A 112,635-nucleotide genomic window follows, 5' to 3' on the forward strand; every position below is an offset into this window, starting at 1 on the left:
ACTTTCAGGTTCATTGCTTTTGTGGCTCGTCATAATCTTCAACAAAAGCTTTCAAGTAAAGAAACGAAGTATCAAATAGTTTTCAAATTAGCAAGACCACAACGCCAGTTGAAACTGTATAAACTTCTGCCTATTCTTTTCGTTATGGTTATAGGATGTTTGGGGTTTTATATATTTACTGATAATGGGACAGAGGCATCTATCCTTATCGTTAACAGTATTTTATTTTTGGGTTTCTTTACGGTTATCTTAGGTATGTTACCACTCCGAGAAAGTTACGAAAAGCAAGAGATTATTTTTGATAGAATAGAGAAGTTATAATTTATAATAACTTTTTAGGGATTAAAACCATAGCAAACGAGATGGGTGACAATCTTAATAAAAGTATATCAGATGTCGGCAAAGCCTTTGATTCAGGTATTAAATCAATTCAGAAAGTGTTTGGGTGGTAAATGTGAAAATTAATTTTAGAGGATTGGATGTTGCTTATTTTGATGTGTTAGAGATGGGAGAGAAAAAGTACGTTCTCGATTCCAACTCCACGACACCAAAGAGTTATTACTGGGGATTTTCCCCTGAAAATCTTGAAGTTGATTTGATAGAACTTGATAGTCAGAATAAAAATTTTGATAAAAAAATTAAGATGGGACCCTCAGGAATGCGTATGGTATATATTGGTTTTAGTCTTCTTCTGTATAGAGTAGTAACATCAATTTCTAGATATTATGATATTAGTCATTATCTGTATTTAAAAGTATCTTTATTTCTCATATCTATTTTGGTAGCCTATATTGTCTATCAAGGTATTTTAATCAAATCAAGGAAGGAGATTTCAAGTCGTTTATCGCAGGAAAAGAAGAGGTTTAAAATAGTCTTTCAGAATAATAAGAAAAAAAGACAATTCCATGCTTATCTATTTCCCATTTTACATACAATTGCTTTCTCTTTTTATATGGGACAAGATAATGGAACAGAAGCTGCAATTCTAGTGTTGAATGGTTTGTTGGCTTATCTATTTATTTGGATTGAATCTGGCGTTATTCCATTGACTTATGCTTATCAACAGAAATACCTAGAATTTAAAGAACTGAAAAAGCTATAATGTAACTTATAACGAAATTCAGAAAGTGTTTGAGTGGTAATTTTGGAAATTAATGTTAAAGAAACGAAGTATTTTTGTCATCAACTTGTAGAACTAAATGGGAAAAAATATATATTAGATGCAAGTTCAATGACTCCCAAGTTCTACTATTGGGGTGTTCCAACGGAGGAATTAACGGTTGAGATGACGGAACTTAACAGAGAGGATATCAATTTTAGTACCCCGATTAATAAGTTTAAAGCTTCATATGTGGCAATCATTGTCCAACCGCTTATAGGCATTGTTTATTCTTTATTGAAAACTTTTTTTAAAGAGTACAATATTAGCCAACAGATAATTTTAAAATTAGTAGTATTTTGCGCATCTATACTATTCTCCTACTTGATTTTTTATTTTACAAGAGAGAAAGAACGTAAAAATGTTGAAGCTTTACTGCCTTCTTCTAGCAGAAGATATGAGATGATTTTTAAACCAGTATTTGCAAGAAAGCAAGTTTTTGATGCCTATATTTTTAGTGTCCCTATAATAGCTTGTTTGGCACTTTATTTGTCTATTAATGATGGAGGAGAAGGGCTTGTTCTCGTTATCAATAGCATTATCTCATTTTTTCTTCTATCATTTTTATTTGGAAAGGTTCCCATTCTTTCCGATTATAAGATTAGAAACGTCACATTTGAAGGAATTAGAGAAATTAAATAAAGCCTTTGATTCTGGTATTAAATCAATTCAGAAAGTGTTTGGGTGGTAAATATTGTTTCAAATCTCAAACTTTTTATCTAACGTACAAAAATGAAAAAACAGTATCAATTTTGATACTGTTTTTTCATTTCTTAAGATTTGAAGTTATAGTCTTTCACAACCTCAATACTATCAATGGTGATAGCAGTAGTTGGTTTATCTTTTTCATCTTTTTCTGCTTTGGCAATTTTATCTACAACATCTATACCTTCGATAACCTGACCAAAGACAGGGTGTTTTCCATCAAGACTAGGATTTCCACCTTCTTTATAGGCTTCGATGATTTTTTTAGGATATTTGCTTGTAGGAAGTTTGGCAGAAATATCAGTTGTATTTTGGTTGATAAAGAATTGACTACCGTTGGAATTTGGTTGACCAGTATTGGCCATTGAAAGTGAACCACGGATATTATAAAGATAAGGAGAAATCTCATTTTTAAAACCAGTTCCCTTGTCTTTTGTCTTGTCTTTATCGTGCCAGATAGATTGGCCACCTGTGCCATCACCCTTAGGATCTCCAGTTTGAACCATAAAGCCATCGATAACACGGTGGAAGGTGATACCATTGTAATATCCTTCCTTGGCATGAGTTAGGAAATTCTCAACTGCTAGAGGAGCGAGTTTAGGAAAGAGTTTAATGCGGATATCTCCTTGACTTGTGTGGATAATCACTTCGGCTTCATCTTCAGCAACTTCCTTAGATAGTTGGGGGAAATTGGCATTTTCATTTGTTAAAGCATCGTTTAACTCTTTAGCTGATTGGGCAGCTGCTTTGGAACTTTCTTCTGCAGCTATGCTAGAATCAACATAGTCATCCCCGCGTAAGGTACGTTGGATACTGCTACATCCAGCAAGGGCGATAGTTGAAAGTAAAAGAAGGCTTGCTAATTTTTTCATTGGAATCCTCTCAAAATTCATTTCTACCATTGTACCCTAAAAGGAAGGGGAATTCAAATGTTAATGATTCTGTAGGGATTTCTTAAGTTTTAAAAATTTTATAGTCTGTCAAGTTTTTATGAAGAGCTTGGTTCAAATTTGTATCCTTCATCTTAGACAGTCCTATAATTACCTTGCTTTTTAGAATATTCTTTTTCATAGTAGCATTTAAATGGATAAGTGAGTTAAATGCAGTTTCGACAAGAACATAACTTTTTTCCACCAGAGTTTTTAGATGCTTAGGGGCATCAATACCATAAGTGTACTCAAAGTATTTAGGAAACCAGGTCATAAGAAAGCTCGTAAAGCATCACAATTAGTAAACGTTAATTCCAAAGAATTACTATATTTTAAAAGAGCACATTTTCAAAGGATTTTTTCTTTTGGCTTCAATTCCTAATTAATCAATGAACTTAATACTAGGTCTCGAAAATAATTATGCTTCCTCTTTCTGTCTGAGTTCAAAGAGGTCTTCTACTTTCAGATTAAAAACTTGAGCAATTTTAAGAGCCATTTCTAGCGAAGGATTGTAACGGTTATTTTCCAAGTGCAGAATTGTCTCGCGTCGCATGCCGATGCGGTCGGCTAACTCCTGCTGGGTCATGCCTGTGGACTCACGAACAGATTTGAGATTAGTAATAATTTTGCTTTCTTTGGCCATGCTTATCCTCTCCGTTCCAAGATAAAATAGACAACCGCAAAGATGCTAATCAAGGCAGCTATGCTAATAAATATTTGGCCCATGTAAAGAGTGAGAGCCCCCATATACCCAATGATAACTGCTAGAATCATCAGTGCGCCTAGTATAAAAACAAACATCAAGCTAGCTGCCTTGGCTAAATTAGCATAAAAGCGTTCGTCCGGAGTTTCCTTGACATTTTTCAAACAGAAAAAACCAAATAAAATCAATTCAATAACGAGGCCAATTCCCATAATCCATTCTTTAATACCAGAACTTACTCTTGGGGTCGCAACCCAAATCCCTACTGTATAAAAAATGCTTGCTGCAAAAATAAGTATCGTGTAAAGCTTAGCAGACAAGTCAAAAATAATCTTCCCCTTACCTTTCTGAATCTTGTGAGGCCGTAGTTTCATATGTAGCCAGCCCCAAATAGCTACAATTTGACCTAACACTGAAATACCAGTAATAACTAACTTGGGTTCCCAACTAAGATTAGAACCAAATAAAACAGTAAAATCAATAAAGAGAGCTACGGCAATCACTGCAATGAGGCCACGCATTTTTTGACTTTTTTTCATGATAGACTCCTTTTTTGTGTTATAAATATATCACACTTAAATTTTATATTATAAATATATCACACTTGAATTTAGAAAGCAAGAATTTATGTGCCAAGGTGGCAATTATTTGAAAAAATTTTTTAATAAAAGCCCTCGATAGTCAAACAACTAAAGAATTCTTTGAAGTAATGCATCGGATTTGGTTTGGATAGTTTCGTTAATAAGTCTATATTTCGCTTGGAAACGGGCTTAGGATTTAGGAGCCAAGCATCCAAATCATGTTCAGGAGAGATGAAGGCTTTGAGTTGATGGTCTTTATAAAATGTTTCTAATACTCTTCGAAAATCAAATTCAAACTACGTCAGCTTTGCCTTGCCGTAGATATATGTAACTGACTTCGTCAGTCTTATCTACAACCTCAAAGCAGTGCTTTGAGCAACCTGCGGCTAGCTTCCTAGTTTGCTCTTTGATTTTCATTGAGTATAAAATAGTATTCACTGATAGCCTCTTTCAAACATTTATTTCCTACTTCTAACGAATTTATAAATGGTTTAAGAATTTTATAGTCTGTCAAGTTTTTTTCTTGACACCTGTTAGAAATCTGTTATAATAGAACATGTGCTAAATAGCTCAGCTATTTCACTCAAATAAAAAATAAGAAAAGAGACTTTAAAAATGGCAGTTAAAATCCGTTTGACTCGTATGGGTTCTAAGAAAAAACCTTTCTACCGTATCAACGTAGCAGATTCACGTTCACCACGTGACGGACGTTTCATCGAAACAGTTGGAACTTACAACCCACTTGTTGCTGAAAACCAAGTGACTTTGAAAGAAGACCGCGTTCTTGCATGGTTGGCTGATGGAGCTCAACCTTCAGATACAGTTCGCAACATCCTTTCAAAAGAAGGTGTATTGAAAAAATTCCACGATTCTAAATTCTCAAAATAAGTTTAAAGTAGGTTGACAGATGGATACGATTGAAAATCTCATTATTGCGATTGTGAAACCCTTGATTTCACAACCAGATGCCTTAACTATCAAGATTGAAGATACACCAGAGTTTTTGGAGTATCATTTGGATCTTGACCAAAGCGATGTGGGTCGTGTAATCGGTCGTAAGGGTCGCACAATTTCTGCGATAAGAACGATTGTCTACTCTGTCCCAACTGAAGACAAAAAAGTAAGAATCGTTATTGACGAAAAATAAGAAGGGCGGGACGGATGTCTCGCTTTTTTGTGTGGAGAAGTGTAAAATAGCATCCATTAAGTACCAACATAATCGTGATTTAGAAGGCTTTTTGAAGGGGAACCTCTAAGACAATAAGAAATCAATTTTTTACTAATAAAGAAGGTATTAGTAAATATAAGAAAGATAAAGCAAGGAAAGTGGCGGATTATACTATCAAAGTGAGGAATCTCCAAGAGGTAGACAAGCTAGAACTTGTGAGACAAGAACGAGAAAAGCAGATTAGACTTGTAGAGTCTTTTTTAGTCAATGAACTAGATAAACGGTGATAGTAGGCATAAAATACTAATCTTAGGAATAGCATCTAGGATTCTACTATGCTACAATGGAAAGACAGTTTCAAAGAATTCTAGTCAATCAATCTTGAGAATAGCTATTTTTAAAAGGAGTAATAGTATATGAACGAGAAAACAAAAGCTTATCTAGCAGCCTTATCCTTTTCAGCAATCATTGGATTTTCTTTTTTATTTACTAAGATTGCTTTAGGCTATGCCAGTCCTCTCACTAACTTAGCGCATCGCTATACAATCGCAGCTTTAGTAATGGTCGTTCTTCATCAAACCAAACTTATCAAAGTGAGTTTAAGTAGAAAAGATATTTTTTCTATTCTTCCTATGAGTCTTTTCTATCCTCTTCTCTTTTTTATTTTTCAATCCTTTGCTTTACAGTATATATCGTCTTCTGAAGCTGGAATTTTACAGGCTCTTGTCCCGATTTTTACGCTCCTTTTAGCATCGGCCTTTCTCAAGGAAAAGACAAGTTTGCTTCAAAAGTTCTTTTTAATTTTATCCGTAGCAGGAGTGGTTTTCATCTTCCTTAGTAAAGGAGCTAACTTTGGTACTGAGACTGCTAGCTTTGGCTTTCTCTTGATGTTGGGATCTGTTCTCGCCAATGCAATAAACAATATCCTCAGCAAGTCTACAGGAGGACGCTATCGGGCTATGGATATGACAGCTGTTGTGATATTTGTTGGCTTCGTCACCTTTAATACGCTGAGTCTGACCTCGCATTATCTAGATGGCAACATATTAGCTTACTTTGCGCCACTTGGACAGGTATCTTATCTGATTTCAATTCTCTATTTGGGAATTCTAGCCTCTATCGTTACTGGTAGTCTCTCTATCTATGCTATTGTTCGACTTGGAGCATCAACCGTCAGTGTCTTTGGAAATCTTGGAACAGTTTTGACTATTCTAGCCGGAGCTCTTATTCTCCATGAACCAATTTATAGCTACCATGTGATAGGAGCCACTATGATTATTGCTGGAATTTTAGGCATGAATCTGATGAGAAGAAAGTAAAGATTGCTTAGCAGTCTTTTTCTTAATCTAAATGATACAGAAAATTCAAAAATTTTAATAAAATCAAGTTTGGAACACGATGATTTTAATATAGCATGATAAAATAGACAAAAAGAATGACATTAGGATAAAGAGGAGAGAGTGCAATAATGAAGCAAAATGATATAGCTGAAGCTATTGCTTTTTATAACAGAAAACCTGAGACTTTGGTACGTCACATTATACCAGTCTTAGATTGTGACTTGGCTGTTTATCATCGCCCTGGAAGCTCAAATAAAGGACACATTATTTTTTATCATGGAGCTTGTGGCCGTAGTCAGATGTGGGCCCACCAGTATGATGCCTTTGAAGGATTTGACCTCTACTTTGTCAATGTTAGAGGACAGGGGGAATCACCTATGAAAGTTGGTCTACCTGACTTAGAAGGTGCTGTTCAAGATGTAGATGCTATTTTATCCTATTTCCAGCTAGATAAGGTGATATTGGTCGGACATTCTTGGGGAGGGAATCCACTTCAAGAGTACACCTATCGCCATCCAGAAAGAGTTCTAGCCTTGGTCATGGTAGATAGTTGGGGACAGCATCGTTACCTATCAGATAAAGAGAGAAATCGCATAAAATATAGTTCCCTTATGTACAAAACGATTCCTTGGAAGTTGATTGCAGATAAGAACTCAAAAATGTGTACAGATAATCCTATCACAAGAGAATTAGTCAAGACGGCCATTATAGAAACTGGGAGAGATGTTTTTTTGAACCTTGGAATCACAGGTTTTTTGGCTGTCCATGAGATAGAGGGTTATCATGGCAATCCTCCTATGCTATTAGTAAGAGGCGAAAATGATTTTCCCAAACACCTAAAAATGATTTACGATGGAATCATGGCCTTAAATCCCAATGCACGTCAAGTAACGATTTCAGATAGCAAACACCAACCTATGAATGACCATCCTGAAGAGTTTAATCAGCTTATTGGTGAATTTTTTGAAGAAGTAGTAGGCCCGTAAGATAGGAACTATCCAACTTGTGAAAATCACTGGAACATGTTAAAATAAAGGATAGAAATAGACTACAGGAGACAAGATGAACTACTTTAATGTTGGGAAAATCGTCAATACGCAGGGTTTGCAGGGTGAGATGCGAGTCTTGTCTGTGACGGATTTTGCAGAAGAACGGTTTAAAAAAGGGGCTGAGCTAGCCTTATTTGATGAAAAAGATCAGTTTGTCCAAACAGTGACCATCGCTAGTCACCGTAAACAGAAGAATTTTGACATTATTAAATTCAAAGATATGTACCATATCAATGCGATTGAAAAGTACAAGGGATACAGTCTCAAGGTCGCTGAGGAAGATTTGAATGACCTAGACGATGGTGAATTTTACTATCACGAGATTATCGGTTTGGAAGTCTATGAGGGGGATAACTTGATTGGAACCATCAAAGAAATCCTGCAACCAGGTGCCAACGATGTCTGGGTGGTCAAGAGAAAAGGAAAGCGTGACTTGTTATTGCCTTATATCCCACCAGTGGTTCTCAATGTTGATATTCCAAATAAACGGGTTGATGTGGAAATCTTAGAAGGGTTAGACGATGAAGATTGATATTTTAACCCTCTTTCCAGAGATGTTCTCTCCACTAGAACACTCCATCGTTGGAAAGGCTCGAGAAAAAGGGCTCTTGGATATCCAGTATCATAATTTTCGAGAATACGCTGAAAAGGCCCGTCATGTTGATGACGAACCATATGGAGGTGGTCAGGGCATGTTGCTTCGAGCCCAACCCATTTTCGATGCTTTTGATGCCATTGAAAAGAAGAATCCTCGCGTGATTCTCTTAGATCCAGCTGGTAATCAGTTTGATCAGGCTTATGCTGAGGATTTGGCCAAAGAAGAAGAACTTATCTTCATCTGCGGGCACTACGAGGGTTATGATGAGAGGATCAAGACATTGGTGACGGACGAAATTTCTCTCGGTGATTATGTCTTGACTGGTGGAGAACTTGCGGCTATGACCATGATTGATGCGACTGTTCGCTTGATTCCAGAAGTGATTGGCAAGGAATCGAGTCACCAAGATGATAGTTTTTCTTCAGGCCTTCTCGAATACCCTCAGTACACACGCCCCTATGATTATCGAGGAATGGTCGTGCCAGCCGTGCTCATGAGTGGTCATCATGAAAAGATTCGCCAGTGGCGACTTTATGAAAGTCTAAAGAAAACCTACGAGCGTAGACCTGATTTGCTAGAAAGTTACCAACTAACAGCAGAAGAAGAAAAAATTCTGACAGAAATTAAAGAAAACAAAGACTAAAGGAGAACCCCCATGCAAGTAATCAAACGTGATGGAGAAATTGCTGAGTTTAATCCAGATAAGATTTACCAAGCTATCTTAAAGGCAGCCCAGACTGTCTATGTTTTGACAGATGATTTGCGTCAAAATCTTGCTCAAGTCACTAAGAAGGTAGTTTTGGATTTACAAGAAGCCAAGGTGGAACGTGCGACTATCAGTATGATTCAATCTATGGTTGAACACCGCCTATTGGGTGCAGGTTACATTACTATTGCAGAGCATTACATTTCTTACCGTTTACAACGAGATTTGGAAAGAAGTGGCTATGGAGATCATATCGCTGTTCATTTGCATTTTGAACAAATTCGCTAAGAAAAAAGAGTGGGATGAAGGAAGCCATCTCACTCTTTCTTAAATCGATTTTTTTGGGCTGTCTGTACAGTTGAAGGAACAAATCGAATCCGCTGAATATCACTGATACGGATAATACGACTGACATTTTTAGCGAAATTTTTCACGATAATTTGTTGGCGGTCTGAATCGTATTTTATAATATCACCTGTAAAACTCGTCTCTGACAGGATAAGGTGGACAGCAGTTTGTTTTTGGATAGCCTCTTCGATGGTAGAGGTAAGGGAGTTGTTTTCAGTATGTTCTGGTTCATCACGTCCATTTAAAAAGTGATGCATTTTATTTATGATTTGCTGGAATTTATTGATCATATTACCCTCCCTTCTTTTATACCATATTATATAAAAATTTTTCAAAATCTACAAGATTTTACGAATGAACTAATGAAAGCTAAAAAAGGAGAAAATGATGGCAGAATTTACTTTTGAAATTGAAGAGCACTTGTTAACTCTTTCTGAAAATGAAAAAGGCTGGACTAAAGAACTCAATCGAGTCAGCTTTAATGGTGCACCAGCAAAGTTTGATATTCGTTCGTGGAGTCCTGACCATACTAAAATGGGTAAGGGTATTACCCTTTCAAATGAAGAATTTCAAACAATGGTAGATGCATTCAAAGGTAACTAATTATAAAGTATAGTGAAAAGGATAGTGAGTTGTGATAAACTGACTATCCTTTTTATTAGTTTGCAAAGTAAAATTGATTCTTAAGACGTTGTAGTAGGGGCTGACTAATAAGACTAATTGCAAGTAATTTACCAAGATCAGGAAGAATGAAAGGAAAAACACCAACAATCAAGGCTTTTTCTAAAGGCATCCCAGCAAGGAAATGTAAACCAAGAATACCTCCTACAAAGACAAGAGAATCTCCTAAAAGGTTTGCAAGGAAAATGCGAATAAAACTACTATTATGACTTGTTAAATATGAAGTAAGTCCAGAATAAATAAGGTAGAACCAAAGATAACCAGCAGTTGGACCAACTAAAGCATGGATACCTGCTCCGCCTCCTGCAAAGACTGGAAGACCGATGGCACCAAGTAGAAGATAGAGTCCAACAGAAAGGACAGCTTCTCTAGGTCGAAAGATAGTTGCAATCAAACCAATTGCAAAGTTTTGTAAGGTAAAAGGAACAGGGCCAATTGGAAGGCTGATTTGTGCTAAAACCGCAATCAGTGCGGCACCTATAGCAGGAATGGCATAAACATGAGTTTTTTTCAAAATAGTTAACCTCTTTTCTTATATATAGTAACTATTATACTCAAAGAAAAGTCAATGTCAACCTTTTATATAAACAAAGGTAACAAATGTGTAACGGCCGATTTTAGCAAGAGAGAAGTATACTGGTTTAGAAATTTTATAGCAATTCACAAAAAAGAAGCAGATACTCTTATGTATCAACTTCTCTTGTTTAGATTAACGCATGGTTACAAATTCTTCAGATGCGGTTGGATGAATTGCGACTGTAGCATCAAAGTCTGCTTTTGTTGCGCCCATCTTGATAGCAACGGCAAAGCCTTGAATCATTTCATCAACACCGTAGCCAATTCCATGAAGTCCGACAACTTTTTCTTCTGGACCAGCTGTTATGAGTTTGAAACGGGATTCTTGTCTGTTATTAGTAACGGCAGAGTACATAGATGCAAAGCTTGATTTGTAGACTTTAATCTGATCTTGGCCATATTCTTTTATGGCTTCCTCTTCAGTTAAGCCGACTGTACCGATTGCTGGATGGGAGAAAACAACAGTTGGGATAGTAGAATAGTCCATCTTAGCTTCAGTTTTCCCGTTAAAGAGTCGTTCTGATAAAATTCGTCCAGCTTTTATAGCTACAGGTGTTAATTCTTTTTCACCGGTGACATCACCAAGGGCATAAATTCCCTCAACTACTGTATTTTGGAATTCATCGACTTTGATAAAACCACGTTCGTTAAGGGTAACTCCAGCTTTTTCCAGTTGCAAACCTTGAACATTTGGACGGCGACCAGTAGCCCATATAACTTGGCTAGCAGTGTGATTCGTACCATCCTCGAAATGAATGGTAATGCCTTCAGCTGATTTTTCTAATTTGATAGGAACCTTATGGGTATGAAGTGGTAAGTTTGTTCTTTCCATTTCCTTGACTAAACCTTCAACGATGTAAGAATCAAAACCACGTAAAGGACGATCGCGGCGAACAAAGAGGTCTGTCTTAACACCAAAAGTGTGGAGTACGCCAGCTAATTCAACAGCAATATAACCGGCACCTAGAATTGCAACTGACTCTGGCAATTCTTCCCAGGCGAATACATCATCAGAAGAGCCACCTAGTTCAGCACCAGGGATAGTTGGAATACTTGGATGGGCACCAGTAGCAATCACGATATGTTTAGCACGAATCAGTTCACCATTTACGCTTACAGTATGAGAATCTATAAATTCAGCATGTCCTTCAATCAAGTCTACACCGTTGCGTTTAAAACTGCCATCATAAGAAGAACGAGCGCGATCAATGTAAGCTTCACGATTGCGACGGAGGGTTGCAAAGTCAAAGTTAAGATCAGTGGTCTTAAAGCCGTAATCTTCTCCAAATTGATGGAAAGTCTCCGCGATTTGTGCCCCGTACCACATAATTTTTTTAGGGACACAACCGACATTGACACAGGTTCCACCTAATTTCTTTTCCTCAATAACGGCCGCTTTGGCTCCGTGTTCACCAGCACGGTTCATTGTAGCAATTCCTCCACTACCTCCACCGATAGCAATGATATCATATTCTCTCATTGAAAACTCCTTTGTACACTTTGAAATAGTAGAGTGTCATTTTTTGATAGTCATATTCTATCTTTTTTTTGATTTGATTGCAAAAATCTGCTACGTTCAAAAAGATTAAGAAAGTGCTTGCAAAAAATGAAAATAAAATGTATTATATAGCTAGTACAATATTTAAAATGAAAATAACGAACAATATTCAGTAAACAGATTATTTTTTTCGTTTTAAATACCTATTGTCTCTGATTGATACCTAATCAGATTAAAGGAGCTTAAAATATAAAGGAGTTTTATGATGAAGAAAAACTATAAGACTAAAAAGTGGCAACTGTATGCAGCAATAGGGGTTGCAAGTGCAGTAGTAATAGGGGCTGGAGCAATTTTATTTTTTAGACAACCTTCTCAGAGTACCGTGATAGACGATACGCCTCAAGTTGTTATTGCTAAGGAAGGGACTGTAGCATCATCTGTTTTATTATCAGGTACAGTGACAGCAAAAAATGAACAATATGTGTATTTTGATGCCAGTAAAGGTGATTTGGAGGATATTTTAGTATCTGTAGGTGATAAAGTAAGCGAGGGGCAAGCTTTGGTCAAATATAGTAGTGCAGAAGCACAAGCTACTTATGATGCAGCCAGTCGTGCAGTGGCTAAGGCAGACCGTCATATTAATGAACTTAACCAAGCCCGAAAAGAAGCTGCTTCAACCCCAGCTCCCCCGTCTCCGAGTGCCCAATCACCAGTTAAAGATAATGCTGAAAGTCCAGCAGCTCCCGTAGCTCCAGCGGCTGGTAATTCGGTTGCTTCTATTGATGCCCAAATAGGTGATGCTAGAGATGCGCGTGCAGATGCAGTTGCCCAATTAAATAAGGCCCAGACTCAGTTGAACGCAACAACTGTCCTTAGTACACTAGAGGGAACGGTAGTCGAGGTAAATCGCAACGTTTCTAAATCTCCAACAGGGACAAATCAGGTTATGGTCCATGTTGTTAGCAACGAAAACTTGCAAGTCAAGGGTGAGCTATCTGAATACAACCTTGCTAACTTATCTGTCGGTCAGGAAGTAACCTTTACATCGAAGGTTTACCAAGACAAGAGCTGGACTGGTAAACTGACTTATATCTCAAATTATCCTAAATCTAGTGCAGAAGCAGCTAGTACAACTCCTGGTGGAAATACAGGTTCCAAGTATCCTTACACAATAGATATTACTAGTGAAATTGGAGAATTAAAACAAGGTTTCACTGTCAGTATCGAAGTCAAAAATAAAAGCAAAGCGATCTTGGTCCCTATAACAAGTGTCGTTATGGAAAATGACAAGAACTATGTATGGGTTCTTGACGAGCAGAAAAAGGCCAAAAAAGTGGAAGTTGGTTTGGGAAATGCGGATGCAGAAAACCAAGAAATTACTTCCGGTCTAAAAAATGGAGTCAAGGTCATCAGTAACCCAACGTCTTCTCTAGAGGAAGGAAAAGAGGTGAAAGCTGATGAAGCAACTAATTAGTTTAAAAAATATTTGCAGAAGTTATCGTAATGGTGATCAAGAACTGCAGGTTCTCAAAAATATCAACCTAGAAGTGAATGAGGGCGAATTTGTAGCCATCATGGGACCATCTGGTTCGGGTAAATCTACTCTGATGAATATGATTGGGATGTTGGATACACCAACCAGTGGAGAGTATTATCTTGAAGACCAAGAAGTGGCTGGACTTGGTGAAAAACAATTAGCCAAGGTCCGCAATCAACAAATCGGATTTGTCTTTCAGCAGTTCTTTCTTTTATCAAAACTCAATGCTCTACAAAATGTAGAATTACCCTTGATTTACGCGGGAGTTTCGGCTTCAAAACGGCGCAGGTTAGCTGAGGAATATTTAGAAAAGGTTGAATTGACAGAACGTAGTCATCATTTGCCCTCAGAATTATCAGGTGGACAAAAACAACGGGTGGCCATTGCGCGTGCCTTAGTAAACAATCCTTCTATTATACTAGCAGATGAACCAACAGGGGCTCTAGATACTAAAACAGGAAAGCAAATTATGCAACTATTGCTTGACTTGAACAAAGAAGGAAAAACCATTATCATGGTAACGCATGAGCCGGAAATTGCAGCCTATGCCAAACGTCAGATTGTCATTCGAGATGGGGTTATCTCATCAGATAGTGGACTAGTTGAAAAGGAGGAAAAGTAAGATGCAGAATCTGAAATTTGCCTTTTCATCTATTATGGCTCACAAGATGCGCTCTTTTCTCACTATGATAGGGATTATCATTGGTGTTTCCTCAGTTGTTGTGATTATGGCCCTAGGTGATTCCATGTCTCGTCAGGTCAATAAAAACATGACCAAGTCACAGAAGAATATCCATGTCTTTTTCTCGCCTATTAAAAGTAAAGACGGTTCTTTTACCCAAAAACAATCAGCTTTGACAGTTTCTGGGAAAGAAGAGGAAGTTCCTGTTGAGCCACCAAAACCACAAGAATCCTGGGTCAAGGAGGCTGCTAAGCTCAAGGGAGTGGATAGCTACTATCTAACCAACTCGATGAATGTTACCTTAACCTATAAGGATAAAAAGGTTGAACACGCTAACATGACGGGTGGAAATGTCACTTATATGGATGCGGTCGAAAATGAAATCATTGCAGGTCGTGGTCTTAGAGCGCAAGATTATAAAGATTTTGCAAGTGTGATTATCCTAGATGATGAACTAGCCAATAGCCTTTTCGGTTCAGCAAAAGATGCACTCAATCAGAATGTTGAAGTAAATGAAATCAGCTACCGTGTTATTGGTGTTTATGCAAGTAAAGAAGCTAAGGCTGTAAAAAACTTTGGAGTCGGAGGACTACCAATTACGACTAATATTTCTCTTGCGGTCAATTTTAACACAGACGAGATTTCAAATATTGTCTTTCGTGTTAACGATACCAGCTTGACCCAGACTTTGGGGCCAGAGTTGGCAAGAAGAATGACGGAGATTTCAGGTCTCCAACAAGGGGAGTATCAGGTAGCAGATGCAACTGAAGCCTTCAACGAAGTTCAACAAATGTTCGGATTTATAACTACGATTATTAGTGCCATTGCGGGAATTTCCCTCTTTGTTGGAGGGACTGGTGTTATGAACATCATGCTGGTTTCGGTGACGGAACGTACTCGTGAGATTGGTCTTCGTAAGGCATTGGGTGCGACACGTGCTAATATTTTAATCCAGTTTTTGATTGAGTCTATGATTTTGACTTTACTAGGTGGAGTCATTGGTTTGGCGATTGCAACGGGATTAACAGCTATAGCTGGCGTATTATTGCAAGGATTAATGGCAGGTATAGAAGTGGGAGTTTCAATACCAGTAGCTCTATTTAGTCTTGCGGTATCAGCAAGTGTAGGTGTTATCTTTGGTGTTTTACCAGCCCACAAGGCTTCTAAGCTTGATCCAATTGAAGCCCTTCGTTATGAATAAGATCAACAAGATAGACAATTGTCTGTCTTGTTTTTGTATGGATTTCCCTGTCGTAAATAGCTAAAATTATGGTATAATGAAGTGTTAGAAAAACAGGTTTCATTAGCCTGGAAAGGAAAAATTATGTCTGAAAAGAATTTTTATATTACAACGCCGATTTACTATCCATCTGGTAAACTGCATATCGGTTCTGCCTACACAACCATCGCCTGTGATGTCCTAGCTCGTTATAAACGCTTGATGGGATACGATGTCTTTTATTTGACAGGTCTTGATGAGCACGGTCAGAAAATCCAGCAGAAAGCAGAAGAAGCTGGCATTACACCACAAGCCTATGTTGATGGAATGGCAGTTGGAGTCAAAGAACTCTGGCAATTACTAGATATTTCATACGATAAATTCATCCGTACCACTGATGATTACCATGAAAAAGTAGTGGCACAAGTCTTTGAGCGCTTGCTTGCTCAAGATGACATATACTTGGGTGAATACTCTGGTTGGTATTCAGTATCTGATGAGGAATTCTTTACAGAAAGTCAACTTGCAGAAGTATTCCGTGATGAAGCTGGAAATGTGACGGGAGGTATCGCTCCATCAGGACATGAAGTGGAATGGGTATCTGAAGAGTCTTATTTCCTTCGCCTCAGCAAATACCAAGATCGTTTGGTCGAATTTTTCAAGTCCCATCCTGAATTTATCACTCCAGATGGTCGTCTGAATGAAATGCTTCGCAACTTCATCGAGCCAGGTTTAGAGGATTTGGCAGTTTCTCGTACAACCTTTACCTGGGGTGTTCCAGTCCCATCAAATCCAAAACACGTTGTCTATGTTTGGATTGATGCCCTTCTTAACTATGCGACAGCTCTTGGCTACGGTCAAGATGAACATGGTAACTTTGACAAGTTCTGGAATGGAACAGTCTTTCACATGGTTGGAAAAGACATCCTTCGTTTCCACTCGATTTACTGGCCAATTCTTCTCATGATGCTCGATATCAAATTACCAGATCGTTTGATTGCCCATGGTTGGTTTGTCATGAAAGACGGCAAAATGTCTAAGTCTAAAGGGAATGTTGTTTACCCTGAAATGTTGGTAGAGCGTTATGGACTAGATCCACTTCGTTACTACCTCATGCGTAGCCTTCCAGTTGGTTCAGATGGAACTTTCACTCCAGAAGACTATGTGGGCCGTATAAACTATGAACTAGCAAATGACCTTGGAAATCTCCTCAACCGTACGGTTTCTATGATTAACAAGTACTTTGATGGACAAATTCCTGCCTATGTAGAAGGGGTGACTGAATTTGACAATGCTCTTGCTCAAGTAGCTGCTGAATCAATTGCTGATTACCATAAATATATGGAAGCAGTTGACTACCCACGTGCTTTAGAAGCAGTCTGGACTCTGATCTCTCGTACCAATAAATACATCGACGAGACAGCCCCATGGGTCTTGGCTAAGGATGAAGCTCTTCGTGACCAATTGGCAAGTGTTATGAGCCACTTGGCAGCCAGCCTTCGTGTCGTCGCTCACTTGATTGAGCCATTTATGATGGAAACTAGTCGTGCAGTCTTGACGCAGCTTGGTTTAGCAGATGTTGCTAGCCTTGAAAGCTTGAATCTATCTGATTTGCCATCAGATGTGACTGTAGTTGCTAAGGGAACTCCAATCTTCCCACGTCTGGATATGGAAGAAGAAATCGCTTATATCAAAGAACAAATGGAAGGCAACAAGCCAGCAGTCGAAAAAGAATGGAATCCAGACGAAGTCGAACTCAAACTCAACAAGGATGAAATCAAGTTCGAAGACTTTGACAAGGTTGAAATCCGTGTTGCAGAAGTCAAAGAAGTTTCTAAAGTAGAAGGTTCTGACAAGTTGCTTCAATTTCGCTTGGATGCTGGTGATGGTGAAGACCGTCAAATCCTTTCAGGAATTGCAAAATACTATCCAAACGAACAAGAATTGGTCGGCAAGAAAGTTCAAATCGTTGCCAATCTCAAACCTCGTAAGATGATGAAGAAATATGTCAGCCAAGGGATGATTCTCTCAGCTGAACATGATGGAAAATTAACCCTTCTCACAGTTGATCCAGCTGTACCAAACGGAAGTGTAATTGGGTAACAATAGACAGGACTAGTTTATGCTAGTTCTGTTTTTTTATTTTAACTATTATGCTTTACAAACTAGTATGTAAGTGGTATACTATAGGTGAAGTTACTAGTAGGTATTACAAAATAGATTAGAAGGAGAAAGGAATGAAGGAAACTCAACTATTAAAAGGTATTCTTGAAGGTTGTGTCTTGGATATGATTGGTCAAAAAGAGCGGTATGGTTATGAGTTGGTTCAGACTTTGCGAGAGGCTGGATTTGACACTATTGTTCCAGGAACTATTTATCCTTTGTTGCAAAAGTTAGAAAAAAATCAATGGATAAGAGGCGATATGCGTCCGTCGCCAGATGGCCCAGATCGAAAGTATTTTTCGTTAACTAAAGAAGGAGAAGAGCGTGTCTCGGTCTTTTGGCAACAATGGGACGATTTGAGTCAAAAAGTAGAAGGAATTAAGAATGGGGGTTAAACCATGAAGAAAATAAAGTATTATGAAGAAACAAGAGCTTTGTTGCATGAGTTTTCTGAGGAGAATCAGCAGTATTTTGAGGAACTGTGGAATAGTTTTAATCTTGCTGGATTTCTCTATGATGAGGACTATCTTAGAGAGCAGATCTATTTGATGATGCTAGATTTCTCAGAAGCAGAACGAGACGGGATGAGTGCTGAGGATTATCTAGGTAAGAATCCTAAAACAATCATGAAAGAGATACTCAAGGAAGCGCCACGCAGTTCTATCAAGGAGTCCCTTTTGACACCAATTCTGGTCCTAGCGGTATTACGTTATTATCAACTACTAGGTGATTTTTCTAAAGGTCCTCTTTTAACAGTCAATTTGCTCACGTTTTTAGGGCAACTTCTTCTTTTTCTGATTGGATTTGGGCTTGTGGCTACAATCTTACGATGGAGTTTAGTTCAAGATTCTCCCAAGATGAAAATTGGCACTTATATTGTCGTTGGGATTCTTGTTCTGCTAGTTGTTCTAGGATATGTAGGAATGGCAAATTTCATACAAGAAGGGGTCTTTTATCTTCCTGCTCCCTGGGATAGTTTATCTATCTTTACACTTTCTATAGTCATCAGTATTTGGAATTGGAAAGAAGAGATTTTTCGTCCATTTGTCAGTATGATTGTTGCCCATCTTGTTGTAGGTTCTCTACTCCGTTACTATGAGTGGATGGGCATTTCAAATGTTTTTCTTACAAAGATTATTCCTTTAGCTGTTCTCTTTATTGGTATCTTTCTCTTTTTCCGTGGGTTTAAGAATATAAAATGGAGTGATATATAGTCAAAAAGCCGTTGAAAAGCGGTTTTTCTTATACAAAAATCATTATAATATAATATTTTCTTGAGTGTTTTGATTTCTTATAGTAAAATGGAATAAAAATGCTAAAGGATATTAAAAAGATGTTAAATATGAAGAAGTTGGTTTATGCTAGTCTAGCTCTTTTATCAGCCTTTACTTTGGCGGCTTGTTCTGGTCATAAGGAAGAAGCCAAAGTTCCAGAAGCGAAAGTGGAACAGAAAAAAGCTAAGTTCGATGAAAAGTTGTTTAAAGAAGCTGGCTTACTGCCCTTTAAAAACGAGAAACAACTTGAACTAGGAGAATTGGATTCTAAAAATCGCGCAACTGGGGCTCATATGCAGCTCAAGGATAGTGATGAACCGACTGATAAGAGAGAAACGAAGTTGACCTATGATCCAGTCGGCTGGCACAACTATAAATTCTTTTATGGGGATGGAACGAAAGAAGCATGGTTGATGAGTAGAGGTCATTTGATTGGTTATCAGTTTAGCGGTCTGAATGATGAAAAGAGAAATTTAGTACCTATGACCAATTGGCTCAATGCAGGCAACTATTCTGGTACTGATGATCAAAATAATAGTAGCATTCTTTACTATGAAAATCGTTTAGATTCTTGGTTGGCTAATCATCAAAACTACTATTTAGACTATAAAGTAACACCAATTTATCAAGAAGGTGAGTTGATTCCAAGAAAAATTGAGTTGCAATATGTAGGCATTGATGAAAATGGTAAACTATTGGAAATTAAGTTGGAGAGCAGTAAGGAAAAGGTTGATAAGTATTCTGTTACCCATGTCATTTTAGATAATGTTTCGGCTAATGCAGAAATTAACTATTTGGATGGAACCGCAAAAAATACTGTAGAAAGTGCAGAAGAAAAGGCTAGGAAAGAAGAGGAAGAAAGAGCAAAAAAAGAAGCTGAAGAAAAAGTTAAGAGAGAAGCTGAGGAAAAAGCAGAAGCAGAACGGAAAGCAAAGGAAGAAGAACAAGAAAAAGATCGACAAGCCGCTCAAGTCAACGAAGAAAGCCAGGAATCACAGTCACAATCAGGAAATTCAGGTGGTTATTTCAAAGATTCCAGAGGTAGATGGCACAGACCAAATGGCAAATTTGCCTCTAAGAAAGAAATTAAAGCAGCTGGATTAACTTGGTAATAACGAATAATGTCAAAAAGCCGTTTTAAAGCGGTTTTTTGTTATAATGAAGGGAAGAATGTTAGAAATTAAAGGAGAAAAATTTGATGAGATACATAACTCTTGGTCAAGATGATAAAGAATTATCAGAAATTGTTCTAGGAATGATGAGAATAAAAGATAAGTCTGTAAAAGAAGTTGAAGAGCTTGTAGAAACAGCACTGTCTATTGGAATCAATGCCTTTGACTTGGCTGATATATATGGTCGTGGTCGTTGTGAAGAACTGTTAGGTCTTGTCCTAAAAAATCGTCCAGATTTAAGAGAAAAGATGTGGATTCAGTCAAAATGTGGAATTCGCATGGAAGAATTTACCTATTTTGATTTTTCTAAGGACTATATTATAAAATCAGTTGACGGAATTTTGCAAAGATTGAAGATTGATCATATAGATAGCTTGCTTCTTCATCGACCAGATGCTTTGATGGAATCTGACCAAGTAGCAGAAGCCTTTGATCTCCTTTATAAACAAGGTAAGGTCCGAAATTTTGGAGTTTCTAATCAAAATCCTATGATGATGGAGTTACTTAAAAAAGATGTCAAGCAGCCGTTAGCTGTTAATCAGCTACAATTGAGTGCGGCCTTTACTCCAGGATTCGAATCAGGTTTTCATGTTAATATGGAAGATAGTCAAGCAGCTATGCGAGATGGCAGCATTTTTGAATATTGCAAGTTAAACGATGTGGTCATTCAAGCATGGTCTGTCTTACAATTCGGGTATTTTAAAGGGAATTTTGTTGGAAATGAGAAATTTCAAGCTTTGAATCAAGTACTTGATCGTTTAGCTTTTAAATATGGAGTAACCCCTTCAACTATTGCCATTTCTTGGATATTGCGTTATCCAGCAAAAATGCAGGCAGTCGTAGGTACAACCAATCCTAAGCATTTGATAGAAGTTAGCCAAGCGGCAAACTTTAGTTTAACAAGAAAAGAGTGGTATGAAATTTACCTTGCAGCAGGGAATAATTTGCCGTAAGTAGAAGCAGATGTAAATAAATCACAGTCAAAAAGCCGTGTAAAGCGGTTTTTTGTTATAATGAAGGGAAGAATTATTGATATTAAAGGAGAATAACATGACATTTGAAGAAATGCTGCCTGGCTTAAAGGCTAAGAAAAAATATGTACGAACAGGTTGGGGAGGAGCTGAAAACTATGTCCAACTCTTTGACACCATTGAACAAAACGGGGTTGCACTTGAAGTGACACCCTATTTCCTAATCAACGTGTCTGGAGAAGGAGAAGGTTTTTCCATGTGGAGTCCGACACCTTGTGATGTTTTGGCGACGGATTGGGTAGAAGTGCATGACTAGACGTGTATTGATTACAGGAGTGAGTTCAGGGATTGGTCTGGCTCAAGCTCGCCTCTTTTTAGAGAATGGCTATCAAGTTTATGGAGTGGATAAAGGTGAAAATCCACTCTTAGAGGGTGATTTTCACTTTTTACAGAGAGATTTGACCTTGGACTTAGAACCAATTTTTGACTGGTGTTCTCAGGTAAATATTTTGTGCAATACTGCTGGAGTTTTGGATGATTACAAACCACTGTTGGAACAAACAGCGCAGGAAATTCAAGAGATTTTTGAAATTAACTATGTAACTCCAGTTGAGTTGACTCGGTATTATTTGATTCAAATGTTGGAGAATAAAAAAGGAATCCTTATCAATATGTGCTCCATTGCTTCTAGCCTAGCAGGTGGAGGTGGTCACGCCTATACTTCCTCTAAGCATGCTTTGGCTGGCTTCACCAAGCAGTTGGCTCTAGACTATGCTGAAACTGGGATTCAGGTTTTTGGTATCGCTCCAGGAGCAGTCAAGACAGCTATGACCGCTGCGGACTTTGAGCCAGGTGGCTTGGCTGACTGGGTGGCGAGTGAAACACCAATCAAACGCTGGATTGAACCAGAAGAAGTGGCAGAAGTCAGTCTCTTTTTGGCCAGTGGAAAGGCCTCTGCTATGCAGGGACAAATTCTGACAATAGATGGTGGCTGGTCTTTGAAGTAGGGGTAGTTGGATGGAAATTCAAGAAATCACAGAAGAGAATGCATCGTCATTAGTCTTGAAGATCAAGGCAGAGTTATTAGGATTTCCAGAACTGCACAAGACTTCTTAAATGAATTGGAAGGTGAATGATGAGAAACCAACTTGCCCTTAGTGGCGAAAAACTTGATGAAAAAGTTTACCCACAACTATTTCATCATGTTGGTATGATTCGTGGGGAATATTTGTTGAGAGAGCTTAATCAAAACATCATATTAGCAAGTTGTCAGCAATTTGTAAAAGATTATCTAGAGACTATCTGCTCCCTGTACTCAGATGAAGAAGTTTGGTATCGTTTTACTGAATTAACGAATACAGAAGCTAATTGTCTAAAGGGGACTAAAGAGTATTTTGATGAAAATCATCCCTTATTTGGATATAGAGGAATTAGGCGTTTGCTGGCGTGTCTGGATGAATTTCAGGCTGAAGCACATGTCGTTACAGAAGTTTATCAAAACAATCCCAATCTATCTGTTATCTTTCCTTTTGTCAATGACGCTGAGCAGTTAAAGCAAGCTATTAGAGTATTGCGTCATCAAGGTTTTACTGGGAAAATTGCCACGATGATTGAATTACCGTCAGCATATTTTGACTTAGACAGCATACTGGAAGCTGGTATTTCAAAGATTGTAGTTGGAATGAATGATTTGACTTCTTTTGTTTTTGCGACTGTGAGAAACAGTCAATGGCATGATATGGAAAGTCCAATAATGTTAGATATGCTAAGAGATATGCAGGATAAAGCAAGGATGAAAAAGATTGACTTTGCTGTAGCAGGCTATCTGAATGATTCTTTCATACAAAAAATGAATCAGTTGGGTATCAAGTGCATTATTCACTACAGTTCTATTCTAGAGATTTTTAATTTAGAGATTGACCATCCAGACCACCTCAAACGTGTAAAAGAAGAGAGTAAAAAATTACAAAGGAGCAACCCATGACACCTCAAGAAATGTGGAATGCCTACAAGCAAATCAACCCCTCAATTGGAGATGAGATAGATGCCTGGGCTTTTGGAGAGGAAGCCGATTTCTTGGCAGATTTGGTTTTAAAAGGCTCAAAGACAGCGACCGCATCAGCTTATGATCTTTATGCAGTTGATAACGAACCCCTGCCACAAGAAGGGACGTTTGACATCATTTTAGATGGGCAAGATCAGGCTGTCTGTATTGTCGAAATTACAAGGGTTTCCGTTCAGCCCTTTAATCAAGTGTCAGCTGATCATGCCTTCAAGGAAGGGGAGGGAGACAAATCCCTAGCCTATTGGCGTCAGGTTCATGAGGACTTTTTCACCGAGTGGATGAGGGAGGCTGGGCTGACTTTTACACCTGAAAGCAAGGTTGTTTTAGAAGAATTTCGCAAGGTCTACCCACTGTAGACTGTTAGACGGAAGAAAGTTTTGGAAATCACCGTCCAATCCTTTTTTCTTAAGCAAAAAATGATATAATAAGTTTGTTTGAAGAAGAGCCCTAGCTCTTAAACTTAGATAGGAGAAAACTATGCAAGCAGTTGAACATTTTATTCAGCAATTTGTTCCTGAACATTATGATTTATTTTTAGACTTGAGTCGTGAGACCAAGACGTTTTCAGGGAAGGTGACCATCACTGGTCAAGCACAGAGTGACCGTATTTCCCTTCACCAAAAAGACTTGGAAATCGCTTCTGTAGAAGTTGCAGGGGAAGCTCGTCCATTCACAGTTGACCATGACAATGAAGCTCTTCATATCGAATTGGCTGAGGCTGGTCAAGTTGAATTGCTTCTTGCCTTTTCTGGTAAAATCACAGATAACATGACAGGGATTTATCCTTCATACTACACAGTTGATGGTGTCAAGAAGGAAGTCTTGTCAACACAATTCGAGAGCCATTTTGCGCGTGAAGCCTTCCCATGTGTGGATGAGCCAGAAGCCAAAGCAACTTTTGATCTTGCTCTACGTTTTGATCAAGCAGAAGGTGAATTGGCCTTGTCTAACATGCCAGAGATTGAAGTTGAAAACCGTAAGGAAACAGGTATTTGGAAGTTTGAGACAACACCTCGCATGTCTTCTTACTTGTTAGCCTTTGTTGCGGGTGATTTGCAAGGTGTGACAGCTAAAACTAAAAACGGTACCCTCGTAGGTGTTTACTCAACCAAAGCTCATCCACTATCAAATCTTGATTTCTCACTAGATATCGCTGTTCGCTCCATCGAGTTTTACGAAGATTACTACGGAGTCAAGTACCCAATCCCTCAATCTCTTCATATCGCCCTCCCTGACTTCTCGGCTGGTGCTATGGAAAACTGGGGTCTTGTGACCTACCGTGAAGTTTACTTGGTTGTGGATGAGAACTCAACATTTGCTAGCCGTCAACAAGTTGCCCTTGTTGTGGCACATGAATTGGCTCACCAATGGTTTGGAAATCTCGTTACTATGAAATGGTGGGATGACCTTTGGCTTAATGAAAGCTTTGCGAACATGATGGAGTACGTCTGTGTGGATGCCATTGAACCAAGCTGGAATATCTTTGAAGATTTCCAAACAGGTGGAGTACCTCTTGCTCTTGAACGTGACGCTACTGATGGCGTTCAGTCTGTCCACGTCGAAGTTAAACATCCAGATGAAATTAATACACTCTTTGACGGCGCTATCGTCTATGCCAAAGGAAGCCGTCTCATGCACATGCTTCGCCGTTGGCTAGGAGATGCTGATTTTGCTAAAGGTTTGCACGCTTACTTTGAAAAACACCAATACAGCAACACCATTGGTAGTGACCTTTGGGATGCCCTTGGTCAAGCGTCAGGACGTGATGTCGCAGCCTTCATGGATTCTTGGTTGGAACAGCCTGGTTACCCAGTTCTTACTGTCAAAGTTGAAAATGATGTATTGAAGATTTCACAAAAACAATTCTTTATCGGTGAGCACGAAGATAAGAACCGTCTCTGGGTGGTGCCACTCAACAGCAACTGGAAAGGCTTGCCTGATACACTTGAAACTGAAAGCATCGAAATCCCTGGTTACGCAGCTCTTCTTGCTGAAAACAAAACAGCACTTCGCCTCAACACAGAAAATACAGCCCACTACATTACAGACTATCAAGGAGACTTGTTAGATGCTGTTCTTGCTGACCTAGTTGATCTTGATAACACAAGCAAATTGCAAATCGTCCAAGAACGTCGTTTGCTTGCTGAGGCTGGGCACATTTCTTATGCTGACTTGCTCCCAGTTCTTGATAAACTTGCCAAGGAAGAGTCTTACCTTGTCGTTTCAGCTGTTTCTGAAGTAATTTTTGCCCTTGAGCGCTTTATCGATGAAGGAACAGAAGCTGAAACAGCCTTCAAAGCACTAGTTGCTAAATTGGCTCGTCATAACTATGACCGTCTTGGTTTTGAAGCTAAAGACGGAGAATCAGATGAGGATGAATTGGTTCGTCAGTTAGCCATTTCTATGATGATTCGCTCAAATGATGAAGAAGCTAGTCAAGTCGCTAGCCAAATCTTCGCGGTTCACAAGGAGAATCTTGCAGGACTTCCAGCAGCTATTCGCTCACAAGTTCTGATCAATGAGATGAAACATCATGAGACTAAAGACTTGTTAGCACTTTATCTTGATACTTATACTCACGCAACAGATGCTGTCTTTAAACGTCAGCTGGCAGCAGCTCTTGCCTACAGTACAGATGCGGACAATATCCAAACCTTGATTGCTTCTTGGAAGGACAAATTTGTGGTCAAACCACAGGACTTGTCTGCTTGGTATTACCAATTCCTAGCTCACCAAGTAACTCAGGAAACAGCTTGGTCTTGGGCCCGTGAAAACTGGGCTTGGATTAAGGCAGCTCTTGGAGGAGATATGAGCTTTGATAGCTTTGTTATCCTTCCTGCGCATGTATTTAAGACTCAGCAACGCTTGGCGGAATACAAAGAATTCTTTGAACCGCAACTTTCTGACCTTGCTCTAAGCCGTAATATTGGTATGGGAATCAAAGAAATTGCAGCGCGTGTTGACTTGATTAATCGTGAAAAAGCTGCAGTGGAATCAGTCGTTCTTCAATATGGTAAAGCGTAAACATTCGTAAAATCATAAAAAACTCAGCTATCTAATGTAAAATGCAGAGAGTTGAGTTTTTTTTAAGGCAAATTTGGTATAATGGTTTTAATAAGGAGGAGTTTCTCATGATAAAAATCTTATTGGTTGAGGATGACCTAGGCCTGTCAAATTCAGTATTTGACTTTTTAGACGATTTTGCGGATGTCATGCAGGTATTTGATGGGGAAGAAGGTCTCTACGAAGCTGAGAGTGGCGTGTATGACTTGATTTTGCTCGATTTGATGTTGCCAGAAAAAAATGGCTTCCAAGTCTTGAAAGAATTGCGTGAAAAGGGAATTACGACACCAGTTTTAATCATGACTGCCAAGGAAAGTTTGGATGATAAGGGACATGGATTTGAACTAGGAGCAGATGATTATCTAACCAAGCCTTTCTATCTTGAAGAACTCAAAATGCGGATTCAAGCCCTTCTAAAACGTTCAGGCAAATTTAATGAAAATACCTTGTCTTATGGAAATCTTGTTGTTAATCTATCGACAAATACAGTGAAAGTAGAAGATACTCCAGTCGAATTATTGGGAAAAGAGTTTGATTTACTGGTTTATTTCCTTCAAAATCAAAATGTTATTTTGCCTAAGACTCAGATTTTTGATCGTCTATGGGGATTTGATAGTGACACGACTATTTCTGTTGTCGAAGTTTATGTTTCAAAAGTCCGTAAGAAATTAAAGGGAACTACCTTTGCAGAGAATTTACAGACCTTGCGCAGTGTTGGGTATATTTTAAAAGATGTTCAATAAGATAAAAAAAACGTGGTACGCAGATGACTTTAGTTATTTTATACGAAACTTCGGAATATTTACCTTGATTTTTTCGACCATGACCTTGATTATTTTACAGGTTATGCATTCGAGTCTATATACTTCGGTGGATGATAAGCTTCATGGTCTTAGTGAAAACCCTCAAGCAGTGATTCAGTTGGCATTAAACAGAGCGACAGAGGAAATAAAAGACTTAGAGAATGCTAAGGTAGATGCAAGTAAGGCAGAGACTAAACCGAATGTTAGTTCCAATACAGAAGTCATTCTTTTTGATAAAAATTTTACCCAGCTCCTTTCTGGAAACCGATTTTTGGGATTGGATAAGATTAAGTTAGAGAAGAAAGAACTAGGACATATCTATCAGATTCAAGTTTTTAATAGCTATGGACAAGAAGAAATTTATCGCATGATTTTGATGGAAACGAATATTAGTTCGGTTTCAACCAATATCAAGTATGCGGCTGTCTTGATTAATACCAGTCAGTTGGAGCAGGCAAGTCAAAAGCATGAGCAACTAATTGTCATTGTTATGGCGAGTTTTTGGATGTTATCTTTAATAGCCAGTCTTTATCTTGCAAGAGTGAGTGTACGTCCCTTGTTAGAGAGTATGCAAAAACAACAATCTTTTGTGGAGAATGCAAGCCATGAACTTCGAACTCCCTTAGCCGTTTTACAAAATCGCTTGGAGACTCTTTTTCGTAAGCCAGAAGCAACTATTATGGATGTTAGTGAAAGTATCGCTTCTAGTCTAGAAGAAGTGAGAAATATGCGATTTTTAACCACTAATTTACTAAATCTGGCTAGGAGAGACGACGGGATAAAACCTGACCTTGCCGAAGTTCCCACTAGTTTTTTCAATACAACCTTTACAAACTATGAGATGATTGCTTCAGAAAATGAGAAGATTTTTCGATTTGAAAATCGTGTCCATCGTACCATTGTTACCGACCCACTTCTTTTAAAACAATTGATGACTATTTTATTTGATAATGCCATCAAGTATACAGAAGAAGACGGTGAGATTGAATTTGTTATTTCAGCAACGGATAGACACCTTTCCTTAATGGTATCAGATAATGGGGTAGGAATTTCAGTAGATGATAAAAAGAAAATTTTTGATCGATTTTATCGTGTAGATAAGGCCAGAACCCGTCAAAAAGGTGGATTTGGTTTAGGGCTCTCTTTAGCCAAGCAAATAGTAGATGCTTTAAAAGGAACCATTACCGTTAAAGATAACAAACCTAGAGGAACAATATTTGAAGTAAAGGTAGCTATACAGACACCATCTAAGAAGAAAAAATAGAAAAATCTCGCTCCAGATGGGCGAGATTTTTCTATTTCTTAAATTTTCGTTTGATAACAGAACGTTGAAGTTTTAAAATAAATAAACTAGACACGATAGCTGCAGTGAAAGCAAGAGCAGTTGATAGATTTAATGCTAAAAATAGAAAACTAAAGATAGCTATGCAAATGCAAAAAACAGCGATATTTACAAAAAAAAGAATTTCATTGAGATTGGCATCATCTTGAACTTCAGGCGCATAATCTTGATAGCGAGGGCCTTGTTCCTTTAATTCATCTTGATACTCTACCTCATATGATTGTAATTTTCTTACGGGCATGATTCTCTCCTTAACAGTACCTATCTATTTTATCATTTTTTCGGCATATATTTATTACAGAAAGGTTACAAAACTAATAAAGTCTCTTTTCACCTTTAAAGTTAAAATTTTTGACACTCCGGTTATAAAGTGATAGCATGAGTATACCCTTATAATTTTTTATAATTATTAAAATTTGTGAATATGATCAAAAGTTAAAGTTATCGATTTTAAGATTGCTTGAATACCCATATTGTAAGTAATAGATTCTAGTGATTGCTTTATCTAATTAAAGATGTGAGAGTTATTTTGAATTCATCTAGTTATGGTTTTTTTCTAAAGTTTGTTTTAGACTAGTGCCATTAGTTGAATAGTTAAAGGGGTTTAGCATGTATCTTGCTATTAAAGAAATGTTACAAAACAAACTGCGCTATAGTTTGATTTTAACAACGATTTTTCTGATTACTTTTATGGTCTTTTTTATGACCAGTTTAGCATTGGGACTTGTTCGAAATAACCGAGCTGCCATAGATAATTGGCAGGCGAGTGGAGTAGTTCTGTCTGACTATGCCAATGATAATTTAACTGCTTCCTTTATTCCAGAAAAAGACTATCAAGATAAGGTGTCGGACGATGCTGCCCCTCTAGGATATATGTTTGCGGTGACAAATTTGGTTGATAGTAGTGAGAAGGTTAATGTATCTGTTTTTGGACAAAAGTGGGATAGTTTTATCTCACCAGAGTTGGTTCAAGGTAACTACCCTGAAAAGGATGATGAAGTTGTTGTAGATCACTCCTTAGAAAACTATGGCATTAAACTGGGAGATGCTATCCAGTTGAATGGAAGTGATACTAGTTATAAAATCGTTGGGCTTACTATAGGAAATAAGTTTTTTACAGAACCTGTTGTCTTTACGAGTTTGACAACTTATTGGACTTTACAAGGTACTATCAATTCAAATCGTTCTATCTCTAGCTTGGTTCTAAAAAATGATATGGATGTAAGTGGTGATAATTTAAAACAAATCACTATCCAAGGAATGATTTCAAAAATTCCTGGATACACGCCTCAAGTGAATGTGTTTTTAGGGATGATTCTGGCTATGATGATTATCACCGGACTTATTGTAGGAATTTTCATCTATATTATTACGATTCAAAAGCTAGGTCTTTATGGGATTATGCGAGCCCAAGGAATTCAGATTAAAACCATTGTATGGTCTCTCTTCTGTCAAATCTTCCTTTTAGCTGGCATGGGGATTGGCTTAGCATTACTGGCTATTGGGGGAGTGATTTTAGTCTTACCAGGGACCTTCTTTTTCTATACAAGTTGGTTAGCCTACTCCGCTCTTAGTATAGTGATTTGCTTGATGGCACTGTTTGGTGGAGTTATTTCTCTCCCACGCTTACTTAAAGTAGATCCTATCACAGCCATTGCAGAATGATAAGGGGGAGAATATGACAACATTGATTGAAATGATTCAAGTAACGAAAAGTTACGGAGAGGGTAAGATGAAAGTTACAGCCCTACATGAGACAAATTTTAAATTACAGGCAGGAGAATTTGTTGCTATCGTCGGACCTTCAGGTTCTGGCAAAACGACCTTTCTAACAACTCTAGGGCAATTGCAAGCTGCATCTAGTGGAAACATTTTAGTGAAGGGAAAAGAGACGGGAAATCTATCTGAAAAAGAAAAAACAACTTTGCGTTTTAAAGAATTTGGGTTTATCCTTCAGGCATCGAATCTGATTCCTTTTTTAACAGTTAAGGAACAGTTAGATTTAATAGACCGATTAGACAAGGATAAAAATCAGAGAAGTGATCGACAAGAATTATTTGATTTGTTGGATTTGGAAAAGGTTCAAAATCAATACCCCAAAGCTTTATCTGGTGGAGAACATCAACGTGCAGCTATTGCTAGAGCTCTTTACAATAATCCAAGCATTGTACTTGCAGATGAGCCAACAGCTAGTCTTGATACAGAGCGTGCCTATCAAGTAACAAATATGCTAGCATCTATTGCACACGAGCAAGGTAGAGGAGTAGTGATGATTACGCACGATACTCGTCTTCTAGATAAGGTGGACCGTGTTTATGTGATGAACGATGGACACCTTACTGAAAAAAAGTAGATAACTAATGAAAGAGTGGACTGTGTAGAATCAGTTCACTTTTTTAGTGACTAAATTAGATTCTCTTTTTAAAACAACTTGTATTCATAGATGAATTTGCGGAAATATGGTATAATTTTCCTTATGGAAAAGATTATTATTACAGCAACTGCTGAAAGTATTGAACAAGTTAAACAACTGCTCGAAGCTGGTGTAGATCGTATCTATGTCGGCGAGAAAGATTTTGGTCTTCGTCTCCCAGCAACCTTTAGTTATGACCAATTGCGTGAAATCGCTACTCTGGTTCATGATGCGGATAAGGAATTGATTGTTGCGGTCAATGCCCTTATGCACCAAAGCATGATGGATAGTCTCAAGCCTTTCCTTGATTTCTTAGAAGAAATTAAGACAGACTTTATCACAATAGGGGATGCTGGTGTCTTTTATGTGGTTAACCGTGATGGCTATTCATTTAAGACTATCTATGATGCCTCAACTATGGTAACCAGCAGTCGTCAGATTAATTTTTGGCACCAAAAGGCTGGAGCATCTGAAGCCGTTTTGGCACGTGAAATCCCATCTGCAGAGCTCTTTAAGATGCCAGAAATTTTGGAAATCCCAGCTGAGGTCTTGGTTTATGGTGCTAGTGTTATTCACCATTCAAAGCGCCCCCTTTTACAAAACTACTACAACTTTACTCACATTGATGATGAAAAGACACGTCAACGTGATCTCTTTTTAGCTGAGCCAAGTGATCCAGAGAGTCATTATTCTATCTTTGAGGACAATCATGGGACTCATATCTTTGCAAATAATGACCTTGACTTGATGACTAAATTAACAGAGTTGGTAGAACATGGTTTTACCCACTGGAAGTTAGAAGGCCTCTATACACCAGGTCAGAACTTTGTTGAGATTGCTAAACTCTTTATTCAAGCTCGTAGTTTGATTCAAGAAGGTAACTTCAGCCATGACCAGGCTTTCTTGCTAGATGAAGAAGTTCGTAAATTGCACCCTAAAAATCGTTTCCTTGATACAGGATTTTATGATTACGATCCGGATATGGTAAAATAAACTATAATCATAATTGAGAGAAGCAAGATTTATGATTTCTTCTCTCAATTTTTTCTTTTTATTGAAATAATAAAGGTAATATTAGGTTTTCTTTGCTTTAAATAGAAGAATTGTGAAGTCAAAAACTGATTTTAATGGTGAAAATTTCCCGATTTTCCGAGTGCTAAATCGGCCTTTTTTTGGTATAATTTTTTATAATGAAAACGACCAGTAATCGCTATGTAGTTGTTGATTTAGAGGCAACAAGCACCGGCAGTAAAGCTAAAATTATCCAAGTGGGAATTGTTGTAATTGAGGACGGGAAAATCGTTGATCAGTATACGACAGATGTAAATCCGCATGAACTATTGGATTCTCATATTAAAGATTTAACTGGATTGACAGATCAACGTTTAGCACAAGCCCCTGATTTTTCGCAAGTAGCTAGAGACATTTTTAATTTGGTTGAGAATGGAATTTTTGTAGCTCACAATGTGCAGTTTGATGCCAATCTTTTAGCTGAACATCTCTTTTTCGAAGGCTATGAATTGAGAACTCCAAGAGTTGATACTGTTGAATTAGCTCAAGTATTTTTCCCAAAATTAGAAAAATACAGCTTATCTTTTTTGTGTCGAGAATTAGGGATTTCTTTAAAACACGCTCATACTGCTCTCTCAGATGCTCAGGCTACGGCAGAGTTACTTCTTTTACTTCGGAAAAAGATATCGCAATTGCCCAAAGTCCTTTTGGAACGCTTGCTTAGCCTTTCTGATGCATTATTGTATGAATCTTACCTTGTTATTGAGGAAATTTTTCAAAATCAATCTCTCATAGATTCCTCAGATTTAGTTGAAGTACAAGGTATTTATTTTAAGAGACCTTCAGCATATTTGGAGTCAAGAAAGCTCTCTCAAGATTTTTCTAAAAATATTTCTCTGTTGGATTTGGAACTGAGAGAAACCCAAGAAACCTTTGCAAAAGAGGTTGATAAACTCTTGGAGAATGAAAGGGTATCTCTTATTCAAGCTCCAACTGGTATTGGCAAAACATATGGCTATCTATTACCAGCTTTGTCAAAAGTTGATCAGCGTCAAATTGTTCTTAGTGTGCCTACAAAGATTCTCCAGAATCAAATTATGGAACAAGAAGGAAATCGTCTTAAAGAAGTATTTCATATTGATAGTCATTCTTTAAAGGGACCTCATAATTATCTGAAATTGGACGCGTTTTATCAATCCTTACAAAGAAAAGATGAAAATAGACTATTTTCCCGATTTAAAATGCAACTTTTAGTCTGGCTTACAGAGACAGAGACTGGAGATTTTGATGAAATTGGGCAACTTTATCGTTACCAACATTTCCTAAAAGAAATACGTCATGATGGGTACCTATCATCTAAAAGTTTATTTTCATCAGAAGATTTTTGGAAGAGAAGTCAGGAGAAAGCGAAAAGATGTCAGTTGATCATAACCAATCATGCCTATCTTGTAACTAGACTAGAAGATGATCCTGATTTTGTGGCCAATCGATTGCTACTGATTGATGAAGTGCAAAAGATTTTACTGACTTTAGAAAATCTGCTTCAACAGACCTATGATCTTCAGTATATTGTTGATATAATTGATTCAGCATTACAGGAAGAGCAGACCAAGGTTCAACAGCGTTTGCTAGAAAGTATTCGTTTTGAGTGTATTTACTTGATTGAACAATTTCAATCAGGCAAGTCTAGAAAAAACATGTTTGACTCACTTTCGAATTTGCAACTGTATTTTTCTGAAATCAGAGTGGAAAGTTTTGAGGAGCTTACTCGATTTTTTACGTCTGATTGTGATTATTGGTTAGAATTTAGTGAAGGTAGTCAAAAAAAAGTTCAAATTTCTTCTTCTAAATCAGGTCGTATTCTTTTATCGTCTTTACTACCTGAATCTTGCCAAATATTGGGGGTCTCGGCGACGCTAGAAATTAGCAAGAGAGTCTCTTTGTCTACCTTATTAGGCTACCCTGAAGCAAGATTTGTTAAGATTGATGCCAGTAAAAAACAAGATCAAGAGGTTGTTCTTGTTAAAGACTTTCCGTTGGTGACAGAAACTTCTTTAGAAGAGTATGCCAATGAGATTGTTAGTTTGTTGTTGGAGATACAAACCCTTCAGCAACCGATTTTGGTGCTATTTACTGCTAAAGATCTCTTATTGTCAGTTTCTGATAAATTGCCTGTCAACCATCTAGCTCAATATAAAAACGGAGATGTTCATCAACTTAAGAAACGTTTTGAAAAAGGGGAGCAGAAAATTCTTCTCGGTGCAACTAGTTTCTGGGAAGGAGTTGATTTTTCTACTCATCCTTTTGTCATTCAAATTGTACCAAGATTGCCTTTTCAAAATCCTCAGGAACCCTTAACAAAAAAAATCAATCAGGAACTTAGCCAAGAGGGGAAGAATCCTTTTTATGATTATCAGCTTCCTATGGCTATTATTCGTTTGAAGCAGGCTCTAGGAAGAAGTATGAGACTAGAACACCAACGTGCTTTAACGCTCATCTTAGATAACAGAATGGTTGGAAAACGCTATGCGAAACAAATAGTGACTTCTTTATCAAAAGAAGCAACTATTAAGACTCTTGCTAAATCTGAAATAAAGAAGGCTATTCAGGATTTTTTAAATGAATTTTAACAAAAATTATAGTATGAAAGTATAAGGTTATTGTATATGAAACGTTCTCTCGACTCCCGAGTCGATTATAGTTTACTCTTGCCAGTTTTTTTTCTACTGGTAATTGGTGTGGTAGCTATTTATATAGCTGTAAGTCATGATTATCCAAATAACATTTTGCCGATTTTAGGACAACAAGTTGCCTGGATTGCTCTTGGTCTTGTAATTAGCTTTGTAGTCATGCTATTTAACACAGAATTTCTGTGGAAAGTAACTCCTTTGTTATATATTTTTGGATTGGGATTGATGGTGCTCCCGTTAGTATTTTATAACCCCAACTTAGTTGCATCAACGGGTGCTAAAAACTGGGTTTCATTTAATGGAATTACTTTATTTCAACCATCTGAATTTATGAAGATATCTTATATTCTCATATTGTCACGTCTTGTTGTACAATTCACCCAAAAGCATAAGGATTGGAGGAGAAGCATTCCTTTGGATTTCTTATTGATTGTTTGGATGATTGCTTTTACTATTCCTGTTTTAGTTCTCCTAGCTTTACAAAGTGACCTGGGGACAGCACTGGTGTTTGTAGCGATTTTTTCAGGAATGGTTCTGATATCTGGTGTTTCGTGGAAAATAATTATTCCAGTATTTGTAACAGCTGTGACAGGAATTGCAGGATTTCTTGCAATTTTTATAAATAAGGATGGAAGAGCCTTTCTCTATCAAATAGGTATGCCGACCTATCAAATAAATCGTATCCTAGCGTGGCTTAATCCTTTTGATTTTGCTCAAACTACAACTTATCAACAGGCTCAAGGTCAGATTGCTATTGGTAGTGGTGGTTTGTTTGGTCAGGGCTTTAATGCTTCTAATCTGCTAATCCCAGTTAGAGAAAGTGATATGATTTTTACTGTTATAGCAGAGGATTTTGGTTTTATAGGATCGGTTTTTGTCATCGTTTTGTATCTACTTTTGATTTATCGTATGTTGAAAATTACTCTAAAATCAAATAACCAGTTTTATACATATATTTCAACAGGTTTTATCATGATGTTGCTTTTCCACATTTTTGAAAATATTGGTGCCGTGACAGGCTTACTCCCTTTGACAGGAATACCACTTCCCTTTATTTCACAAGGTGGCTCTGCAATTATTAGTAATCTAATTGGTGTTGGTTTACTACTTTCAATGAGTTATCAGTTAACCATTACAGAAGAAATAAATGGAAGAGTACCATCTAGAAGAAAAAAAATTATCCTAAAACAAATAAAATGAGGTGTCTATTATGTTTAAAGTTGCAGTTGTACTAGCAGATGGTTTTGAAGAAATTGAAGCTCTAACAGTTGTGGATGTCTTACGTCGAGCAAATATTGACTGTGATATGGTTGGTTTTAAGGAACAGGTTACAGGGTCACATGCCATTCAAGTGAAAGCTGATCTTGTCTTTGATGGAGATTTATCAGATTATGATTTGCTTGTTTTACCTGGAGGTATGCCAGGGTCAGTTCATTTACGTGATAATAATGCCCTGATTTCTGAAATTCAATCATTTGAACAAGCAGGGAAGAAAATAGCAGCTATTTGTGCTGCACCGATTGCCCTTCACCAAGCAGGCGTTCTAAAAAATAAGCAATTTACTTGCTATGATGGTGTTCAAGAACAGATAAGTGATGGAAAATATATTAAGAAAACCGTTCATGTAGATGGCCACTTAATAACTAGTCGTGGACCAGCTACAGCACTTGCCTTTGCTTATGAGTTAGTGGATCAACTCGGTGGTGATTCTGCAAGTTTGAGAGAAGGAATGCTCTATCGAGATGTTTTTGAAAAAAATCAGTAAAGCGAGAATTTTCTCGCTTTTTTGTGTGGAAATGACAGGGAAATCATCGCTTTTTTAGCAAAAAAATGGTATAATGAAAGCTATGAAATATCACGATTACATATGGGATTTAGGTGGAACGTTACTGGATAATTATGAGACGTCTACAGCTGCTTTTGTAGAAACATTAGCAGAGTATGGAATTGTCCAAGATCATGATAGTGTGTATCAAGCTTTAAAAATTTCTACTGACTTTGCAATTGTAACATTTGCTCCCAATTTAGAGAGTTTTTTAGAGAAATATAAGGAAAATGAGGCAAGAGAGCTAGAACATCCTATCTTGTTTGATGGTGTGTCAGTTTTGTTGGAGGATATTTCACGACAAGGTGGCCGTCATTTTTTGATTTCCCATAGAGATGATCAAGTGGTGGAAATTTTGGAGAAAACAAATATCGCTAGTTACTTTACAGAAGTAGTGACATCTAGTTCAGGATTTGAGAGAAAACCTAATCCTGAGTCCATGCTTTATTTGAAGGATAAATATAACATTAATTCTGGTCTTGTCATCGGAGATCGACCAATCGACGTAGAAGCAGGACAGGCAGCTGGTTTAGATACTCATTTATTTGAAAGTATTGAAAAGTTGAGACAAGAATTAGACATGTAAGAAAAAGGAATAAGATGACAGAAAAAATCAAAAATATAGAGGCACAGGACTATGATGCCAGTCAAATTCAAGTTTTAGAGGGTCTAGAGGCCGTACGGATGCGTCCAGGGATGTACATCGGTTCAACCTCAAAAGAAGGTCTTCATCATCTAGTTTGGGAAATCGTAGATAACTCAATTGATGAAGCCTTGGCCGGTTTTGCTAGCCATATCCAAGTCTTTATTGAACCAGATGATTCGATTACAGTTGTAGATGATGGTCGTGGTATCCCAGTTGATATTCAAGAAAAAACAGGCCGTCCAGCTGTTGAAACCGTCTTTACTGTCCTTCACGCAGGAGGAAAATTTGGCGGTGGTGGCTACAAGGTTTCAGGGGGGCTTCATGGAGTTGGTTCATCAGTTGTTAATGCTCTTTCAACTCAACTTGATGTTCAGGTTCACAAAAACGGTAAGATTCATTACCAAGAGTACCGTAGAGGTCATGTTGTTGCAGATTTAGAGGTTATTGGAGATACAGATAAAACTGGAACAACAGTCCACTTCACACCAGATCCAGAAATCTTTACTGAAACAACCACTTTTGACTTTGATAAATTAAATAAACGTATTCAAGAATTGGCCTTTCTAAATCGTGGTTTACAAATTTCCATCACAGATAAGCGTGAAGGTTTGGAACAAACCAAGCATTACCATTATGAGGGTGGGATTGCTAGTTACGTTAAATACATCAACGAAAACAAGGATGTTATCTTTGATACACCAATCTATACTGACGGTGAGATGGATGATATCACAGTTGAAGTAGCCATGCAGTACACAACGGGTTACCATGAAAATGTCATGAGTTTCGCCAATAATATCCACACCCATGAAGGTGGAACGCATGAACAAGGTTTCCGTACAGCCTTGACACGTGTTATCAATGATTATGCCCGTAAGAGTAAATTGCTAAAAGACAATGAAGACAACTTAACAGGGGAAGATGTTCGCGAAGGATTAACTGCTGTGATCTCAGTTAAACACCCAAATCCACAGTTTGAAGGACAAACTAAGACCAAACTGGGGAATAGCGAAGTGGTCAAGATTACCAATCGTCTCTTCAGTGATGCCTTTTCCGATTTTCTCATGGAAAATCCTCAAATTGCAAAACGCATTGTAGAAAAAGGAATTCTGGCTGCTAAGGCTCGTGTAGCTGCTAAACGTGCTCGTGAAGTGACTCGTAAGAAGTCAGGTTTGGAAATTTCTAACCTTCCAGGTAAACTAGCGGACTGCTCATCTAACAATCCTGCTGAAACAGAACTCTTCATTGTCGAAGGAGATTCGGCTGGTGGATCAGCAAAATCTGGACGAAATCGTGAATTTCAAGCTATCTTACCAATTCGTGGTAAAATCTTGAATGTTGAAAAAGCTACTATGGACAAGATTTTAGCTAACGAAGAAATTCGTAGTCTCTTCACAGCTATGGGAACAGGATTTGGTGCAGAATTTGATGTCAATAAAGCTCGCTATCAAAAATTGGTATTGATGACAGATGCCGATGTTGATGGAGCGCATATTCGTACTCTCTTACTAACCTTGATCTATCGCTATATGAAACCGATCTTAGAAGCAGGTTATGTTTATATTGCTCAACCACCAATTTATGGTGTTAAGGTGGGAAGTGAAATTAAAGAATACATCCAGCCAGGCGCAGATCAAGAAATTAAACTCCAAGAAGCCTTAGCGCGTCATAGTGAAGGTCGAGCAAAACCAATCATCCAACGGTATAAGGGTCTTGGTGAAATGGACGATCACCAATTGTGGGAAACAACAATGGATCCTGAACATCGCTTGATGGCCAGAGTTTCCGTTGATGATGCAGCTGAAGCAGATAAAATCTTTGATATGTTGATGGGAGATCGAGTAGAACCTCGCCGTGAATTTATCGAAGAAAATGCTGTCTATAGTACATTGGATATCTAAAAATAGGGTGAAGTAGTTCCCTTGGTCTAAAAAATATGATATAATCATTACGATTGTTTCAAGTAAAAAAGGAGTTTAATATGTCAGGTAGTTTACTAATCTATCTTATAATTGCAATTGCAATATTCTTGCTTATCGGCTATGCTATTGCAATTTATGTAAAGAAACGAAATGAAAATAAATTAGCAAGTTTAGAAGAGAAAAAAGAAGAGCTCTATAATCTCCCAGTTAATGATGAAGTTGAAGCTGTAAAAAATATGCACTTAATAGGGCAAAGTCAAGTGACTTTCCGTGAATGGAATCAAAAATGGGTTGATTTATCTCTCAATTCTTTTGCTGATATTGAGAACAACCTTTTTGAGGCAGAAGGATACAATAACTCGTTTCGTTTTTTCAAAGCAAGTCATAAAATTGACCAAATTGAGAGTCAAATTACCTTAATTGAAGAAGATATTGCTGAGATTCGAAATGCTTTGGCAGAACTAGAAAAACAAGAGTCTAAAAATAGTGGTCGTGTTCCTCATACTTTAGATTTATTTGAAGAACTTCAGCATAGGGTTGCTGATCATTCTGAAGAATATGGTCAGGGATTGTCTGAAATTGAAAAACAATTGGAGAATATCCAATCAGAATTCTCTCAGTTTGTAACCTTGAATTCTTCTGGGGATCCGGTTGAAGCTGCTGTGATTTTGGATAAGGCTGAAAATCATATTTTGGCTTTGAGTCATATTGTAGATCGTATGCCAGCAATTGTAAAAAGTTTAACTAAAGATCTTCCTGATCAATTAGAAGATTTAGAAGATGGTTATCGAAAACTTTTAGAAGCAAACTATCATTTTGTTGAAACTGATATAGAAGCTCGTTTCCAATTACTTTATGTAGCCTTAAAGACAAACAATGAAAATATTGCACGTCTAGAATTGGACAATGCCGAGTACGAAAATAATCAAGTTCAAGAAGAAATTAATGCCCTTTATGATATCTTTACAAGAGAAATCGCTGCACAAAAAGTGGTTGATGGTTTGGTAACAACACTTCCTACTTATGTCCAACACATGAAGGAAAATAATTCTGTACTAATAGATGATATTGATCGTTTAAGCAAGAACTATTCGCTTTCTGAAACTGATTTTAGTCATGTTCGCCGTCTTCAAGCAGAATTAGAAAACTATGAGATGGCTATTTCAGAAGTAACTTCTGAACAAGATGAACCAACTCAAGCTTATTCAGTTATTGAAGAAAACCTTAAATCTTTACAGGAAAATCTCAAAGAAATTGAAGATGAGCAAATTTCAGTTAGTGAGCATCTTGCTCGTATTGAGAAAGATGACTTAAATGCTCGTCAAAAAGCTACAATTTATGTTAATCGTCTTCATACAATTAAGAGATTTATGGAAAAACGTAACTTACCAGGTATTCCACAATCTTTCTTGAAGTTATTCTTTGCAGCTAGCAATAACACAGAAAATCTAATGTCTGAATTAGATCAAAAATTGGTGAATATAGAATCGGTTAACCGTATGCTTGAAATTACAACAAGTGATATGGAAGCTTTAGAGTCTGAGACATATGATATTGTACAATATGCAACATTAACAGAACAGTTATTACAATATTCTAATCGTTATCGCTCATTTGATGATCGTATTCAGGAAGCATTTAATGAAGCTCTTGAAATTTTTGAAAAAGAGTTTGACTATCATGCTTCATTCGATAAGATTTCGGAAGCTTTGGAAGTTGCAGAGCCAGGTGTTACTAAACGCTTTGTTACTTCATATGAGAAAACACGTGAGTCGATTCATTTTTAATAAAAGTCAAAAGGATTTAATTTGGTGAAAATCAAATTAAATCCTTTTCTATTGTCTTATGTTTATATTACAGATTGAAAATAGCTATGTAAAAAGTCTTAGAGACGTTATTAAATGTATAGCAGTCTTTCTAAAAACATTAAAATTGCAGAATCATAAATGCTACATTTTAAAATCAATTTTATAGAAAATGATATTACCTTGAAGCAAAAGGGTAAACTTTATCTTTAAATCAGTAAATGTTAATGATTAGAATAGGGGATTTAATTTAACTGAGTTCTAATGAAAAAATAGGCTAACTAGAATGGGTAAAATCTCCACTAAAATAAAAGATTAGTGTATGTTGTATTTTAGTCCTTTAAAAGTTATTGTAAAAAATGAAATGATGAAAGGTAAATATTTAGCATTTTCAAAAGATAAAAAGCAACAACTGAGAGAAGTTGTTGCTTTTTATAAGCCTTTTTAATCTTAAACAATACCTTGGGCAATCATAGCGTTTGCTACGTTTTCAAAGGCAGCAATGTTAGCTCCTGCAAGGTAGTCTTTATCAAGACCGTATGTTTCAGCAGTTGTTTTAGCTGTGTTGAAGATGTTTGTCATGATGTCTTTGAGACGTCCATCAACTTCTTCACGAGTCCATGAAAGGCGAAGACTGTTTTGGCTCATTTCAAGGGCTGAAACGGCTACACCACCAGCGTTGGCAGCTTTTGCAGGTCCGTAGAAGATACCATTTTCTTTGTAGACTTTGATGGCATCAAGGTCGCTTGGCATGTTGGCACCTTCAGATACACAGATCACGCCTTGAGCAACCAAACGTTTAGCTGCTTCACCGTTGATTTCGTTTTGAGTCGCACATGGAAGAGCGATGTCATAGTTTCCAGCGTAAGTCCATACAGAACCTTCATGATAAGTAGCAGTTGCTTTCTCAGCTGCATACTCAGTCAAACGAGCGCGACGTTTTTCTTTAACATCAACCAAAAGATCGAAGTCGATACCATTTTCATCGATGACATAACCATTTGAGTCAGATACAGAGATAACAGTTGCACCAAGTTCAGTCGCTTTCTGAAGAGCGTATTGAGCAACGTTACCAGAACCTGAAATAACAACTTTCTTACCAGCGAAGCTATTACCGTTAGCTTTAAGCATTTCTTCAGTGTAGTAAACCAAACCGTAACCAGTTGCTTCTGGACGAATCAAGCTACCACCAAATCCAAGAGGTTTACCAGTCAAGACACCAGCATCAAATTGGTTAAGGCGTTTGTATTGACCGTAAAGGTAACCAATCTCACGTCCACCAACACCGATATCACCAGCAGGTACGTCAAGTGATGGGCCGATGTATTTTTGTAGTTCAGTCATGAAGCTTTGGCAGAAGCGCATCACTTCAGCATCTGTTTTACCTTTAGGATCAAAGTCTGATCCCCCTTTACCTCCACCGATTGGAAGTCCAGTTAAGACGTTTTTAAAGATTTGTTCAAATCCGAGGAATTTTAAAATCCCTTGGTTTACAGTGGGGTGGAAACGAAGTCCGCCTTTGTATGGTCCAACAGCTGAGTTGAATTGAACACGGTAGCCACGGTTTACTTGAACTTTTCCATCACGGTCAACCCAAGGAACACGGAAAGAAATCACGCGCTCTGGCTCTGTGATTCGAGCTAAGATATTTTCTTCGATATACTCAGGGTGTTTTTCAAATACAGGTTCTAAAGTGTTGAAAAATTCTTCAACAGCTTGGAGGAATTCAGCCTCGTGCCCGTTACGAGCTTTCACAGTTTCAAACACGCTTTGGATATATTCTTTAGCAGATGTCATATCGTTCTCCTTAAATTCTAATTTAATTATGTGTGTCATTATAGCAGAATTTTTTTAAGCTGTAAAGAGAAAAACAAAAATTTTCTAAAAATTCTTTCAATTTAGTTTTTATGAGTTTTTGAAATTGGGATTCTTTGAGAATAGATAAAAAACGAACTATAAACGTATAAATAACTTTCTCAAAAAGAAAAACTTAAAGTATGGTATAATATTAGAAATAAATGGACTCTGGAGGATCAAAAATGGTATCAACAAAAACGCAAATTGCTGGTTTTGAATTTGATAATTGCTTGATGAATGCAGCAGGTGTAGCTTGTATGACAGTAGCTGAGTTGGAAGGTGTTAAAAACTCTGCGGCAGGAACTTTTGTGACCAAGACAGCAACCTTGGAATTACGTCAGGGGAATCCTGAACCTCGCTATCAAGATGTTCCATTAGGATCTATCAATTCTATGGGCTTGCCTAATCATGGACTGAATTATTATCTGGATTATCTCCTTGAACTTCAGGCAAAAGAACCAAACCGTACTTTCTTCCTTTCTTTAGTAGGCATGTCTCCAGAGGAAACACATACGATCTTGAAAAAAGTTCAAGAGAGTGATTTTCGTGGTCTGACTGAGCTAAACCTTTCCTGTCCAAATGTTCCAGGTAAACCTCAGATTGCCTATGATTTTGAGACAACAGACCGTATTTTGGCAGAGGTGTTTGCCTACTTCACCAAACCTCTTGGAATTAAATTGCCACCTTATTTTGACATTGTTCACTTTGACCAAGCGGCAGCTATTTTTAACAAGTATCCGCTTAAGTTTGTCAACTGTGTTAACTCTATCGGAAACGGCCTTTATATAGAAGATGAGTCTGTCGTTATCCGTCCTAAAAATGGTTTCGGTGGTATTGGTGGAGAGTATATCAAACCGACTGCTCTTGCTAATGTTCATGCCTTCTATCAACGCTTAAACCCTCAAATCCAAATTATCGGTACAGGAGGAGTGCTGACTGGTCGTGATGCCTTTGAACATATCCTCTGTGGAGCCAGTATGGTGCAGGTAGGAACCACCCTTCACAAAGAAGGTGTCGGTGCTTTTGACCGCATTACCAATGAACTGAAAGCAATCATGGCGGAAAAAGGGTATGAGAGCTTAGAAGATTTTCGTGGGAAATTGCGCTATATCGATTAAATTCATTAAAAAATCAGAAGAAAGGAGAGAAGATGCTAGCCATTGAAGAAAGTCAGAAGTTGACTTTATCAAATTTACCGAGTCTGAGCCTTTTTACAGGGACAGATCAGGGTCAGTTTGAAGTTATGAAGAGACAAGTGTTGAAACAGATTGGTTATGATTCTGCTGACCTCAACTTTGCCTATTTTGATATGAAAGAAGCAGCTTATAGGGACTTGGAATTAGAGCTGGTTAGTCTTCCTTTCTTTGCAGATGAAAAAATTGTGATTTTAGATCATTTTGTCGATATCACGACTGCTAAGAAACGTTTTTTAACGGAAGATGAACTCAAGTCTTTTGAAGAATATTTGGAGAATCCTTCGCCAACAACCAAGTTGTTGATATTTGCAGAAGGAAAACTAGATAGCAAAAGACGGTTGGTCAAATTACTTAAGCGTGATGCCAAGGTTTTTGATGCAGTAGAAGCCAAAGAACAAGAACTGCGCCAGTATTTCCAAAAGTGGAGTCAGAAACAAGGCTTGCAGTTTACCAATCATTCTTTTGAAAATCTTCTCGTCAAGTCGGGTTTTCAATTTAGTGAAATTCAGAAGAACTTGATCTTTTTGCAGTCTTATAAGTCTGATGGGGTTATTGAGGAAGAAGATATTATCCAAGCTATTCCCAAGACCCTACAAGACAATATCTTTGATTTAACTCAGTTTATTCTGACTAAAAAGATAGATCAGGCGCGCGATTTGGTGAGAGACTTGATCTTACAAGGTGAAGATGAAATCAAACTGGTTGCAGTCATGTTAGGACAATTTCGGACTTTTACTCAGGTGAAGATTTTGGCGGAGTCTGGTCAAACAGAATCTCAGATTGCAAGTAGTCTAGGTAGTTATCTGGGACGCAATCCCAATCCCTATCAAATCAAGTTTGCCTTGAGAGATTCACGAGGACTCTCCTTGAGCTTTTTGAAGCAAGCTATTTCTTACTTGATTGAGACAGACTATCAGATTAAGACAGGTCTTTATGAAAAAGGTTTTCTTTTTGAAAAGGCACTCTTGCAGATTGCTAGTTAGGTCAATTGATTATATGTTAGAAACTTTAACCCGCGTCAACATTCTCTTGTCGTGGGTTTCTTGTTGATTTGCTTATTTTATTAGAAAGTATGTCAGTGATTTCCTTGTCTATAAGCAAAAAACTTGAAAAAAGTGAATGTTTACGTTATCATTTTCATATAGAAAGAAAAAGAGGTATTACAGATGGCTATTATCTTACCAGATCTTCCATATGCATACGACGCTTTGGAACCATACATCGATGCTGAAACAATGCATTTGCACCACGACAAACACCATCAAACTTATGTCAACAATGCTAATGCAGCTCTTGAAAAACATCCTGAAATCGGAGAAGATCTTGAGGCTTTACTTGCAGATGTTAATTCTATCCCAGCAGATATCCGTCAAGCGCTTATCAACAACGGTGGTGGCCACTTGAACCACGCTCTTTTCTGGGAATTGATGACTCCAGAAAAAACAGCTCCTTCAGCAGAACTTGCAGCAGCGATCGATGCAACATTTGGTTCATTTGAAGAATTCCAAGCAGCTTTCACTGCGGCAGCAACAACTCGCTTCGGTTCTGGATGGGCATGGTTGGTTGTCAACAAAGAAGGTAAACTTGAAGTTACCTCAACAGCTAACCAAGATACTCCAATCTCAGAAGGTAAAACACCAATCTTAGGTTTGGATGTTTGGGAACATGCTTACTATGTGAAATACCGTAATGTTCGTCCTGATTATATCAAAGCTTTCTTCTCAGTTATTAACTGGAACAAAGTAGATGAACTCTATGCAGCAGCTAAATAATGATAGTTGGAGGGAAGAATGATTCTTCTCTTTTTAAGGTTATCAAACAGATGTCTGACTAAATCGTCAGACTTTTTTCATTTTCATAAGAAACGTGCTAACTTGCAGAATTTATGGTAGAATAGGTGGTAAGTAATCGTGGAAAAAGGATAAGTATGCGAAAAGAAATTGCACCTGAATTATACAACTATAACAAGTTTCCTGGCCCAGAGTTCCATCTATATGGGGACAAGGTTGAAACAGAAGGGATAGGTTTTACCTTGGTTGAAAATATCAAGGACGCTTTTGATGTAACAGCTTTTAATCAGCGTTTTTCAGAAGTTTTAACCAAATTTGATTATATCGTGGGAGATTGGAGTAATGAACAACTTCGTCTCCGAGGTTTTTACAAGGATGAAAGAACGGAAGAAAAACTCGAAAAAATCAGTCGTCTACAGGATTATCTCTTAGAATACTGTAGTTATGGTTGTGCCTATTTTGTTTTATTAAATGAGACACCTAAGAGGGCTACATTTGACAAAAAAATGCGTAAGAAGGAAGAAGAAAGTCCTTCAAAAAATGGCAAGAAACCTATTCAAAACAAAAGAAAACCCAATGCAGATAAGAAAAATAAACGTCGCCATAAAAACCAGCATTCTCAGATTGAGGACAAGGGCCAGCGTCATTTTGTTATTCGACAGAAATGAATGGAATATAAGGAGAGAAAATGAAACCGTCTATATATAGTTTAACGCGTCAAGCCATGCAGGAATGGGTGCTCGAGCAAGGTGAAAAGAAATTCCGAGCAGATCAAATTTGGGAATGGCTCTACCGTAAACGTGTCCAGTCATTTGAAGAAATGACCAACCTTTCCAAGGATATGATTGCTAAACTAAATGATCAGTTTATGGTTAACCCTTTGAAACAACGTATTGTTCAAGAATCTGCTGACGGGACGGTTAAATATCTTTTTGAATTACCAGATGGTATGTTGATTGAGACGGTGCTTATGCGCCAGCATTATGGCTTGTCTGTCTGTGTGACAACTCAGGTCGGCTGTAATATTGGTTGTACCTTCTGTGCTTCTGGATTGATTAAGAAACAACGTGACCTCAATAACGGTGAAATCGTAGCGCAAATCATGCTGGTTCAGAAATATTTTGATGAGCGTGGTCAGGATGAGCGCGTCAGCCATATCGTTGTCATGGGAATCGGTGAACCATTTGATAACTACAATAATGTTTTGAATTTCGTCCGTACCATCAATGATGACAAGGGGATGGCCATCGGTGCTCGACATATTACAGTTTCAACATCTGGTTTGGCTCACAAGATCCGTGATTTTGCTAATGAAGGTGTTCAGGTCAATCTTGCCGTTTCTCTTCATGCACCTAACAATGAACTTCGTTCAAGTATTATGAAGATTAACCGTGCCTTTCCGATTGAAAAACTCTTCGCCGCTATCGAGTACTATATTGAAACAACTAATCGCCGTGTAACCTTTGAGTATATCATGCTCAATGAAGTCAATGATGGTGTGGAACAGGCTCTTGAGTTGGCTGAATTGCTCAAAAATATCAAGAAATTGTCTTATGTCAACTTGATACCTTATAACCCAGTCAGTGAGCATGACCAATATAGCCGTAGTCCTAAGGAGCGCGTCCTGGCCTTCTACGATATGCTTAAGAAAAAAGGGGTCAACTGTGTGGTTCGTCAAGAGCATGGTACAGATATTGATGCAGCTTGTGGACAATTGCGTTCTAATACAATGAAACGTGACCGCCAGAAAGCAGTCGCAGTAGCTAATCCTTAATGATGAAGAAAACTCATAATCATATTTTGGTCTGGGGAGTCATTTTCTATAGCATTTGTATCGTCTCTTTTTGCTTTACTCCTCAAGAACATTCTCCCGTGGGGGTAGAAACTCCAGGTATTCAGCATCTTGGACGCCTGGTTTTTCTTTTGACTCCTTTCAATTCCCTCTGGAAACTGGGTGAGGTGAGTGACATAGGACAATTATGTTGGATTTTTCTACAAAATATCCTCAATGTCTTCTTGCTCTTTCCCCTGATTTTCCAACTCCTTTATCTTTTTCCAAACCTGCGGAAGACAAAAAAGGTCATTTTATTCAGTTTTCTCTTAAGTCTTGGAATTGAGTGTACGCAGTTAGTTTTGGACTTTTTCTTTGATTTTAATCGGGTCTTTGAGATTGATGATTTGTGGACCAATACCTTGGGGGGCTATCTGGCTTGGCTACTCTATAAACAATTATATAAAAACAAATAAGGAATTAGAATGAGTATTTTAGAAGTTAAAAATCTGAGTCACGGTTTTGGTGATCGTGCAATTTTTGAAGATGTATCTTTCCGTCTCCTCAAGGGGGAACATATCGGTCTTGTCGGTGCCAATGGTGAAGGAAAATCGACCTTTATGAGTATTGTAACCGGTAAGATGTTGCCAGATGAAGGGAAGGTGGAATGGTCCAAATATGTGACTGCTGGTTACTTGGATCAGCACTCCGTCCTTGCTGAAGGTCAGTCTGTTCGTGATGTTCTTCGCACAGCCTTCGATGAGCTTTTTAAAGCTGAAGTCCGTATCAATGATCTTTATATGGAAATGGCTGAGGATGGAGCTGATGTTGATGCTCTCATGGAAGAAGTGGGAGAACTCCAAGACCGTCTGGAGAGCCGTGATTTCTATACCTTGGATGCTAAGATTGACGAAGTAGCGCGTGCCCTTGGTGTCATGGACTTTGGCATGGATACGGATGTAACCTCTTTGTCAGGTGGGCAAAGAACCAAGGTGCTTTTGGCTAAACTTCTACTTGAAAAGCCTGATATCTTGCTGTTGGACGAGCCGACCAACTACTTGGATGCTGAGCATATTGACTGGCTTAAGCGCTATCTCCAAAACTATGAGAATGCCTTTGTTCTGATTTCACACGATATTCCATTCCTAAATGACGTTATAAATATTGTCTACCATGTGGAGAATCAACAGCTAACGCGTTATTCTGGTGACTACTACCAGTTCCAAGAAGTTTATGCTATGAAGAAATCTCAGCTGGAGGCAGCCTACGAACGTCAGCAGAAAGAAATTGCAGACCTCAAAGACTTTGTAGCTCGTAATAAAGCTCGTGTTGCAACACGAAATATGGCCATGTCTCGTCAAAAGAAATTGGATAAGATGGATATTATCGAACTGCAAAGTGAGAAACCAAAACCATCCTTTGATTTCAAACCAGCTCGTACACCAGGGCGCTTTATTTTCCAAGCCAAGGATTTGCAAATTGGTTATGACCGTCCTCTGACCAAGCCATTAAATCTCACCTTTGAACGTAATCAAAAAGTTGCCATCATCGGTGCCAATGGTATTGGGAAAACCACTCTTTTAAAGAGTCTTTTAGGAATTATCCCACCTATTGCTGGGGAAGTTGAGCGTGGAGATTATCTAGAACTTGGATACTTTGAGCAGGAAGTTGAAGGCGGTAATCGCCAAACTCCTCTTGAAGCTGTCTGGAATGCCTTTCCAGCTCTCAACCAAGCAGAAGTTCGTGCAGCCCTTGCTCGTTGTGGTCTGACAACCAAGCATATCGAAAGCCAAATTCAGGTCTTGTCAGGTGGGGAACAAGCCAAGGTTCGTTTCTGTCTCTTGATGAATCGAGAAAATAATGTTTTGGTACTAGACGAGCCAACCAACCACTTGGATGTGGATGCCAAGGATGAACTCAAACGAGCCCTAAAAGAGTATAAAGGATCTATTCTTATGGTCTGCCACGAACCAGATTTTTATGAAGGCTGGATGGACCAAATCTGGGACTTTAATAACTTGACGTAAAATTAGGTTTAAAAAGACAGAATCGAAAGATTTTGTAGCTAGAAGTTTAATTGTAAAATGATATCATGGATTGAGTTTTGTATGGATCAGAGCTCAATCTTTTTTATTTTTTACGTTTTATACTCAATGAAAATCAAAAAGCAAACTAGGAAGCTAGCCGCAAGCTGCTCAAAGCACTGCTTTGAGGTTGTAGATAAGACTGACGAAGTCAGTTACATATATCTACGGTAAGGTGAAGCTGACGTAGTTTGAAGAGATTTTCGAAGAGTATTAGCTCTTTTATCACCAAGTCTCATTAAACAAAAAAATCCGAAAGTTAGTAATCAAAAGCTAACTTTCGGAGCATAGTTATTTAGGAATGTTATTTTGTTTCCAGTCTAATATCTTTTATCTACAAAATGAAAGTGGAAGGATTCATATATATGAGTTCTATGAAAACAGCTTAATAAATCAGTATCCTTAGTTTTAGCTGGGACTTACTAGCTAAATAGATGAGTGAGGATAACTAATCTTAGTTAGGATGAATTTCCAAGTCAAGACTGTTTAAGATATCGGAGATAAAGGAGATGATATTGTAACCAAGTAGTTCAAATTTTTGAATTTACTTAAGAAAAGAAAGTAAGCTGATTTGTTATTTACTTTTAATTATCAAACTGAACTTCTTCTAATAGATACTGGATAAAGCGTTCGCCCATTTTGGATAGGCTAGTTTTCTCATGTTGAATATAGATAAGTTCAATTGGGTCTTCAATGTCTAATGGAATAGAAACAATATTATCTCCATTAAGGTTACTGTTCAAAATCCCTGTCGCAATAGTGTAGCCATCCAAACCAATCAAGAGATTAAAGAGTGTAGCACGGTCGCTCACAACAATGGATTTCTTGTGGTGTTCTTGTGAAAGAATTTCTTCTGAGAAGTAGAAGGAGTTGTGCGTCCCTTGGTCATAGCTGAGATAAGGGAAATTCTCTAAATCAGATAGTTTTACCTTGTCCTTTTTAGCCAGAGGATTGGTTTTGCTGACAAAGATATGCGGTTGGGCGGTAAAGAGATGGTGGGCAAGCAGATGGTTATCATCTAGCATCTTTGTCAAAACATCTCGGTTGTAACTGTTTAAAAAGAGGACACCAACTTCACTACGGAAGTTCTTGACGTCATCAATAATCTCCCAAGTTCGTGTTTCACGGAGAAAGAGCTCATACTTTTCCATATCACTTTTCTTAAGTAGCGATACAAAGGCATTGACCACAAAGGCATAGTGCTGGGACGACACGCTAAAGAGTTCGCGGTGGGCGACAGGATTTTTATAGCGTTCTTCCAGAAGCTGGGTCTGTTCGACAACCTGACGGGCATAAGAGAGAAACTCCATGCCATCACGGGTCAAGGTAATGCCCTTAGGATTACGAATAAAAATTTCAATACCCATTTCATTTTCTAAATCTCGAACAGCATTAGAAAGACTAGGTTGGGTAATGAAAAGTTGTTTAGCTGCCTCATTCATAGAGCCAGTTTCGACGATTTTGATAATATAATGTAATTGTTGAATTCTCATGATTTAATTGTACCACACTTGCGTCGGAATCGCCAAAGAAGATAGGAAAATCAGGGGCATTGTGTGAGTCTCTGTAAAGTAGTTAAGAAGAAACTTCTAAATCATTTAGTAAATAAGGTAAAAAAGTAGCTGATCAAGAGATTGTTCAGCTGTTTTTTAATTGAGAACTATAAAAATTTTACTCGAAAATAAGAAATTTGCACGATTTACTCATTATTTACCCAGTACTAGAGTTTATACTAGTTATTGTAAAGATAATCATCCAAAAGAAGGAAGGAGGCAACCTTATGGCTAAAAATACAAATCGTTCAGAGATTGATTCTCTAAGTTTCGAGGTTGAAAACCAAGAATTTTCCGAGAAATCAGGAGCTAGTGGTACACAGCTGTTAAAATGACGCTAGCAAATCTGTGTGGGTTGTGTTTCACCTATTCCTATGAGTGTACGAGAAATAATGTTCGTTGTTAGATAAAACAAAAGGACAATTCTAGTGTTTTATTACAAAACATTGACAACACTTTGATTTGGTGTTATATTTACGGAAGAAATACAAATAAAACAAGACAACTTTGAGATTGATTCTTTGGATTATGGAAATGAATAGCCAAGAATTGGATGGAAAATCTGCTGCTGGGTAGGATACGGCTGTTAGATTAACAGCACAGGGGCGCTGTGGTTGGTGGTTTACACATTCTTATGAAGGTACTTCGCCAAACGTGCGCTGTGGATAAAACTACCTCTATTTTTTGACAGGAGGATAAAATGGAAGGAATTATTGGAACACTAGAATTCTATGCACCTGTACTGGTCTTAGGAGTTGTTGTCATAGGGATTGTTTACTTTATGAAAAAAAGAAACGATCGCAAATAATCAACATCAACCGATACCTGAAAAAGGCATCGGTTTTTTATAACTTGAATATATTGCACAAAATACTCATGGCAAACCTTGAAAGAAACCGTATAATGAGAGCGTAATAAAGAAACGGAGGAATGAAATGATGAAACAACTTATCGTGACAGGATTAACGAAAACATTTGGTCAAGGGGATAATATCGTTCATGCTTTATCAGATGTGAACTTGTCCGTTGAAAAAGGTGAATTTCTGGCAATTATGGGGGCTAGTGGTAGTGGAAAAACAACACTCCTCAACTGTATTTCAACGATTGATAAACCAACATCAGGTGAAATTCAATTTGAAGATTTTGACATCATCCATGCCAAGGAAAATGAACTAGCTGACTATCGTGCTAAAAACATTTCCTATATTTTCCAAGCCTACAACTTGGTGGAAACCTTGACGGTCTATGAAAATATCGTCCTACCTCTTCAAATTCAGGGGAAAACTATCAAAAAACATCAGGATAAGATTGAGGAAATTTTGGATAAGCTGGCCATCCAGAGCTTAAAAGATAAGTTTCCTAATCAGTTATCAGGAGGTCAGCGACAACGTGTGGCAACTGCTAGAGCCTTGATTGATGATTCTAAACTGATTATCGCAGATGAGCCGACAGGAGCCTTGGACTCTGCCAATTCTGAAAAACTGATGGCGCTTTTGCAGGAAATCAATAAAAGTTTTGGTATTACCATTTTACTGGTTACGCATGACCCTGCCGCAGCCAAGTACTCTTCACGGATGGTGCTACTTAGCGATGGAAAGATTATGGATGATTTGGAACGTAACAGCTTATCTAATGAACAGTATTTACAAGAGATTTACAGCCGTACCAGATAGGAGGAGAGTATGTATCCAAAATTGATTTTACGAAATGTATTTCGAAATTTACAGACCTATACCATCTATTTTTTCAGTCTGACCTTGATTTATAGCTTGCTCTACGCTTTTAATGCTTTACCAAGCCATCCAGTGATGCAGAGTTTATTAGGAGCAAAGGAAATGTTGACGACGGTGATGAGTCAGTACATGGGCTTGCTTTCCTATCTGATTCTATCGGCGATTGCCTTTCTCATCGTTTACGCCACAAATTTTGTGCTGGGACGGCGCAAGAAAGAGCTGGGACTTTATGCAACGCTGGGAATGAAGAAGAAGCAGATTATCCGTACCCTGTTCTTTGAAACCATGCTGGTCAATATCTTTTCCTTGATTCTAGGTTTCTTGCTTGGAGTGTTCTTACTGGTCATTCTAGCTAAAATTGCATCTGAGTTTTTTATGGCCAATTACTTTGGTAAACTGGTTTTCTTTGATAGCAAGTCTGTCATCTTACTAGTTTATTCCTATTTGGTCACCAGTTTTATTGTTGGTGTCATGGACATTCTTACCTTTAGAAAGCAAAATATCATTGCACTCATTCAAGAAAATGGGATCAAGAAATCTGTCTTGGCAAAAGGCAAGCCAGCTCTTCAAGCACTTCTCTTTATTCTTTCGACAGCTGTTATCGGTTTTGGTGCTCTCTATTTTTCAGACTATCACCATCTATCATTCTTGAAAAGCTGGGGTATCTTGCTGGTATCTGTCTTAGTGATTTTTGTGATTTTATTTTACAATACTTTAAGCCATTTTATCTTGGTCTCACTTAGAAAACTGCCTCAAACCTACTATAACAAACTAAACACTTTTAAAATCCGTCAGTTTTCAAAACAAGCTGATAGTAATTCGGTCACGTTGGCTGTCTTATCCTTGACCTTGACACTGGCTCTCAGCTTACTCGTTTTTAGTGGTAGTGCCTATACGACTATGAACCGAGAGCTGAACAAATACTCACCTTATGATGTAACTGTCAATCTCTACCGTGGTAAAGAGTTTCAATTTTCTCAGGAATCTGTCAAAGACAGATTGAAAGCCGATGGATTTGACTTTAACCTCATCAAAGAGGAATACAGCTGTCCTATCTATTCTAGTGATGTAACTTATAAAGATTTGATTGATACTAGCAATCTCTGGGAGCATGATAAGAAACTTCCTGAATCAAAAGTACCGATTTTAGGAATTTCTGCCTACAATCATCTCCGCAAACTGCAAGGGAAAAAAGCGGTTGACCTGGCAGAAGACCAATTTCTAGTCAATGCCAATTATAAAGGAACTGCCAAGCAGATTCAGGACTTTCTATCAACGACAAAAACCTTCATGATTAACGGTTATTCTCTCAACCTTGCCTCTTCAAAGCCACTTGAAACAGTTTACTTTTTATCTTCAGTAGGTCTAAATGACGCAGGAACCTTGATTGTACCAGATAAGGTAGTAGTTGGATTGACGGAAGACCACACGACCTATGTTGCCAATTTCAAAGAAAACATTGACAAACGGGAAGTAGAAACATTCTTGAGTCAGTGGATTGAAAAATACTACTTCACTCGTGATGGAGCAGAGTTGAATTCGTTCACCTATCAAACGAAAGGAAGTATTTTTGAGGTTTACCTTGGATTTATGGGCGTCATTGTCTTTGTCATGATTTTTGTCAGTGTTATTTTTATCATTATTTCCCTCAGTATCTTGTCCCTTCAAACTTCTACAAGTGCTTTGGATAGTGTTAATGATTATCAAATCTTATACCTTCTTGGGAACAAGAGAAAGCAAAATCGCTCTATTCTTTTGCAACAGATTCTAAGTTATTTCTTGGTTCCGCTGCTTATTGCAGGTCCGCTAGCACTTGCCTTAAGTACCGCACTTCTAGGCTATTTTGAGAATTTCGCTAATACCAGCATTTCTATAGATATCACCTATCTGGGAGTAGCGGTCTTACTCTTTGTCCTTTACCTGCTAGTGACTTATAGAGTAAGTTGGCAAATTATTGAAAATTAAGTCAAATACCAGAGTTGCCTATCCGACAATTCTGGTATTGTGTTATAATGATATTAAAGTAGTTCAGGAAGTGGATACATATGAAACAGTTTGTCAAATCGCTCTCGAAAAACTCACTTTTATTGTGGTGGTTGACGATTTTGAATCATCTAGCTTTAATGATTTATATTCATTATAGGATTCCTCTGGACTTTTCGACAGATTTTTCCTTGCAGATGGTTTTATTGCTGCTTATTGCTTTAATTGTATTTAGCTATATTTGTAATATTGTGACCTTTCGGTATAGTGAGTTGAAACTTTGGTTGCTCCTGATGATATTTCTCATTAGCTGGCAATCCATATTTAATCAAGGAGTTGCGAGCACCCTGTTGCACTTTTTTGATATTCTTCATCCGCTCAACTCTTTTTTATTGGTGTATAGTTCTCTGTCTATTATCTTTCTGGGAGAGAAAATAGGAGAAGAACTGTTGAGTGTGTCCTTTGTGTTGACACTAATCACCATTAGTTCGTATCTGTTAAGTCCTTCAATTTTTCTCTTTCTCTCCTTGTTTGCGTCTTTCTTTTTAAACCTTGTTCCCTTGATTTTACTGATTTTATATCATAAAGAGTTGAAAAGTAAACTTAAGTATCAGAGACGAAATTTGTGGATATTAGCTTTAATATTGCCTCTTTCTTATTTCTTTTTGTATATCAATACGAGGGGCTCAGGAGTGATGAACCTAGTCTGGTATCTTGAGATTATTGGAATACTTGCTTTTTTGCATCTCAAAACAATTATTAACTCTCTTCAGAAAAAGGTAGTAGAGTTGAAGTTGTCCTATATAAAAGCTTTTTCACGCTTGTTTTTACTGGTTATGTTTTTGTTAGTAGGTATTTTCATCATCTTTCGTCTAGATTTAAACACGAGCTTTTTGGTCTTGAATATCATGTTACTATTGTTCGGGATTTGTTCGGAAGAATTGATTCGCCTTTTTCGTTCTGCTGAAATGCTAGATGCTAGAGATTATGTAAAAGTTCTCTTTTTAAAGCGTAACCGTATGGTGAAAAGTCTGCTGGCAAATGAAGACACAGAACAACAGTTCTCCGAATTTCTTCATAATGAAATCCTGCAAAATGTGATGGCAATAAAAAATTTCAATAAATATAGTAGCTATCGAGCTTTTGGTGAACAAATCAATCTGGTGACAGAGGAGTTGGTTCAACGGATTCGTGAGCGGATGGATTATTATCAGCCAATGGTAGAAACAGATGAGCAGTTAGACATACAGTATCAAGGGCTGATTAATCGGATTGTCAAGCGCTATCATGCAGAAAATGAAGTCGTCACACAGTTTCCTGCTCACTTTAGGCTTTTATCTCCTTACGATAAAATTGCCTATCGTCTGGTTGAGGAGTTGGCGACCAATGCCGTTAAGTACGCTAGTGGTGGAAGGATTTCTTTGAAGATTGATGTGCATGATGACGCTATTTTTATCATTTCTGAGAATGACTGCCTTCAAACAGAAAAATCCTTAGGTTATGGCTTGAAAAATATGTCTAATAAAATTAGTGTTTTAGGTGGTCAGATGCAGATTTTTGAGAATAATAAGATATTTCGTGTAGAAATTACTCTCCCGATTGATAAGGAGTTGTGTTATGAAAATTTTGTTAATTGATGATCATAAATTATTTAGCCAAAGTATCAAGATGATTTTAGAGTTATCGGAAAACATTAAAAAGGTCCAGTTAGTGGATAATTTTTCGACTATTTCGGAGATTGCTTTTAATGACTACGACATTATTTTGATTGACATCAACCTGACGAGTCTGTATCAAGATGATGGGCTGATTTTAGCACAAGAGATTATCGACAATGGTTGTACTAGTAAGATTGTGATTTTGACGGGATACAGCAAAAAGATGTATGAACACCGAGCTAAAGCTATGGGAGCTTATGGCTTTCTAGATAAAAGTATGGATCCAGATGAGTTGGTGAAAAAACTGGAAAAGATTTATCTAGGAGGTAAGGTTTTTTCAGATGAAGTGATGGTAGAGGTGCTAACACCACGAGAAATCGAGATACTAGAACTGGTTAGAAATGGCTTGACCATTGATGATGTCTGTGACAAGGTCTATGTGAGTAAACGTACAGTTTCCAATCACTTGGCCAATATCTTTTCAAAATTAGGAGTGACTAACAGGCAGGAGGCGATTCACATCGCTGAGCAGTTGGGCTATTTTCCACCAGATTAAAAAGCTGCAGAAGATGCAGCTTTTTTAATTATTTTTGTGATACTTCTTGTGTGAGTCTCTTCTTGAAAAAAACACAAAATTTTGCTAAAATGAGTCTTATGAAAACATTCTATGATGTGCAGCAGTTCCTCAAACAATTTGGTATTATTGTTTACATGGGAAAACGCTTATATGATATTGAACTGATGAAGTTGGAACTCTCTCGGATTTATGACGCAGGGTTGATGGACAAATTAGACTATCTAGAAGCAGAAGCGGTTCTTCGCAGAGAGCACAAGGTGGAATTGGATTATATTGAGAAAAATGGAGAAAAGAATTAATGGTTACTTGGATTTTGTGGATACTTATACTAGCAATGTTAGCGTGGATGGGCTTTAACTATCTTCGTATTCGCCGTGCAGCTAAGATTGTGGACAATGCAGAGTTTGAGGCTTTGATCCGTACGGGACAATTGATTGATTTGCGAGACCCAGCTGAATTCCACAGAAAACATATCCTTGGGGCTAGAAATATTCCTTCAAGCCAATTGAAGACCAGTCTTGCAGCCCTTCGTAAGGATAAACCAGTGTTGCTTTACGAAAATCAACGTGGACAACGAGTGACCAATGCAGCACTCTATCTGAAAAAGCAAGGTTTCTCTGAGATTTATATCCTTTCTTATGGATTGGATTCTTGGAATGGAAAAGTGAAGACTAGTTAATATTCTGTAAAAAGTTGATATAGTCGGTCTTATATACTAAATTAATAATCATTTTAAGGAGTTTTTAAAAAATGCAAGAAAAGAAAAAACACTCTCTTGTTTTAGGTATCCTATCTATTGTGCTCGGTTTGCTATCTCCAATTGTAGGTATGGTTTTGGGTATCGTAGGATTGGTCTTGGCTATTTCATACCAAAAAGAGTCAAAATTAGACTATAAAATAGAAAAAATTCTTAATATATTAGGAATTGTGATTTCTGTAGTTAACTGGGTTGTAGCAATCGCCTTAATTTTTCGATAAATAAAATAAAAAAGCTTTAAAACTAAAGCTTTTTTATTTTATCGACTTATCTTTAAATAGTTTTTAATGATCTCTAATTCTTCTGGATTCAAGTGACGATATTGACCTTCTCCTAGTTTTGGGTCTAAAGTGAAATCACCGAATTGAACTCGTTTTAGAGCAGTGACCTTAACACCAACCGATAGGAACATTTTCTTGATTTGATGAAATTTTCCTTCTGAAATGGTGATAGAGGCTTGACTGAGGGAAGGACTTGCAGATAGAATCTCTAGTCTTGCAGGTTTACAGACAGTACCATCTAAAAAGACAATTCCATTTTGAAAGGCCTGGATATGATCAGGTGTCAGAAGTCCATTAACCTCAACTTGGTAAGTCTTATCCACATGGTACTGGGGATGGAGTAGTTGAAAACCCAAGGGGCCGTTGTCAGTCAAAAGAAGAAGTCCAGTCGTATCTCGGTCTAGTCGCCCGACGGCATAGAGTTTGTCAGACTGTCTTTTAGGTGACAGCAAGTCCATGACAGTTGGAAGTTCCTTGTCTTTATTGGCTGTAACCACACCAGCAGGTTTATGAAGCATAAGATAGGTGTGTTCATAGCCTTGAACGATTCGGCCCTGAAAAAGGAGTTCTTGTAGTCTTGTATCGATATTCTGAGCTAGGGAGCGGGCTGGGCAACCATCGACTAGAATGTCCCCTTTGAGTAAGGCTTGCTTCATGGCCTTTCGGCTGATTTTTTCTTGGGCTAATAAATTATCTAAACGCATACTGTGCCTATCTTATCATAAGTCTCTTACTTTGAAAAGGCTTGACGTGAAAAGAAAAGTGGAGTGAAAACATTTACACTTGCTTGAATTATGTTATTTACTTGAAAATATGGTATAATTGCTCAGTTAGAAAATAAATTTTGAATATTATAGAGGAAATCATGACAAAACTTAGAGAAGATATCCGTAACATTGCGATTATCGCCCACGTTGACCACGGTAAAACAACCCTCGTTGACGAATTATTGAAACAATCAGAAACGCTTGATGCACGTACTGAATTGGCAGAGCGTGCTATGGACTCAAACGATATCGAAAAAGAGCGTGGAATTACCATCCTTGCTAAAAATACAGCCGTTGCCTACAACGGAACTCGTATTAACATCATGGACACACCAGGACACGCGGACTTCGGTGGAGAAGTAGAACGTATCATGAAAATGGTTGACGGTGTTGTTTTGGTCGTAGATGCCTACGAAGGAACCATGCCACAAACTCGTTTCGTATTGAAAAAAGCCTTGGAGCAAGACCTTGTCCCAATCGTTGTTGTCAACAAAATCGACAAACCATCAGCTCGTCCTGCAGAAGTAGTAGATGAAGTATTGGAACTCTTCATTGAGCTTGGTGCAGATGATGACCAGCTTGACTTCCCTGTAGTTTATGCATCAGCTATCAATGGAACTTCTTCATTGTCAGATGATCCAGCTGATCAAGAGGCTACAATGGCACCAATATTTGACACGATTATCGACCACATCCCAGCTCCAGTAGATAACTCAGATGAGCCTTTGCAGTTCCAAGTGTCACTTTTGGACTACAATGACTTCGTTGGGCGTATCGGTATCGGTCGTGTTTTCCGTGGTACTGTTAAAGTTGGTGACCAAGTTACCCTTTCTAAACTTGATGGCACAACTAAAAACTTCCGTGTTACAAAACTTTTCGGTTTCTTTGGTTTGGAACGTCGTGAAATCCAAGAAGCAAAAGCGGGTGACTTGATTGCCGTTTCAGGTATGGAAGACATCTTTGTCGGAGAAACCATTACTCCGACAGACGCAATTGAAGCTCTTCCAATCCTACACATCGATGAGCCAACTCTTCAAATGACTTTCTTGGTTAACAACTCACCATTTGCTGGTAAAGAAGGTAAATGGGTAACTTCTCGTAAGGTAGAAGAACGTTTGCAGGCAGAATTGCAAACAGACGTTTCGCTCCGTGTTGACCCAACAGATTCACCAGATAAATGGACTGTTTCAGGACGTGGAGAATTGCACTTGTCAATCCTTATCGAAACAATGCGTCGTGAGGGATATGAACTTCAAGTATCTCGTCCAGAAGTTATCATAAAAGAAATCGACGGTGTTAAATGTGAGCCATTTGAACGTGTTCAAATCGACACTCCAGAAGAATACCAAGGTTCTGTTATCCAAAGCCTTTCTGAACGTAAGGGTGAAATGTTGGATATGATTTCAACTGGTAATGGTCAAACTCGTTTGGTCTTCCTTGTGCCAGCGCGTGGATTGATTGGATACTCAACTGAGTTCTTGTCAATGACTCGTGGTTACGGAATCATGAACCATACCTTTGACCAATACTTGCCATTGATTCCAGGGGAAATTGGTGGTCGTCACCGTGGTGCCCTTGTTTCTATCGATGCTGGTAAGGCGACAACTTACTCAATCATGTCTATCGAAGAACGTGGTACGATCTTTGTTAACCCAGGTACTGAAGTTTATGAAGGAATGATTATCGGTGAAAACTCTCGTGAAAATGACTTGACTGTTAACATCACTAAGGCTAAACAAATGACCAATGTTCGTTCAGCTACAAAAGACCAAACAGCTGTTATCAAAACACCTCGTATCTTGACACTTGAAGAATCTCTTGAGTTCTTGAATGATGATGAGTATATGGAAGTAACACCTGAGTCTATCCGTTTGCGTAAACAAATTCTTAACAAGGCAGAGCGTGAAAAAGCCAACAAGAAGAAGAAATCAGCTGAGTAAGAGCTAGAAAGAGATAAAAATGATCTATTTAATCATAGGGCTACTCTTATTACTACTCTATATATTTGCGACACCACAGAGTATTAAGGGAACCGTTAATGTCTTTGTAATCATTTTTGTTGGAATGTCACTCGTGATTTTGATTATGTTGTCAATTTTTCAAATTTTTCAATTACCAGCAGAATTCTTTGTCGCAATCGCTATGCTGGCCTTAGCCTACTTTAGTTTGAGAGATATCACTCTTATGTCAGTGAATCAAAGTAAAAGAAGATAAAAAAGAGAGTTTAGGCTCTCTTTTTGCTTATTAGAATGCCAAATAGGAGCATTTTCGTTTAGAATTATTTCCATAAAAATGGTAAAATAGTAGGAGTAGAAATGGAGTTTGAGACATGAAAGTAATCGATCAATTTAGAAATAAAAAAGTCCTTGTTTTAGGTTTGGCTAAGTCTGGGGAGTCTGCAGCTCGTTTGTTGGCAAGACTAGGTGCTATTGTGACAGTAAATGATGGTAAACCATTTGAGGACAATCCAGCTGCCCAAAGTTTGCTGGAAGAAGGAATTAAGGTCATCACTGGTGGGCATCCTTTGGAACTTTTGGATGAAGAGTTTGCCCTCATGGTCAAAAATCCAGGAATTCCCTACAGCAATGCTATGATTGAAAAAGCCTTGGCCAAAGGAATTCCAGTCTTGACGGAGGTAGAATTGGCCTACTTGATTTCAGAAGCTCCAATCGTGGGTATTACTGGTTCAAATGGAAAAACAACCACAACGACGATGATTGGGGAGGTTTTAACTGCTGCTGGACAACATGGTCTTTTATCAGGGAATATCGGCTATCCAGCTAGTCAAGTGGCTCAAACAGCTACAGATAAGGATACACTTGTCATGGAACTTTCTTCTTTCCAATTAATGGGAATTCAAGACTTTCATCCTGAAATTGCAGTCATTACCAATCTTATGCCAACCCATATCGACTACCATGGCACTTTTGAAGAATATGTGGATGCCAAGTGGAACATCCAGAAAAATATGACAGCCACTGATTTTCTTGTCTTGAACTTTAATCAAGATTTGGCAAAAGAATTGGCAACAAAAACAGAAGCTGAGGTTGTGCCATTTTCAACGCTTGAAAAGGTTGATGGTGCCTATCTGGAAGATGGTCAGCTCTACTTCCGTGGAGAACTCGTCATGGCTGCAGATGAAATTGGTGTTCCAGGTAGTCACAATGTTGAAAATGCCCTTGCTACTATTGTTGTATCCAAGCTTCGTGGTGTGGATAACCAAACGATCAAGGAAACTCTTGCAGCTTTTGGTGGGGTTAAACACCGTCTCCAATTTGTGGATGAAATCAAGGGTGTGAAATTCTATAATGATAGCAAGTCAACCAATATCTTGGCTACTCAAAAGGCCTTGTCAGGATTTGATAATAGCAAGGTTATCTTGATTGCAGGTGGTTTAGACCGTGGCAATGAGTTTGATGAATTGGTGCAAGATATTACTGGACTCAAAAAGATGGTTATTCTCGGTCAGTCTGCAGAACGTGTCAAACGTGCGGCAGACAAGGCAGGTGTTAGCTATCTGGACGCGTTAGATATTGCAGATGCAACTCGTAAGGCTTATGAATTAGCTACAGAAGGAGACGTTGTTCTCCTCAGTCCTGCCAATGCTAGTTGGGACATGTATGCTAACTTTGAAGTACGTGGAGACCTCTTCATTGATACTGTTGTGGAGTTAAAAAAATAATATGAAAAAAATTGTCTTTACAGGTGGAGGGACAGTTGGACATGTTACCCTCAACCTTTTATTGATACCCAAGTTTATCGAAGATGGCTGGGAAGTTCACTATATCGGAGATAAGCGTGGTATTGAACACCAAGAAATTCTTGAGTCGGATCTAGATGTCACCTTCCATTCCATTGCGACTGGGAAATTACGTCGCTATTTCTCTTGGCAAAATATGCTAGATGTCTTTAAAGTAGCCTGGGGAATTGTTCAATCGCTATTTATCATGTTACGAATTCGCCCTCAGGCACTCTTTTCAAAGGGAGGATTTGTTTCAGTACCGCCTGTTATCGCAGCTCGTGTATCAGGAGTACCTGTTTTTATTCATGAGTCTGATCTATCTATGGGTTTGGCTAATAAAATTGCATATAAATTTGCGACAAAAATGTACTCAACTTTTGAGCAATCTGCTAGTCTTGCTAAGGTAGAGCATGTAGGAGCAGTAACCAAGGTTTCAGATCAAAAAACTCCTGAACCTGATGAATTGGTAGATATTCAAACTTATTTTAATCCAAAGTTGCCAACGGTACTCTTTGTGGGAGGTTCGGCAGGAGCTCGGGTCTTTAACCAGTTAGTGACAAAGCATAAAAAGGAACTAATAGAGCACTATAATATTATCAATCTCACAGGGGATTCTAGTCTAAATGAGCTAAGTAAACATCTCTTTCGTGTGGACTATGTGACAGACCTCTATCAACCTTTGATGGGTATGGCAGATGTTGTTGTAACACGTGGTGGTGCCAATACAATTTTTGAGCTCTTGGCTATGGCAAAATTACATGTCATTGTACCACTTGGTCGTGAGGCTAGTCGTGGGGATCAGATTGAAAATGCAGCTTATTTTGTTAAGAAAGGGTATGCAGAGGAACTTCAAGAGACTGATCTAAACTTGGATAACTTGGAAGAAAAAATTTCAAACTTGTTGAGTCATAAAGAAGACTATCAATCTAGGATGAAGGCTTCTAAGGAATTAAAATCTCTAGTAGATTTTTATCAATTGTTGAAAAAAGATGTATCATAAGGAAAATAAATGTCGAAAAAAAGGAAAAAGAAGGAAAAAGAAATCCCTCAAGAGCCTAAAGAATTATCAGAATGGCAGAAGCGAAATCAAGAATATCTAAAAAAGAAGGCAGAAGAAGAGGCTGCCTTAGCTGAAGAGAAGGAAAAAGAAAGAAAAGCTCGAATGGGAGAAAAGTCTGATACGGATGAGGAAAATGGGGATCATGAAAGTGAATCCAATTCAACCGAGTCAGAATCAGATACAAACGAGTCAAAACCAGATAAAGAAAGTTCTGAAGACGATGTAGAAGTCACTGAAGATACAAAAGAAGAGAAGGAAAGCAACGAAGAAAAAACATTAGATAAAAAGAAGGACAAGAACAAAAAGAAAAAGGCTGAGAAAAAGTCTTCTAAGGACAAGCCACAAAAACCTAAAATACCAGGAGTTCATATCTGGAGAGCTCTAACAATGTTAGTTCCTAGTTTCTTTATCTTGTTGATTTCTGTATACTTGCTTAGCCCTTATGCGACAAAAAAAGATATTCATGTTGAGGGAACAAACCATACTACGGCTGAAGAAGTTAGACAGGCTGCGGATATTCAGGATTCAGACTACATGCTGAGTCTAATTGTTGAAAAAGCAAAATACGAAGAACGAATCAAGTCAAATTATTGGGTTGAGTCCGCTCAACTTGTTTATCAATTTCCAACTAAATTTACAATTAAAGTTAAAGAATTTGATATTGTTGCCTACTATGTTTCAGGTGAAAGCCACTACCCTATTCTTTCTAATGGTAAGCTTGAGAACACTTCAGTAAGTTTGGTTACTTTACCAGAAACCTATCTGTCCGTTATGTTTAATGATAGTGAAAAAATTAAAACCTTTATTACAGGACTTTCTAGCATCAGTCCTGAAATAAAGTCAGCTATTCAAAAGGTAGAATTAGTATCAAGTAATGTCACTTCTGATTTATTGAGATTAACAATGACGGATTCAGATGAAATCTTGGTTCCTTTATCTGAAATGGACAAGAAGTTGTCGTACTACAGTAAAATCAAGCCCAAATTAACAGAACCAACTGTAGTCGATATGGAAGCAGGAATATATAGCTATACTGTAGCAGATAAACTGATTATCGAGGCTGAAGAAAAAGCTAAAAAAGAGGCTGTGGAAGCTGAAACCAAACAAAAAGAGGAAGAGAAGAAAAATCTGGAAGAACAGAAGAATAAATTAGAAGAAGAGAAGAAGAAGCTAGAAGAACAGATTAATCAAAACCAAACTTCTCAGAGATCACAGCGACGTTAGATGTCACTTTACTTTTGGCTCTTGTCTTTTAAAGTCACGTTCCTAGTTTTTACTTGACAAGTATCTATATAAATAATAGAATAGAAAAAAACCTTTAAAGCAGTCCAGAGAGGCAGCTAAGGTTAGACGGTGAAAGGGTGGAGACTACCCATTTTTCGTGGAACCTTGCTGTGGGCAGGTTCCTTTTTTCATGGTTTCTTTTAACCTCACTCTCTTGGATTAAAAGGTAAAAGGAGAAGTGTATGCGAGAACAGCGTCCAGTCATTGCCCTTGATTTTCCGAGTTTTGAAGCGGTCAAGGAATTTTTAGCTCTTTTCCCAGAAAAAGAGAGCCTTTATTTGAAAGTTGGAATGGAACTATACTATTCTACAGGTCCAGAGATTGTTTCCTACTTAAAAAACTTGGGGCATAGTGTTTTTCTTGACCTTAAGTTACATGACATTCCCAATACAGTTCAGTCAGCCATGAAGGTCTTGTCTAAACTTGGAGTCGATATGACTAATGTACATGCAGCTGGTGGTGTAGAAATGATGAAGGCTGCGCGTGAAGGTCTTGGAAGTCAAGCCAAATTGATAGCTGTAACTCAGCTCACATCAACGTCCGAAGCCCAGATGCAGGAGTTTCAAAATATCCAAACAAGCTTGCAAGAGTCTGTGATTCACTATGCTAAGAAGACAGCAGAAGCTGGTTTAGATGGGGTTGTATGTTCGGCTCAAGAAGTTCAACTCATCAAGCAGGCTACCCATTCAGATTTTATCTGCCTGACACCGGGCATTCGTCCTTCAGGTGCTACAGTTGGAGATCAAAAACGAGTTATGACACCTGCTGATGCCTATCAAATCGGTAGTGACTATATCGTAGTGGGTCGTCCGATTACCCAGGCTGAGGATCCTGTTGCAGCTTATCATGCCATTAAGGACGAATGGACTCAAGACTGGAATTAAAAAATAGAAGAATTAAAATAAAAGGAGAAATTCATGACACTTGCTAAAGACATCGCTAGCCACCTCTTGAAAATTCAAGCCGTTTACCTCAAGCCAGAAGAGCCATTTACATGGGCATCTGGAATTCAGTCACCCATTTATACTGATAACCGAGTGACACTAGCCTATCCAGAAACTCGTACCCTCATTGAAAATGGCTTTGTGGAAGCTATCAAAAAGGAATTTCCTGAAGTTGAAGTGATTGCTGGAACAGCGACAGCTGGGATTCCTCATGGAGCTATTATCGCTGATAAGATGAACCTGCCATTTGCCTACATCCGTAGCAAACCAAAAGACCACGGTGCTGGTAATCAAATCGAAGGCCGTGTAGCTGAAGGGCAAAAGATGGTGGTTGTTGAAGATTTGATTTCAACTGGAGGTTCTGTTCTTGAAGCAGTAGCCGCTGCCAAACGTGAAGGCGCAGATGTTCTCGGTGTTGTCGCAATCTTTAGCTATCAATTACCAAAAGCAGACAAGAACTTTGCAGAAGCTGGTGTTAAGCTAGTGACACTTTCTAACTACGGTGAATTGATTCATCTAGCTCAAGAAGAAGGTTACATCACACCAGAAGGACTCGATCTTCTAAAACGCTTTAAAGAAGACCAAGAAAATTGGCAAAATGCTTAAAACATAGAAAATCAGGTAGTCGCTAGGATTACCTGATTTCTTTTTGTGATGTTATTGGATGTTAGTCAACTTTTCCACCTTCAACAACTAGGTCATCTGCTTTAGCAGCGTCACCGTAGGTTGGGTGAAGTGTTTTTTCATAGGCCTTGTGGAAGAAGTTTTCTTTGCCTAATTTTTCAATATCTTTATTGATGAAGTCTAGCAATTCTTGGTTGCCTTTTTGAACTGCTGCCGCAATGGTATCTGGATTACCGAGGGAAGTAATTCCTACTTCAAATCCTTTGTTTTCAAGCGCCCAAGCTAGAACTTCAGTATTGTCAGTAGAGAAGGCATCTCCACGTCCGTCAAGAAGGGCTTGGTAAGAGTCGCTATATTGGTCGTATTTTTGGAGTTTTACTTCTGGGTGATTTTTTTCAAAATAAGTCTCAGCAGTCGTTCCTTTTGTAACAATCAAGGTTTTACCTTCCAATTGTTTGACGTCTGTAATGAGACCCGTCTTAGGTGATACGACACCAAGTGAGACTTTCATGTATGGAAGGGCAAAATCAACTTGTTTCTTACGTTCGTCAGTCACTGTAAAGTTGGCAAGAGTAATATCCACCTTGTTTGAAATCAAGTATTCAGCACGGTTGGCAGCATCGACTGAAACGTATTTGACCTTGACACCAAGATCTTGAGCCAGTTGGTTCCCCAATTCGATATCGTAACCTTGGTAGGAACCATCATTGTCAACATAACCAAACGGTTTCTTGTCTCCAAACACGGCGATTCGTAGCTCACCGCTTTTTTTGATTTCATCGATTGTGCGAGCCTTGGCAGTCGTTTTACCAGACGATGAACCAGCATTTCCACCTGAGCTACAAGCTGTGACAAAGATAAGGGCAAAGGCAAGTGCCAAAACAGTTAAGAGTGGTTTGAATAGTTTCATAAGAATCTCCTTTATAGATATGAGCCAAATTGGCTAAAGTCAAAGACGTTTAAAAATTCCTGAGCACGTTTGGTTTGCGGATTGGTGAAGAAATCTTGAGCCCTTCCTTCTTCAGCGATTTTCCCTTGGTCGAGAAAGATAATCCAATCGGCAATAGCTTGGGCAAACTGCATTTCATGAGTTACTAGAATCATAGTTCGACCTTCTTTGGCCAAATCATTGATGAGTTCCAGAACCTCACGCACCATTTCTGGATCCAGCGAAGCAGTCACTTCATCAAAGAGGATAATTTCTGGATGCATGAGGAGAGCACGAACAATCGCAACCCGTTGTTTCTGTCCACCAGATAATTGACGCGCAAAGCTATGTTGTTTATCTAGCAAATCAACACGGTCTAGTAATTGCAAAGCTTCCTCTGTTACTTCTTTCTTGTCTCTTCCCTGAGCCTTGATAGGGCCTAGGATGAGGTTTTGAAGGACATCCAGATGGGGAAAGAGTTCATAGCTTTGAAAGACCATGCCAATCTTTTGGCGAACCAGGTGAAAATCTTTTTTATTTTCAACGATAGACTGACCATCCAGCAGGATATCTCCAGCTTGAATATTTTCTAAGCCATTAAGGCAACGAAGGAGGGTACTTTTCCCACAACCAGAGGGTCCTAAGATGACGACAACTTCCCCTTTTTTGATATCTAGAGAAAGTCCTTGGAGGATGGGATTGTCTCCGAAGGATTTCTTTAAGTCCTTGATTTCTAAAATAGTTTCAGACATTTAGTTCCTCCAATGTTTTTCTAAGTGAGTGGATAGTTTGGAAATAGGAAAGCAGACTGCGAAATACAAGACCAGAATGGTTCCATAAATCCAGAAGGAAGCGGTTGGGATGGTCAGGCGATTGCTATCGATAATTTGTTGTCCAACTTTGGTCACTTCCACAACCCCAATCAAAACAACCAAGGAAGTGGTTTTAATCATCCGAGTGACAAGATTGATAGCCTGCGGTAGCAGTCTTCTCAAGACCTGTGGGATGATGATGTGGTAGTAAAGTTGAACATTGGTTAAGCCGAGAGCCTGTCCACTTTCAAACTGATGCTTAGGGAGGGAAGTGATGGCTCCACGGACCAAGTCCCCCATTTCAGCTGTTCCCCAGAGGGTAAAAACGATAATAGCTGAAGTCTCACCTGAGATATTGATATTAAAGTTTCGAGCCAAGCCGAAATAAACGATGAAGAGTAGCACCAGCTGGGGCATGATACGGATGAATTCCAGATACAATCGTGTTAAAAATCGTATGATTCTAGAATGGGAGGTCATGATGATTCCCATGACTGTTCCGAACATCATGGATAAGAGGACAGATAGGATGGATATTCCAATCGTAACGCCCAGTCCCTGTAAGATTCTCAGGAGATTATTTCCCTGAAAGAGTACTTGGATTCCCGAATCCTGCATGGCGGAGCCTCCTTTCTATCCAACTAAAGACTAGTGAGATGGGTAGAAGCATCATCAGATAAGCAACTACCAACATAGCAAGCGCAATGTCTGTCTCATAGTAGAGCCCAATCAAGTCTTTGGCGACGTACATGAGATCGGCCAAAGCCACTGCTGAGAAAACAGAGGTTTCCTTGATGAGGAAAATGACATTGGCACTAAAGGAGGGAAGTGCCACCGCTGTTGCTTGCGGAAGAACTACATAGCGAAAGACCTGTACATGTCTCAGACCGATTGCTAATCCAATCTCCTGCTGGGTTTGGCTGACGGCTTCCAGCCCACTTCGGAAAGATTCTGCCATATAAGAGCCTCCTAAAAAGACAAGTCCCAGCGTTGCACAGACTTCTGAAGATAGGACAATCCCTACTCTAGGAAGTCCGAAATAGAGAAAGAAGAGTTGAATCAAAAGGGGCGTATTACGTGACAATTCAATGTAGGCTGTCGCCACTTGCGCCAAAAAAGGGATGCGGTAATGTCGGATGATACTAACGATTAAACCGAGCAGAAAGGATCCCAAAATCCCCCAAACTGCAATATGCAAGGTCAGAAGAAATGCCTTTTGATAAAGTGGTAGATATTGTTCAACAATGGACCAATCCAAAAATAGAACCTCCTATCTAGAAAGATTACAGTTATTGTAGCACTTAAAATCTCCTTTGAATAATATGTATTTTTTATTGCCGTTATAAGGATTTTTTATCATAGAAATAAAATTTCTGAAATTTTCAAACAAAATATTTGAAAAGTTTTGAAAAAAGAGTTAAGATATTTTTGTAATATACAAAGTAAACGCTTACTTATTAAGGAGGGCATTTTATGTCATACAAAACAAGCAATGCAGAAGGTCATGTAGATTTCATCAATACCTATGATTTGGAGCCAATGGCACAGCAAGTTATCCCTAAAGCAGCATTTGGCTATATCGCTAGTGGGGCGGAAGATACCTTCACTTTACGTGAGAATATTCGTGCCTTTAACCACAAACTCATCGTTCCTCATACGCTTTGTGATGTTGAAAATCCAAGTACAGAGATTGAATTTGCAGGTGAAAAATTGTCTTCACCAATCATTATGGCGCCTGTTGCGGCTCATAAATTGGCAAATGAACAAGGAGAAGTGGCGACTGCACGTGGTGTTCACGAGTTTGGTTCCCTCTATACAACCAGTTCTTACTCTACTGTCGATCTTCCAGAAATTACAGAAGCCCTTCAAGGGACACCTCATTGGTTCCAATTTTACTTTAGTAAAGATGATGGCATTAACCGCCACATCATGGACCGTGTCAAGGCTGAAGGTTATAAAGCGATTGTCTTGACGGCAGATGCTACTGTAGGAGGCAATCGTGAGGTTGATAAGCGTAATGGTTTTGTCTTCCCAGTTGGCATGCCGATTGTTGAAGAATACCTGCCAGAAGGAGCTGGTAAATCAATGGACTTTGTCTACAAATCAGCTAAACAACGCTTGTCTCCACGTGACGTAGAATTTATCGCTGAATACTCTGGACTTCCTGTTTATGTCAAAGGACCACAATGCCGAGAAGACGTTGAACGTTCACTTGCTGCAGGTGCATCTGGTATCTGGGTAACCAACCATGGTGGTCGTCAAATCGATGGTGGGCCAGCTGCTTTTGACTCGCTTCAAGAAGTAGCTGAAGCGGTTGACAAACGTGTACCAATTGTCTTTGACTCAGGTATTCGTCGTGGACAACATGTCTTTAAAGCCTTGGCTTCTGGAGCTGACTTGGTAGCTATTGGACGCCCAGCTATTTACGGTTTGGCTCTCGGTGGTAGTGTCGGTGTGCGTCAAGTCTTTGAACACTTGAATGCAGAATTGAAGACAGTTATGCAGTTGTCTGGAACTCAGACTATTGAAGATGTCAAACACTTCAAACTTCGTCACAACCCATACAACCCAACCTTCCCAGTCGATCCTCGTGATTTGAAATTGTATTAAGAAAAAAGCTAACCTCCACTTGATGTGGAGGTTTTTGTTTGTGTTTTAAACGTTTTAATAAACGGAAATCGTATCAAAAACCATATAAATATATTTTCTAATCAAATATCTTGCTAGGGCTTTCATTTTTTGCTATACTGGTGCAGTAATTATATCATAAAGACATTTGGGGTGCTTTAGGCTGAGATGATACCCATTGAACCTGCTACAGTTAGGACTGTCGAAGGGAAATGTGAAATGGTTTTTTCAAATACAGAAATGAACCGTCCAATCTTGTAACCTAAACTCTAATTTTCGTTTGTAATTGGAGTTTTTTTATTTTTAAATGAACAAGGATGGATAAAAAGTAACATGATTTGTCTCCAGGAATATCCTCATTTTCTTTAGAGTGTATCAGGCATAAACTGTAATGTGCTTGATGCTTTGTTGGTGTTTTAGTTGAATCTATTGAGATTAGAAAGGATAAAGAAGATATGGAAACACAAGACTATGCATTTCAACCAGGTTTGACAGTTGGAAGATTGTTAAAAAGGAGTCAAGATGATTGGCAGTCTGCCGTCAATCATCGTTTTGTCAAGGAACTTTTTGAGGGGACAATTGAGAATAAGGTTTTAAAAGAATACCTAATCCAAGATTATCACTTTTTTGATGCCTTTCTATCCATGCTCGGTGCCTGTGTAGCTCATGCTGATAAACTAGATTCCAAGCTCCGTTTTGCTAAACAACTTGGATTTCTAGAGGCAGATGAAGATGGTTATTTTCTAAAGGCTTTCAGGGAATTAAAAGTATCAGAAAAAGACTATCTAGAGGCAACTTTACATCCTGTAACAAAGGATTTTCAAAAACTCATGTATTCTGCAGTAGACTCATCAGATTATGCTCAACTTTTAGTCATGTTGGTGATTGCAGAAGGTCTTTATTTGGACTGGGGTTCTAAGGATTTGCCTCTTCCTGAAAGCTATCTTCATCAAGAATGGATCAATCTCCACAAAGGTCCTTTCTTTGCCGAGTGGGTCCAGTTTTTAGTTGATGAACTGAATCGTGTCACTAGGGACAGAGAAGACCTTACAGAGCTTCAAGAACGCTGGAATCAAGCAGTTGCCCTTGAATTAGCTTTTTTTGATATTGGTTATGATGCTTAGAGAAAGCTCATGATGTTCATAAATTTGATGAGGTAAATCATTCAATGTAAATGAAAAAATTTCTTAACTAAAGATAGAGATAAGTCGAAATCAGTAGATCGTATAAAGTGAAAAGGAAGGATTTCAATATGACAAATTTAAAATTATTAAAAGAAAAAGCACCATTAGTCATTTGTATAACCAATGATGTAGTAAAAAATTTCACAGCAAATGGATTAGTAGCATTGGGTGCCTCACCAGCCATGAGTGAGTTTCCTGCAGACTTAGAAGATCTATTAAAATATGCTGGAGGATTATTGATTAACATTGGGACCTTAACGGATGATAATTGGAAGTTGTACCAAGAAGCACTAAAAATTGCTGAAAAATATAATGTACCTGCAGTATTAGATCCAGTAGCTTGTGGAGCAGGAGAATATAGAAAAAAAGTAGCAGATGATCTAATCAACAATTATAAATTAGCAGCGATTAGGGGAAATGCTGGCGAGATTGCCTCTTTAGTAGGAATAAATGTGGCATCTAAAGGAGTAGATAGTGCAGGCGTAGATAATATTGATGAAATTGCTCTAGCAGCAAATGAAAAGTTCAATATTCCAATAGTAGTAACAGGTGAAGTGGATGCTATTGCTGTAAATGGAGAAGTGGTAACGATTCATAATGGTAGTGCCATGATGCCAAAAGTTATTGGGACAGGATGCTTATTAGGTGCTGTAGTAGCTAGCTTTATCGGACTTGAAAAAGGTCAAGAAATGAAATCATTAGAAACAGCAATGTTGGTTTACAATATAGCTGGAGAAATGGCAGAAAAACGTCCAAATGGGCATCTTCCTGGAACATTTAAAGTTGAATTTATAAATGCCTTATACGAGATTACAGATGAAGATGTAAAGAAATTCAAAAGAGTGAAGTAAGATGTTTCATAAAGAATTACTAAAACTATATTTTATTTGTGGAACGACTACTTGTCAGGGAAAAGATCTATATAGAGTCGTTGAGGAAGCCTTAAAAGGTGGTATAACCTTATTTCAATTCCGTGAAAAAGGTGAGGGAGCCCTGGAAGGTAAAGAAAAAGTTGAATTAGCAATTAAACTACAGGATCTTTGTAAAAAATACAATGTTCCATTTATCGTTAATGATGATATTGAGTTAGCATTAGAAATAGATGCTGATGGAGTACATGTGGGTCAAGATGACCTTGGTGTTGATGAAATCAGAAATTTGATGCCAAATAAAATCATTGGTCTTTCTATAAAAAACGAAGAAGAATTCAAACAATCCAAAGTGGAGTATGTCGATTATGTGGGTGCTGGTCCTGTTTTCCTTACCCAATCAAAAGAGGATGCTGGTGGTGCTATAGGCTATGAAGGGCTTGAAATCATGAGAAAGTTATTACCGGAAATGCCCTTAGTTGCCATCGGTGGAATCGAAACCCATCATATAAAAGACATCATGAAAACAAATGTTGACGGTGTTTCAATCATTTCAGCGATCTCCTACTCTAAAAATGTAGAGAAAACTGTTCGAGAAATGAGTGAGCAATTTTAACTTTTTTATTCTTGTATTTTAAGTCAGTAGGATTCTCTCACTCGATAAGTTGAGTTGTTATCCTTCATACGTGAATAGGCTGTTTATGTGGTTGACTTAGCGATTTTACTACAATAGACTGGCCTAGCTTATTTCTCAGTTCAATTTCTTGAAGTGGTAGAAATCATTTGTTATAATAATCTTATCAATAAATAATAAAGACATTTGGGGTGCTTTAGGCTGAGATGATACCCATTGAACCTGCTACAGTTAGGACTGTCGAAGGGAAATGTGAACAGTTTTTTCTTGAGAAAGGAAAAACCATCTAATTTTGTAAGCGAAACTCTAATTCTTGTGTGTAATTAGAGTTTTTTATTTTTTACTAGATAGACTAGATGCAGAGTATGATGGCAGGTCTTTCTTAAACGCCCAATTGTCTTAAAAGGAGTTTTTATGTTTAAAAAGTGGCGTTTAAAAGATGTTATCTTGCTTGCTTTCTTGTCTATCTTTTTTGGTGGCGTTTTTGTGGGATCAGGATATTTATATAATATTTTGACTCTTTTATTGACACCATTAGGTTTACAAGCTTTTGCAAATGAAATATTATTTGGTCTTTGGTGCATGGCTGCACCTATTGCGGCTATTTTCGTTCCAAGAATTGGTAGTGCAACGATTGGAGAAGTTTTAGCAGCCCTTGCTGAAGTTTTGTATGGTAGTCAATTTGGTTTGGGAGCTCTATTATCAGGTTTGGTACAAGGTTTGGGAAGTGAATTTGGCTTTCTTGTGACCAAGAATCGTTATGAAAGTTGGCTTTCACTGACAGCGAATAGTATTGGGATTACACTCTTTAGTTTTGTTTATGAATACATTAAGCTAGGTTATTATGCCTTTTCTCTTCCTTTTGTCTTGTCCTTGCTTGTGGTACGTTTTATTTCCGTCTTTTTCTTCTGTACCATCTTGGTTCGTGCCATTGTCAAACTTTATCATCAGTTTGCAGCTGGGGGCAAGGCATAGATGGGGGTGGAATTGAAGGGGATTGCCTATCCCTCTTTCACAAAACCGATTGATTTTACATTTCATTCCCAAGCCTCTACGTTATTGGTTGGGAAAAGTGGTTCGGGTAAATCAACCCTTTTTCAAGTCATTGCTCAACTCAGTGCCTTGCCCTATAGTGGTCAGGTTCTTATCGATGAAATTGAGGTGAGTAAACTTTCAATAATAGAACGTGTCCAGACGGTTGGTATTCTCTTTCAAAATCCCAATCATCAATTTACCATGGAGAACTTGTTTGAGGAGCTGGTTTTCACCTTAGAAAATATTGCCTACCCAATCCAAGAGATTGAGTCTAAAATAGCAGAAGTTGTAGAGAAATGTAGAAGTCAAAAAATTCTCCACCGTCCGATTCACCAATTATCCGGTGGAGAAAAACAGAAAGCGGCCTTAGCAGTACTTTTTGCCATGAATCCAAGAGTCTATCTTTTAGACGAGCCCTTTGCATCTATTGATCGAAAAAGCCGCCTTGAAATATTAGGAATTTTAAAGGAACTGGTTCAAGCAGGCAAGACTATTATTCTTTGTGATCATGATTTGTCTGACTATGAAGCCTATATCGACCATATGGTGGAGCTAAGAGATGGAGAACTAAAGGAAGTATTCAAAATTCCTTCCTCTGAAACGAGACAAGTTTTTTCAAAGGAAGTCGATTTTGGTTCAAATCTTCTTCATATGGATCAAATGACCTGTGTCCTGAATGATAATCCCCTCTTTTCCATTGCTGATTTTACATTCTATGAAGGAATTTCCTGTATCTTAGGTGATAATGGTGTTGGAAAATCAACCCTTTTTCGTTCCATTCTTCAATTTCAGAAGTATCAAGGAAAGATTAGTTGGAAAAATAGGCTATTAAAAAAGAGAAAAAGTCTCTATAGTGAAATAACAGGTGTGGTACAAGAGGCTGAGAAGCAATTTATCAGAACCAGTCTCAAAGAAGAACTCCAGTTGGAACATCTAGATAGTGAAAATAATAAAAGAGTCAAAGAAGCATTGCGATTATTTGATTTGGATACTTCCTTGGATAAAAGCCCCTATCAGTTAAGTGGGGGACAGCAAAAGATGATTCAATTATTGACCATGCTGACTAGTCAAGCCACTGTCGTCTTATTAGATGAACCTTTTGCAGGCTTGGATGATAGAGCATGTGATTATGTCTGTGAGTGGATAAAGGAGGATAGCCAAAAGGGACGTAGTTTTTTGATTATTTCCCATCGCTTAGATCCGCTTGTGTCAATAGTTGATTACTGGGTTGAAATGACAGCTACAGGTTTAAAACATCTAAAAGAAGTGTCTATCACAAGACCTATAAAATCACTTTGTATAGGAGATGAAAGGAAGGTGAGACTGAATGGTTAAAGTTCCTACTAAAACTCCGGTCACTAGCCTCTTTTTACTACTGTTATCTTTGGAGACCTCCTTTGTTCCATCAGTTAGTCTCAATCTATCGGTTGTTTTCTTTTGCATAGTCTATATGAGTTTTTACCGTAAGTTTCGTATGATGTTTTGGATGTTTTTCTTGGCTATTTTACCAGCCTTTGCTAACTACTGGGCAGTTCATTTGCATGGAGATGCGTCTCAAGCAATGATACTTGGGACTAGGGCTTTTGTAACGGTTTGTATAGGGATTGTGTTTATTTCAAGCATCTCACTCAAAGAGTTGCTACTGTATTTAGCCCAAAAGGGCTTGTCACGGTCTTGGGCCTACGCCTTACTAGTGGTTTTTAATGCTTTCCCACTAATTCAAAAGGAAATTAAATCCTTAAAGGAAGCATGTTTGTTACGAGGGCAAGAATTGCACTTTTGGTCCCCCTTGATTTATAGTAAGGTCCTGATTACTGTCTTTAGATGGCGGCATCTATACTTAAGAGCCTTATCGGCACATGGTTATGATGAGGATGCTATGATAGAAAAATCTTATCGGAGATTTTATATTACCAGACAGACGAAAATTCTCTACCTACTTATATTTTTAATCCTTCAAACCAGTCTATTTTTATAAAGGAGTTATTATGGAATTTACAGATATTGCTATGGAATTATCTAAGGAAGCTTGGCAGGCTTCCTTTCAGCACCCCTTTGTTTTGCAGTTACAAAAGGGAAATTTAGAGCCATCCATTTTTCGTTATTACTTGATTCAGGATGCCTACTACTTAAACGCCTTTTCAAAAGCCTATGATCTCTTGGCTGAAAAAACTTCAAACCAAGAGATGAAGAGACTCTTGAAACAAAATGCTCAAAGCTTAGTAGAAGGGGAGTTATTTATCCGCCAACAGTTTTTCAAGGAATTAGAAATTAGGGACGAGGAAATGGAAGAGCAGCCAATTGCTCCAACCTGCTACCATTATGTTTCGCACATTTATCGGCAATTTGAAGAAGAAAATCTAGCTATTGCTTTTGCAAGCTTGCTTCCCTGTCCATGGTTGTACCATGATATAGGCAAGGAACTTAATCTTAATCCTTCACCAGATCCTCTTTATCAGAAGTGGATTGAAACTTATATTACGGATGAACTGGAGCAGCAAATAAAAGAAGAGACTGAGCTAGTCAATCAATTCTACCGAGAAAGCGATGAAGTAGACAAGAAAAAAATGCTCGAAGCCTTTAGGATAAGTGTTCATATGGAGGCACAGTTTTGGGAAATGGCCTACCAGCATCAAACATGGAAAAGCGACTTACAAGATTTAGAAAAAGGAGAATAATAGGAAATGAGAACCAATCAATTACAAATTCACAAATTAACAGTTTTATCAATGATGATCGCCCTTGATGTGGTTTTGACACCTATCTTCCGAATCGAAGGAATGGCACCTATGTCTAGTGTCGTTAATATTTTAGCTGGTATCATGATGGGGCCTGTCTATGCTTTAGTCATGGCAACTGTAACAGCCTTTATCCGTATGACTACACAAGGAATTCCTCCTTTGGCCCTAACAGGAGCAACCTTTGGAGCACTGCTTGCAGGACTTTTTTACAAGCATGGTAGAAAATTCTACTTCTCTGCCCTAGGGGAAATCATAGGTACAGGTATCATCGGTTCTATTGTTTCTTACCCAGTTATGGTATTGTTCACAGGATCAGCTGCAAAACTGAGCTGGTTTATCTACACACCACGCTTTATCGGAGCAACTTTGATTGGAACAGTCATCGCTTTTGTAGCCTTTCGATTTTTAATCACTCAGGAGTTCTTTAAAAAAGTACAAAGCTACTTCTTTGGAGAAAGGATAGATTGATGAAGGATTTTAAAAATCCCTTTCCCTTACATGATAGTTATTTGATCCATTGTATCACCAATGAAATTTCCTGTGAGATGGTAGCTAATGCAATTTTAGCTTTAGGAGCTAAGCCCGTTATGGCAGATGACCCCAGAGAGGTCCTTGATTTTACCAAGCAAAGCGCGGCCGTTTTACTAAATTTAGGACATTTGTCAGCTGCTAAAGAAGAATCTATTCGTAAGGTAACCTCCTTTGCATCGCAATCTGAAATACCCTTCGTTTTAGATGTAGTAGGTGTTTCTGCCTCACCTATTCGCAAAAGTTTGGCAATGGATCTTGTAAAATATTCTCCAACTATTATCAAAGGAAATATGTCTGAAATTCGAAGTCTTGTTGGTTTGAAGCACCATGGTGTTGGAGTCGATGCGAGTGTTCAAGATCAAGAAACTGAGGATTTGCTTCAAGTCTTGAAAGACTGGTGTCAGACCTATACAGGTATGTCATTCTTAGTCACAGGCCCCCAGGACCTCATCGTTTCGAAGAATCAGGTCGCTGTACTGGGAAATGGCTGTGCAGAATTAGACTGGATAACAGGGACAGGAGATTTGGTTGGAGCCTTGACAGCTGTTTTTTTAAGTCAAGGAAAGACTGCATTTGAAGCTTCTTGTCTCGCAGTATCTTATCTCAATATCTCTGCTGAGAGAATACTTGTTCAAGGAATGGGATTGGAAGATTTTCGCTACCAAGTTCTCAATCAGCTTTCCCTCCTAAGAAGAGATAAAAATTGGCTAGATGCCATTAAAGGAGATGTCTATGAATAGAGAGGCACTTAGACTGTATCTGGTAACCAATCGCTACCAAGATTCCTTGGAAAGCTTTCTTGAAAAAGTTGAGAAAGCTTGTCGTTCAGGGGTTACCATAGTCCAATTACGAGAAAAAAATCTTACAACTAATCAATATTATCAACTTGCAAAACAAGTCAAGGAAATAACAGATGCCTATCAAGTTCCCTTGATAATCGATGATCGTTTAGATGTGTGTCTAGCTGTTGATGCTGCAGGACTTCATATAGGTGATGATGAACTACCAGTTTCGGTTGCCCGAAAAGTCTTGGGTCCTGAAAAAATCCTAGGTGTAACCGCAAAAACAGTAAAAAGAGCACTTGAAGCAGAAGAATCTGGAGCAGATTACTTGGGCACAGGAGCCATTTTCCCCACAACCACTAAAGAGAATGCCCCTATCACCCTGATTTCAACCTTGAATGATATCTGCCAAAGAGTTAGTATTCCAGTTGTAGCGATTGGAGGCTTGACTTCGGAAAACATTGACCAGTTTATTGGTACTGGTATAGCTGGTGTAGCTGTAGTGCGTGATTTGATGCAGGCTGAAGATATAGAGGCAAAAACGCAAGCCTTTTTAACAAAGCTAGATGACATCATTTCCTAATGAAAAACTCTCTAATTCCCTTAAAGTTGGAACTAGAGAGTTTTTTCTTAATCTTTAAAGCTTGTATGGTTGACTGGGCCAGAACCGTGACCGAGTTGAGGAGCGTCTTGGATGGCTTTCGTAATAAAGGCCTTGGCCTTATCAACTGCCTGGTAAAGACTTCTGCCCTTGGCTAGTTCAGCCGTAATCACTGCAGCAAAGGTACAGCCAGTACCATGGGTGTGACAGGTTTCAATTCTTGGGCTTTCCCAGACAAATTGTTCATCCTTGGTAAAGAGGAAATCCTTGGCACCACCTTCGAGATGACCACCTTTGATAACAACGGACTGAGGACCAAATTCTTTTAGAATCAAACGCCCAGCACGCTGCATGTCTTCAGGATCATGGATTGAAAAACCAACAATCTCTTCTGCCTCAGGAAGATTGGGTGTGATAATGGTTGCAAGAGGTAGCAAGTTTGTTTTGAGATAGTCTCTTGCGTTTGTATCAATCAAAGTATCTCCACTGGTGGCTACCATAACTGGATCAAGCACATAAGGACAATCAAGTTTCTTTAAGTAGGGTTGGATGATTTCCATAATTTCGGTAGTTGCCAACATCCCAGTTTTCACAGCCTGAGGTGGGATATCAGAAAAGACACTGTCCAATTGAGCTTTCAACATTTGAGGAGAAACATGCTCGATTAATTGAACGCCTCGGGTATTTTGAGCGACAAGACTTGTCACAACAGCCATTCCATAGACATCTCTAGCTTGGAATGACTTTAAATCAGCCATAATGCCAGCACCACCACTAGGGTCAGTCCCTGCAATGGTCAAAGCAACGGGTAAATAAGTCATCTAAAACCTCCCAACCAACTGAAGTTTGTATTTGGTAAAACAAGATAAAGTCTGTATCAGGAAGTCAATTTGTGGCATAGAAGCCCTTATTATTTTGTCCACTTCCATCAGCTAGCATTACCTAGATTGAGTCAAAGGGTCCAACAGTCGTTAATCTCAGCTTTACGCACCCCTAGTGGTTGTTTTCTTTTTTTCTTTAGTATAGCATATTTTTATAGTTTATATAGTAAGATTTGGCTGGAAATCTCTCATAAAATGCTTAAAATTCAATTTTTTAAAGAAAAGATTAATTTTATAATTGACAATTGTAGATTTTCGGAGTATACTAATAACTGTAATCGACAAATGTAGATTTTAGGAGGTGTGATTATGCAGATTTCAGATGCAGAATGGCAGGTCATGAAGATTATTTGGATGCAGGGCGAACAGACCAGTACGGATTTGATCAGGGTTCTGGCGGAGCGGTTCGACTGGTCCAAGTCAACCATTCAAACTCTTTTGGCTCGTTTGGTTGAGAAAGAATGTCTGACGAGGAAAAAAGAAGGTAAGTCCTTTGTTTATTCAGCTCTTTTAACTTTGGACCAAAGTCGGGATTTACTTGTCCAAGATATCAAGGACAAGGTTTGTTCTCGTAGGATTAGGAACTTGTTGGCTGATTTGATTGCTGAATGTGATTTTACTCTAGCTGACTTGGAAGACTTAGAAGCTGTGATTTCAGAGAAGAAATCAAGCGCTGTAACAGAAGTAAGATGTAATTGTATGTAAAGGAGACGTCATGTTAAATAGTATTGTAACCATTATTTGTATTGCTCTTATCGCGTTTATCTTGTTCTGGTTTTTCAAAAAGCCTGAGAAATCTGGACAAAAGGCCCAACAAAAAAAGGGCTACCAAGAGATTCGAGTGGAAGTCATGGGAGGCTATACGCCTGAGTTGATTATCCTCAAGAAATCAGTGCCAGCCCGCATTGTCTTTGACCGTAAGGACCCTTCACCTTGTCTGGACCAAATTGTTTTTCCAGATTTTGGTGTACATGCGAACCTGCCAATGGGGGAAGAGTATGTAGTAGAAATCACGCCTGAGCAGGCTGGAGAATTTGGCTTTGCTTGTGGCATGAATATGATGCACGGTAAGATGATTGTAGAGTAGGAGGAGACTATGACAGAAATTGTAAAAGCAAGTCTTGAAAATGGTGTTCAAAAAATCCGTATCACGGCAGACAAAGGCTACCATCCAGCTCATATTCAGCTTCAAAAAGGAATTCCAGCTGAGATTACCTTTCATCGTGTGACTCCTTCAAACTGTTACAAGGAAATTCTGTTTGAAGAAGAAGGCATCTTAGAACCAATCGGCATAGATGAGGAGAAAGTCATTCGTTTTACACCTCAAGAATTAGGTCAACATGAATTTTCTTGTGGTATGAAGATGCAAAAGGGGAGTTATACAGTTGTTGAGAAGACTCGAAAATCTCTATCACTTTTACAGCGTTTTTGGATTACTAGTATCTTTACTGTGCCTCTTGTGATCCTCATGATTGGGATGTCGACAGGAGGAATTAGTCACCAAGTCATGCGTTGGGGCACCTTTTTAGCCACAACACCGATTATGCTAGTAGCAGGTGGTCCTTATATCCAAAGTGCTTGGGCTAGTTTTAAAAAGCACAATGCCAACATGGATACCTTGGTTGCTCTGGGAACCCTAGTGGCCTATTTCTATAGCTTAGTTGCCCTCTTCGCTGGCCTCCCCGTTTACTTTGAAAGTGCTGCATTTATCTTCTTCTTTGTTCTTATGGGAGCCGTTTTTGAGGAGAAAATGCGGAAAAATACTTCCCAAGCTGTGGAGAAATTACTTGACTTGCAGGCTAAAACTGCAGAAGTCTTGCGTGAGGATAACTATGTTCAAGTTCCTTTGGAGCAAGTCAAGGTAGGTGACCTGATTCGAGTGCGTCCTGGTGAAAAGATTGCGGTTGATGGTGTCGTAGTAGAAGGTATCTCTAGTATTGATGAGTCTATGGTGACAGGTGAGAGTCTGCCTGTGGACAAGACAGTTGGAGATACCGTCATTGGTTCAACCATTAATAATAGTGGAACACTTGTTTTTAGAGCAGAAAAAGTTGGTTCAGAAACTGTTTTGGCTCAGATTGTGGATTTTGTGAAGAAAGCTCAGACAAGTCGTGCGCCGATTCAGGACTTGACGGATAAAATTTCAGGGATTTTTGTCCCAGCAGTTGTCATTTTAGGGATTGTGACCTTTTGGGTTTGGTTCGTCTTGCTCAGGGATAGTGTAGTTGTGCTTGGAGCGAGCTTTGTGTCTTCGCTTCTCTATGGAGTAGCAGTTCTGATTATTGCCTGCCCTTGTGCCTTGGGACTTGCAACACCGACAGCCCTTATGGTGGGGACAGGTCGCAGTGCCAAGATGGGAGTTCTCCTCAAAAATGGAACGGTTCTACAGGAAATCCAGAAAGTTCAAACTATCGTCTTTGATAAGACTGGGACTTTGACGGAAGGGAAACCTGTGGTCACGGATATCATCGGCGACGAAGTAGAAGTGCTTGGATTGGCAGCTTCCTTGGAAGAAGCTTCTCAACACCCACTGGCTGAAGCCGTTGTGAAACGAGCGAGTGAAGCTGGACTTGAGTTTCACACTGTTGAAAATTTCCAAGCCTTGCACGGAAAAGGTGTCTCAGGGCAAATCAATGGAAAACAAGTTTTGCTTGGAAATGCTAAAATGCTGGATGGCATGGATATTTCTAGCATTTATCAAGAAAAACTAGAACAACTGGAAAAAGAAGCTAAGACAGTTGTGTTCTTGGCTGTTGAGAATGAAATCAAAGGCTTGCTTGCTCTGCAAGATATTCCTAAGGAAAATGCTAAGCTTGCCATCAGTCAGTTGAAAAAACGAGGTCTTAAAACAGTCATGCTGACAGGAGACAATGCAGGTGTGGCGCGTGCAATTGCCGATCAGATCGGAATCGAAGAGGTCATTGCAGGTGTCTTACCAGAAGAAAAAGCCCATGAAATCCATAAACTACAATCAGTTGGAAAAGTAGCCTTTGTTGGTGATGGTATCAATGACGCTCCTGCCCTTAGTGTAGCAGATGTGGGAATTGCTATGGGAGCTGGAACAGATATCGCCATCGAGTCAGCAGATTTGGTGTTGACAACTAATAACCTCCTAGGAGTGGTTCGTGCCTTTGACATGAGTAAGAAAACCTTTAATCGAATTCTGCTCAATCTTTTCTGGGCCTTTATCTACAATGTCGCCGGAATTCCGATTGCAGCAGGAGTCTTTTCAGGTGTTGGACTGGCTCTCAATCCAGAACTGGCAGGTCTAGCCATGGCCTTTAGTTCTGTATCCGTTCTGACCAGTTCCCTTCTGTTAAACTTTAGTAAAATAGAGTAAAAGCGGGCTTGCTCGCTTTTTATTATAAAACAGTTTCATAAAACGCTTTCAAACTGTACTGTAATAGATAATAAAAACTTCTGAGCAGATTCTTAGTAAACTAAAATTAAATGTGGTAAATTAGAAATGTAATAAATTTGCTAAAAACGCTTTCATGGTTTATCTGAATGCTCCTTAGTAAATTTAAAAATATTTGAAGGAGAGTTATAATGACTCAAGGGAAAATTACTGCATCTGCAGCAATGCTTAACGTATTGAAAACATGGGGCGTAGACACAATCTACGGTATCCCATCAGGAACACTCAGCTCATTGATGGACGCTTTGGCTGAAGACAAAGATATCCGTTTCTTGCAAGTTCGCCACGAAGAAACAGGTGCTCTTGCAGCGGTTATGCAAGCTAAATTCGGCGGCTCAATCGGGGTTGCAGTTGGTTCAGGTGGTCCAGGTGCGACTCACTTGATTAACGGTGTTTACGATGCAGCTATGGATAACACTCCATTCCTAGCGATCCTTGGATCACGTCCAGTTAACGAATTGAACATGGATGCTTTCCAAGAATTGAACCAAAACCCAATGTACAACGGTATCGCTGTATACAACAAACGTGTAGCTTACGCTGAGCAATTGCCAAAAGTAATCGACGAAGCTTGCCGTGCTGCAGTTTCTAAAAAAGGTCCAGCTGTTGTTGAAATCCCAGTAAACTTCGGTTTCCAAGAAATCGACGAAAACTCATACTACGGTTCAGGTTCATACGAACGTTCATTCATCGCTCCTGCTTTGAACGAAGTTGAAATCAACAAAGCTGTTGAAATCTTGAACAATGCTGAACGTCCAGTTATTTACGCTGGTTACGGTGGTGTGAAAGCTGGTGAAGTGATTACTGAATTGTCACGTAAAATCAAAGCACCAATCATCACAACTGGTAAAAACTTTGAAGCCTTTGAATGGAACTATGAAGGTTTGACAGGTTCTGCTTACCGTGTTGGTTGGAAACCAGCCAACGAAGTGGTCTTTGAAGCAGACACAGTTCTTTTCCTTGGTTCAAACTTCCCATTTGCTGAAGTTTACGAAGCATTCAAGAATACTGAAAAATTCATCCAAGTGGATATTGACCCTTACAAACTTGGTAAACGTCATGCCCTTGACGCTTCAATCCTTGGTGACGCAGGTCAAGCAGCTAAAGCAATCCTTGACAAAGTAAACCCAGTTGAATCAACTCCATGGTGGCGTGCAAACGTTAAGAACAACCAAAACTGGCGTGATTACATGAACAAACTCGAAGGTAAAACTGAGGGTGAATTGCAATTGTACCAAGTTTACAATGCAATCAACAAACATGCTGATCAAGACGCTATCTACTCAATCGACGTAGGTGACACTACTCAAACATCTACTCGTCACCTTCACATGACACCTAAGAACATGTGGCGTACATCTCCACTCTTTGCGACAATGGGTATTGCCCTTCCTGGTGGTATCGCTGCTAAGAAAGACAATCCAGATCGCCAAGTATGGAACATCATGGGTGATGGAGCATTTAACATGTGCTACCCAGACGTTATCACAAACGTTCAATACGACCTTCCAGTTATCAACGTTGTCTTCTCAAATGATAAATATGCCTTCATCAAGGACAAATACGAAGACACAAACAAACACTTGTTTGGTTGTGACTTCACAAACGCTGACTACGCTAAAATTGCTGAAGCTCAAGGAGCTGTTGGATTTACAGTAAACCGTATCGAAGATATCGATGCAGTTGTTGCAGAAGCTGTTAAATTGAACAAAGAAGGTAAAACTGTTGTTATCGATGCTCGCATCACTCCACACCGTCCACTTCCAGTAGAAGTACTTGAATTGGATCCAAAACTTCACTCAGAAGAAGCAATCAAAGCCTTCAAGGAAAAATACGAAGCAGAAGAACTCGTACCATTCCGTCTCTTCTTGGAAGAAGAAGGATTGCAATCACGCGCAATTAAATAATTTCTCTCGTCGAAAATCAAATGTAAACTGCGTTATCTTCACCTTGCCGTACTTCTGTACTGCCTGCGGTTCGATGCCTTGTTTATTCTTTGATTTTCTTAGAGCGAAACTTGAAAAGATCGGAGCAATCCGGTCTTTTTCTGGAGGATAGTAAATGAATTTAAATCAACTAGATATTATCGTTTCAGATGTTCCCCAAGTCTGTGCTGACTTGGAGCGTATTTTGGATAAAAAGTCCGATTATGTTGATGACAGTTTTGCTCAGTTTACGATTGGCAGTCACTGTCTGATGTTGTCCCAAAATCATTTGATTCCTTTGGAAGATTTTCAGTCAGGAATTATTCTTCATATCGAGGTTGAGGATCTAAATCAGAATTACCAACGTTTAAAAGAGATCGGTGTCGAGATTTTACACGGTATTTGTGAAACGGATTGGGGAACAGAGTCCTTATTAGTTAAAGGTCCTGCTGGTCTAGTGCTTGATTTTTATCGTATGAAATAGGATATAGTAGAGTTTGATCGCCAACAAAACTTATAGCATAAGAAGGGATTTATTCACTATTTTTATAAAATTTTCTCCCTACTTTATAAGATATTAAAAAGAGTTCAACTGAGACTCTTTTTTTGCTATAATGAAAGGAGAAAACAGACAGGAGAACAACATGTCAGAACCATTATTTTTACAATCAGTTATGCAAGAAAAAATCTGGGGTGGTACCAAGCTACGTGATGAGTTTGGTTACGACATCCCAAGTGAAAAAATTGGAGAATACTGGGCCATCTCAGCCCATCCAAATGGTGTCTCTAAAGTTGCCAATGGTCGCTTTGAAGGAACAGATCTAGCTACTTTATATGCAGAGCACCGTGAATTATTTGGCAATCGTCCTGAGCCTGTATTTCCACTGTTGACCAAAATTCTCGATGCCAATGACTGGCTCAGCGTTCAAGTTCACCCAGACGATGCTTATGGACTAGAGCATGAAGGCGAGCTCGGAAAAACAGAATGCTGGTACATCATCGCTGCGGATGAAGGTTCAGAGATTATCTACGGCCACAATGCCAAGTCAAAAGAAGAACTCCGCCAGCAAATAGAGGATAAGAACTGGGATGATTTGTTGACAAAAGTACCTGTTAAGGCTGGAGATTTCTTCTATGTACCAAGTGGAACCATGCACGCCATCGGTGCAGGTATCTTGATTCTTGAAACCCAACAATCTAGTGACACCACCTATCGAGTCTATGACTTTGACCGTAAGGATGGTAATGGTAACTTGCGTGAACTTCATCTTGAAAAATCCATTGATGTATTGAACATCGGCGAGCCTGCAAATAGCCGTCCTGTAACTATCAAAGCTGATGATTTACGTTCGACTCTCCTTGTATCCAACGATTTCTTTGCAGTTTACAAGTGGGAAATCACTGGAAAAGTTGACTTCGAAAAAACAGCTGACTACAGCTTGTTCAGTGTCTTGGCTGGTCAAGGTCAACTTACTGTTGACGGGAAAAATTATCCAATTCAAAAAGGTAGCCACTTTATCCTACCAAGTGATGTTGAAGCTTGGACCTTGGAAGGGCAAGATTTAGAATTGATTGTTAGTCATCCATAAAAAAGAAAGGGCCTGAGTTTACTACTCAAGTCCTTTTTGATTACATAAATTGGGCGATGAAGACCACGATGATGATGATTGGAATGATGAAACGAAGAAGGAAGAGCCAGACTTGGAACAGTCCCTGTTTCCATGCTGTTTCATCGAGATGGAGTTCCTCCATTGCAAGAGCCTTTTTAAAGATATAGCCTGTAAAAAGTGAAAGGCAGAGAGCTCCAAATGGCATGAGGAGATTGGAAACCAAGAAGTCCATAGCGTCAAAGAAGGTCTTCCCAAAAATGTGAACATCCGCCATAACACCGTAAGATAAGGCTGAAGGGATTCCAAAGACAAAGGTCAAGATTCCTAAAATAGCACTCCATTTGGCACGTTTGCTGTTGTCCTGATTGGTGATATTACCCACATTGATTTCCAGCATAACGACAGAAGAAGTGACTGTCGCAAAGAGGAAGAGCAAGAGGAAGAGGATGTAGAAAATGGTTCCAAAAGGCATCTTGTCAAAGAGTTGAGGCAAGACGATAAAGAGCAAGCTCGGTCCCCCTTCAGACTGGATATTGAAGGCTGACATAGCTGGGAAAATGGCTAGACCTGCCATGATGGATACCGAGATATTCATGGCTACGATGGAGATTCCTGATTGGACCAGATTGGTTTTCTTATCCAAATAAGAAGCATAGGTCAGCATGGCTGTAACTCCTAGTGAGAGGGCAAAGAAAGATTGTCCCAGAGCATAGAGGAGACCAGCACTGGTCAGTTTTGAAAAGTCTGGTTTGAGGAAGTAGAGTACGCCTTCCATGGCATTTGGCAAGCTGAGAGAGCGTCCGATGATGATGACAAAGATGATAAAGAGTAGGGGCATCATAACCTTAGAAGCTCTTTCAATTCCTTTTTGAACTCCACGTGATACAATAAAGATATTCAACAGGATAAAGGCAGCTTGAGCTCCTAGGGCAATGACTGGATTTGAAATGATTGAAGTAAATAACTGAGCGTAATCACCCGTTCCACCAAGCTGGAACAATTTCCCAAACTCAATGCCTAGATAGACTAAAATCCATCCTCCAATAACACTGTAGAACGATAATAGAATAAAGAGAGCAAAGGCACCAATCCAACCGATAAAGTTATACTTGCTATTCTTACCGAGTTTTCCAAAGGTTTTGATAGCTGAAACACCAGCACTTCGGCCGAGGGCAAATTCAGCAAGGAGAAGAGGGAAACCGATTAAAATAGTGGAGATGAGAAAGACCAGTAAAAATCCTCCTCCACCGTTAGCAGCAGTCATGTAGGGGAATTTCCAAACGGCACCAAGTCCGATGGCTGAACCAGCAGATGCTAGGATAAAGCCCAATTTAGAACCCCATTGCGATTTTTCAGACATAGTTAAACTCCTAAAATTAGTGTTACAAAAGAAAAAGCTACTGCCCTTGGCAACTAGCCTCATAAGTACTCAAAATGAGCGCTTCTTTTGATTGATAGACTTGACTATCCTATCATGTTTTCTAAGGTCTGTCAAGAAAACCATTTTCAAGCTTTTACACCTTTCTCAAAAAGTTTAAAAAATCTCACAAAAACGCTTGACTCTGACCTAAGGGGAGGGTGTATACTATAAATGTAATACTCTTCGAAAATCTCTTCAAACCAGGTCAGCGTCCATCTGCAACCTCAAAACGGTGTTTTGAGCAGTCTGCGGCTAGCTTCCTAGTTTGCTATTTGATTTTCATTGAGTATAAGGAGGAAATCATGTACCATATTAAAGAAGCTGCCCAGCTTTCAGGTGTCTCTGTCAAGACCCTGCACCACTACGATAAGATAGGACTCTTAGTCCCTTTAAAGTCAGAAAACGGCTATCGTACCTACAGTCGGGAGGATTTGGAACGCCTTCAGGTCATTCTTTACTACAAATATCTAGGTTTTTCTTTAGAAAAGATAGCAGAGTTATTAAAGGAAGAAAGGACAGATTTATTGCCTCACTTGACCAGGCAGTTGGACTATTTGACTCGAGAAAGGGAACATCTGGATACCTTGATTTCAACCTTGCAAAAAACCATTCAAGAACAAAAAGGAGAAAGAGAAATGAGCATTCAAGAGAAATTCGCTGGATTTAACTACCAAGACCATCAAAAATACCATCAAGAGGCGGTAGAGAAATATGGACAAGAAGTCATGGACCAAGCGCTGGAGCGCCAAAAAGGTCACGAAGATGAGGCTACGGCTGCCTTCAACCAAGTCTTTCAATCCTTGGCACAAAATCTTCAAGCTGGTCTGTCTGTAACAGCAGACGAAAATCAAGAGCAAGCAGCCAAGCTCTTGGAAGCCATCCGTACTTATGGATTTGATTGTTCTGTTGAGGTATTCGGTCATATCGGCAAAGGCTACGTTTATAACCCAGAGTTTAAAGAAAACATTGACAAATTTGGAACTGGAACAGCCCAGTACACATCAGATGTCATTGCTCACTATGTCCAAACTCAGACAAAATAAAATCGGAGGAGTGTTCTTCCGATTTTTATTAAATTTAAGCACTACTTGCTTAATAATTTTTCTACTACATTTAGTTTTCGCATTGTCAAATCTACATTAAAAAGCTTTTCAAGATAGTTGGTATGGAGTTTCTTTTGTTTTGCAGTTCTAGGGAGATAGAGGTAAAGACAATGGTTACCGATACAAATTTCTTCTTCACCGTAATCAATTTTCAATTTTTCTAAAGGGAGACTTTTAATAGATTCTTGATAAAAAATCACGTGTATACGGTCATAAAGATAGTGTTCTCCAAACGGGTTTTCTTGGACAATTTTTTTAAAATCACTTTTGTTCTTGATTACCATTTTTAAGTCAGCACCAATATTTTCATTTATTAGAGTATGGACACGTTCTCGTATTTTTTCTAAATCTAAGTCACTTTCAAGAATGATATTCCCACTTTGAATATAGGTTCGAACTTGTTGAAAACCAGCTTCTGTCAAGATATCTACTAGATAAGACATTTTAGGGATAGCGTTTTTTCCATTAGGAGTAACTCCCCTTAACAAGATAATATGTTCCAAAGTAGTTCCTTTCTTTTGAGGCTGATTTAGCCATTGAATAATTTAGATTTAGATTGGATTTGATCCTGCCACCCAACCAGTGCAGAGTGCTGAAGTGATATTGAATCCGCCCGTATGGGCATTGATGTCTAGGACTTCGCCGGCAAAGTGGAGACCGGGAACGAGCTTGCTTTCCAGAGTTTTAGGGTTAATTTCCTTAAGACTGACGCCTCCTTTGGTGACAAAGGACTTAGCCAATGACATTTTACCAGTGACAGGAATTTTGAGAGCCTTGATAGACTGGAGCAGATGTTCGCGTTCCTTTTCAGTCAGCTGTTTGACTTTTTCAGGATATCCTTGCACAAGAAATTCTGCTAAACGTTCTGGCAACAAGGTTTTTAAAGCATTTTTCAAGGATTTTTCCCGATTTTCTTTTAGAAATGCAACCAAGTCACTCTCAGATTTTTGTGGCAAGACATCTAGAGAGAGAACCTCCCCACCCTTGACAAAACTAGACATACGCAGGGCAGCAGGGCCTGACAAACCAAAATGGGTAAAGAGCAAATCGTGAGTGATGACATGCTTACCATAGCTTAGGGTCACATCGTCCAGCGAAATACCCTGCAAGATCTTGTGTGGAAAATCTGTCAACAAAGGACTTTCAGCGGCCTCAAGCTCTGTAATGGTGTGCTTAAAATGACGGGCAATCTCGTGACCAAAACCAGTCGAACCAGTAGAAGGATAGGATTTTCCACCAGTTGTGACAATGAGTTTATCACAAGTGAAGGTTTGGTCAGCTGATTTAAGGATAAATTGCTCATCGATCTTTTTAACAGAAACGATTTCTGTTTGAGTAGCAACTTGTCCACCTAGCTCGGTGATTTTCTTTTCCAGAGCTTCGATAATGGTTCGCGATTTGTCGCTGGCCGGAAAGACACGGCCGTGGTCTTCGACCTTAAGTTTAACACCGTTTTCTGTAAAAAAGTTGATGATATCATGGTTATCAAACTGGGAAAAGACACTGTAAAGAAAGCGACCATTACCTGGAATACCAGCCAATAGGTCATCCAAGGTTCCGTTGTTAGTTACATTGCAACGTCCACCACCTGTGCCTGCTAATTTTTTACCAAGTTTACGATTTTTTTCGATGAGAAGGGTGGCTTGCCCATAAAAGCTACTGGAAATAGTAGCCATCATACCGGCAGGGCCTCCGCCAATGACAATAGTATCAAAATGTTTCATAAGAGTATTGTACCACAAAAAAGAGACGGGAAACCGTCTCTTGAATGTAAATAATTAGTTAATTTCATACCCCATGAGTAAACCACCGTCTTCAGCATAAAAACTGCAGAGTCCAGAAGTGGGTAGGATTTTGATGTCTGCTTGAGGGAATCTTTCAAGAATAAGGTCTGACAGTTGTTGACAGAATTTTTCATTGCTACGATGGGCCATGACGATACGTCCACCAGAATACCCTGCTTTAACTAGCTCTTCATAGGCAGCTTGAAGTGATTTCTTAGGTCCACGAGCTTTTTGGAGTAGCTCTAGAGTACCAGTTTCGCTTGCTTCACCAACCATACGAATGTTAAGAAGACCAACAACAGTACCAAGAAGTTTGCTCAAGCGACCATTCTTCACTAAATTGTCGACCTTAGCTAGAACAAAGAGTAACTTTGTTTTTTCTTGATAGGCAGTAATGGTTTGAACCACTTCTTCAAAAGAGAGACCTTGTCCAATTAATTCATTTAACTTGTCAACAAACAAGTCAACCTCCCCACCCGCTGACAAGCTGTCGATGACATGGATGTTGGTTTCAGGATGTTCTTCTAAATAAATGTTTTTTGCTAGTTGCGCGCTATTGTGGCTTCCTGATAACGTTCCAGTGATAGTTACTACAATAATGTTATCTCCCCCTTCAAAAGAACGTAAATAATCATCTGGGCTTGGACAAGCTGATTTTGAAGCTTCTGAAGTAGCATACATGGTTTCCATCATCTGGTCGATATTAAGATGATGATCATCAATAAATAGCTGGTCCGCTACTTGAATCTTTAGGGGAACACTAACGAAAGTTGTGTCAGTTGCAGGGCTTACTAGTTGACGATAATCACAACCAGAATCAGCAACAATTTTCCAAGTCATAGAAATTCTCCATCTTTATCATTTATACATTGACAAAGGTTCTGTCTTTTTTTACAATTATATCATGAAATCCCTTGAAACAAAAGCCTAATACGTCTGTTGCGACAAGTAGAAAGAAATTGTTATGTCTGAACGCAAAATATCTGAAAAGTCTCTTGAAAATCTCCGAAAATCGAACCAAGAATCTAATCTTCTAACTAGAGAAGCAATTGAAACAGCTCTTTTACAACTCTTGGAAAAAAAGGAGTTGACCAAGATTAGTATTTCAGAATTGGTTAAGCGAGCTGGAGTTTCAAGGGCAGCTTTTTATAGAAATTATGATTCCAAAGAGGCTATTTTAGAAAGTGTCTTTAAACGTAGTGTCCATAATATTATGGAGCAACTCCATCATTATGATGTCAAGACAGATTTATATCTTGTTTGGGTTCATCTTTTTCGAGAGGCTAAAAAAGAGGCAAGAGTCATTCAATTGGCCTTGGATTACCATTTGGAAAAAATCTTTGTTCAAGCTATGCAAGAGTTTCTGGAAAAATACCATGGAAAATCAAAAGGTGTTAGCTCTTATCTTCATTCTTTTTGGAGTTCTGCCATTGTATCTGTCCTTTTAAAGTGGATAAAAGATGGCATGAAGGTACCTGCCGAAAAGATTGCGGATTTACAATTACCATTTTTTAAGAAGTAGTGAAAAGGAGAAAAAGAATGACTGAAAAAAGACTTGCCTGGGATGAGTATTTTGCGGCTCAAGCCCTACTAATTGCCAATCGATCCACTTGTAAACGAGCAAAAGTTGGCGCTATTCTTGTGAAAGATAATAAGGTAATCTCCACTGGTTACAATGGTTCGGTGTCAGGGACTGAGCATTGTATTGATCATGATTGCCTCGTTATTGAGGGGCATTGTGTACGGACTCTTCATGCTGAAGTTAATGCTATTTTACAAGGGGCTGGAAGAGGTGTCCCAAGAGGTTTTACGGCCTATGTTACTCATTTCCCATGCCTTAACTGTACCAAGCAACTCCTTCAAGTCGGTTGTGAGCGTGTAGTTTATATTAATCAATATCGGATGGATGACTATGCCCAATATCTTTATCAAGAAAAGGGAACTGAGTTGACCCATTTACCACTTGAAATGGTACAGAAAGCTATCAAAGAAACAGATTTAATTTAAAATTGTTAAAAATAAATTGTTCAGGAAGATTTTTAAACCATTTTTTGGTATAATGAGAAGAATAAATTGAAAGAAGGAACTCAAAAAATGGGAAAACTTGAAGTCATTAATCATCCACTGATTCAACACAAATTGTCAATCTTGCGTCGTACAGATACTTCTACAAAAGCTTTCCGTGAGCTAGTAGATGAGATTGCAATGTTGATGGGATATGAAGTACTTCGTGATCTTCCACTAGAAGATGTGGAAATCGAAACACCAATCACAAAAACAGTTCAAAAACAATTGGCAGGTAAGAAATTGGCCATCGTTCCAATCTTACGTGCAGGTATTGGGATGGTTGATGGACTCTTGAGCTTGGTTCCAGCTGCTAAAGTTGGCCACATCGGTATGTACCGTGATGAAGAAACACTTCAACCAGTTGAGTACTTGGTGAAATTGCCTGAAGATATTAATCAACGTCAAATTTTTGTTGTAGATCCAATGTTGGCAACAGGTGGTTCAGCAATCTTGGCTGTTGATTCTCTTAAAAAACGTGGTGCATCAAATATCAAATTTGTCTGCCTTGTATCTGCACCAGAAGGTGTCAAAGCTCTTCAAGAAGCTCATCCAGATGTAGAAATCTTTACAGCAGCTTTGGATGAACGCTTGAACGAACATGGTTATATCGTTCCAGGTCTTGGAGACGCTGGCGACCGTTTGTTTGGGACTAAGTAACAATTAAATGTATACTTGAAAAAGATTTCAAGTAAAAAGGGGAGGTTGAGTTTTTGATTCTGTGGTGGGAGCAGAGCAAAAATTTGACCTTTTTTGACTAAGATATTATAATAGACTTATCTTTAGTCATTTGACGAATAACATCAACACTTAAAAGGAGAAATAAATGATTCCTGTAGTTATTGAACAAACAAGTCGTGGAGAACGTTCATACGATATTTATTCACGTCTTCTAAAAGATCGCATTATCATGCTAACAGGTCCAGTTGAAGATAATATGGCTAACTCTGTTATTGCCCAATTACTTTTCTTGGATGCTCAAGATAGTACAAAAGATATCTATCTTTATGTTAATACACCTGGTGGTTCGGTATCAGCTGGTTTGGCTATTGTTGACACTATGAACTTTATCAAGGCAGATGTCCAAACAATTGTCATGGGGATGGCAGCATCCATGGGGACAGTCATTGCTTCAAGTGGAGCAAAAGGCAAACGTTTCATGCTTCCAAATGCTGAGTATATGATTCACCAACCGATGGGTGGTACAGGTGGTGGTACTCAACAAACAGATATGGCCATCGCTGCAGAGCACTTACTAAAGACCCGTAACAACTTGGAAAAAATCTTGGCTAAGAATTCTGGTCAGTCTGTTAAAAAAATCCACGCGGATGCAGAGCGTGATAATTGGATGAGTGCCCAAGAAACACTTGAATATGGTTTTATTGACGAAATTATGACCAACAATTCATTGAATTAATGATGATAGAAGGCAAACTCGACGGGGTTTGCTTTTTTTGGTATAATAGGGAGAGATTTCTTAGAAAGAGGATTTATCATGTTTGAAAAAGTCAACCGATCTGGCTTGATTATCTATCTTTACTATAATCGAGATGCAAAAAAAATTCAAGATTATGGAGATATTACCTACCATTCCAAGAAGCATCGCTACTTACAACTCTATGTTCCAACTCAAGAAGTGGAGCAATTAGTCGGGCACTTGAGTAAAGAAAAGTTTATAAAAAAAGTCAGAGTTTGTCATATCCAAGAGCTAGAAACACCCTTTGTTGGCAATCTTTATCGAGAAGAAAACGTTATCATTGAAAAAGTTCAAGAAAAGTATTGACAATTTTCTGATAATTCGGTATATTCTTAACATACTATTTAAGAAATAAGGAGACAAAAAAGATGAAGAAAAAATTTGCCCTATCGTTTGTGGCGCTTGCAAGTGTAGCACTTCTTGCAGCCTGTGGAGAAGTGAAATCTGGAGCGTCAAACGCTGCTGGTAACTCAGTAGATGAGAAGACAATCAAAATCGGATTTAACTTTGAAGAAACTGGTGCCGTAGCAGCCTACGGGACATCTGAACAAAAAGGTGCCCAACTTGCCGTTGATGAAATCAATGCAGCAGGTGGTATCGACGGAAAACAAATCGAAGTAGTTGATAAAGATAACAAGTCTGAAACAGCAGAGGCGGCTTCAGTTACAACTAACCTTGTAACCCAATCTAAGGTATCAGCAATCGTAGGACCTGCGACATCTGGTGCAACTGCAGCTGCGGTAGCTAACGCTACAAAAGCAGGTGTTCCATTGATTTCACCAAGTGCGACTCAAGATGGATTGACTAAAGGTCAAGATTACCTCTTTATCGGAACTTTCCAAGATAGCTTCCAAGGAAAAATTATCTCAAACTATGTTTCTGAAAAATTAAATGCTAAGAAAGTTGTTCTTTACACTGACAATGCCAGTGACTATGCTAAAGGTATTGCTAAATCTTTCCGCGAATCATATAAGGGTGAGATCGTTGCAGATGAAACTTTCGTAGCAGGAGACACAGACTTCCAAGCAGCCCTTACAAAAATGAAAGGGAAAGATTTTGATGCGATCGTTGTTCCTGGTTACTACACTGAAGCTGGTAAAATTGTAAACCAAGCGCGTGGTATGGGTATTGACAAGCCAATCGTTGGTGGTGATGGATTCAACGGCGAAGAGTTTGTACAACAAGCAACTGCTGAAAAAGCATCAAACATCTACTTTATCTCAGGCTTCTCAACTACTGTAGAAGTTTCAGCTAAAGCAAAAGCTTTCCTTGACGCGTACCGTGCTAAGTACAATGAAGAACCTTCAACATTTGCAGCCTTGGCTTATGATTCAGTTCACCTTGTAGCAAACGCAGCAAAAGGTGCTAAAAACTCAGGTGAGATCAAGGATAATCTTGCTAAAACAAAAGATTTTGAAGGTGTAACTGGTCAAACAAGCTTCGATGCAGACCACAACACAGTTAAAACTGCTTACATGATGACCATGAATAATGGTAAGGTTGAAGCAGCAGAAGTTGTAAAACCATAATAGAAAAATGTTGAAATAGGGAATGAGCCTCTGACTCACTCCCTGTTTCGATGTTTAAGAACCTATCAACAAGAGAGGGAAAGCCCTCTAATATTATAAATAGAAAGAGTGAATCTTATGCTCCAACAACTAGTAAATGGTTTGATTCTAGGTAGTGTTTATGCGCTGTTAGCTCTAGGATATACCATGGTTTACGGGATTATCAAGCTCATCAACTTCGCCCACGGTGATATTTATATGATGGGAGCCTTTATCGGTTATTTCTTGATTAATTATTTCCAAATGAATTTCTTTGTAGCGCTTATTGTAGCTATGCTAGCGACAGCCCTTCTTGGTGTCGTGATTGAGTTCCTTGCTTACCGACCTTTGCGTCACTCTACTCGTATTGCTGTTTTGATTACAGCTATTGGGGTTTCCTTCCTACTGGAGTATGGCATGGTCTATCTAGTTGGTGCCAATACCCGTGCCTTTCCTCAAGCGATTCAAACAGTTCGCTATGATTTGGGACCAATTAGCCTAACAAATGTGCAGTTAATGATTTTGGCTATTTCCTTGATTTTAATGATTTTGTTACAAGTCATTGTCCAAAAGACCAAGATGGGGAAAGCCATGCGTGCAGTATCAGTAGATAGCGATGCAGCACAATTGATGGGAATCAATGTAAACCGTACGATCAGCTTTACTTTTGCTTTGGGTTCTGCTCTTGCGGGTGCGGCTGGTGTTCTGATTGCCCTCTATTATAACTCTCTGGAGCCTTTGATGGGGGTTACTCCAGGTCTTAAATCTTTCGTTGCCGCAGTACTTGGTGGTATCGGAATCATTCCTGGTGCGGCTCTTGGTGGCTTTGTAATTGGTTTATTAGAAACCTTTGCGACAGCCTTTGGGATGTCAGACTTCCGTGATGCCATTGTTTATGGAATCTTGTTGTTAATCTTGTTTGTCCGCCCAGCTGGTATCCTTGGTAAAAATGTGAAAGAGAAGGTGTAAACGATGAAAGAAAATTTAAAAGTTAATATTTTATGGTTACTCCTTTTACTAGCTGGCTATGGCTTGATTAGTGTTCTGGTTTCAGTCGGAGTACTCAACCTATTCTATGTACAGATTTTACAACAAATTGGAATTAATATTATTCTGGCTGTTGGACTCAACTTAATCGTTGGTTTTTCAGGACAATTTTCACTTGGTCATGCTGGTTTCATGGCGATTGGTGCCTATGCAGCTGCTATTATTGGTTCAAAATCACCAACCTACGGTGCCTTCTTTGGAGCTATGCTAATAGGAGTTTTGCTTTCAGGAGCGGTTGCCTTACTTGTCGGAATTCCAACCTTGCGTTTGAAGGGGGACTATCTTGCGGTAGCGACTCTAGGCGTTTCTGAAATTATCCGTATCTTTATCATCAATGGTGGAAGCCTTACAAACGGTGCGGCAGGTATCTTGGGAATTCCAAACTTTACAACTTGGCAAATGGTTTACTTCTTTGTCGTGATTACAACCATTGCAACCTTGAACTTCTTGCGTAGTCCAATTGGTCGTTCAACCCTCTCCGTTCGTGAGGATGAAATCGCTGCGGAGTCAGTTGGGGTTAATACGACTAAAATTAAAATTATCGCCTTTGTCTTTGGTGCTATTACTGCAAGTATTGCAGGGGCACTTCAGGCAGGATTTATCGGTTCAGTTGTACCGAAAGATTACACCTTTATCAACTCAATCAACGTTTTGATCATTGTTGTATTTGGTGGACTTGGTTCCATTACAGGTGCGATTGTTTCTGCTATTGTTCTTGGGATTTTGAATATGCTTCTCCAAGATGTTGCTAGTGTGCGTATGATTATTTATGCTTTTGCCTTGGTATTGGTAATGATTTTCAGACCAGGTGGACTCCTTGGGACATGGGAATTGAGCCTATCACGTTTCTTTAAAAAATCTAAGAAGGAGGAACAAAACTAATGGCATTACTTGAAGTAAAACAGTTAACCAAACATTTTGGAGGTCTAACAGCTGTTGGAGATGTGACTCTTGAATTGAACGAAGGGGAACTGGTTGGACTAATCGGTCCAAACGGAGCTGGTAAAACCACCCTTTTCAACCTCTTGACGGGTGTTTATGAACCAAGTGAGGGAACAGTAACCCTAGATGGTCACCTTTTGAATGGGAAGTCACCTTATAAGATTGCTTCTTTGGGGCTTGGACGTACTTTCCAAAATATTCGTCTCTTTAAAGATTTAACAGTTTTAGACAATGTTTTGATTGCCTTTGGTAACCATCACAAACAACATGTTTTTGCTAGTTTTTTACGCCTACCAGCTTTTTACAAGAGTGAAAAAGAATTAAAAGTTAAGGCTTTGGAATTGCTGAAAATTTTTGATTTAGATGGTGATGCAGATACTCTTGCTAAAAACCTTGCCTACGGACAACAACGTCGTTTGGAAATTGTTCGTGCCCTTGCTACAGAACCTAAAATTCTCTTTTTAGATGAACCAGCAGCAGGTATGAACCCACAGGAAACAGCCGAATTGACTGAGTTAATTCGTCGTATCAAAGATGAATTTAAGATTACGATCATGCTGATTGAACACGATATGAATCTGGTCATGGAAGTTACAGAACGCATCTACGTACTTGAATACGGTCGTTTAATTGCTCAAGGAACTCCAGACGAAATTAAGACCAATAAACGCGTTATCGAAGCTTATCTAGGAGGTGAAGCCTAATGTCTATGTTAAAAGTTGATAATCTTTCTGTGCATTACGGCATGATCCAGGCAGTCCGTGATGTAAGCTTTGAAGTAAATGAAGGAGAAGTTGTTTCCCTTATCGGTGCCAATGGTGCAGGTAAGACAACCATTCTCCGTACCTTGTCAGGTCTAGTTCGACCAAGCTCAGGAAAGATTGAATTTTTAGGTCAAGAAATCCAAAAAATGCCAGCTCAGAAAATCGTGGCAGGTGGTCTTTCACAAGTACCAGAAGGACGCCACGTCTTTCCTGGTTTGACTGTTATGGAAAATCTAGAAATGGGAGCTTTCTTAAAGAAAAATCGTGAAGAAAATCAAGCTAACTTGAAGAAAGTATTCTCACGCTTTCCTCGTCTTGAAGAACGTAAGAATCAAGATGCAGCAACTCTTTCAGGAGGAGAACAACAAATGCTTGCCATGGGACGCGCTCTTATGTCAACACCAAAACTTCTTCTTTTAGATGAACCATCAATGGGACTTGCACCAATTTTTATTCAAGAGATTTTTGATATCATTCAAGATATCCAGAAACAAGGGACAACCGTCCTCTTGATTGAACAAAATGCCAATAAGGCACTCGCAATCTCTGACCGAGGCTATGTATTAGAAACAGGTAAGATTGTCCTATCAGGAACAGGAAAAGAACTCGCTTCATCAGAAGAAGTCAGAAAAGCATATCTAGGTGGCTAAAACAATCCAGTGGATTGTTTTAGTCGGTGGATGGAGATTGCGAAGCAATCATCATTATAGACTGGTGGATTATTTTAGTCGGGAGATAAAGACTGTGTAACTGATTTTCAGATAGTCTGGGAGACTGGTTTAGGTTGCAGGTGGAGATTGCAAAGTAATTATCATACCTAGAGAATTGTTACTTGCTACTGATTGATACGAAAAATTGAATGGAGATTCTAAATCTTTCATTCATAGAGCTCAATATCCGAGCTCTTTTTGCTAGCTAATTCTTTTTTTAGAATGTTGAAAAAGAATTGTAAGCATTTGATAGAACTACAAAAAGGATGTATAATAAGTTTAACAAAAGAAAAGGAGTAGTCTCATGGCAGTTAAAGATTTTATGACCCGTAAGGTCGTCTATATTAGTCCTGATACGACAGTATCACATGCAGCAGATTTGATGAGAGAACAAGGATTACACCGTCTACCAGTAATTGAAAATGATCAATTAGTTGGTTTGGTAACCGAAGGAACTATTGCGCAAGCAAGTCCATCAAAAGCAACCAGTCTTTCTATCTTTGAGATGAATTACCTATTGAATAAGACAAAAGTTAAAGATGTCATGATTCGTGATGTTATCACAGTATCAAGGTATGCAAGCTTAGAAGATGCAACCTACCTGATGTTAAAAAACAAAATTGGCATTCTACCTGTAGTGGATAATAATCAGGTTTATGGTGTTATTACTGACCGAGATGTTTTTCAAGCTTTTCTTGAAATTGCTGGTTATGGCGAAGAAGGAATTCGAGTACGATTCATTACAGAAAATAAAGTTGGGGTACTTGGGAAAATTATTTCCTTAATCGTAGAAGAAAACCTCAATATTTCTCACACGGTGAATATCCCACGTAAGGATGGTAAAGTTGTGATTGAGGTTCAAATTGATGGAATGATTGACTTGACTTCTCTAAAAGAAAAATTCGAAAAAGAAGGAATTCAAGTAGAGGAGATTAACAGAACCTCTGCAAAAATTCTTTAAACAAGAGGCTTGATAGCCTCTTTTTTCTTCATTAGAAACACTGAAATGTAAAAGAATGGAAAGAAATGAGAGATTATGGTATAATAAAATGATATAAAAAAGGAGTATCTATGGACATTTCAGAAATTCGTCAGAAAATTGACGCAAATCGTGAAAAATTAGCTTCTTTCAGGGGGTCTCTTTGACCTCGAAGGTTTAGAGGAAGAGATTGCTATCTTGGAGAACAAGATGACAGAACCTGATTTTTGGAACGATAATATTGCGGCTCAAAAAACGTCGCAAGAATTAAATGAATTAAAAAATACCTACAATACCTTCCATAAAATGGAAGAGTTGCAGGATGAAGTCGAAATTTTATTAGACTTTTTAGTAGAAGATGAGTCGGTAGAGGAAGAACTCGTAAACCAGTTGACTGAGTTAGATAAGATGATGACTAGCTACGAGATGACTTTATTGTTATCAGAACCCTACGACCATAATAATGCTATACTGGAAATACACCCAGGATCAGGTGGTACAGAGGCACAGGACTGGGGAGATATGTTACTTCGTATGTACACCCGTTATGGAAATGCCAATGGCTTTAAAGTTGAAATTTTAGATTACCAAGCAGGTGATGAAGCTGGAATTAAGTCAGTTACCTTGTCTTTTGAAGGACCAAATGCTTATGGGCTTCTTAAGTCGGAAATGGGTGTTCACCGTTTGGTTCGTATATCACCATTTGATTCTGCTAAACGCCGCCACACCTCATTTACTTCTGTAGAAGTCATGCCGGAGTTGGATGATACTATTGAAGTTGACATCCGTGAAGATGATATCAAGATGGATACTTTCCGATCAGGTGGTGCTGGTGGACAAAACGTCAATAAAGTATCAACAGGTGTCCGATTAACCCACATTCCAACAGGTATTGTTGTTCAATCAACAGTCGACCGTACCCAGTATGGAAATAGAGATCGTGCCATGAAGATGTTGCAGGCAAAACTCTATCAAATGGAGCAGGAAAAGAAAGCAGCAGAAGTAGATTCTCTGAAAGGTGAGAAAAAAGAAATCACGTGGGGAAGTCAAATCCGTTCTTATGTCTTCACACCGTATACTATGGTAAAAGACCATCGAACTAGCTTTGAAGTTGCTCAGGTAGATAAGGTCATGGATGGAGATCTAGATGGTTTTATTGATGCCTATCTCAAGTGGAGAATTAGCTAAGATAGAAAGGAACTCACATGTCAATTATTGAAATGAGAGATGTTGTCAAAAAATATGACAATGGAACAACTGCCTTGCGTGGTGTTTCAGTTACAGTTCAACCAGGGGAATTTGCCTATATAGTAGGCCCATCAGGTGCTGGTAAATCTACCTTTATTCGCTCTTTGTATAGAGAAGTTAAGATTGAAAAAGGTAGTCTGACAGTTGCAGGTTTTAATCTGGTTAAAATTAAAAAGAAAGATGTTCCTTTATTACGCCGCAGTGTTGGGGTGGTCTTTCAGGACTATAAACTCTTGCCTAAGAAAACAGTTTATGAAAACATTGCCTATGCGATGGAAGTAATTGGTGAGAGTCGCAGAAACATTAAAAAGCGTGTCATGGAAGTTTTAGACTTGGTTGGCTTAAAACACAAGGTGCGTTCTTTCCCAAATGAGCTTTCAGGTGGAGAACAACAACGGATTGCTATTGCGCGTGCCATTGTAAACAATCCAAAAGTTTTGATTGCTGATGAGCCAACAGGAAACTTGGATCCTGATAATTCATGGGAAATTATGAATTTATTGGAACGTATCAATCTCCAAGGCACAACAGTATTGATGGCTACTCACAATAGTCAGATTGTAAATACTTTGCGCCACCGTGTCATAGCCATCGAAAATGGCCGTGTCGTTCGTGATGAAGCAAAAGGAGAATATGGATACGATGATTAGTAGATTTTTTCGTCATTTATTTGAATCACTAAAAAGTTTGAAAAGGAATGGCTGGATGACAGTGGCAGCTGTGAGTTCAGTTATGATTACATTGACACTTGTTGCTCTATTTGCATCTGTCATTTTTAACACAGCAAAACTTGCAACTGATATTGAAAACAATGTCCGTGTAGTTGTATACATTCGTAAGGATGTAGCTGATAATAGTGAAACTATTGAAAAAGAAGGACAGACAGTTACTAATAATGATTACCATAAGGTCTATAATGCCTTGAGGAACATTTCGAGTGTTAAAAGCGTAATTTTTTCAAGTAAAGAAGAACAATATGAAAAGCTCACAGAGACAATGGGGGATAACTGGAAAATTTTTGATGGTGATGCTAATCCACTCTATGATGCCTATATTGTTGATACAAATGAACCAAGTGATGTAAAGACTGTAACTGAAGAAGCTAAAAAAATTGATGGTGTATCTGAGGTTCAAGACGGTGGTGCAAATACTGAGCGCCTATTCCAGTTAGCATCATTTATCCGTGTATGGGGATTAGTTATCGCAGGACTGTTGATTTTCATTGCAGTATTCTTGATTTCAAATACAATTCGTATAACGATTATTTCTCGGAGTCGGGAAATTCAAATTATGCGTCTGGTTGGTGCTAAGAATAGTTACATCCGTGGACCATTCTTACTTGAAGGTGCCTTCATAGGACTACTAGGAGCAACAATCCCTTCAGCTTTGGTGTTTGTTGTTTATCAAATGGTTTATAATTCTGTTAACCAGTCATTGATAGGGCAAAATCTATCTATGATTTCACCAGATATATTTACTCCATTGATGATTGCCCTTTTATTTGTTATTGGAATTTTTATTGGTTCAATTGGATCTGGTATATCAATGAGACGTTTCCTAAAGATTTAATGCAATTTTTCTTGAAATACTAAAATAATGGTGTAAATATAAAAGAGGAAGTATAAAAACTTTCTCTTTTTCTTTAATTTTTTGATAAAAGCCTTTACAAAAAAATTTAAAGTGGTATAATTAATACATAGCAAAGTGCAAACGTTTTCGTAAAACGTTTGCCTAAATAAAAATAAAGGAGATTTGAATGATGAAAGATACATTCAAAAATGTCTTGTCTTTCGAATTTTGGCAAAAATTCGGTAAGGCTTTGATGGTGGTTATCGCTGTTATGCCGGCTGCTGGTTTGATGATTTCAATCGGTAAGTCGCTTGTGATGATCAACCCTAACTTTGCTCCACTCGTTACTACTGGTGGAGTACTAGAGCAAATCGGTTGGGGGGTTATCGTTAACCTTCATATCTTGTTCGCCCTCGCTATTGGAGGAAGCTGGGCTAAGGAACGTGCAGGAGGTGCGTTTGCGGCAGGTCTTGCCTTTATCCTAATCAACCGTATCACTGGTACAATTTTTGGTGTATCAGGAGATATGTTGAAAGATCCAAATGCAATGGTTTCAACACTACTAGGTGGGTCAATCAAAGTTTCTGATTACTTTATCAGTGTTATGGAAGCACCAGCACTTAACATGGGTGTCTTCGTAGGGATTATTTCTGGTTTTATTGGAGCAACTGCTTACAATAAATACTATAACTTCCGTAAGCTTCCTGATGCACTTTCATTCTTTAACGGAAAACGTTTTGTACCGTTTGTAGTTATTCTTCGTTCAGTTATTGCTGCAATTGTACTTTCAGCTTTCTGGCCACTAGTGCAAACTGGTATCAATAGCTTTGGTATCTGGATTGCTAACTCACAAGAAACTGCTCCAGTTCTTGCACCATTCTTGTATGGTACTTTGGAACGCTTGCTCTTGCCATTTGGTCTTCACCACATGTTGACTATCCCAATGAACTACACAGCTCTTGGTGGTACTTATGATGTTTTAACTGGTGCAGCAAAAGGTAGTCAAGTATTTGGTCAAGATCCACTTTGGCTTGCATGGGTAACAGACCTTGTAAACCTTAAAGGTACTGATGCTGGTCAATACCAACACTTGTTAGATACTGTACATCCAGCTCGTTTCAAAGTTGGACAAATGATCGGTTCATTCGGTATCTTGATGGGTGTGATCGTGGCTATCTACCGTAATGTTGATGCTGACAAGAAACATCAATATAAAGGTATGATGATTGCGACAGCTCTTGCAACATTCTTGACAGGGGTTACTGAACCAATCGAGTATATGTTCATGTTTGTAGCAACACCTATGTATCTTGTTTACTCACTTGTTCAAGGTGCGGCCTTCGCTATGGCTGACGTCGTGAACCTACGTATGCACTCATTCGGTTCAATCGAGTTCTTGACTCGTACACCTATTGCGATTAGCGCTGGTATCGGTATGGATATTGTTAACTTTATCTGGGTAACTGTTCTCTTTGCCGTAATCATGTACTTTATCGCAAACTTCATGATTCAAAAATTCAACTACGCAACTCCAGGACGTAACGGAAACTATGAAACTGCTGAAGGAGCTTCAGAAGGAGCTGCTTCAGGTGAAACAAAAGTTGCAGCTGCTTCTCAAGCTGTAAATATCATTAACCTTCTTGGTGGCCGTGCAAACATCGTAGATGTAGATGCATGTATGACTCGTCTTCGTGTAACTGTTAAAGACGCTGACAAAGTTGGTGATGCAGAACAATGGAAAGCAGAAGGAGCTATGGGTCTTGTCATGAAAGGACAAGGAGTTCAAGCTATCTACGGTCCAAAAGCAGACGTATTGAAATCTGATATCCAAGATATCCTTGATTCAGGTGAAATCATTCCTGAAACTCTTCCAAGTCAAATGACAGAAACACAACAAAACACTGTTCAATTCAAAGGTCTTACTGAGGAAGTTTACTCAGTAGCAGACGGTCAAGTTATTGCTTTGGAACAAGTGAAAGATCCAGTATTTGCTCAAAAAATGATGGGTGATGGATTTGCTGTAGAACCTGCAAATGGAAACATTGTATCTCCAGTTTCAGGTACTGTATCAAGCATTTTCCCTACAAAACATGCTCTTGGTCTTGTGACTGAAGCAGGTCTTGAAGTACTTGTTCACATTGGTTTGGACACAGTAAGTCTTGAAGGAAAACCATTTACAGTTCATGTAGCTGAAGGACAAAAAGTTGCAGCAGGTGATCTTCTTGTCACAGCTGACTTGGGTGCTATCCGTGCAGCAGGTCGTGAAACTTCAACAGTTGTTGTCTTCACAAATGCTGAAGCTATTAAATCAGTTAAATTAGAACAAACAGGTTCTCTTGCAGCTAAAACAGCAGTTGCTAAAGTAGAATTGTAATGCACTTGAGGTTGGAAGCTGTTTTCCAACCTCTTGTTTTAGGAGAAAAGCATGAAATTTTTAACACTCAATACTCATAGCTGGATGGAAAAAGAAGCTGAGGAAAAATTCCAGCTCTTGCTTGAAGATATTCTTGATAAAGATTATGATTTGATTTGTTTCCAAGAAATTAATCAGGAGATCACCTCGCCTAAGGTAGAAGTTAATGATCTCTATCAAGCTTTGCCAGCTGCTGAGCCGATTCATCAAGATCATTATGTTAGACTTTTGGTTGAAAAGTTATCTGAGCAAGGGAAAAATTACTATTGGACCTGGGCCTATAACCATATCGGCTATGATCGCTACCATGAAGGTGTGGCTATCTTATCTAAAACGCCTATTAAAGCACGAGAAATTTTGGTTTCAGATGTGGATGATCCAACAGACTATCATACTCGTCGCGTTGCCCTGGCTGAAACTGTAGTCGATGGTAAGGAGCTTGCAGTTGCCAGTGTCCATCTTTCGTGGTGGGATAAAGGTTTCCAAGAAGAATGGGCACGATTTGAGGCTGTATTGAAAGAATTGAACAAGCCACTTTTGCTGGCCGGAGATTTCAACAACCCCGCTGGTCAGGACGGTTACAAAGCTATTTTAGCTAGTCCATTAGGCTTACAAGACGCATTTGAAGTTGCGAAAGAAAGAAGTGGTAGCTATACTGTTCCACCAGAAATTGATGGCTGGAAGGGGAACACTGAACCCCTTCGAATCGACTATGTTTTTACTACCAAAGAGTTAGCGGTGGAAAATTTACATGTCGTATTTGATGGTAAAAATAGTCCTCAAGTCAGTGACCACTATGGTTTGAATGCTCTGTTAAGTTGGAAATAACAATAGAAAAAGGTTAAGATATGTATCTTTACCTTTTTTTGTTATTTATTTAAATTTTTTGAAGTTCATAAAAAGTTACTAGTCAAAAAGAGTATTCTCATGAATAAGATTAGCCAACAATTTTACAAAGTTTGTAATAATCATTGGACGAGGAAAATGAGGATATAAATTGGATAAGATAGACTAGGAATTTGACTTGTGCTACGTATCATTTATTAGAAGTTGTTATTGGATTACAATGCTGAAAATAAAAAAAGAACAGTCGAAACTGTTCCTTTTAAAATTATTTGAGACCGTATTTTTTGTTGAAACGATCCACACGTCCATCTGCTTGAGTGAACTTTTGACGTCCAGTATAGAATGGGTGTGAGTCTGATGAAATTTCCACACGGATCAATGGGTAAGTTTCACCTTCGAACTCAACTGTTTCGTTAGAGCGTTTTGTTGAACCGCTAAGGAATTGGTAACCAGTAGTTGTGTCCATGAAGACAACTGGACGATATTCTGGATGGATATCTTTTTTCATGTTGCAATATTTCCTTTCTGCCATGGTCTCTTTGCGAGCCATAGATTGTTACCATACTAGTCTATCAAATTCTAATGAGTTTGACAAGTCTTTTACTTGGTTTTAAGCAAGTTTTTTAACTTTTGATAGATGATTTCGTTTTCCTCTATGCTATAGGAATTAGCACCGCTAGCTAGAGGATGTCCTCCACCATCATGCTCCTTGGCTATTTCATTGATCGGATGGATTTTACTGCGTAGACGGACACGGTAGTGACCATCAGCCTGCTCCACAAAAATTCCCCAGAGACTGACGCTGTCAATACGACCAGGTGCACCGACAATGGCTGCAGTTTCAGCATCGGTGACATTGAATCGTTTTAAGATTTCCTGGCTCAGGATAACGCGAGCTGCACCATTTTCATCTACTTCCAGATGGTCGTAGATGTAGCCTTGAAGTTTAGCAATTTTGTAGCTCATAGTGTCCATTTTGCGGGTGAGAGCAGCAAAGTCAAAGTTATGTTCTCTCAAATAAGCAGCTAAGCGGAGGGTTCGTGCAGTTGTAGAAGGGTAGAGGAAGCGACCTGTATCACCGACAATTCCTGCAAAGAGCAACTCAGCAGCGTGATCTGACAAGGCCAGTTGGGTTGTTTGGGCAAATAGGGTAATCATCTCGCTAGCGCTACTTGAACTAGTATCGACCCAAGACAGGTCACCGTATAAATCATCATTTGGATGGTGGTCAATCTTAATGAGAAAATCACCTTGACGATAGCGCTTATCATCGATACGAGCAGTATTCGCCGTATCACAGACGATAACAAGTGCCCCTTGGTAGACACTATCTTCAACAAGATCCATTTCAGCCATCCAAGTAAGAGTTGGTTCATCAAAACCAACTGCTTTGATAGTTTTTTCTGGGAAATGATGTTTGAGAAGAGCTTTCAAGCCCACTTGACTTCCCAAGGCATCAGGGTCTGGTTTCATATGACGATGAATGATAATCGTGTCGTATTCTTTGATTTTTTCTAAAATTTGATGGCAAATTTCCATAAATAACCTCAATTCTTTCTCATTTCATTGTAGCACAAGAATTTTTATTTTTAAAATGAAAAAGATGTGATATAATGGAGAAAGATAAATTGAGGAGGATGATATGGCATTAGCAAAAATTGTATTTGCCAGTATGACCGGTAATACCGAAGAAATTGCAGATATTGTAGCAGACAAATTACGTGACTTGGGCTTGGATGTCGATGTTGATGAATGTACAACGGTTGACGCTTCAGACTTCTTGGAAGCGGATATCGCTATCGTTGCGACCTATACTTATGGTGATGGTGAGTTGCCAGATGAGATGATGGACTTCTACGAAGATTTGGCTGATCTAAACTTGAATGATAAAATCTATGGGGTTGTCGGTTCAGGTGATACCTTCTATGATGAATTCTGTAAGGCTGTAGACGACTTTGATCGTGTATTTGCTTCTACAGGAGCAGAAAAGGGTTCAGAGTGTGTCAAAGTAGATCTCTCTGCTGAAGAAGAAGATATCGAACGCTTGGAACAATTTGCAGAAGAATTGGCTGCTAAAGTAGGATAGAAATCGAGCTGTGCTGATTGGGTAAGTCAGTGCAGTTTTTATTCCTTGTTTTTGGGTTTTACTAGCCTATTAACCAACTTTTTGATACAATGATTCAAATACTGGAGGAGACTATATGGATTTAGATATTATTCGCCAAGAAATTGATCAAATAGACGATCAGATTGTCAAACTGTTAGAAGAAAGAATGCACTTAGTTGAAGGGGTTGTCGCTTATAAGAAGGCTTCAGGGAAACCGATTTTAGATACCAAGAGAGAAGCAGTTATTTTTGAAAAGGTCAGAAATCGTGTAGAAGACAAGCGCTATCAGGAGACTATTGTCGCAACATTTTCGGACATACTCAAACGTTCGCGTGATTATCAGGATCAAAATATCAAATGAAAAAAGAACAATTTTATCCGCTAGGGATTTTTCTAGCTGCTATGTTGGGCGGACTTGTCCGCTACCTGGTTTCCACTTGGTTACCAGCCAGCCCTGATTTCCCCTTGGGCACCCTTCTTGTCAACTATCTAGGTATTTTCTGCTTGGTGTATCTTGTTAAGGGTTATTTAGTCTATAAGGGAACCAATAAAGGCGTTATTTTAGCACTGGGGACGGGCTTTTGTGGAGGCTTAACAACCTTTTCCAGTCTCATGCTTGATGCTGTGAAACTGCTTGATACAGGGCGTTATGTTAGCCTAGTTTTGTATCTCATTTTAAGCATGGGTGGAGGCCTGCTCTTGGCTTACTATTTGGGGAGGAAAAAATGGTAATCGTCTATCTTGCAATTGCTTGTGGCTTAGGAGCGCTCGTACGGTATTTCTTTTCTCGCTATAATCAAGCATCTAAATTGCCTCTCGGAACGCTCATAGCCAATCTTTTAGGTTGTTTTTTGATTGGACTTTTCTATAATCATGTGGAATCTAAGGAAGTTTATGCTATTTTAGCGACGGGTTTTTGTGGAGGGTTAACAACCTTCTCTACCTTGAATGATGAACTCCAAAGGTTGCTGAGCGATAGGAAGGTTTTTTATTCTTATCTGGCTTTGACCTACCTAGGTGGTTTGGTTGCGATTTTTTTAGGAATTCTGTTGTAAATTTCTTTACTTTTTTATGGAAATTTGGTAAACTTTATCTTGTGTGTAATGGACGCACAAAAATACAGTTTATCCGCTGAGGAAGATTCCTCAAGATTGACAAAGATAGGAGAATAAAATGAATCCATTAATCCAAAGCTTGACTGAAGGTCAACTTCGTACAGATATCCCATCATTCCGTCCTGGTGACACTGTTCGCGTACATGCGAAAGTTGTCGAAGGAAACCGTGAACGTATCCAGATTTTTGAAGGTGTTGTTATCGCACGTAAAGGTGCTGGCATCTCAGAAAACTACACAGTTCGTAAAATCTCTAACGGTGTAGGTGTTGAGCGTATCTTCCCAATCCACACTCCACGTGTTGAAAAAATCGAAGTTGTTCGTTACGGTAAAGTACGTCGTGCGAAATTGTACTACTTGCGTGCTCTTCAAGGTAAAGCAGCTCGTATCAAAGAAATCCGTCGTTAATTCGACTAAAAAACTCTGCTTCTTCAGCAGAGTTTTTATCTAGCTCCCTTAGTTCAATGGATATAACAACTCCCTCCTAAGGAGTAGTTGCTGGTTCGATTCCGGCAGGGGGCAATAGTTCAATCGAAAAAGCACTGAATGATCAGTGTTTTTTTCTTGTCCTAAAATGGAAACCATTTCAGATGAAAATAGAGGTGTGGTATAATAGGAGAAGTATAAGTGCTTATTTGGAGGGGAATTTCTCTCCTTATTATGGGGTTAGATTGAGTATTAGGATCTAGATTTCTGAGAAGGAATAACTAAGTAAAGAAAAACTGAGAATTGTATGTGAAGCTCTTTAAGAGGAAATCCTAAAGCGCAAGGCTTATTCACAAAGGCCGAACTGGAAGAAATATTACCCGAAGGTGCTGAAATTCTAGCGAGTAGCGATTAAAAAACGGAAACTAATCTTAATAAAAACAAAATGGTAAATTTTGCAGAGAACGAACTAAGTCTTTTCGAAATTGGAGATAAGAGAGATTATCAAATGAAAAATTACAGAAAACTCTTGTTAGAAGCTATTCAAGCTGGCAATGTTGTAGGGATTTTGCGAGGTGAAAAAAGATATCGCATAGAGTCTCCGACCTCTGTAACAGATGTTTTTCCAACAGACATTTGCCAAGTATTAGCTGAGTATTTCTACAAGCAGAATGATATTGATAAGATTCAAGATATATTAGAAGGCAGTCTTATAGAGTTATCCCAGTGTTCTGCCGTTGATTTGTATATTTCAGTTTTGTTTTTTGATGCAATCCTTTTTATGCAAGAAAAAAATATAGCTAGTTTTACAATCCATACGTCGACAGTTGCCCAAGCAATTGCTAAAGGAATTAAGGATTATCAAGAGGAATTGAACGACAGCATCACTTTCCCAAACGGTCTTGTTAAAATAAAACCAATGAACCAGCTGGAAAGATTGAATCAAAAATATCAAAAAAATGAACGTTTTTCCATTATTGAGAAATAGTGATGGGACTTGTAACACTCTATAGATAAACTGTTAATTGGGACAATAATATGAATAATAATTTGAATTTAGATTTGTTAAAACAAGATGTAGAAAAAGAAATCAGAGAAAAAGGCTTTGAAAATCTTTATTATGCTCTATTTGATGAACATAGTAGTCAACTTTGGGCCATACATCTATACTATCGAGATGGGAAGTTTATGGTAAATAGTCGGGACGACCGGACCTATATAATGGGGAAAACAAGGGAGTTTGACAATTTTGAAGAGGCAAAACTATTTTTTCTTAATTTAATGGAGTCTTTTATCGAAATGAACAGATATTTTGTACAGAATGGAGATTCACCCTACTATTCATGTAGTTTGTGGGATAAATAAGGAGGTCAAGAAAAGATGAGAGATGAAGCCCAAGAACGTTTAGAACTGTTGTCAGCCATTCATGATTTAGGTTACGAGAGCTTGAGGTATTCTATCTTTAACGAATATGGTCCTAGTGAATGGGAAGTGGTAATCGAATATGACGATTCTAAGCAAGTGTACAATGTCTACGCTACCATGGATCGAGCAAGTTTTAATAAAAAATTGGAATTCTATAATTTTGAGAATGCTAAAAATAAATTTCTAGAAAAACTAGATCTTACTGTAGAAATAAATAAACTTTTTGTAGAAAATGGGGAAGTTCCTGAATACTCCTCTCCATTATGGGATAATGAAACAGAATAACAAGTGCTAAGATAAGTTAGAATCAATAAGATACAAATACAAGGAGATATTATGACACAATTCGAAGATAAATTTATGGAAGTTCAAGTTGGTATGATTTCGTTAGCAATGGAATATGTCCAAAATCAAGCAGAAAAAGTATATATTTATGCGATAGCGGACAGTTTGTATAGTTTTAAGCCATTTTATAAAATTAATGGTATTGTAATTGGAATGGAAAAAGTTAATGAAGTTGCGACAAAAAAAGTAGATGATTCTGATAATATGGCATTTGCTTTATTGAAATATGGAACTAAAGATATGCAGAAATTGCAGGAGGTTTGCCAAGAATATAATCGTGAACATCCGACTGAGATGTGGTTGATTTATGATGCACAGAAAAATACCCTTAATAGTCGCTATAGCTATGAAGGGCGTTATGACAAGGACGAAGAATTGCTTCCACATCTAGAGTTTGAAAAATGGTTTGAAGAAGTGAAAGA

121 protein-coding genes, 1 tRNA gene, 1 pseudogene and 3 riboswitches (1 of these 126 only partly in view) are annotated in these 112,635 nt (G+C 38.6%); of the genes and pseudogenes, 102 read left to right on the plus strand and 21 right to left on the minus strand.

The window, feature by feature from the left end; genetic code table 11:
- The 3 genes and pseudogenes from HMPREF1117_RS0102400 to HMPREF1117_RS10680 all read left to right on the plus strand — a co-directional run.
- Positions 1–321, plus strand: a pseudogene (locus tag HMPREF1117_RS0102400) (DUF443 family protein); the annotation flags it as partial.
- 124 nt (positions 322–445) lie between these two features.
- A complete protein-coding gene (locus HMPREF1117_RS10675; RefSeq protein ID WP_000248555.1) occupies positions 446–1,102 on the plus strand; it encodes a DUF443 family protein in 657 nt (218 codons plus the stop codon).
- 33 nt (positions 1,103–1,135) lie between these two features.
- The gene (locus tag HMPREF1117_RS10680; protein WP_000234980.1) at positions 1,136–1,801 is read left to right on the plus strand and encodes a hypothetical protein; all 666 of its coding nucleotides are present in this window, start codon (positions 1,136–1,138) and stop codon (positions 1,799–1,801) included.
- A 131-nt stretch (positions 1,802–1,932) separates the two neighbouring features.
- Here HMPREF1117_RS10680 and HMPREF1117_RS10685 read toward each other — a convergent pair whose 3' ends face one another.
- From HMPREF1117_RS10685 to HMPREF1117_RS10700, 3 genes are all read right to left on the minus strand, one after another.
- Positions 1,933–2,736, minus strand: a complete 804-nt coding sequence (locus HMPREF1117_RS10685) for a peptidylprolyl isomerase (RefSeq protein ID WP_000731882.1) — start codon at positions 2,734–2,736, stop codon at positions 1,933–1,935.
- 475 nt (positions 2,737–3,211) lie between these two features.
- Positions 3,212–3,436, minus strand: coding sequence for a helix-turn-helix transcriptional regulator (locus HMPREF1117_RS10695; protein WP_001041099.1), 225 nt, complete (start codon positions 3,434–3,436; stop codon positions 3,212–3,214).
- Between the two features lie 2 nt (positions 3,437–3,438).
- Positions 3,439–4,035 carry a hypothetical protein gene (locus tag HMPREF1117_RS10700; RefSeq protein ID WP_000749560.1) on the minus strand — a complete coding sequence of 199 codons (597 nt, stop codon included), beginning with the start codon at positions 4,033–4,035 and terminating at the stop codon, positions 3,439–3,441.
- Between the two features lie 657 nt (positions 4,036–4,692).
- Between HMPREF1117_RS10700 and rpsP the strand changes: the two genes are divergently transcribed.
- From rpsP to HMPREF1117_RS10735, 7 genes are all read left to right on the plus strand, one after another.
- Positions 4,693–4,965 (plus strand): 30S ribosomal protein S16, encoded by a 273-nt coding sequence (gene rpsP, locus HMPREF1117_RS10705; RefSeq protein WP_000268760.1) that lies wholly within the window; start codon positions 4,693–4,695, stop codon positions 4,963–4,965.
- Between the two features lie 19 nt (positions 4,966–4,984).
- Complete coding sequence (gene kphA / locus HMPREF1117_RS10710; protein WP_000379617.1) at positions 4,985–5,224, plus strand: RNA-binding protein KphA; 240 nt, start codon at positions 4,985–4,987, stop codon at positions 5,222–5,224.
- A 437-nt stretch (positions 5,225–5,661) separates the two neighbouring features.
- Positions 5,662–6,564, plus strand: a complete 903-nt coding sequence (locus HMPREF1117_RS10715; RefSeq protein WP_001003370.1) for a DMT family transporter — start codon at positions 5,662–5,664, stop codon at positions 6,562–6,564.
- Positions 6,565–6,713: 149 nt separating this feature from the next.
- Positions 6,714–7,571, plus strand: coding sequence for an alpha/beta fold hydrolase (locus HMPREF1117_RS10720; RefSeq protein ID WP_000812221.1), 858 nt, complete (start codon positions 6,714–6,716; stop codon positions 7,569–7,571).
- A gap of 76 nt (positions 7,572–7,647) precedes the next feature.
- The gene (gene rimM, locus HMPREF1117_RS10725; protein ID WP_001105890.1) at positions 7,648–8,166 is read left to right on the plus strand and encodes a ribosome maturation factor RimM; all 519 of its coding nucleotides are present in this window, start codon (positions 7,648–7,650) and stop codon (positions 8,164–8,166) included.
- Entirely contained in the window at positions 8,156–8,875 is a 720-nt protein-coding gene (trmD, locus tag HMPREF1117_RS10730; protein ID WP_000686936.1) for a tRNA (guanosine(37)-N1)-methyltransferase TrmD, read from the plus strand. The genes rimM and trmD overlap by 11 nt, the downstream gene beginning before the upstream one ends.
- Before the next feature lie 12 nt (positions 8,876–8,887).
- A complete protein-coding gene (locus HMPREF1117_RS10735; protein WP_001196042.1) occupies positions 8,888–9,226 on the plus strand; it encodes an ATP cone domain-containing protein in 339 nt (112 codons plus the stop codon).
- Between the two features lie 29 nt (positions 9,227–9,255).
- Here the strand turns inward: HMPREF1117_RS10735 and HMPREF1117_RS10740 are convergent, their stop codons facing one another.
- A complete protein-coding gene (locus tag HMPREF1117_RS10740) occupies positions 9,256–9,576 on the minus strand; it encodes a hypothetical protein (RefSeq protein ID WP_000608626.1) in 321 nt (106 codons plus the stop codon).
- Between the two features lie 97 nt (positions 9,577–9,673).
- Between HMPREF1117_RS10740 and HMPREF1117_RS10745 the strand changes: the two genes are divergently transcribed.
- The gene (locus HMPREF1117_RS10745) at positions 9,674–9,889 is read left to right on the plus strand and encodes a YdbC family protein (protein ID WP_000807431.1); all 216 of its coding nucleotides are present in this window, start codon (positions 9,674–9,676) and stop codon (positions 9,887–9,889) included.
- A gap of 55 nt (positions 9,890–9,944) precedes the next feature.
- Here the strand turns inward: HMPREF1117_RS10745 and HMPREF1117_RS10750 are convergent, their stop codons facing one another.
- Complete coding sequence (locus HMPREF1117_RS10750; protein ID WP_000750815.1) at positions 9,945–10,481, minus strand: biotin transporter BioY; 537 nt, start codon at positions 10,479–10,481, stop codon at positions 9,945–9,947.
- A 195-nt stretch (positions 10,482–10,676) separates the two neighbouring features.
- Positions 10,677–12,023: a glutathione-disulfide reductase gene (gor, locus tag HMPREF1117_RS10755; RefSeq protein ID WP_001209565.1), complete on the minus strand. Its 1,347-nt coding sequence runs from the start codon at positions 12,021–12,023 to the stop codon at positions 10,677–10,679.
- Positions 12,024–12,303: 280 nt separating this feature from the next.
- On the opposite strand from gor, the gene HMPREF1117_RS10760 reads away from it, so the two are divergent.
- The 15 genes from HMPREF1117_RS10760 to HMPREF1117_RS10830 all read left to right on the plus strand — a co-directional run bounded on the left by HMPREF1117_RS10760 (position 12,304) and on the right by HMPREF1117_RS10830 (position 28,254).
- Positions 12,304–13,515: an efflux RND transporter periplasmic adaptor subunit gene (locus tag HMPREF1117_RS10760; protein WP_025171616.1), complete on the plus strand. Its 1,212-nt coding sequence runs from the start codon at positions 12,304–12,306 to the stop codon at positions 13,513–13,515.
- Entirely contained in the window at positions 13,499–14,200 is a 702-nt protein-coding gene (locus tag HMPREF1117_RS10765; protein WP_000811467.1) for an ABC transporter ATP-binding protein, read from the plus strand. The genes HMPREF1117_RS10760 and HMPREF1117_RS10765 overlap by 17 nt, the downstream gene beginning before the upstream one ends.
- Before the next feature lies 1 nt (position 14,201).
- A complete protein-coding gene (locus HMPREF1117_RS10770) occupies positions 14,202–15,461 on the plus strand; it encodes an ABC transporter permease (protein WP_001180408.1) in 1,260 nt (419 codons plus the stop codon).
- Between the two features lie 123 nt (positions 15,462–15,584).
- Entirely contained in the window at positions 15,585–17,582 is a 1,998-nt protein-coding gene (gene metG, locus HMPREF1117_RS10775; RefSeq protein WP_001291394.1) for a methionine--tRNA ligase, read from the plus strand.
- A 134-nt stretch (positions 17,583–17,716) separates the two neighbouring features.
- Positions 17,717–18,037 (plus strand): PadR family transcriptional regulator, encoded by a 321-nt coding sequence (locus tag HMPREF1117_RS10780; RefSeq protein ID WP_000665414.1) that lies wholly within the window; start codon positions 17,717–17,719, stop codon positions 18,035–18,037.
- A gap of 3 nt (positions 18,038–18,040) precedes the next feature.
- A complete protein-coding gene (locus HMPREF1117_RS10785) occupies positions 18,041–18,856 on the plus strand; it encodes a hypothetical protein (RefSeq protein ID WP_000721569.1) in 816 nt (271 codons plus the stop codon).
- 128 nt (positions 18,857–18,984) lie between these two features.
- Positions 18,985–20,028, plus strand: coding sequence for a DNA/RNA non-specific endonuclease (locus HMPREF1117_RS10790; protein ID WP_025171617.1), 1,044 nt, complete (start codon positions 18,985–18,987; stop codon positions 20,026–20,028).
- A gap of 86 nt (positions 20,029–20,114) precedes the next feature.
- Positions 20,115–21,041: an aldo/keto reductase gene (locus HMPREF1117_RS10795; protein WP_001269448.1), complete on the plus strand. Its 927-nt coding sequence runs from the start codon at positions 20,115–20,117 to the stop codon at positions 21,039–21,041.
- Positions 21,042–21,138: 97 nt separating this feature from the next.
- Positions 21,139–21,375 (plus strand): DUF2829 domain-containing protein, encoded by a 237-nt coding sequence (locus tag HMPREF1117_RS10800; protein WP_000142162.1) that lies wholly within the window; start codon positions 21,139–21,141, stop codon positions 21,373–21,375.
- Complete coding sequence (locus tag HMPREF1117_RS10805; protein ID WP_000198459.1) at positions 21,368–22,066, plus strand: 3-oxoacyl-ACP reductase; 699 nt, start codon at positions 21,368–21,370, stop codon at positions 22,064–22,066. The genes HMPREF1117_RS10800 and HMPREF1117_RS10805 overlap by 8 nt, the downstream gene beginning before the upstream one ends.
- Before the next feature lie 128 nt (positions 22,067–22,194).
- Complete coding sequence (locus HMPREF1117_RS10810; RefSeq protein WP_007557504.1) at positions 22,195–23,043, plus strand: putative PEP-binding protein; 849 nt, start codon at positions 22,195–22,197, stop codon at positions 23,041–23,043.
- Positions 23,040–23,480 (plus strand): ASCH domain-containing protein, encoded by a 441-nt coding sequence (locus tag HMPREF1117_RS10815; protein WP_000188810.1) that lies wholly within the window; start codon positions 23,040–23,042, stop codon positions 23,478–23,480. The genes HMPREF1117_RS10810 and HMPREF1117_RS10815 overlap by 4 nt, the downstream gene beginning before the upstream one ends.
- 121 nt (positions 23,481–23,601) lie before the next feature.
- A complete protein-coding gene (locus tag HMPREF1117_RS10820) occupies positions 23,602–26,148 on the plus strand; it encodes a M1 family metallopeptidase (protein WP_001149130.1) in 2,547 nt (848 codons plus the stop codon).
- Between the two features lie 107 nt (positions 26,149–26,255).
- A complete protein-coding gene (gene ciaR / locus HMPREF1117_RS10825; RefSeq protein WP_000590629.1) occupies positions 26,256–26,930 on the plus strand; it encodes a two-component system response regulator CiaR in 675 nt (224 codons plus the stop codon).
- Positions 26,920–28,254, plus strand: a complete 1,335-nt coding sequence (locus HMPREF1117_RS10830; RefSeq protein ID WP_007557509.1) for a sensor histidine kinase — start codon at positions 26,920–26,922, stop codon at positions 28,252–28,254. The genes ciaR and HMPREF1117_RS10830 overlap by 11 nt, the downstream gene beginning before the upstream one ends.
- A 31-nt stretch (positions 28,255–28,285) precedes the next feature.
- Here HMPREF1117_RS10830 and HMPREF1117_RS10835 read toward each other — a convergent pair whose 3' ends face one another.
- Positions 28,286–28,573, minus strand: coding sequence for a DUF3270 domain-containing protein (locus tag HMPREF1117_RS10835; RefSeq protein ID WP_001145232.1), 288 nt, complete (start codon positions 28,571–28,573; stop codon positions 28,286–28,288).
- Between the two features lie 368 nt (positions 28,574–28,941).
- On the opposite strand from HMPREF1117_RS10835, the gene HMPREF1117_RS10840 reads away from it, so the two are divergent.
- The 10 genes from HMPREF1117_RS10840 to HMPREF1117_RS12065 all read left to right on the plus strand — a co-directional run bounded on the left by HMPREF1117_RS10840 (position 28,942) and on the right by HMPREF1117_RS12065 (position 41,092).
- Positions 28,942–29,997 carry an ABC transporter permease gene (locus HMPREF1117_RS10840; protein WP_000280290.1) on the plus strand — a complete coding sequence of 352 codons (1,056 nt, stop codon included), beginning with the start codon at positions 28,942–28,944 and terminating at the stop codon, positions 29,995–29,997.
- A gap of 13 nt (positions 29,998–30,010) precedes the next feature.
- Positions 30,011–30,685, plus strand: coding sequence for an ABC transporter ATP-binding protein (locus HMPREF1117_RS10845; protein ID WP_000209228.1), 675 nt, complete (start codon positions 30,011–30,013; stop codon positions 30,683–30,685).
- Positions 30,686–30,808: 123 nt separating this feature from the next.
- Positions 30,809–31,738, plus strand: coding sequence for a peptidase U32 family protein (locus HMPREF1117_RS10850; protein WP_000411187.1), 930 nt, complete (start codon positions 30,809–30,811; stop codon positions 31,736–31,738).
- Positions 31,739–31,935: 197 nt separating this feature from the next.
- A complete protein-coding gene (locus HMPREF1117_RS10855) occupies positions 31,936–34,386 on the plus strand; it encodes a bifunctional DnaQ family exonuclease/ATP-dependent helicase (RefSeq protein WP_000859109.1) in 2,451 nt (816 codons plus the stop codon).
- Positions 34,387–34,422: 36 nt separating this feature from the next.
- Complete coding sequence (locus HMPREF1117_RS10860) at positions 34,423–35,646, plus strand: FtsW/RodA/SpoVE family cell cycle protein (protein ID WP_000830669.1); 1,224 nt, start codon at positions 34,423–34,425, stop codon at positions 35,644–35,646.
- Positions 35,647–35,656: 10 nt separating this feature from the next.
- Positions 35,657–36,211, plus strand: a complete 555-nt coding sequence (locus HMPREF1117_RS10865; RefSeq protein ID WP_000477375.1) for a DJ-1 family glyoxalase III — start codon at positions 35,657–35,659, stop codon at positions 36,209–36,211.
- A gap of 82 nt (positions 36,212–36,293) precedes the next feature.
- The gene (locus HMPREF1117_RS10870) at positions 36,294–36,857 is read left to right on the plus strand and encodes an HAD family hydrolase (protein WP_025171618.1); all 564 of its coding nucleotides are present in this window, start codon (positions 36,294–36,296) and stop codon (positions 36,855–36,857) included.
- Positions 36,858–36,871: 14 nt separating this feature from the next.
- Complete coding sequence (gene gyrB, locus HMPREF1117_RS10875) at positions 36,872–38,818, plus strand: DNA topoisomerase (ATP-hydrolyzing) subunit B (protein ID WP_000136622.1); 1,947 nt, start codon at positions 36,872–36,874, stop codon at positions 38,816–38,818.
- Between the two features lie 80 nt (positions 38,819–38,898).
- The gene (ezrA, locus tag HMPREF1117_RS10880) at positions 38,899–40,626 is read left to right on the plus strand and encodes a septation ring formation regulator EzrA (RefSeq protein ID WP_000016884.1); all 1,728 of its coding nucleotides are present in this window, start codon (positions 38,899–38,901) and stop codon (positions 40,624–40,626) included.
- A gap of 340 nt (positions 40,627–40,966) precedes the next feature.
- Positions 40,967–41,092, plus strand: a complete 126-nt coding sequence (locus tag HMPREF1117_RS12065; RefSeq protein WP_007557537.1) for a hypothetical protein — start codon at positions 40,967–40,969, stop codon at positions 41,090–41,092.
- A 2-nt stretch (positions 41,093–41,094) separates the two neighbouring features.
- Here the strand turns inward: HMPREF1117_RS12065 and gdhA are convergent, their stop codons facing one another.
- Complete coding sequence (gene gdhA, locus HMPREF1117_RS10885) at positions 41,095–42,441, minus strand: NADP-specific glutamate dehydrogenase (protein ID WP_000199542.1); 1,347 nt, start codon at positions 42,439–42,441, stop codon at positions 41,095–41,097.
- Positions 42,442–42,683: 242 nt separating this feature from the next.
- Here gdhA and HMPREF1117_RS10890 point away from each other — a divergent pair, with 242 nt between their 5' ends.
- The 7 genes from HMPREF1117_RS10890 (at position 42,684) to HMPREF1117_RS10920 (ending at position 49,285) form a co-directional block, all read left to right on the plus strand.
- Positions 42,684–43,619: a dihydroorotate oxidase gene (locus tag HMPREF1117_RS10890; RefSeq protein WP_007557535.1), complete on the plus strand. Its 936-nt coding sequence runs from the start codon at positions 42,684–42,686 to the stop codon at positions 43,617–43,619.
- 32 nt (positions 43,620–43,651) lie between these two features.
- Positions 43,652–44,680 carry a DNA polymerase III subunit delta gene (gene holA / locus HMPREF1117_RS10895; protein ID WP_000879638.1) on the plus strand — a complete coding sequence of 343 codons (1,029 nt, stop codon included), beginning with the start codon at positions 43,652–43,654 and terminating at the stop codon, positions 44,678–44,680.
- 183 nt (positions 44,681–44,863) lie between these two features.
- Positions 44,864–45,469, plus strand: a complete 606-nt coding sequence (gene sodA, locus HMPREF1117_RS10900) for a superoxide dismutase SodA (RefSeq protein ID WP_000974737.1) — start codon at positions 44,864–44,866, stop codon at positions 45,467–45,469.
- A 155-nt stretch (positions 45,470–45,624) separates the two neighbouring features.
- Positions 45,625–46,155, plus strand: coding sequence for a YutD family protein (locus HMPREF1117_RS10905; protein ID WP_001224361.1), 531 nt, complete (start codon positions 45,625–45,627; stop codon positions 46,153–46,155).
- Between the two features lie 20 nt (positions 46,156–46,175).
- The gene (gene rlmN, locus HMPREF1117_RS10910) at positions 46,176–47,261 is read left to right on the plus strand and encodes a 23S rRNA (adenine(2503)-C(2))-methyltransferase RlmN (RefSeq protein ID WP_000804752.1); all 1,086 of its coding nucleotides are present in this window, start codon (positions 46,176–46,178) and stop codon (positions 47,259–47,261) included.
- The gene (locus tag HMPREF1117_RS10915; RefSeq protein WP_000976597.1) at positions 47,261–47,734 is read left to right on the plus strand and encodes a VanZ family protein; all 474 of its coding nucleotides are present in this window, start codon (positions 47,261–47,263) and stop codon (positions 47,732–47,734) included. Before rlmN ends, HMPREF1117_RS10915 begins: the two co-directional genes overlap by 1 nt.
- A 9-nt stretch (positions 47,735–47,743) precedes the next feature.
- A complete protein-coding gene (locus HMPREF1117_RS10920) occupies positions 47,744–49,285 on the plus strand; it encodes an ABC-F family ATP-binding cassette domain-containing protein (protein ID WP_000025383.1) in 1,542 nt (513 codons plus the stop codon).
- 641 nt (positions 49,286–49,926) lie between these two features.
- Here HMPREF1117_RS10920 and HMPREF1117_RS10925 read toward each other — a convergent pair.
- Positions 49,927–50,835 carry a LysR family transcriptional regulator gene (locus HMPREF1117_RS10925; RefSeq protein ID WP_001222594.1) on the minus strand — a complete coding sequence of 303 codons (909 nt, stop codon included), beginning with the start codon at positions 50,833–50,835 and terminating at the stop codon, positions 49,927–49,929.
- 760 nt (positions 50,836–51,595) lie between these two features.
- On the opposite strand from HMPREF1117_RS10925, the gene HMPREF1117_RS11850 reads away from it, so the two are divergent.
- The 8 genes from HMPREF1117_RS11850 (at position 51,596) to HMPREF1117_RS10965 (ending at position 57,824) form a co-directional block, all read left to right on the plus strand.
- Positions 51,596–51,703 (plus strand): QVPTGV class sortase B protein-sorting domain-containing protein, encoded by a 108-nt coding sequence (locus tag HMPREF1117_RS11850; RefSeq protein ID WP_004256158.1) that lies wholly within the window; start codon positions 51,596–51,598, stop codon positions 51,701–51,703.
- Between the two features lie 130 nt (positions 51,704–51,833).
- Positions 51,834–52,568 carry an ABC transporter ATP-binding protein gene (locus tag HMPREF1117_RS10935; protein ID WP_000811488.1) on the plus strand — a complete coding sequence of 245 codons (735 nt, stop codon included), beginning with the start codon at positions 51,834–51,836 and terminating at the stop codon, positions 52,566–52,568.
- A 9-nt stretch (positions 52,569–52,577) separates the two neighbouring features.
- Complete coding sequence (locus tag HMPREF1117_RS10940) at positions 52,578–54,593, plus strand: ABC transporter permease (protein WP_000283294.1); 2,016 nt, start codon at positions 52,578–52,580, stop codon at positions 54,591–54,593.
- 80 nt (positions 54,594–54,673) lie between these two features.
- Positions 54,674–56,248, plus strand: coding sequence for an ATP-binding protein (locus tag HMPREF1117_RS10945; RefSeq protein WP_007557522.1), 1,575 nt, complete (start codon positions 54,674–54,676; stop codon positions 56,246–56,248).
- Complete coding sequence (locus HMPREF1117_RS10950) at positions 56,229–56,825, plus strand: response regulator transcription factor (RefSeq protein WP_000698196.1); 597 nt, start codon at positions 56,229–56,231, stop codon at positions 56,823–56,825. Before HMPREF1117_RS10945 ends, HMPREF1117_RS10950 begins: the two co-directional genes overlap by 20 nt.
- 50 nt (positions 56,826–56,875) lie before the next feature.
- Positions 56,876–57,145, plus strand: a complete 270-nt coding sequence (locus HMPREF1117_RS10955; protein ID WP_025171619.1) for a YqgQ family protein — start codon at positions 56,876–56,878, stop codon at positions 57,143–57,145.
- Complete coding sequence (locus HMPREF1117_RS10960) at positions 57,145–57,525, plus strand: rhodanese-like domain-containing protein (RefSeq protein ID WP_000259266.1); 381 nt, start codon at positions 57,145–57,147, stop codon at positions 57,523–57,525. The genes HMPREF1117_RS10955 and HMPREF1117_RS10960 overlap by 1 nt, the downstream gene beginning before the upstream one ends.
- Positions 57,526–57,596: 71 nt before the next feature.
- Complete coding sequence (locus HMPREF1117_RS10965; RefSeq protein ID WP_001156566.1) at positions 57,597–57,824, plus strand: hypothetical protein; 228 nt, start codon at positions 57,597–57,599, stop codon at positions 57,822–57,824.
- Between the two features lie 38 nt (positions 57,825–57,862).
- Here HMPREF1117_RS10965 and HMPREF1117_RS10970 read toward each other — a convergent pair whose 3' ends face one another.
- Positions 57,863–58,588: a 16S rRNA pseudouridine(516) synthase gene (locus tag HMPREF1117_RS10970; protein ID WP_001235002.1), complete on the minus strand. Its 726-nt coding sequence runs from the start codon at positions 58,586–58,588 to the stop codon at positions 57,863–57,865.
- 161 nt (positions 58,589–58,749) lie between these two features.
- Between HMPREF1117_RS10970 and typA the strand changes: the two genes are divergently transcribed.
- The 7 genes from typA (at position 58,750) to pyrE (ending at position 66,287) form a co-directional block, all read left to right on the plus strand.
- Complete coding sequence (gene typA / locus HMPREF1117_RS10975) at positions 58,750–60,591, plus strand: translational GTPase TypA (protein ID WP_000164107.1); 1,842 nt, start codon at positions 58,750–58,752, stop codon at positions 60,589–60,591.
- Positions 60,592–60,610: 19 nt separating this feature from the next.
- Entirely contained in the window at positions 60,611–60,865 is a 255-nt protein-coding gene (locus HMPREF1117_RS10980) for a DUF3165 family protein (RefSeq protein WP_000639709.1), read from the plus strand.
- Between the two features lie 115 nt (positions 60,866–60,980).
- Positions 60,981–62,333 (plus strand): UDP-N-acetylmuramoyl-L-alanine--D-glutamate ligase, encoded by a 1,353-nt coding sequence (gene murD, locus HMPREF1117_RS10985; protein ID WP_000863081.1) that lies wholly within the window; start codon positions 60,981–60,983, stop codon positions 62,331–62,333.
- A gap of 1 nt (position 62,334) precedes the next feature.
- Entirely contained in the window at positions 62,335–63,393 is a 1,059-nt protein-coding gene (locus tag HMPREF1117_RS10990) for a UDP-N-acetylglucosamine--N-acetylmuramyl-(pentapeptide) pyrophosphoryl-undecaprenol N-acetylglucosamine transferase (protein WP_000724787.1), read from the plus strand.
- A 9-nt stretch (positions 63,394–63,402) separates the two neighbouring features.
- Positions 63,403–64,677, plus strand: coding sequence for a cell division protein FtsQ/DivIB (locus HMPREF1117_RS10995; protein ID WP_000039132.1), 1,275 nt, complete (start codon positions 63,403–63,405; stop codon positions 64,675–64,677).
- 242 nt (positions 64,678–64,919) lie between these two features.
- Entirely contained in the window at positions 64,920–65,621 is a 702-nt protein-coding gene (gene pyrF, locus HMPREF1117_RS11000) for an orotidine-5'-phosphate decarboxylase (protein WP_001209131.1), read from the plus strand.
- Positions 65,622–65,654: 33 nt separating this feature from the next.
- Complete coding sequence (gene pyrE, locus HMPREF1117_RS11005; RefSeq protein WP_000170923.1) at positions 65,655–66,287, plus strand: orotate phosphoribosyltransferase; 633 nt, start codon at positions 65,655–65,657, stop codon at positions 66,285–66,287.
- A 61-nt stretch (positions 66,288–66,348) separates the two neighbouring features.
- Here the strand turns inward: pyrE and HMPREF1117_RS11010 are convergent, their stop codons facing one another.
- From HMPREF1117_RS11010 to HMPREF1117_RS11025, 4 genes are read right to left on the minus strand one after another with little or no spacing between them, the layout of a single operon-like run.
- Entirely contained in the window at positions 66,349–67,215 is an 867-nt protein-coding gene (locus HMPREF1117_RS11010) for a cysteine ABC transporter substrate-binding protein (protein WP_000765263.1), read from the minus strand.
- An 11-nt stretch (positions 67,216–67,226) separates the two neighbouring features.
- Entirely contained in the window at positions 67,227–67,985 is a 759-nt protein-coding gene (locus HMPREF1117_RS11015; protein ID WP_000004991.1) for an amino acid ABC transporter ATP-binding protein, read from the minus strand.
- Complete coding sequence (locus HMPREF1117_RS11020; RefSeq protein ID WP_001154146.1) at positions 67,986–68,663, minus strand: amino acid ABC transporter permease; 678 nt, start codon at positions 68,661–68,663, stop codon at positions 67,986–67,988.
- The gene (locus tag HMPREF1117_RS11025; protein ID WP_000384105.1) at positions 68,623–69,303 is read right to left on the minus strand and encodes an amino acid ABC transporter permease; all 681 of its coding nucleotides are present in this window, start codon (positions 69,301–69,303) and stop codon (positions 68,623–68,625) included. The genes HMPREF1117_RS11020 and HMPREF1117_RS11025 overlap by 41 nt, the downstream gene beginning before the upstream one ends.
- 215 nt (positions 69,304–69,518) lie before the next feature.
- Here HMPREF1117_RS11025 and lctO point away from each other — a divergent pair, with 215 nt between their 5' ends.
- From lctO to thiE (HMPREF1117_RS11080), 11 genes are all read left to right on the plus strand, one after another.
- On the plus strand, positions 69,519–70,655 hold the full coding sequence (gene lctO, locus HMPREF1117_RS11030; protein ID WP_000120713.1) for an L-lactate oxidase: 1,137 nt from the start codon (positions 69,519–69,521) through the stop codon (positions 70,653–70,655).
- 157 nt (positions 70,656–70,812) lie between these two features.
- A riboswitch (TPP riboswitch) is annotated at positions 70,813–70,901 on the plus strand.
- 227 nt (positions 70,902–71,128) lie between these two features.
- Positions 71,129–71,797, plus strand: a complete 669-nt coding sequence (locus tag HMPREF1117_RS11035; protein WP_000449836.1) for a TenA family protein — start codon at positions 71,129–71,131, stop codon at positions 71,795–71,797.
- 128 nt (positions 71,798–71,925) lie between these two features.
- Entirely contained in the window at positions 71,926–72,708 is a 783-nt protein-coding gene (gene thiM, locus HMPREF1117_RS11040) for a hydroxyethylthiazole kinase (RefSeq protein WP_000183176.1), read from the plus strand.
- 1 nt (position 72,709) lies between these two features.
- Complete coding sequence (gene thiE / locus HMPREF1117_RS11045; protein WP_000468566.1) at positions 72,710–73,342, plus strand: thiamine phosphate synthase; 633 nt, start codon at positions 72,710–72,712, stop codon at positions 73,340–73,342.
- 195 nt (positions 73,343–73,537) lie between these two features.
- A riboswitch (TPP riboswitch) is annotated at positions 73,538–73,626 on the plus strand.
- Positions 73,627–73,774: 148 nt separating this feature from the next.
- Positions 73,775–74,335 (plus strand): ECF transporter S component, encoded by a 561-nt coding sequence (locus tag HMPREF1117_RS11050; RefSeq protein ID WP_000475312.1) that lies wholly within the window; start codon positions 73,775–73,777, stop codon positions 74,333–74,335.
- Positions 74,336–75,730, plus strand: coding sequence for an ATP-binding cassette domain-containing protein (locus HMPREF1117_RS11055; RefSeq protein WP_000537863.1), 1,395 nt, complete (start codon positions 74,336–74,338; stop codon positions 75,728–75,730).
- Positions 75,723–76,373 carry an energy-coupling factor transporter transmembrane component T gene (locus HMPREF1117_RS11060; RefSeq protein ID WP_000241514.1) on the plus strand — a complete coding sequence of 217 codons (651 nt, stop codon included), beginning with the start codon at positions 75,723–75,725 and terminating at the stop codon, positions 76,371–76,373. The genes HMPREF1117_RS11055 and HMPREF1117_RS11060 overlap by 8 nt, the downstream gene beginning before the upstream one ends.
- Positions 76,374–76,383: 10 nt before the next feature.
- Entirely contained in the window at positions 76,384–77,073 is a 690-nt protein-coding gene (gene tenA / locus HMPREF1117_RS11065) for a thiaminase II (protein WP_000397201.1), read from the plus strand.
- A 6-nt stretch (positions 77,074–77,079) separates the two neighbouring features.
- Positions 77,080–77,604: an energy coupling factor transporter S component ThiW gene (gene thiW, locus HMPREF1117_RS11070; protein WP_001260049.1), complete on the plus strand. Its 525-nt coding sequence runs from the start codon at positions 77,080–77,082 to the stop codon at positions 77,602–77,604.
- On the plus strand, positions 77,604–78,407 hold the full coding sequence (locus HMPREF1117_RS11075; protein ID WP_000651322.1) for a hydroxyethylthiazole kinase: 804 nt from the start codon (positions 77,604–77,606) through the stop codon (positions 78,405–78,407). Before thiW ends, HMPREF1117_RS11075 begins: the two co-directional genes overlap by 1 nt.
- Positions 78,400–79,032: a thiamine phosphate synthase gene (gene thiE, locus HMPREF1117_RS11080; RefSeq protein ID WP_001078210.1), complete on the plus strand. Its 633-nt coding sequence runs from the start codon at positions 78,400–78,402 to the stop codon at positions 79,030–79,032. Before HMPREF1117_RS11075 ends, thiE (HMPREF1117_RS11080) begins: the two co-directional genes overlap by 8 nt.
- Before the next feature lie 47 nt (positions 79,033–79,079).
- Here thiE (HMPREF1117_RS11080) and thiD read toward each other — a convergent pair whose 3' ends face one another.
- Positions 79,080–79,871 (minus strand): bifunctional hydroxymethylpyrimidine kinase/phosphomethylpyrimidine kinase, encoded by a 792-nt coding sequence (gene thiD, locus HMPREF1117_RS11085; protein ID WP_000221737.1) that lies wholly within the window; start codon positions 79,869–79,871, stop codon positions 79,080–79,082.
- An 86-nt stretch (positions 79,872–79,957) separates the two neighbouring features.
- Positions 79,958–80,055, minus strand: a riboswitch (TPP riboswitch).
- Positions 80,056–80,240: 185 nt separating this feature from the next.
- Between thiD and HMPREF1117_RS11090 the strand changes: the two genes are divergently transcribed.
- From HMPREF1117_RS11090 to manA, 6 genes are all read left to right on the plus strand, one after another.
- On the plus strand, positions 80,241–80,636 hold the full coding sequence (locus HMPREF1117_RS11090) for a CopY/TcrY family copper transport repressor (protein ID WP_001167207.1): 396 nt from the start codon (positions 80,241–80,243) through the stop codon (positions 80,634–80,636).
- 10 nt (positions 80,637–80,646) lie between these two features.
- Complete coding sequence (locus HMPREF1117_RS11095; protein WP_000935057.1) at positions 80,647–81,018, plus strand: cupredoxin domain-containing protein; 372 nt, start codon at positions 80,647–80,649, stop codon at positions 81,016–81,018.
- Positions 81,019–81,027: 9 nt separating this feature from the next.
- The gene (locus tag HMPREF1117_RS11100) at positions 81,028–83,271 is read left to right on the plus strand and encodes a heavy metal translocating P-type ATPase (protein WP_000136335.1); all 2,244 of its coding nucleotides are present in this window, start codon (positions 81,028–81,030) and stop codon (positions 83,269–83,271) included.
- Positions 83,272–83,480: 209 nt separating this feature from the next.
- Positions 83,481–85,256: a pyruvate oxidase gene (gene spxB / locus HMPREF1117_RS11105; protein ID WP_000191823.1), complete on the plus strand. Its 1,776-nt coding sequence runs from the start codon at positions 83,481–83,483 to the stop codon at positions 85,254–85,256.
- Between the two features lie 154 nt (positions 85,257–85,410).
- Positions 85,411–85,758, plus strand: coding sequence for a VOC family protein (locus HMPREF1117_RS11110; RefSeq protein WP_001052642.1), 348 nt, complete (start codon positions 85,411–85,413; stop codon positions 85,756–85,758).
- A 160-nt stretch (positions 85,759–85,918) separates the two neighbouring features.
- The gene (gene manA / locus HMPREF1117_RS11115; RefSeq protein ID WP_001294297.1) at positions 85,919–86,863 is read left to right on the plus strand and encodes a mannose-6-phosphate isomerase, class I; all 945 of its coding nucleotides are present in this window, start codon (positions 85,919–85,921) and stop codon (positions 86,861–86,863) included.
- A 40-nt stretch (positions 86,864–86,903) separates the two neighbouring features.
- Here manA and HMPREF1117_RS11120 read toward each other — a convergent pair whose 3' ends face one another.
- Positions 86,904–88,244 (minus strand): sodium-dependent transporter, encoded by a 1,341-nt coding sequence (locus HMPREF1117_RS11120; RefSeq protein ID WP_001291626.1) that lies wholly within the window; start codon positions 88,242–88,244, stop codon positions 86,904–86,906.
- A gap of 362 nt (positions 88,245–88,606) precedes the next feature.
- Between HMPREF1117_RS11120 and HMPREF1117_RS11130 the strand changes: the two genes are divergently transcribed.
- On the plus strand, positions 88,607–89,347 hold the full coding sequence (locus HMPREF1117_RS11130; protein WP_000274795.1) for a MerR family transcriptional regulator: 741 nt from the start codon (positions 88,607–88,609) through the stop codon (positions 89,345–89,347).
- Positions 89,348–89,388: 41 nt separating this feature from the next.
- Here the strand turns inward: HMPREF1117_RS11130 and HMPREF1117_RS11135 are convergent, their stop codons facing one another.
- Genes HMPREF1117_RS11135 through HMPREF1117_RS11145 form a run of 3 tightly spaced genes read right to left on the minus strand, consistent with a single transcriptional unit; the run spans position 89,389 to position 92,031 of the window.
- Positions 89,389–89,910 (minus strand): DUF1697 domain-containing protein, encoded by a 522-nt coding sequence (locus HMPREF1117_RS11135; protein WP_000400050.1) that lies wholly within the window; start codon positions 89,908–89,910, stop codon positions 89,389–89,391.
- Between the two features lie 48 nt (positions 89,911–89,958).
- Entirely contained in the window at positions 89,959–91,131 is a 1,173-nt protein-coding gene (locus tag HMPREF1117_RS11140) for an NAD(P)/FAD-dependent oxidoreductase (RefSeq protein WP_000680042.1), read from the minus strand.
- 54 nt (positions 91,132–91,185) lie between these two features.
- Entirely contained in the window at positions 91,186–92,031 is an 846-nt protein-coding gene (locus HMPREF1117_RS11145; protein WP_000219959.1) for a DegV family protein, read from the minus strand.
- 124 nt (positions 92,032–92,155) lie between these two features.
- Here HMPREF1117_RS11145 and HMPREF1117_RS11150 point away from each other — a divergent pair, with 124 nt between their 5' ends.
- From HMPREF1117_RS11150 to HMPREF1117_RS11225, 16 genes are all read left to right on the plus strand, one after another.
- Positions 92,156–92,713: a TetR/AcrR family transcriptional regulator gene (locus HMPREF1117_RS11150; RefSeq protein ID WP_000003904.1), complete on the plus strand. Its 558-nt coding sequence runs from the start codon at positions 92,156–92,158 to the stop codon at positions 92,711–92,713.
- Between the two features lie 17 nt (positions 92,714–92,730).
- Entirely contained in the window at positions 92,731–93,198 is a 468-nt protein-coding gene (locus tag HMPREF1117_RS11155; RefSeq protein WP_000136971.1) for a deoxycytidylate deaminase, read from the plus strand.
- An 87-nt stretch (positions 93,199–93,285) separates the two neighbouring features.
- Positions 93,286–93,915: a uracil phosphoribosyltransferase gene (upp, locus tag HMPREF1117_RS11160; protein WP_000517030.1), complete on the plus strand. Its 630-nt coding sequence runs from the start codon at positions 93,286–93,288 to the stop codon at positions 93,913–93,915.
- 166 nt (positions 93,916–94,081) lie between these two features.
- On the plus strand, positions 94,082–94,672 hold the full coding sequence (clpP, locus tag HMPREF1117_RS11165) for an ATP-dependent Clp protease proteolytic subunit ClpP (RefSeq protein WP_000613473.1): 591 nt from the start codon (positions 94,082–94,084) through the stop codon (positions 94,670–94,672).
- Between the two features lie 78 nt (positions 94,673–94,750).
- Positions 94,751–95,038, plus strand: a complete 288-nt coding sequence (locus tag HMPREF1117_RS11170; protein WP_000462116.1) for a YlbG family protein — start codon at positions 94,751–94,753, stop codon at positions 95,036–95,038.
- 62 nt (positions 95,039–95,100) lie between these two features.
- Positions 95,101–96,261, plus strand: coding sequence for an ABC transporter substrate-binding protein (locus HMPREF1117_RS11175; protein ID WP_000726115.1), 1,161 nt, complete (start codon positions 95,101–95,103; stop codon positions 96,259–96,261).
- Between the two features lie 117 nt (positions 96,262–96,378).
- The gene (locus tag HMPREF1117_RS11180; protein WP_000941434.1) at positions 96,379–97,248 is read left to right on the plus strand and encodes a branched-chain amino acid ABC transporter permease; all 870 of its coding nucleotides are present in this window, start codon (positions 96,379–96,381) and stop codon (positions 97,246–97,248) included.
- A gap of 3 nt (positions 97,249–97,251) precedes the next feature.
- Positions 97,252–98,208 carry a branched-chain amino acid ABC transporter permease gene (locus HMPREF1117_RS11185; protein ID WP_000662287.1) on the plus strand — a complete coding sequence of 319 codons (957 nt, stop codon included), beginning with the start codon at positions 97,252–97,254 and terminating at the stop codon, positions 98,206–98,208.
- Positions 98,208–98,972: an ABC transporter ATP-binding protein gene (locus HMPREF1117_RS11190; RefSeq protein ID WP_001185999.1), complete on the plus strand. Its 765-nt coding sequence runs from the start codon at positions 98,208–98,210 to the stop codon at positions 98,970–98,972. Before HMPREF1117_RS11185 ends, HMPREF1117_RS11190 begins: the two co-directional genes overlap by 1 nt.
- Positions 98,972–99,682, plus strand: a complete 711-nt coding sequence (locus HMPREF1117_RS11195; RefSeq protein ID WP_000062200.1) for an ABC transporter ATP-binding protein — start codon at positions 98,972–98,974, stop codon at positions 99,680–99,682. Before HMPREF1117_RS11190 ends, HMPREF1117_RS11195 begins: the two co-directional genes overlap by 1 nt.
- Before the next feature lie 364 nt (positions 99,683–100,046).
- Positions 100,047–100,703 (plus strand): CBS domain-containing protein, encoded by a 657-nt coding sequence (locus HMPREF1117_RS11200; RefSeq protein ID WP_000268656.1) that lies wholly within the window; start codon positions 100,047–100,049, stop codon positions 100,701–100,703.
- A gap of 110 nt (positions 100,704–100,813) precedes the next feature.
- Positions 100,814–101,909 (plus strand): peptide chain release factor 2 gene (prfB, locus tag HMPREF1117_RS11205; RefSeq protein ID WP_155811828.1). Its coding sequence is split into 2 segments (ribosomal slippage): positions 100,814–100,885 and positions 100,887–101,909, totalling 1,095 coding nucleotides; the frame shifts between segments, so codons are not numbered across the junction.
- A 17-nt stretch (positions 101,910–101,926) separates the two neighbouring features.
- Entirely contained in the window at positions 101,927–102,619 is a 693-nt protein-coding gene (ftsE, locus tag HMPREF1117_RS11210; protein ID WP_000022277.1) for a cell division ATP-binding protein FtsE, read from the plus strand.
- On the plus strand, positions 102,612–103,538 hold the full coding sequence (gene ftsX / locus HMPREF1117_RS11215; RefSeq protein ID WP_000625567.1) for a permease-like cell division protein FtsX: 927 nt from the start codon (positions 102,612–102,614) through the stop codon (positions 103,536–103,538). The genes ftsE and ftsX overlap by 8 nt, the downstream gene beginning before the upstream one ends.
- Before the next feature lie 187 nt (positions 103,539–103,725).
- Positions 103,726–105,912 (plus strand): PTS transporter subunit IIBC, encoded by a 2,187-nt coding sequence (locus tag HMPREF1117_RS11220; protein ID WP_000974091.1) that lies wholly within the window; start codon positions 103,726–103,728, stop codon positions 105,910–105,912.
- A gap of 51 nt (positions 105,913–105,963) precedes the next feature.
- Positions 105,964–106,779: an endonuclease/exonuclease/phosphatase family protein gene (locus HMPREF1117_RS11225; protein WP_000670856.1), complete on the plus strand. Its 816-nt coding sequence runs from the start codon at positions 105,964–105,966 to the stop codon at positions 106,777–106,779.
- A gap of 283 nt (positions 106,780–107,062) precedes the next feature.
- Here the strand turns inward: HMPREF1117_RS11225 and HMPREF1117_RS11230 are convergent, their stop codons facing one another.
- Positions 107,063–107,305 (minus strand): type B 50S ribosomal protein L31, encoded by a 243-nt coding sequence (locus HMPREF1117_RS11230; protein ID WP_000710764.1) that lies wholly within the window; start codon positions 107,303–107,305, stop codon positions 107,063–107,065.
- Between the two features lie 92 nt (positions 107,306–107,397).
- Entirely contained in the window at positions 107,398–108,336 is a 939-nt protein-coding gene (locus HMPREF1117_RS11235; RefSeq protein ID WP_000401754.1) for a DHH family phosphoesterase, read from the minus strand.
- A 103-nt stretch (positions 108,337–108,439) separates the two neighbouring features.
- Here HMPREF1117_RS11235 and HMPREF1117_RS11240 point away from each other — a divergent pair, with 103 nt between their 5' ends.
- From HMPREF1117_RS11240 to HMPREF1117_RS11285, 10 genes are all read left to right on the plus strand, one after another.
- Positions 108,440–108,883 carry a flavodoxin gene (locus HMPREF1117_RS11240; RefSeq protein ID WP_001162121.1) on the plus strand — a complete coding sequence of 148 codons (444 nt, stop codon included), beginning with the start codon at positions 108,440–108,442 and terminating at the stop codon, positions 108,881–108,883.
- 115 nt (positions 108,884–108,998) lie between these two features.
- Positions 108,999–109,265 carry a chorismate mutase gene (locus HMPREF1117_RS11245; protein ID WP_000362433.1) on the plus strand — a complete coding sequence of 89 codons (267 nt, stop codon included), beginning with the start codon at positions 108,999–109,001 and terminating at the stop codon, positions 109,263–109,265.
- Entirely contained in the window at positions 109,262–109,636 is a 375-nt protein-coding gene (crcB, locus tag HMPREF1117_RS11250; RefSeq protein WP_000712091.1) for a fluoride efflux transporter CrcB, read from the plus strand. The genes HMPREF1117_RS11245 and crcB (HMPREF1117_RS11250) overlap by 4 nt, the downstream gene beginning before the upstream one ends.
- Positions 109,630–109,959 carry a fluoride efflux transporter CrcB gene (gene crcB, locus HMPREF1117_RS11255; RefSeq protein WP_000237414.1) on the plus strand — a complete coding sequence of 110 codons (330 nt, stop codon included), beginning with the start codon at positions 109,630–109,632 and terminating at the stop codon, positions 109,957–109,959. The genes crcB (HMPREF1117_RS11250) and crcB (HMPREF1117_RS11255) overlap by 7 nt, the downstream gene beginning before the upstream one ends.
- A gap of 118 nt (positions 109,960–110,077) precedes the next feature.
- Positions 110,078–110,425, plus strand: coding sequence for a 50S ribosomal protein L19 (rplS, locus tag HMPREF1117_RS11260; protein ID WP_001068669.1), 348 nt, complete (start codon positions 110,078–110,080; stop codon positions 110,423–110,425).
- A 42-nt stretch (positions 110,426–110,467) separates the two neighbouring features.
- Positions 110,468–110,539: transfer RNA gene (locus HMPREF1117_RS11265), tRNA-Arg, on the plus strand.
- A gap of 349 nt (positions 110,540–110,888) precedes the next feature.
- Positions 110,889–111,431, plus strand: coding sequence for a hypothetical protein (locus tag HMPREF1117_RS11270; protein ID WP_000245970.1), 543 nt, complete (start codon positions 110,889–110,891; stop codon positions 111,429–111,431).
- Positions 111,432–111,481: 50 nt separating this feature from the next.
- Positions 111,482–111,808, plus strand: coding sequence for an Imm59 family immunity protein (locus tag HMPREF1117_RS11275; RefSeq protein ID WP_001063608.1), 327 nt, complete (start codon positions 111,482–111,484; stop codon positions 111,806–111,808).
- A 15-nt stretch (positions 111,809–111,823) separates the two neighbouring features.
- Entirely contained in the window at positions 111,824–112,153 is a 330-nt protein-coding gene (locus tag HMPREF1117_RS11280; RefSeq protein ID WP_001204095.1) for an Imm59 family immunity protein, read from the plus strand.
- Between the two features lie 51 nt (positions 112,154–112,204).
- Positions 112,205–112,635, plus strand: partial view of a hypothetical protein gene (locus tag HMPREF1117_RS11285; protein ID WP_000191418.1) — the 5' portion only. 13 nt of this gene lie beyond the right edge of the window; only the first 431 of its 444 coding nucleotides appear in the window; it begins with the start codon at positions 112,205–112,207; the stop codon falls past the right edge of the window.

The sequence above is a fragment of the Streptococcus sp. SK643 genome (genome assembly GCF_000259505.1).
Classification (GTDB): Bacteria; Bacillota; Bacilli; order Lactobacillales; family Streptococcaceae; genus Streptococcus.

What these genes read in the sequence shown, in the direction of transcription:
- HMPREF1117_RS10685 (WP_000731882.1), bottom strand. Translation starts at nt 2,736, where the DNA reads ATGAAAAAATTAGCAAGCCTTCTTTTACTTTCAACTATCGCCCTTGCT.
- HMPREF1117_RS10695 (WP_001041099.1), bottom strand. Translation starts at nt 3,436, where the DNA reads ATGGCCAAAGAAAGCAAAATTATTACTAATCTCAAATCTGTTCGTGAG.
- HMPREF1117_RS10700 (WP_000749560.1), bottom strand. Translation starts at nt 4,035, where the DNA reads ATGAAAAAAAGTCAAAAAATGCGTGGCCTCATTGCAGTGATTGCCGTA.
- rpsP (WP_000268760.1), top strand. Translation starts at nt 4,693, where the DNA reads ATGGCAGTTAAAATCCGTTTGACTCGTATGGGTTCTAAGAAAAAACCT.
- kphA (WP_000379617.1), top strand. Translation starts at nt 4,985, where the DNA reads ATGGATACGATTGAAAATCTCATTATTGCGATTGTGAAACCCTTGATT.
- HMPREF1117_RS10715 (WP_001003370.1), top strand. Translation starts at nt 5,662, where the DNA reads ATGAACGAGAAAACAAAAGCTTATCTAGCAGCCTTATCCTTTTCAGCA.
- HMPREF1117_RS10720 (WP_000812221.1), top strand. Translation starts at nt 6,714, where the DNA reads ATGAAGCAAAATGATATAGCTGAAGCTATTGCTTTTTATAACAGAAAA.
- rimM (WP_001105890.1), top strand. Translation starts at nt 7,648, where the DNA reads ATGAACTACTTTAATGTTGGGAAAATCGTCAATACGCAGGGTTTGCAG.
- trmD (WP_000686936.1), top strand. Translation starts at nt 8,156, where the DNA reads ATGAAGATTGATATTTTAACCCTCTTTCCAGAGATGTTCTCTCCACTA.
- HMPREF1117_RS10735 (WP_001196042.1), top strand. Translation starts at nt 8,888, where the DNA reads ATGCAAGTAATCAAACGTGATGGAGAAATTGCTGAGTTTAATCCAGAT.
- HMPREF1117_RS10740 (WP_000608626.1), bottom strand. Translation starts at nt 9,576, where the DNA reads ATGATCAATAAATTCCAGCAAATCATAAATAAAATGCATCACTTTTTA.
- HMPREF1117_RS10745 (WP_000807431.1), top strand. Translation starts at nt 9,674, where the DNA reads ATGGCAGAATTTACTTTTGAAATTGAAGAGCACTTGTTAACTCTTTCT.
- gor (WP_001209565.1), bottom strand. Translation starts at nt 12,023, where the DNA reads ATGAGAGAATATGATATCATTGCTATCGGTGGAGGTAGTGGAGGAATT.
- HMPREF1117_RS10760 (WP_025171616.1), top strand. Translation starts at nt 12,304, where the DNA reads ATGATGAAGAAAAACTATAAGACTAAAAAGTGGCAACTGTATGCAGCA.
- HMPREF1117_RS10765 (WP_000811467.1), top strand. Translation starts at nt 13,499, where the DNA reads ATGAAGCAACTAATTAGTTTAAAAAATATTTGCAGAAGTTATCGTAAT.
- HMPREF1117_RS10770 (WP_001180408.1), top strand. Translation starts at nt 14,202, where the DNA reads ATGCAGAATCTGAAATTTGCCTTTTCATCTATTATGGCTCACAAGATG.
- metG (WP_001291394.1), top strand. Translation starts at nt 15,585, where the DNA reads ATGTCTGAAAAGAATTTTTATATTACAACGCCGATTTACTATCCATCT.
- HMPREF1117_RS10780 (WP_000665414.1), top strand. Translation starts at nt 17,717, where the DNA reads ATGAAGGAAACTCAACTATTAAAAGGTATTCTTGAAGGTTGTGTCTTG.
- HMPREF1117_RS10785 (WP_000721569.1), top strand. Translation starts at nt 18,041, where the DNA reads ATGAAGAAAATAAAGTATTATGAAGAAACAAGAGCTTTGTTGCATGAG.
- HMPREF1117_RS10790 (WP_025171617.1), top strand. Translation starts at nt 18,985, where the DNA reads ATGAAGAAGTTGGTTTATGCTAGTCTAGCTCTTTTATCAGCCTTTACT.
- HMPREF1117_RS10795 (WP_001269448.1), top strand. Translation starts at nt 20,115, where the DNA reads ATGAGATACATAACTCTTGGTCAAGATGATAAAGAATTATCAGAAATT.
- HMPREF1117_RS10800 (WP_000142162.1), top strand. Translation starts at nt 21,139, where the DNA reads ATGACATTTGAAGAAATGCTGCCTGGCTTAAAGGCTAAGAAAAAATAT.
- HMPREF1117_RS10805 (WP_000198459.1), top strand. Translation starts at nt 21,368, where the DNA reads ATGACTAGACGTGTATTGATTACAGGAGTGAGTTCAGGGATTGGTCTG.
- HMPREF1117_RS10810 (WP_007557504.1), top strand. Translation starts at nt 22,195, where the DNA reads ATGAGAAACCAACTTGCCCTTAGTGGCGAAAAACTTGATGAAAAAGTT.
- HMPREF1117_RS10815 (WP_000188810.1), top strand. Translation starts at nt 23,040, where the DNA reads ATGACACCTCAAGAAATGTGGAATGCCTACAAGCAAATCAACCCCTCA.
- HMPREF1117_RS10820 (WP_001149130.1), top strand. Translation starts at nt 23,602, where the DNA reads ATGCAAGCAGTTGAACATTTTATTCAGCAATTTGTTCCTGAACATTAT.
- ciaR (WP_000590629.1), top strand. Translation starts at nt 26,256, where the DNA reads ATGATAAAAATCTTATTGGTTGAGGATGACCTAGGCCTGTCAAATTCA.
- HMPREF1117_RS10830 (WP_007557509.1), top strand. Translation starts at nt 26,920, where the DNA reads ATGTTCAATAAGATAAAAAAAACGTGGTACGCAGATGACTTTAGTTAT.
- HMPREF1117_RS10835 (WP_001145232.1), bottom strand. Translation starts at nt 28,573, where the DNA reads ATGCCCGTAAGAAAATTACAATCATATGAGGTAGAGTATCAAGATGAA.
- HMPREF1117_RS10840 (WP_000280290.1), top strand. Translation starts at nt 28,942, where the DNA reads ATGTATCTTGCTATTAAAGAAATGTTACAAAACAAACTGCGCTATAGT.
- HMPREF1117_RS10845 (WP_000209228.1), top strand. Translation starts at nt 30,011, where the DNA reads ATGACAACATTGATTGAAATGATTCAAGTAACGAAAAGTTACGGAGAG.
- HMPREF1117_RS10850 (WP_000411187.1), top strand. Translation starts at nt 30,809, where the DNA reads ATGGAAAAGATTATTATTACAGCAACTGCTGAAAGTATTGAACAAGTT.
- HMPREF1117_RS10855 (WP_000859109.1), top strand. Translation starts at nt 31,936, where the DNA reads ATGAAAACGACCAGTAATCGCTATGTAGTTGTTGATTTAGAGGCAACA.
- HMPREF1117_RS10860 (WP_000830669.1), top strand. Translation starts at nt 34,423, where the DNA reads ATGAAACGTTCTCTCGACTCCCGAGTCGATTATAGTTTACTCTTGCCA.
- HMPREF1117_RS10865 (WP_000477375.1), top strand. Translation starts at nt 35,657, where the DNA reads ATGTTTAAAGTTGCAGTTGTACTAGCAGATGGTTTTGAAGAAATTGAA.
- HMPREF1117_RS10870 (WP_025171618.1), top strand. Translation starts at nt 36,294, where the DNA reads ATGAAATATCACGATTACATATGGGATTTAGGTGGAACGTTACTGGAT.
- gyrB (WP_000136622.1), top strand. Translation starts at nt 36,872, where the DNA reads ATGACAGAAAAAATCAAAAATATAGAGGCACAGGACTATGATGCCAGT.
- ezrA (WP_000016884.1), top strand. Translation starts at nt 38,899, where the DNA reads ATGTCAGGTAGTTTACTAATCTATCTTATAATTGCAATTGCAATATTC.
- HMPREF1117_RS12065 (WP_007557537.1), top strand. Translation starts at nt 40,967, where the DNA reads ATGTTGTATTTTAGTCCTTTAAAAGTTATTGTAAAAAATGAAATGATG.
- gdhA (WP_000199542.1), bottom strand. Translation starts at nt 42,441, where the DNA reads ATGACATCTGCTAAAGAATATATCCAAAGCGTGTTTGAAACTGTGAAA.
- HMPREF1117_RS10890 (WP_007557535.1), top strand. Translation starts at nt 42,684, where the DNA reads ATGGTATCAACAAAAACGCAAATTGCTGGTTTTGAATTTGATAATTGC.
- holA (WP_000879638.1), top strand. Translation starts at nt 43,652, where the DNA reads ATGCTAGCCATTGAAGAAAGTCAGAAGTTGACTTTATCAAATTTACCG.
- sodA (WP_000974737.1), top strand. Translation starts at nt 44,864, where the DNA reads ATGGCTATTATCTTACCAGATCTTCCATATGCATACGACGCTTTGGAA.
- HMPREF1117_RS10905 (WP_001224361.1), top strand. Translation starts at nt 45,625, where the DNA reads ATGCGAAAAGAAATTGCACCTGAATTATACAACTATAACAAGTTTCCT.
- rlmN (WP_000804752.1), top strand. Translation starts at nt 46,176, where the DNA reads ATGAAACCGTCTATATATAGTTTAACGCGTCAAGCCATGCAGGAATGG.
- HMPREF1117_RS10915 (WP_000976597.1), top strand. Translation starts at nt 47,261, where the DNA reads ATGATGAAGAAAACTCATAATCATATTTTGGTCTGGGGAGTCATTTTC.
- HMPREF1117_RS10920 (WP_000025383.1), top strand. Translation starts at nt 47,744, where the DNA reads ATGAGTATTTTAGAAGTTAAAAATCTGAGTCACGGTTTTGGTGATCGT.
- HMPREF1117_RS10925 (WP_001222594.1), bottom strand. Translation starts at nt 50,835, where the DNA reads ATGAGAATTCAACAATTACATTATATTATCAAAATCGTCGAAACTGGC.
- HMPREF1117_RS11850 (WP_004256158.1), top strand. Translation starts at nt 51,596, where the DNA reads ATGGAAGGAATTATTGGAACACTAGAATTCTATGCACCTGTACTGGTC.
- HMPREF1117_RS10935 (WP_000811488.1), top strand. Translation starts at nt 51,834, where the DNA reads ATGAAACAACTTATCGTGACAGGATTAACGAAAACATTTGGTCAAGGG.
- HMPREF1117_RS10940 (WP_000283294.1), top strand. Translation starts at nt 52,578, where the DNA reads ATGTATCCAAAATTGATTTTACGAAATGTATTTCGAAATTTACAGACC.
- HMPREF1117_RS10945 (WP_007557522.1), top strand. Translation starts at nt 54,674, where the DNA reads ATGAAACAGTTTGTCAAATCGCTCTCGAAAAACTCACTTTTATTGTGG.
- HMPREF1117_RS10950 (WP_000698196.1), top strand. Translation starts at nt 56,229, where the DNA reads ATGAAAATTTTGTTAATTGATGATCATAAATTATTTAGCCAAAGTATC.
- HMPREF1117_RS10960 (WP_000259266.1), top strand. Translation starts at nt 57,145, where the DNA reads ATGGTTACTTGGATTTTGTGGATACTTATACTAGCAATGTTAGCGTGG.
- HMPREF1117_RS10965 (WP_001156566.1), top strand. Translation starts at nt 57,597, where the DNA reads ATGCAAGAAAAGAAAAAACACTCTCTTGTTTTAGGTATCCTATCTATT.
- HMPREF1117_RS10970 (WP_001235002.1), bottom strand. Translation starts at nt 58,588, where the DNA reads ATGCGTTTAGATAATTTATTAGCCCAAGAAAAAATCAGCCGAAAGGCC.
- typA (WP_000164107.1), top strand. Translation starts at nt 58,750, where the DNA reads ATGACAAAACTTAGAGAAGATATCCGTAACATTGCGATTATCGCCCAC.
- HMPREF1117_RS10980 (WP_000639709.1), top strand. Translation starts at nt 60,611, where the DNA reads ATGATCTATTTAATCATAGGGCTACTCTTATTACTACTCTATATATTT.
- murD (WP_000863081.1), top strand. Translation starts at nt 60,981, where the DNA reads ATGAAAGTAATCGATCAATTTAGAAATAAAAAAGTCCTTGTTTTAGGT.
- HMPREF1117_RS10990 (WP_000724787.1), top strand. Translation starts at nt 62,335, where the DNA reads ATGAAAAAAATTGTCTTTACAGGTGGAGGGACAGTTGGACATGTTACC.
- HMPREF1117_RS10995 (WP_000039132.1), top strand. Translation starts at nt 63,403, where the DNA reads ATGTCGAAAAAAAGGAAAAAGAAGGAAAAAGAAATCCCTCAAGAGCCT.
- pyrF (WP_001209131.1), top strand. Translation starts at nt 64,920, where the DNA reads ATGCGAGAACAGCGTCCAGTCATTGCCCTTGATTTTCCGAGTTTTGAA.
- pyrE (WP_000170923.1), top strand. Translation starts at nt 65,655, where the DNA reads ATGACACTTGCTAAAGACATCGCTAGCCACCTCTTGAAAATTCAAGCC.
- HMPREF1117_RS11010 (WP_000765263.1), bottom strand. Translation starts at nt 67,215, where the DNA reads ATGAAACTATTCAAACCACTCTTAACTGTTTTGGCACTTGCCTTTGCC.
- HMPREF1117_RS11015 (WP_000004991.1), bottom strand. Translation starts at nt 67,985, where the DNA reads ATGTCTGAAACTATTTTAGAAATCAAGGACTTAAAGAAATCCTTCGGA.
- HMPREF1117_RS11020 (WP_001154146.1), bottom strand. Translation starts at nt 68,663, where the DNA reads ATGCAGGATTCGGGAATCCAAGTACTCTTTCAGGGAAATAATCTCCTG.
- lctO (WP_000120713.1), top strand. Translation starts at nt 69,519, where the DNA reads ATGTCATACAAAACAAGCAATGCAGAAGGTCATGTAGATTTCATCAAT.
- HMPREF1117_RS11035 (WP_000449836.1), top strand. Translation starts at nt 71,129, where the DNA reads ATGGAAACACAAGACTATGCATTTCAACCAGGTTTGACAGTTGGAAGA.
- thiM (WP_000183176.1), top strand. Translation starts at nt 71,926, where the DNA reads ATGACAAATTTAAAATTATTAAAAGAAAAAGCACCATTAGTCATTTGT.
- thiE (WP_000468566.1), top strand. Translation starts at nt 72,710, where the DNA reads ATGTTTCATAAAGAATTACTAAAACTATATTTTATTTGTGGAACGACT.
- HMPREF1117_RS11050 (WP_000475312.1), top strand. Translation starts at nt 73,775, where the DNA reads ATGTTTAAAAAGTGGCGTTTAAAAGATGTTATCTTGCTTGCTTTCTTG.
- HMPREF1117_RS11055 (WP_000537863.1), top strand. Translation starts at nt 74,336, where the DNA reads ATGGGGGTGGAATTGAAGGGGATTGCCTATCCCTCTTTCACAAAACCG.
- HMPREF1117_RS11060 (WP_000241514.1), top strand. Translation starts at nt 75,723, where the DNA reads ATGGTTAAAGTTCCTACTAAAACTCCGGTCACTAGCCTCTTTTTACTA.
- tenA (WP_000397201.1), top strand. Translation starts at nt 76,384, where the DNA reads ATGGAATTTACAGATATTGCTATGGAATTATCTAAGGAAGCTTGGCAG.
- thiW (WP_001260049.1), top strand. Translation starts at nt 77,080, where the DNA reads ATGAGAACCAATCAATTACAAATTCACAAATTAACAGTTTTATCAATG.
- HMPREF1117_RS11075 (WP_000651322.1), top strand. Translation starts at nt 77,604, where the DNA reads ATGAAGGATTTTAAAAATCCCTTTCCCTTACATGATAGTTATTTGATC.
- thiE (WP_001078210.1), top strand. Translation starts at nt 78,400, where the DNA reads ATGAATAGAGAGGCACTTAGACTGTATCTGGTAACCAATCGCTACCAA.
- thiD (WP_000221737.1), bottom strand. Translation starts at nt 79,871, where the DNA reads ATGACTTATTTACCCGTTGCTTTGACCATTGCAGGGACTGACCCTAGT.
- HMPREF1117_RS11090 (WP_001167207.1), top strand. Translation starts at nt 80,241, where the DNA reads ATGCAGATTTCAGATGCAGAATGGCAGGTCATGAAGATTATTTGGATG.
- HMPREF1117_RS11095 (WP_000935057.1), top strand. Translation starts at nt 80,647, where the DNA reads ATGTTAAATAGTATTGTAACCATTATTTGTATTGCTCTTATCGCGTTT.
- HMPREF1117_RS11100 (WP_000136335.1), top strand. Translation starts at nt 81,028, where the DNA reads ATGACAGAAATTGTAAAAGCAAGTCTTGAAAATGGTGTTCAAAAAATC.
- spxB (WP_000191823.1), top strand. Translation starts at nt 83,481, where the DNA reads ATGACTCAAGGGAAAATTACTGCATCTGCAGCAATGCTTAACGTATTG.
- HMPREF1117_RS11110 (WP_001052642.1), top strand. Translation starts at nt 85,411, where the DNA reads ATGAATTTAAATCAACTAGATATTATCGTTTCAGATGTTCCCCAAGTC.
- manA (WP_001294297.1), top strand. Translation starts at nt 85,919, where the DNA reads ATGTCAGAACCATTATTTTTACAATCAGTTATGCAAGAAAAAATCTGG.
- HMPREF1117_RS11120 (WP_001291626.1), bottom strand. Translation starts at nt 88,244, where the DNA reads ATGTCTGAAAAATCGCAATGGGGTTCTAAATTGGGCTTTATCCTAGCA.
- HMPREF1117_RS11130 (WP_000274795.1), top strand. Translation starts at nt 88,607, where the DNA reads ATGTACCATATTAAAGAAGCTGCCCAGCTTTCAGGTGTCTCTGTCAAG.
- HMPREF1117_RS11140 (WP_000680042.1), bottom strand. Translation starts at nt 91,131, where the DNA reads ATGAAACATTTTGATACTATTGTCATTGGCGGAGGCCCTGCCGGTATG.
- HMPREF1117_RS11145 (WP_000219959.1), bottom strand. Translation starts at nt 92,031, where the DNA reads ATGACTTGGAAAATTGTTGCTGATTCTGGTTGTGATTATCGTCAACTA.
- HMPREF1117_RS11150 (WP_000003904.1), top strand. Translation starts at nt 92,156, where the DNA reads ATGTCTGAACGCAAAATATCTGAAAAGTCTCTTGAAAATCTCCGAAAA.
- HMPREF1117_RS11155 (WP_000136971.1), top strand. Translation starts at nt 92,731, where the DNA reads ATGACTGAAAAAAGACTTGCCTGGGATGAGTATTTTGCGGCTCAAGCC.
- upp (WP_000517030.1), top strand. Translation starts at nt 93,286, where the DNA reads ATGGGAAAACTTGAAGTCATTAATCATCCACTGATTCAACACAAATTG.
- clpP (WP_000613473.1), top strand. Translation starts at nt 94,082, where the DNA reads ATGATTCCTGTAGTTATTGAACAAACAAGTCGTGGAGAACGTTCATAC.
- HMPREF1117_RS11170 (WP_000462116.1), top strand. Translation starts at nt 94,751, where the DNA reads ATGTTTGAAAAAGTCAACCGATCTGGCTTGATTATCTATCTTTACTAT.
- HMPREF1117_RS11175 (WP_000726115.1), top strand. Translation starts at nt 95,101, where the DNA reads ATGAAGAAAAAATTTGCCCTATCGTTTGTGGCGCTTGCAAGTGTAGCA.
- HMPREF1117_RS11180 (WP_000941434.1), top strand. Translation starts at nt 96,379, where the DNA reads ATGCTCCAACAACTAGTAAATGGTTTGATTCTAGGTAGTGTTTATGCG.
- HMPREF1117_RS11185 (WP_000662287.1), top strand. Translation starts at nt 97,252, where the DNA reads ATGAAAGAAAATTTAAAAGTTAATATTTTATGGTTACTCCTTTTACTA.
- HMPREF1117_RS11190 (WP_001185999.1), top strand. Translation starts at nt 98,208, where the DNA reads ATGGCATTACTTGAAGTAAAACAGTTAACCAAACATTTTGGAGGTCTA.
- HMPREF1117_RS11195 (WP_000062200.1), top strand. Translation starts at nt 98,972, where the DNA reads ATGTCTATGTTAAAAGTTGATAATCTTTCTGTGCATTACGGCATGATC.
- HMPREF1117_RS11200 (WP_000268656.1), top strand. Translation starts at nt 100,047, where the DNA reads ATGGCAGTTAAAGATTTTATGACCCGTAAGGTCGTCTATATTAGTCCT.
- ftsE (WP_000022277.1), top strand. Translation starts at nt 101,927, where the DNA reads ATGTCAATTATTGAAATGAGAGATGTTGTCAAAAAATATGACAATGGA.
- ftsX (WP_000625567.1), top strand. Translation starts at nt 102,612, where the DNA reads ATGATTAGTAGATTTTTTCGTCATTTATTTGAATCACTAAAAAGTTTG.
- HMPREF1117_RS11220 (WP_000974091.1), top strand. Translation starts at nt 103,726, where the DNA reads ATGATGAAAGATACATTCAAAAATGTCTTGTCTTTCGAATTTTGGCAA.
- HMPREF1117_RS11225 (WP_000670856.1), top strand. Translation starts at nt 105,964, where the DNA reads ATGAAATTTTTAACACTCAATACTCATAGCTGGATGGAAAAAGAAGCT.
- HMPREF1117_RS11230 (WP_000710764.1), bottom strand. Translation starts at nt 107,305, where the DNA reads ATGAAAAAAGATATCCATCCAGAATATCGTCCAGTTGTCTTCATGGAC.
- HMPREF1117_RS11235 (WP_000401754.1), bottom strand. Translation starts at nt 108,336, where the DNA reads ATGGAAATTTGCCATCAAATTTTAGAAAAAATCAAAGAATACGACACG.
- HMPREF1117_RS11240 (WP_001162121.1), top strand. Translation starts at nt 108,440, where the DNA reads ATGGCATTAGCAAAAATTGTATTTGCCAGTATGACCGGTAATACCGAA.
- HMPREF1117_RS11245 (WP_000362433.1), top strand. Translation starts at nt 108,999, where the DNA reads ATGGATTTAGATATTATTCGCCAAGAAATTGATCAAATAGACGATCAG.
- crcB (WP_000712091.1), top strand. Translation starts at nt 109,262, where the DNA reads ATGAAAAAAGAACAATTTTATCCGCTAGGGATTTTTCTAGCTGCTATG.
- crcB (WP_000237414.1), top strand. Translation starts at nt 109,630, where the DNA reads ATGGTAATCGTCTATCTTGCAATTGCTTGTGGCTTAGGAGCGCTCGTA.
- rplS (WP_001068669.1), top strand. Translation starts at nt 110,078, where the DNA reads ATGAATCCATTAATCCAAAGCTTGACTGAAGGTCAACTTCGTACAGAT.
- HMPREF1117_RS11270 (WP_000245970.1), top strand. Translation starts at nt 110,889, where the DNA reads ATGGTAAATTTTGCAGAGAACGAACTAAGTCTTTTCGAAATTGGAGAT.
- HMPREF1117_RS11275 (WP_001063608.1), top strand. Translation starts at nt 111,482, where the DNA reads ATGAATAATAATTTGAATTTAGATTTGTTAAAACAAGATGTAGAAAAA.
- HMPREF1117_RS11280 (WP_001204095.1), top strand. Translation starts at nt 111,824, where the DNA reads ATGAGAGATGAAGCCCAAGAACGTTTAGAACTGTTGTCAGCCATTCAT.